86 protein-coding genes, 21 pseudogenes and 1 CRISPR repeat array (2 of these 108 running past the window's edge) are annotated in these 115,343 nt (G+C 70.4%); of the genes and pseudogenes, 48 read left to right on the top strand and 59 right to left on the bottom strand.

Features of this window, described 5'->3' with window-relative positions:
• From AY578_RS32720 to hypA, 10 genes and pseudogenes are all read left to right on the top strand, one after another.
• Positions 1-23,429, top strand: a pseudogene (locus tag AY578_RS32720) (lonely Cys domain-containing protein); it begins 10,121 nt to the left of the window's first position.
• The gene (locus AY578_RS32725; protein ID WP_028960463.1) at positions 23,422-24,030 is read left to right on the top strand and encodes a type VII secretion system-associated protein; all 609 of its coding nucleotides are present in this window, start codon (positions 23,422-23,424) and stop codon (positions 24,028-24,030) included. The pseudogene AY578_RS32720 and the gene AY578_RS32725 overlap by 8 nt, the downstream one beginning before the upstream one ends.
• 601 nt (positions 24,031-24,631) lie before the next feature.
• The gene (locus AY578_RS32730; RefSeq protein ID WP_028960464.1) at positions 24,632-26,233 is read left to right on the top strand and encodes a hypothetical protein; all 1,602 of its coding nucleotides are present in this window, start codon (positions 24,632-24,634) and stop codon (positions 26,231-26,233) included.
• Between the two features lies 1 nt (position 26,234).
• A complete protein-coding gene (locus AY578_RS32735; RefSeq protein ID WP_028960465.1) occupies positions 26,235-27,326 on the top strand; it encodes an NADH-quinone oxidoreductase subunit B family protein in 1,092 nt (363 codons plus the stop codon).
• A 67-nt stretch (positions 27,327-27,393) separates the two neighbouring features.
• Positions 27,394-29,187, top strand: coding sequence for a nickel-dependent hydrogenase large subunit (locus AY578_RS32740; protein ID WP_136239348.1), 1,794 nt, complete (start codon positions 27,394-27,396; stop codon positions 29,185-29,187).
• Complete coding sequence (locus AY578_RS32745) at positions 29,180-29,743, top strand: NifU-related iron-sulfur-binding protein (RefSeq protein WP_136239349.1); 564 nt, start codon at positions 29,180-29,182, stop codon at positions 29,741-29,743. Before AY578_RS32740 ends, AY578_RS32745 begins: the two co-directional genes overlap by 8 nt.
• Entirely contained in the window at positions 29,743-30,336 is a 594-nt protein-coding gene (locus AY578_RS32750) for a DUF5947 family protein (RefSeq protein WP_028960466.1), read from the top strand. Before AY578_RS32745 ends, AY578_RS32750 begins: the two co-directional genes overlap by 1 nt.
• Before the next feature lie 40 nt (positions 30,337-30,376).
• Positions 30,377-30,583: a hypothetical protein gene (locus AY578_RS32755; RefSeq protein WP_019523867.1), complete on the top strand. Its 207-nt coding sequence runs from the start codon at positions 30,377-30,379 to the stop codon at positions 30,581-30,583.
• Between the two features lie 98 nt (positions 30,584-30,681).
• Positions 30,682-30,816, top strand: coding sequence for a hypothetical protein (locus AY578_RS32760; protein ID WP_019523868.1), 135 nt, complete (start codon positions 30,682-30,684; stop codon positions 30,814-30,816).
• A 7-nt stretch (positions 30,817-30,823) separates the two neighbouring features.
• Positions 30,824-31,180, top strand: coding sequence for a hydrogenase maturation nickel metallochaperone HypA (gene hypA, locus AY578_RS32765; RefSeq protein ID WP_019523869.1), 357 nt, complete (start codon positions 30,824-30,826; stop codon positions 31,178-31,180).
• Between the two features lie 56 nt (positions 31,181-31,236).
• Here the strand turns inward: hypA and hypE are convergent, their stop codons facing one another.
• The 7 genes from hypE to AY578_RS32800 are packed head-to-tail and all read right to left on the bottom strand — an operon-like array spanning position 31,237 to position 39,246.
• The gene (hypE, locus tag AY578_RS32770; RefSeq protein ID WP_028960467.1) at positions 31,237-32,307 is read right to left on the bottom strand and encodes a hydrogenase expression/formation protein HypE; all 1,071 of its coding nucleotides are present in this window, start codon (positions 32,305-32,307) and stop codon (positions 31,237-31,239) included.
• Positions 32,300-33,442: a hydrogenase formation protein HypD gene (gene hypD, locus AY578_RS32775; protein ID WP_028960468.1), complete on the bottom strand. Its 1,143-nt coding sequence runs from the start codon at positions 33,440-33,442 to the stop codon at positions 32,300-32,302. The genes hypE and hypD overlap by 8 nt, the downstream gene beginning before the upstream one ends.
• Positions 33,439-33,720, bottom strand: coding sequence for a HypC/HybG/HupF family hydrogenase formation chaperone (locus AY578_RS32780; protein ID WP_026243684.1), 282 nt, complete (start codon positions 33,718-33,720; stop codon positions 33,439-33,441). Before AY578_RS32780 ends, hypD begins: the two co-directional genes overlap by 4 nt.
• Positions 33,721-33,722: 2 nt before the next feature.
• The gene (gene hypF, locus AY578_RS32785; protein WP_028960469.1) at positions 33,723-36,056 is read right to left on the bottom strand and encodes a carbamoyltransferase HypF; all 2,334 of its coding nucleotides are present in this window, start codon (positions 36,054-36,056) and stop codon (positions 33,723-33,725) included.
• Entirely contained in the window at positions 36,053-36,823 is a 771-nt protein-coding gene (gene hypB / locus AY578_RS32790; RefSeq protein WP_028960470.1) for a hydrogenase nickel incorporation protein HypB, read from the bottom strand. Before hypB ends, hypF begins: the two co-directional genes overlap by 4 nt.
• A 51-nt stretch (positions 36,824-36,874) precedes the next feature.
• A complete protein-coding gene (locus AY578_RS32795; RefSeq protein WP_258906864.1) occupies positions 36,875-37,471 on the bottom strand; it encodes a hydrogenase maturation protease in 597 nt (198 codons plus the stop codon).
• Positions 37,468-39,246: a hydrogenase maturation protein gene (locus AY578_RS32800; protein ID WP_136239350.1), complete on the bottom strand. Its 1,779-nt coding sequence runs from the start codon at positions 39,244-39,246 to the stop codon at positions 37,468-37,470. The genes AY578_RS32795 and AY578_RS32800 overlap by 4 nt, the downstream gene beginning before the upstream one ends.
• Before the next feature lie 180 nt (positions 39,247-39,426).
• Here AY578_RS32800 and AY578_RS34210 point away from each other — a divergent pair.
• Positions 39,427-39,830, top strand: a pseudogene (locus AY578_RS34210) (MmyB family transcriptional regulator); the annotation flags it as partial.
• A 179-nt stretch (positions 39,831-40,009) separates the two neighbouring features.
• Here AY578_RS34210 and AY578_RS32810 read toward each other — a convergent pair.
• Entirely contained in the window at positions 40,010-40,771 is a 762-nt protein-coding gene (locus AY578_RS32810) for a DeoR/GlpR family DNA-binding transcription regulator (protein ID WP_026243685.1), read from the bottom strand.
• A 116-nt stretch (positions 40,772-40,887) separates the two neighbouring features.
• Between AY578_RS32810 and AY578_RS32815 the strand changes: the two genes are divergently transcribed.
• The gene (locus AY578_RS32815; protein WP_020700076.1) at positions 40,888-42,105 is read left to right on the top strand and encodes an MFS transporter; all 1,218 of its coding nucleotides are present in this window, start codon (positions 40,888-40,890) and stop codon (positions 42,103-42,105) included.
• A 335-nt stretch (positions 42,106-42,440) separates the two neighbouring features.
• Here the strand turns inward: AY578_RS32815 and AY578_RS32820 are convergent, their stop codons facing one another.
• On the bottom strand, positions 42,441-42,749 hold the full coding sequence (locus AY578_RS32820; protein WP_136239352.1) for an MGMT family protein: 309 nt from the start codon (positions 42,747-42,749) through the stop codon (positions 42,441-42,443).
• A 10-nt stretch (positions 42,750-42,759) separates the two neighbouring features.
• Positions 42,760-43,284, bottom strand: a complete 525-nt coding sequence (locus AY578_RS32825; RefSeq protein WP_136239353.1) for a DUF488 domain-containing protein — start codon at positions 43,282-43,284, stop codon at positions 42,760-42,762.
• 707 nt (positions 43,285-43,991) lie between these two features.
• On the opposite strand from AY578_RS32825, the gene AY578_RS32830 reads away from it, so the two are divergent.
• From AY578_RS32830 to AY578_RS34215, 3 genes and pseudogenes are all read left to right on the top strand, one after another.
• A complete protein-coding gene (locus tag AY578_RS32830) occupies positions 43,992-44,609 on the top strand; it encodes a dirigent protein (protein ID WP_026243686.1) in 618 nt (205 codons plus the stop codon).
• 28 nt (positions 44,610-44,637) lie between these two features.
• Entirely contained in the window at positions 44,638-45,222 is a 585-nt protein-coding gene (locus AY578_RS32835) for a hypothetical protein (protein ID WP_370879018.1), read from the top strand.
• Between the two features lie 1,169 nt (positions 45,223-46,391).
• Positions 46,392-46,765: pseudogene (locus AY578_RS34215) on the top strand (transposase); the annotation flags it as partial.
• 10 nt (positions 46,766-46,775) lie between these two features.
• Here the strand turns inward: AY578_RS34215 and AY578_RS32850 are convergent.
• Positions 46,776-47,574 (bottom strand): annotated as a pseudogene (locus AY578_RS32850) (IS5 family transposase).
• Between the two features lie 116 nt (positions 47,575-47,690).
• On the opposite strand from AY578_RS32850, the gene AY578_RS32855 reads away from it, so the two are divergent.
• Positions 47,691-48,026, top strand: coding sequence for an ankyrin repeat domain-containing protein (locus AY578_RS32855; protein WP_019527982.1), 336 nt, complete (start codon positions 47,691-47,693; stop codon positions 48,024-48,026).
• Here the strand turns inward: AY578_RS32855 and AY578_RS32860 are convergent.
• A protein-coding gene (locus tag AY578_RS32860) for an IS5 family transposase (RefSeq protein ID WP_161220236.1) occupies positions 47,998-48,797 on the bottom strand; the annotation gives its coding sequence in 2 pieces (ribosomal slippage) (positions 47,998-48,458 and positions 48,458-48,797; 801 coding nt in all). The genes AY578_RS32855 and AY578_RS32860 overlap by 29 nt on opposite strands.
• A gap of 89 nt (positions 48,798-48,886) precedes the next feature.
• Here AY578_RS32860 and AY578_RS32865 point away from each other — a divergent pair.
• The 7 genes and pseudogenes from AY578_RS32865 (at position 48,887) to AY578_RS32890 (ending at position 53,877) form a co-directional block, all read left to right on the top strand.
• Positions 48,887-49,704, top strand: a protein-coding gene (locus AY578_RS32865) for an IS5 family transposase (protein WP_106959456.1) whose coding sequence is annotated in 2 segments (ribosomal slippage) — positions 48,887-49,229 and positions 49,229-49,704 — 819 coding nt in all. Because the reading frame shifts where the segments join, the coding sequence is not laid out codon by codon here.
• A gap of 8 nt (positions 49,705-49,712) precedes the next feature.
• Positions 49,713-49,814 (top strand): annotated as a pseudogene (locus AY578_RS32870) (transposase); the annotation flags it as partial.
• 321 nt (positions 49,815-50,135) lie between these two features.
• A pseudogene (locus tag AY578_RS34220) lies at positions 50,136-50,276 on the top strand (pyridoxamine 5'-phosphate oxidase family protein); the annotation flags it as partial.
• Between the two features lie 206 nt (positions 50,277-50,482).
• Positions 50,483-50,614: pseudogene (locus AY578_RS34225) on the top strand (LacI family DNA-binding transcriptional regulator); the annotation flags it as partial.
• Positions 50,615-50,662: 48 nt separating this feature from the next.
• Positions 50,663-51,478 (top strand): substrate-binding domain-containing protein, encoded by an 816-nt coding sequence (locus AY578_RS32880; protein ID WP_234008134.1) that lies wholly within the window; start codon positions 50,663-50,665, stop codon positions 51,476-51,478.
• A gap of 351 nt (positions 51,479-51,829) precedes the next feature.
• Positions 51,830-52,285 (top strand): RpiB/LacA/LacB family sugar-phosphate isomerase, encoded by a 456-nt coding sequence (locus AY578_RS32885; protein WP_019525562.1) that lies wholly within the window; start codon positions 51,830-51,832, stop codon positions 52,283-52,285.
• Positions 52,286-52,491: 206 nt separating this feature from the next.
• Positions 52,492-53,877 carry an MFS transporter gene (locus AY578_RS32890; protein WP_019525561.1) on the top strand — a complete coding sequence of 462 codons (1,386 nt, stop codon included), beginning with the start codon at positions 52,492-52,494 and terminating at the stop codon, positions 53,875-53,877.
• Between the two features lie 693 nt (positions 53,878-54,570).
• Here the strand turns inward: AY578_RS32890 and AY578_RS32895 are convergent.
• A complete protein-coding gene (locus AY578_RS32895) occupies positions 54,571-54,939 on the bottom strand; it encodes a hypothetical protein (protein WP_234008137.1) in 369 nt (122 codons plus the stop codon).
• A 97-nt stretch (positions 54,940-55,036) separates the two neighbouring features.
• Here AY578_RS32895 and AY578_RS32900 point away from each other — a divergent pair.
• A protein-coding gene (locus AY578_RS32900) for an IS3 family transposase (protein WP_106432511.1) occupies positions 55,037-56,286 on the top strand; the annotation gives its coding sequence in 2 pieces (ribosomal slippage) (positions 55,037-55,319 and positions 55,319-56,286; 1,251 coding nt in all).
• Between the two features lie 50 nt (positions 56,287-56,336).
• Here the strand turns inward: AY578_RS32900 and cldD are convergent.
• The 15 genes from cldD to AY578_RS32975 all read right to left on the bottom strand — a co-directional run bounded on the left by cldD (position 56,337) and on the right by AY578_RS32975 (position 73,260).
• The gene (gene cldD / locus AY578_RS32905) at positions 56,337-57,338 is read right to left on the bottom strand and encodes a (12E)-labda-8(17),12,14-triene synthase (RefSeq protein WP_019525557.1); all 1,002 of its coding nucleotides are present in this window, start codon (positions 57,336-57,338) and stop codon (positions 56,337-56,339) included.
• Positions 57,335-58,699 carry a cytochrome P450 gene (locus AY578_RS32910; RefSeq protein ID WP_026243933.1) on the bottom strand — a complete coding sequence of 455 codons (1,365 nt, stop codon included), beginning with the start codon at positions 58,697-58,699 and terminating at the stop codon, positions 57,335-57,337. Before AY578_RS32910 ends, cldD begins: the two co-directional genes overlap by 4 nt.
• A 49-nt stretch (positions 58,700-58,748) precedes the next feature.
• Positions 58,749-60,161, bottom strand: coding sequence for a prenyltransferase/squalene oxidase repeat-containing protein (locus AY578_RS32915; protein WP_052183371.1), 1,413 nt, complete (start codon positions 60,159-60,161; stop codon positions 58,749-58,751).
• A gap of 182 nt (positions 60,162-60,343) precedes the next feature.
• Positions 60,344-61,432: a geranylgeranyl diphosphate synthase CldA gene (cldA, locus tag AY578_RS32920; RefSeq protein ID WP_019525554.1), complete on the bottom strand. Its 1,089-nt coding sequence runs from the start codon at positions 61,430-61,432 to the stop codon at positions 60,344-60,346.
• Between the two features lie 141 nt (positions 61,433-61,573).
• The gene (locus tag AY578_RS32925) at positions 61,574-62,812 is read right to left on the bottom strand and encodes a cytochrome P450 family protein (protein ID WP_019525553.1); all 1,239 of its coding nucleotides are present in this window, start codon (positions 62,810-62,812) and stop codon (positions 61,574-61,576) included.
• On the bottom strand, positions 62,809-63,405 hold the full coding sequence (locus tag AY578_RS32930; RefSeq protein ID WP_019525552.1) for a GTP-binding protein: 597 nt from the start codon (positions 63,403-63,405) through the stop codon (positions 62,809-62,811). Before AY578_RS32930 ends, AY578_RS32925 begins: the two co-directional genes overlap by 4 nt.
• A complete protein-coding gene (locus AY578_RS32935) occupies positions 63,386-63,757 on the bottom strand; it encodes a DUF742 domain-containing protein (protein WP_019525551.1) in 372 nt (123 codons plus the stop codon). The genes AY578_RS32930 and AY578_RS32935 overlap by 20 nt, the downstream gene beginning before the upstream one ends.
• On the bottom strand, positions 63,754-64,188 hold the full coding sequence (locus tag AY578_RS32940; RefSeq protein ID WP_019525550.1) for a roadblock/LC7 domain-containing protein: 435 nt from the start codon (positions 64,186-64,188) through the stop codon (positions 63,754-63,756). Before AY578_RS32940 ends, AY578_RS32935 begins: the two co-directional genes overlap by 4 nt.
• Positions 64,185-65,546, bottom strand: a complete 1,362-nt coding sequence (locus AY578_RS32945) for an ATP-binding protein (protein WP_019525549.1) — start codon at positions 65,544-65,546, stop codon at positions 64,185-64,187. The genes AY578_RS32940 and AY578_RS32945 overlap by 4 nt, the downstream gene beginning before the upstream one ends.
• Positions 65,547-66,687: 1,141 nt before the next feature.
• Positions 66,688-67,632 carry an ion transporter gene (locus AY578_RS32950; protein ID WP_019525548.1) on the bottom strand — a complete coding sequence of 315 codons (945 nt, stop codon included), beginning with the start codon at positions 67,630-67,632 and terminating at the stop codon, positions 66,688-66,690.
• A 254-nt stretch (positions 67,633-67,886) separates the two neighbouring features.
• A complete protein-coding gene (locus AY578_RS32955; protein ID WP_026243931.1) occupies positions 67,887-68,906 on the bottom strand; it encodes a hemolysin family protein in 1,020 nt (339 codons plus the stop codon).
• The gene (locus AY578_RS32960) at positions 68,903-70,246 is read right to left on the bottom strand and encodes a hemolysin family protein (RefSeq protein ID WP_136239782.1); all 1,344 of its coding nucleotides are present in this window, start codon (positions 70,244-70,246) and stop codon (positions 68,903-68,905) included. Before AY578_RS32960 ends, AY578_RS32955 begins: the two co-directional genes overlap by 4 nt.
• Positions 70,247-70,903: 657 nt before the next feature.
• The gene (locus AY578_RS32965; protein WP_019525544.1) at positions 70,904-71,245 is read right to left on the bottom strand and encodes a MerR family transcriptional regulator; all 342 of its coding nucleotides are present in this window, start codon (positions 71,243-71,245) and stop codon (positions 70,904-70,906) included.
• Positions 71,246-72,631: 1,386 nt separating this feature from the next.
• On the bottom strand, positions 72,632-72,793 hold the full coding sequence (locus AY578_RS32970) for a hypothetical protein (protein WP_019525541.1): 162 nt from the start codon (positions 72,791-72,793) through the stop codon (positions 72,632-72,634).
• 41 nt (positions 72,794-72,834) lie between these two features.
• On the bottom strand, positions 72,835-73,260 hold the full coding sequence (locus AY578_RS32975; protein ID WP_026243930.1) for an Hsp20/alpha crystallin family protein: 426 nt from the start codon (positions 73,258-73,260) through the stop codon (positions 72,835-72,837).
• A gap of 219 nt (positions 73,261-73,479) precedes the next feature.
• Here AY578_RS32975 and AY578_RS32980 point away from each other — a divergent pair, with 219 nt between their 5' ends.
• The 6 genes and pseudogenes from AY578_RS32980 (at position 73,480) to AY578_RS33005 (ending at position 77,551) form a co-directional block, all read left to right on the top strand.
• Positions 73,480-74,067 (top strand): HdeD family acid-resistance protein, encoded by a 588-nt coding sequence (locus AY578_RS32980; RefSeq protein WP_019525539.1) that lies wholly within the window; start codon positions 73,480-73,482, stop codon positions 74,065-74,067.
• A gap of 91 nt (positions 74,068-74,158) precedes the next feature.
• The gene (locus AY578_RS32985; protein ID WP_240318769.1) at positions 74,159-74,521 is read left to right on the top strand and encodes a hypothetical protein; all 363 of its coding nucleotides are present in this window, start codon (positions 74,159-74,161) and stop codon (positions 74,519-74,521) included.
• A gap of 87 nt (positions 74,522-74,608) precedes the next feature.
• Positions 74,609-75,031, top strand: a complete 423-nt coding sequence (locus AY578_RS32990; RefSeq protein WP_136239779.1) for an Hsp20/alpha crystallin family protein — start codon at positions 74,609-74,611, stop codon at positions 75,029-75,031.
• A 405-nt stretch (positions 75,032-75,436) separates the two neighbouring features.
• The gene (locus AY578_RS32995; protein ID WP_136239778.1) at positions 75,437-75,916 is read left to right on the top strand and encodes a YflT domain-containing protein; all 480 of its coding nucleotides are present in this window, start codon (positions 75,437-75,439) and stop codon (positions 75,914-75,916) included.
• Positions 75,917-75,972: 56 nt separating this feature from the next.
• Positions 75,973-76,366, top strand: a pseudogene (locus AY578_RS33000) (DUF2267 domain-containing protein).
• A gap of 534 nt (positions 76,367-76,900) precedes the next feature.
• Positions 76,901-77,551 carry a DUF5131 family protein gene (locus AY578_RS33005; protein ID WP_234008132.1) on the top strand — a complete coding sequence of 217 codons (651 nt, stop codon included), beginning with the start codon at positions 76,901-76,903 and terminating at the stop codon, positions 77,549-77,551.
• Between the two features lie 51 nt (positions 77,552-77,602).
• Here AY578_RS33005 and AY578_RS33010 read toward each other — a convergent pair whose 3' ends face one another.
• From AY578_RS33010 to rpmG, 8 genes are all read right to left on the bottom strand, one after another.
• The gene (locus AY578_RS33010; protein ID WP_019525532.1) at positions 77,603-77,818 is read right to left on the bottom strand and encodes a hypothetical protein; all 216 of its coding nucleotides are present in this window, start codon (positions 77,816-77,818) and stop codon (positions 77,603-77,605) included.
• Positions 77,818-78,066 carry a transcriptional repressor gene (locus AY578_RS33015; protein WP_019525531.1) on the bottom strand — a complete coding sequence of 83 codons (249 nt, stop codon included), beginning with the start codon at positions 78,064-78,066 and terminating at the stop codon, positions 77,818-77,820. The genes AY578_RS33010 and AY578_RS33015 overlap by 1 nt, the downstream gene beginning before the upstream one ends.
• A gap of 86 nt (positions 78,067-78,152) precedes the next feature.
• Positions 78,153-79,328: a GTP-binding protein gene (locus AY578_RS33020; protein WP_019525530.1), complete on the bottom strand. Its 1,176-nt coding sequence runs from the start codon at positions 79,326-79,328 to the stop codon at positions 78,153-78,155.
• Between the two features lie 6 nt (positions 79,329-79,334).
• Positions 79,335-79,505: a 50S ribosomal protein L32 gene (rpmF, locus tag AY578_RS33025; protein WP_019525529.1), complete on the bottom strand. Its 171-nt coding sequence runs from the start codon at positions 79,503-79,505 to the stop codon at positions 79,335-79,337.
• Positions 79,506-79,551: 46 nt separating this feature from the next.
• A complete protein-coding gene (rpsR, locus tag AY578_RS33030; protein ID WP_019525528.1) occupies positions 79,552-79,788 on the bottom strand; it encodes a 30S ribosomal protein S18 in 237 nt (78 codons plus the stop codon).
• Between the two features lie 30 nt (positions 79,789-79,818).
• Complete coding sequence (locus AY578_RS33035; RefSeq protein ID WP_028961228.1) at positions 79,819-80,970, bottom strand: GTP-binding protein; 1,152 nt, start codon at positions 80,968-80,970, stop codon at positions 79,819-79,821.
• Positions 80,967-81,224: a type B 50S ribosomal protein L31 gene (locus tag AY578_RS33040; RefSeq protein WP_019525526.1), complete on the bottom strand. Its 258-nt coding sequence runs from the start codon at positions 81,222-81,224 to the stop codon at positions 80,967-80,969. The genes AY578_RS33035 and AY578_RS33040 overlap by 4 nt, the downstream gene beginning before the upstream one ends.
• Positions 81,225-81,269: 45 nt before the next feature.
• Positions 81,270-81,434: a 50S ribosomal protein L33 gene (gene rpmG, locus AY578_RS33045; RefSeq protein WP_019525525.1), complete on the bottom strand. Its 165-nt coding sequence runs from the start codon at positions 81,432-81,434 to the stop codon at positions 81,270-81,272.
• Positions 81,435-81,498: 64 nt separating this feature from the next.
• Here rpmG and rpmB point away from each other — a divergent pair, with 64 nt between their 5' ends.
• From rpmB to AY578_RS33075, 6 genes are all read left to right on the top strand, one after another.
• Positions 81,499-81,735, top strand: a complete 237-nt coding sequence (gene rpmB / locus AY578_RS33050; protein WP_028961227.1) for a 50S ribosomal protein L28 — start codon at positions 81,499-81,501, stop codon at positions 81,733-81,735.
• Positions 81,735-82,040, top strand: a complete 306-nt coding sequence (gene rpsN / locus AY578_RS33055; RefSeq protein ID WP_019525523.1) for a 30S ribosomal protein S14 — start codon at positions 81,735-81,737, stop codon at positions 82,038-82,040. The genes rpmB and rpsN overlap by 1 nt, the downstream gene beginning before the upstream one ends.
• Positions 82,041-82,250: 210 nt before the next feature.
• Positions 82,251-83,774: a Y4yA family PLP-dependent enzyme gene (locus tag AY578_RS33060; RefSeq protein ID WP_028961226.1), complete on the top strand. Its 1,524-nt coding sequence runs from the start codon at positions 82,251-82,253 to the stop codon at positions 83,772-83,774.
• A complete protein-coding gene (locus tag AY578_RS33065; protein WP_028961225.1) occupies positions 83,771-85,108 on the top strand; it encodes a pyridoxal-phosphate dependent enzyme in 1,338 nt (445 codons plus the stop codon). Before AY578_RS33060 ends, AY578_RS33065 begins: the two co-directional genes overlap by 4 nt.
• A 5-nt stretch (positions 85,109-85,113) precedes the next feature.
• The gene (locus AY578_RS33070; protein ID WP_028961224.1) at positions 85,114-86,319 is read left to right on the top strand and encodes an aminotransferase class V-fold PLP-dependent enzyme; all 1,206 of its coding nucleotides are present in this window, start codon (positions 85,114-85,116) and stop codon (positions 86,317-86,319) included.
• 78 nt (positions 86,320-86,397) lie between these two features.
• Complete coding sequence (locus AY578_RS33075; protein WP_026243929.1) at positions 86,398-87,165, top strand: class I SAM-dependent methyltransferase; 768 nt, start codon at positions 86,398-86,400, stop codon at positions 87,163-87,165.
• 31 nt (positions 87,166-87,196) lie between these two features.
• Here AY578_RS33075 and AY578_RS33080 read toward each other — a convergent pair whose 3' ends face one another.
• From AY578_RS33080 to AY578_RS33095, 4 genes and pseudogenes are all read right to left on the bottom strand, one after another.
• Positions 87,197-87,754: a GNAT family N-acetyltransferase gene (locus AY578_RS33080; RefSeq protein ID WP_026243928.1), complete on the bottom strand. Its 558-nt coding sequence runs from the start codon at positions 87,752-87,754 to the stop codon at positions 87,197-87,199.
• 20 nt (positions 87,755-87,774) lie between these two features.
• A pseudogene (locus AY578_RS33085) lies at positions 87,775-88,119 on the bottom strand (cation:dicarboxylate symporter family transporter); the annotation flags it as partial.
• A 133-nt stretch (positions 88,120-88,252) separates the two neighbouring features.
• Positions 88,253-89,308 carry a tartrate dehydrogenase gene (locus AY578_RS33090; protein WP_028961222.1) on the bottom strand — a complete coding sequence of 352 codons (1,056 nt, stop codon included), beginning with the start codon at positions 89,306-89,308 and terminating at the stop codon, positions 88,253-88,255.
• Positions 89,309-89,380: 72 nt separating this feature from the next.
• The gene (locus tag AY578_RS33095) at positions 89,381-90,268 is read right to left on the bottom strand and encodes a LysR family transcriptional regulator (protein ID WP_028961221.1); all 888 of its coding nucleotides are present in this window, start codon (positions 90,266-90,268) and stop codon (positions 89,381-89,383) included.
• A 102-nt stretch (positions 90,269-90,370) separates the two neighbouring features.
• Here AY578_RS33095 and AY578_RS33100 point away from each other — a divergent pair, with 102 nt between their 5' ends.
• Positions 90,371-91,267 (top strand): alpha/beta fold hydrolase, encoded by an 897-nt coding sequence (locus tag AY578_RS33100; protein WP_019525514.1) that lies wholly within the window; start codon positions 90,371-90,373, stop codon positions 91,265-91,267.
• 148 nt (positions 91,268-91,415) lie between these two features.
• On the opposite strand, the pseudogene AY578_RS33105 reads toward AY578_RS33100, so the two are convergent.
• From AY578_RS33105 to AY578_RS33115, 3 genes and pseudogenes are all read right to left on the bottom strand, one after another.
• Positions 91,416-91,658, bottom strand: a pseudogene (locus AY578_RS33105) (ATP-binding protein); the annotation flags it as partial.
• Positions 91,657-91,908: pseudogene (locus AY578_RS33110) on the bottom strand (hypothetical protein); the annotation flags it as partial. The pseudogenes AY578_RS33110 and AY578_RS33105, both read right to left, overlap by 2 nt.
• A gap of 24 nt (positions 91,909-91,932) precedes the next feature.
• Entirely contained in the window at positions 91,933-92,736 is an 804-nt protein-coding gene (locus tag AY578_RS33115) for an AraC family transcriptional regulator (RefSeq protein WP_028961220.1), read from the bottom strand.
• 84 nt (positions 92,737-92,820) lie between these two features.
• Between AY578_RS33115 and AY578_RS33120 the strand changes: the two genes are divergently transcribed.
• Complete coding sequence (locus AY578_RS33120; RefSeq protein ID WP_019525511.1) at positions 92,821-93,633, top strand: TSUP family transporter; 813 nt, start codon at positions 92,821-92,823, stop codon at positions 93,631-93,633.
• A 4-nt stretch (positions 93,634-93,637) separates the two neighbouring features.
• Here the strand turns inward: AY578_RS33120 and AY578_RS33125 are convergent, their stop codons facing one another.
• Complete coding sequence (locus tag AY578_RS33125) at positions 93,638-93,859, bottom strand: hypothetical protein (RefSeq protein WP_136239531.1); 222 nt, start codon at positions 93,857-93,859, stop codon at positions 93,638-93,640.
• 198 nt (positions 93,860-94,057) lie between these two features.
• A pseudogene (locus AY578_RS33940) lies at positions 94,058-94,324 on the bottom strand (transposase); the annotation flags it as partial.
• On the opposite strand from AY578_RS33940, the pseudogene AY578_RS33135 reads away from it, so the two are divergent.
• Both AY578_RS33135 and AY578_RS34285 read left to right on the top strand, forming a co-directional pair.
• Positions 94,286-95,311: pseudogene (locus tag AY578_RS33135) on the top strand (IS630 family transposase); the annotation flags it as partial. The pseudogenes AY578_RS33940 and AY578_RS33135 overlap by 39 nt on opposite strands.
• Positions 95,312-95,383: 72 nt before the next feature.
• Positions 95,384-95,860 carry a DUF7919 family protein gene (locus AY578_RS34285; protein ID WP_168713492.1) on the top strand — a complete coding sequence of 159 codons (477 nt, stop codon included), beginning with the start codon at positions 95,384-95,386 and terminating at the stop codon, positions 95,858-95,860.
• Between the two features lie 12 nt (positions 95,861-95,872).
• On the opposite strand, the pseudogene AY578_RS33140 reads toward AY578_RS34285, so the two are convergent.
• From AY578_RS33140 to AY578_RS33165, 5 genes and pseudogenes are all read right to left on the bottom strand, one after another.
• Positions 95,873-96,752 (bottom strand): annotated as a pseudogene (locus tag AY578_RS33140) (IS5 family transposase).
• A 424-nt stretch (positions 96,753-97,176) separates the two neighbouring features.
• Positions 97,177-98,670, bottom strand: a complete 1,494-nt coding sequence (locus AY578_RS33145; RefSeq protein WP_037954277.1) for a SulP family inorganic anion transporter — start codon at positions 98,668-98,670, stop codon at positions 97,177-97,179.
• A 14-nt stretch (positions 98,671-98,684) separates the two neighbouring features.
• Positions 98,685-99,266, bottom strand: coding sequence for a carbonic anhydrase (locus AY578_RS33150; RefSeq protein WP_028961218.1), 582 nt, complete (start codon positions 99,264-99,266; stop codon positions 98,685-98,687).
• A gap of 1,368 nt (positions 99,267-100,634) precedes the next feature.
• Positions 100,635-101,018: pseudogene (locus AY578_RS33945) on the bottom strand (ATP-binding protein); the annotation flags it as partial.
• A gap of 53 nt (positions 101,019-101,071) precedes the next feature.
• Entirely contained in the window at positions 101,072-101,770 is a 699-nt protein-coding gene (locus AY578_RS33165; RefSeq protein ID WP_158693608.1) for a helix-turn-helix domain-containing protein, read from the bottom strand.
• A gap of 107 nt (positions 101,771-101,877) precedes the next feature.
• Between AY578_RS33165 and AY578_RS33170 the strand changes: the two genes are divergently transcribed.
• Positions 101,878-102,492 (top strand): plasmid pRiA4b ORF-3 family protein, encoded by a 615-nt coding sequence (locus AY578_RS33170; protein WP_037954274.1) that lies wholly within the window; start codon positions 101,878-101,880, stop codon positions 102,490-102,492.
• A 563-nt stretch (positions 102,493-103,055) separates the two neighbouring features.
• Here the strand turns inward: AY578_RS33170 and AY578_RS33175 are convergent.
• The 5 genes and pseudogenes from AY578_RS33175 to AY578_RS33190 all read right to left on the bottom strand — a co-directional run.
• Positions 103,056-103,442: a toxin Fic gene (locus tag AY578_RS33175; RefSeq protein WP_028961216.1), complete on the bottom strand. Its 387-nt coding sequence runs from the start codon at positions 103,440-103,442 to the stop codon at positions 103,056-103,058.
• Entirely contained in the window at positions 103,439-103,738 is a 300-nt protein-coding gene (locus AY578_RS33180) for a type II toxin -antitoxin system TacA 1-like antitoxin (RefSeq protein ID WP_234008130.1), read from the bottom strand. Before AY578_RS33180 ends, AY578_RS33175 begins: the two co-directional genes overlap by 4 nt.
• 47 nt (positions 103,739-103,785) lie before the next feature.
• Entirely contained in the window at positions 103,786-104,394 is a 609-nt protein-coding gene (locus AY578_RS33185) for a hypothetical protein (RefSeq protein ID WP_420341327.1), read from the bottom strand.
• A 64-nt stretch (positions 104,395-104,458) separates the two neighbouring features.
• Positions 104,459-104,599: pseudogene (locus tag AY578_RS34230) on the bottom strand (hypothetical protein); the annotation flags it as partial.
• Between the two features lie 76 nt (positions 104,600-104,675).
• Positions 104,676-105,053 (bottom strand): annotated as a pseudogene (locus AY578_RS33190) (transposase); the annotation flags it as partial.
• Between the two features lie 218 nt (positions 105,054-105,271).
• Between AY578_RS33190 and AY578_RS33195 the strand changes: the two are divergent.
• Positions 105,272-107,323 carry a phosphocholine-specific phospholipase C gene (locus tag AY578_RS33195; protein ID WP_028961214.1) on the top strand — a complete coding sequence of 684 codons (2,052 nt, stop codon included), beginning with the start codon at positions 105,272-105,274 and terminating at the stop codon, positions 107,321-107,323.
• Here AY578_RS33195 and AY578_RS33200 read toward each other — a convergent pair.
• Positions 107,320-108,059 (bottom strand): annotated as a pseudogene (locus tag AY578_RS33200) (IS5 family transposase); the annotation flags it as partial. The gene AY578_RS33195 and the pseudogene AY578_RS33200 sit on opposite strands and share 4 nt — an antisense overlap.
• Here AY578_RS33200 and cas1e point away from each other — a divergent pair.
• The 5 genes and pseudogenes from cas1e to AY578_RS33225 form a co-directional block, all read left to right on the top strand.
• Positions 108,058-108,798, top strand: a pseudogene (cas1e, locus tag AY578_RS33205) (type I-E CRISPR-associated endonuclease Cas1e); the annotation flags it as partial. The pseudogenes AY578_RS33200 and cas1e overlap by 2 nt on opposite strands.
• Positions 108,795-109,160, top strand: a complete 366-nt coding sequence (cas2e, locus tag AY578_RS33210) for a type I-E CRISPR-associated endoribonuclease Cas2e (protein WP_028961360.1) — start codon at positions 108,795-108,797, stop codon at positions 109,158-109,160. The pseudogene cas1e and the gene cas2e, both read left to right, overlap by 4 nt.
• Before the next feature lie 92 nt (positions 109,161-109,252).
• A CRISPR array of direct repeats spans positions 109,253-110,013; the repeat unit is 29 nt; unit sequence CTGCTCCCCGCACCCGCGGGGATGGTCCC.
• Positions 110,014-110,028: 15 nt separating this feature from the next.
• A pseudogene (locus tag AY578_RS33215) lies at positions 110,029-110,441 on the top strand (transposase); the annotation flags it as partial.
• A gap of 357 nt (positions 110,442-110,798) precedes the next feature.
• A complete protein-coding gene (locus AY578_RS33220) occupies positions 110,799-111,200 on the top strand; it encodes a hypothetical protein (RefSeq protein ID WP_106959493.1) in 402 nt (133 codons plus the stop codon).
• A 121-nt stretch (positions 111,201-111,321) separates the two neighbouring features.
• The gene (locus AY578_RS33225; protein WP_052183383.1) at positions 111,322-112,452 is read left to right on the top strand and encodes a helix-turn-helix transcriptional regulator; all 1,131 of its coding nucleotides are present in this window, start codon (positions 111,322-111,324) and stop codon (positions 112,450-112,452) included.
• 96 nt (positions 112,453-112,548) lie between these two features.
• On the opposite strand, the gene AY578_RS33230 is transcribed toward AY578_RS33225, so the two are convergent.
• The 3 genes and pseudogenes from AY578_RS33230 to AY578_RS33240 form a co-directional block, all read right to left on the bottom strand.
• Positions 112,549-113,151 carry a DEAD/DEAH box helicase family protein gene (locus AY578_RS33230; protein ID WP_028961345.1) on the bottom strand — a complete coding sequence of 201 codons (603 nt, stop codon included), beginning with the start codon at positions 113,149-113,151 and terminating at the stop codon, positions 112,549-112,551.
• A gap of 630 nt (positions 113,152-113,781) precedes the next feature.
• Positions 113,782-114,031, bottom strand: a pseudogene (locus AY578_RS33235) (HNH endonuclease); the annotation flags it as partial.
• 94 nt (positions 114,032-114,125) lie between these two features.
• The gene (locus tag AY578_RS33240; RefSeq protein WP_028961344.1) at positions 114,126-114,764 is read right to left on the bottom strand and encodes a hypothetical protein; all 639 of its coding nucleotides are present in this window, start codon (positions 114,762-114,764) and stop codon (positions 114,126-114,128) included.
• A gap of 575 nt (positions 114,765-115,339) precedes the next feature.
• Here AY578_RS33240 and AY578_RS33245 point away from each other — a divergent pair.
• Positions 115,340-115,343, top strand: partial view of an NUDIX domain-containing protein gene (locus AY578_RS33245; RefSeq protein WP_028961342.1) — the 5' portion only. 716 nt of this gene lie beyond the right edge of the window; the window shows 4 of its 720 coding nt (coding positions 1-4); the start codon lies at positions 115,340-115,342; its stop codon lies off the right edge, out of view.

Consider the following 115,343-nt stretch of genomic DNA (forward strand, 5'->3'; position numbering starts at 1 on the left):
GATCACCGACAACTCCGAGGGCGCCCTCGGCACCGCGCCGCTCGTCGCCACCGGCGGCGCCGGCCTGACCAACCCCGGCGTCACCGGCCCGGTCGGCGGCGCCGGTGACGGCATCGCACACAAGGGCGCCGAGGACGTCACCCTCGGCACCCACGTCAAGTACGGCATCGACCGCAGCATGCTCTTCGCGCTGCCGGTGAGCTGGCTGGCGGTCTCCGAGGCGGACCACCGGATCACCGACAGCCGGCCCCTGCGCACCCTCGGCAAGGCGAAGCGCGGCCCGCGCGCCGCCGAGGCCGAGACCACCGCACTGGTCTGGCTGCGCGAGGAACAGGCCCGCGACTACGGCCTCCTGGACGACTCCTCCTTCCCCGAAGAGGCCGCCGCCGCCTGGGACGACATGGCCAAGGCCGCCGCCGACCTCGCCGTGGCCGAGAAGGGGTACTACGACGCCCGTGCCCGGACCCGCGAAGCGTGGCTCTCGCTCGCCCCCGAAGAGCGCGCCGCGCTCGGCGACGGCGACCCCGGCCTGACATCGGCGCTGACGACCGTGCTGCCGCGGGACCTCGCCGAGTCCCCGGCCGTCCTCGCCTGGCAGGCCGCCCGTGACGACGCGCACCTGTGGGAGGGACGGGTGGACGCCGCCGCCGCCGACCACCACCGGCTGCACCTCGCCGCGTCCCGGCTCACCGCCCACCACCAGGGTTCGGCCGCCGTGCCGGTGCGGGATGTGCCGCAGGAGTACACGGAGCCCGAGTGGCGTTCCGACGCCCCGGCCCCGTACACCGTCACCGAGCCCGACGGCACCGGCGTCCGCACCCTCACCTCTCCGGACGGCGCCGTCGTGCGGACGGTCCACGCAGTACCGCATGACGGCGCGTCGTTCTTCCACGCGCTGATCGCCGCGGCCGGGGAGCGCGGCCGGCTGGCCCGGCTGCTCGGAGCCGACCTCGCCGACCGGTTCACCGCCGCACCGGGCGACCCCGAGGTCACCGCCGACGCCGTCCACACCGCCCGCGACCGCCTCGCCCGGGAGCTGGGCCGGCCGGACAACAGGGACCTGCTCGACTCCCTCGCCCCGGACACCGCCGACACCTTCACACCGGAGGAGCTGGACGGCGCGGGCATCACGCTGTCCCGGGAGCAGCAGGCCGAGTTCGACGCCCTCGGCCGCCTGCCGGAGACGTTCTGGCCGACGCCGGCGCAGCGGGCGGCGCTGGCCTCCCTCGCCCTCGCCCGCCCGTTCGCCACCGAGCCGCTTCCCGCCGACGCCGCGCGGCCCGACGGACACCCCGGCGCCGCCCGCGCGCCGCGCCGGGGACCACGGCGGCGCCGACCTGCTGCCCGCGCTGGCCGCACGGCTCCTCGGCACCTCGCTGACCGTGGTCACCGGCGAGGGCCGCGAACAGCGCTTCCTCCCGTACCGTGACGACCGGGACGGCGCCGCCCGCGACGGGTCGGCCACCGTCGACCCCGCAGCCGACCCGGTGCTCTTCGCCGCCGACGGCCACTTCCACGCCGCCCTGTCCGCACACGCCCCCGCCCCGTCCACCACCGCGCTGCCGGCACCGACACCCGAGGGCTCCGGCACGTCCGGCGAGACCTCGGCCGCGAGCGGCAAGCCGTCCCAGCCGGCCGCGCACCGCAGCCACACCACCGCCCCCTGGCTCCCGCCCGCCGACGGCGACGTCCCGCGCTACCGCCTCGCCCGCGACGGCGTCCTCGCCGCGCCCGACGGTGCCACCTACACGCAGGGAACGCCCACCGGCCGCGGCAACGGCTTCTTCGGCGCCCTGTCCACCGCGCTGCGACATGCCGCCGCCCGACCGAACCTGGACAGCCGGGAGGCCGGCCGGCTGCGGTCGCGCGCCGACGCGTCGCCTGCCCGGCTCATGAGGCTGAACGGCCTGCCGGGCACCTCGGCCGAGCGGACCGCGCTCTTCTCGCCGCCGCCCCTGGCGCGGCGCCGGGGCGCCCCCGAACCGAGCGCGGAGGCGAAGGAAGGACACCTGCGCCGTCACCTCGCCGAGGCCCCCTGGACCACCACCGGGGCCGACCTGGCGGTCGCCCGCTGGGCCGCCGCCGCGACCGGCACCACCGTCACCCTCGTCGAGGAGAACGGCACCGCCCACACCTACCTCGGCCCCGGCGGGCACAGCGGCCCGCACCTGCGGCTCCGCCGTCGGGGCGGCGACTTCGTCCCCCTGATCGAGCGCACGCCGGCCCCGACCACCCGGACGTCACCGACCGACGGCACCGGTCCGGACACCACGGCGACCGCGACCACGGCCACCGTTCCGCTGCCGCCGTCCACGCCGGCGTCACTGTCCTCCACGCCGCCTCCGTCGCCGCTCCCGTCGCTCACCGAGACCACCACTGACGGCCGGCCGGCCACCGAGACCGCAGCCGACACCACCGCAGCCGACACCACCGCAGCCGACACCACCGCGACCGCGACCGACACCGGGACCGCGACCGACACCGTCACCGGGACCGACACCGACGCCGATCCACCTGGGCTCGACGGCGACGACGCGTACGAGCTGAGCCAGCTCGCGGGCGACCGGGGCGGCCAGGGTGACCCCACCCGTCAACTGGCCGTCGGGCGACGGGCCGGCGCCGTACTGCACTCCCTCGGGCACCCCGTGGTGCTGGCCGGAGCGGCCCGCGGCCGGGTGCAGTTCGGCACCCCCCGCCCGCTGGACGCCGTGGAGTTCGGGCTCCCCGGGGACACCCTGCCCACCGCCGCCTCGGTCCGGCGGGCCCTGGAGCAGGAGTTTCCGGGGGCGAGGGTGCGGCCGTCGGCCGTCACGGACGACGGCCGCACCCTCGCCCTGTCGGTCGACGGCGTCACCATCAGGATCACCGCGACCGGACGCCCGTACACCGGCACCGTCCGCACGGACGGCTTCACCCTGCCCGCGCCCGCGGACTCCGTCGCCGACGCCGCCCTCACACTGGCCACCGCCACCGGTCAGGACTCCCGCGGACGCGACCTCCTCGACCTGCTGTGGGCCCTGCGCGCCACCTCGGCCGACGGCACGCCCTCCCTCACACCGGCCACCCTGCCCGAGGACGCCTACCGCGCCGCCCGCCCCGCCGGCGCCCCCGCGTCCCTCGCCGTCCGGCTTAGCGAAGTACTCGACACCGCCGCCCTGGACGCCGACACCCTCGCCCGCCATGAGCGGACCTGGCGCGAGCTCGGCGTCGCCGACGGCGACCTGCCCGGCCTGCGAGCCGAACTGACCGGCCTCGCCCACGCATTGCGCACCGCACCCGAGGTGACCGCGGACCCGGTGCGTACGCTCGCCGCCCGGCTGCCCGGCCTGTCCGCCACCGACCGCAACGCCGCCCTGGCCCTTCTGACGCCCGCCGACCGCGAGCGTCTGGCGGCCGACCCCGCGCTCGTGGATGCCCTGCGCACCGCCACCGGCCCGGAGGAGTTCGCCTCGGTCGCGGCCGACCTCATGACGCAGGTGCCCACCGGGGTCGGACAGCCCGTCTCCGCCCGCGCCGCCGCACGTACCCGGATCGCCCGGATGCTGCGCGACCCCGAGGTCACGGCCCGGCTGCTCAAGGGCGGCACCCGCGTCGTGGTCGTCCCCAGAACCGAGGCCCTGACCTCCCTGGACGCCTTCCGCTTCCTGAACGGCGCCGTCACCGGCGACGGCCGCCCCTGGGACGGCGTCCGCGGGGTCGGCACGCGCACCGCCGCCGTCACCGAGGAGAACCTGCTCGGCGAGCGCACCACCGTCGGCTCCGGCATGTCCGCCTACCCCGACGGCTACTCGACCACCGTCCACGAGTTCGCCCACACCGTCCATCTCCACGGGCTGGACGCCACCGACCGGCAGCGCGTCACCAACGCCTTCCGCACCACCACCCGGCACGGCGAGGCGGGCGCCTGGCCCGACGGCCCGCTGCACTCCCGCGACGCCGACGGCCGCCGCAGCGCACCCAACTACAGCAGCCGCGACGAGCGCGAGTTCTTCGCCCAGCTCACCAACGTCTACCTGCGCGCCAACGGGGGCAACGACCCCTACACCGGCCTCCCCCGCGTCAACGCGGGCCCCGAGTGGGTCCGCACCCGCCAGCCCGCCCTCTACCCGCTGCTGCGCCGGCTCTACGGCGACGCGACCGACACGCGCCCCACGGACATCAACCCCGTCGAGGCCACCGACACCGAGAACGAGGCGCTGGCCCGCGCCCGCGCCCTGTTCGCCGTGGCCGAGGGCACACCTGCCGAGGACGGGCCCGCCCACGAAGCCGTCCGCGCCCTGTGGGACGGCACCGCCGGAACCCACGTGCCGCAGCCCCACCCACCCGCTGCCCCGCCCGTCCCGGTGCCGACGGACGCCCGCCGGGACTCCGCCGCGCCGCCGCCCGCCGACGACGCCGTACAGCGCCGCCTGCGGGAGCTGCGGGCCGTCGTCGACACCACCTTCGGCTCCCAGCCCCTGCCGCAGAACATCCGCGACGGGCTCTTCACCTCCCTGCGCGTCATCGAGGCGGCGCGCGCCACACACCCGCACTTCGGCCGGCGGCCCCTGGACCTGGACGGCATCACCCGCACGCTGCTGCACCTGCCGCCCGACGCGCCGGTGGACGCGGCCCGGCACTTCGACGCCTTCACCCTCGTCAGCAGCGCCCACCGGCGGGGCCGCGCCGCCACCCTGGACGCCGTCGCCGCCTACGGACTCACCCGGCAGGGCTACCCGCAGGGTTCCGCGCTCACCGGCCCCGACGGCACGGCGTACGGCCGGAACCTCACCGGACGCCCCGGTCTCCGCCTGGACCTGGGCCGGACCGCGGACGCCCAGGGCGTGCACCCCGCGCCCTGGGGGCCCACCGCCTACGCGGCCGTACTCGAACGCGACGAGGAGGGACGGGTGCTGGTCAACGGCACTCCGGTCTCGGACACCGAGTTCGCCGAACTCCTGCGGCACGACCCCGAACGGCCCCAGGACGCCCCCGTGGTCCTGATCGCGGGGGAGGAGGACGGCCGCAACGAGACGCTGGCCCGCGAGATCGCCGACCGCACCGGCACCCGCGCCTGGTTCACCAACGGCGATCTGCGGCTGGAGCAGGCCCCCGACGGCCGGCGCGTCCCGGTCCTCGCCCCGCCGGCCTCCGGCAGCGTCCCGGCGGGCGGCTGGTTCCCGGCCGACCCCGGGAGGGTCCCGCAGGACCCCGGCGCCACGCTCACCGCCTCCGACGGCACCGTCTTCCCCGACAGCGACATCCACACGTACCCGCTGGCCACCGGCGACGGACAGGGGCTGACCGGGCGGGCTTTCCTCGACGCCCACGACATGGCCATCCGCGAGCAGTCCATGCGCCTGCTGTCCGCCGTACGGCACTACTCCGACTTCCTGGAGTCGCTGCCCGGCGTCCACGGTTCCAAGGAGAGCGACGCGCGGCCCCTGCCCCGCTCGCTGGCCGACTCCTACGTCGCCGTCGGGCACGGCGACAGCGGACGCACCACCGTGCCCCGCCGCAGCACCGGCGCCAACCAGGCCCTGCCGCCCGCGCAACTGGGCCGCATGCTGGCCCGGCGGCCGAGCCTGCGGGCGCTGCCGAGCGAGCAGCCGGTGTGGATGCTGTGGTGCGAACTGTCCGCCACCCGCCCCCGCCAGGACCTGCTCGCCCAGCCGCCCGCCGCCCAGCACATCGCCAACGAGACCGGCCGCACCGTCTTCGCCTCGGACGTCCAGGTAGGCACCGCCGACGCGGAGAACGGCCTGCCGCCGCGCCTGATCAAGTTCGACGACCCGGACCGCCCCCAGGGGCACTTCGACGAGTTCCGCCCCGAGCCCGGCGCCGACGCGCTCGCCGCCCTCGCCGACCTCGGCCGGCTCCCCGAGGGGCTGCCACGGCGCACCACCCGCGCCCTGCACTGGGTACGGGCCCTGCGCCGGACCCACGGCCCGGACATCGACTCCGCCCCGGCGCGCGAGGCGGAGTTCCACGAACTGATCGAGGGCTTCGGTGCCCTGGAGGAGCTGCGGTTCAAGGCGCTCGGCGGCGCCGATCCCGGCCCTCTCACCTGGAGCGGCCTCCAGCAGATCGCCGGCGAGTACGCGGCCCGGCGCGGCTGGGACCGGTCGCTGACCGCCGGTTCCCTGGAACACCTGCTGCGCGCAGCCCTCGACGGCAACCTGAGCCCCCAGCAGGCCGCGGCCCCCACTGCCCCCGCAGCACCGCCCTCGACCCCCGCAGACGGCACCGGCACGACTCCGGACGCCTCCGCGCCGATCGCCTACGCCGTCTCCTACGGCGACGCCCGTGAGGTCCACGTCGGCCTGCACACACAGGACGCCTACCCGCACCGGGACCAGGAGTCCGACCCCGAGGAGGCGTTCGGCTTCGACACACTGTCCGGCGCGGAGGGCCCGGGCGGAGGCGGCCGGCCGCGGCCCTCACTCACGGAGGCCGAGGCGCCGGCCCGGTTCCGCTTCACCGACGACCCCGACGCCGAGCGGCCGGCGCAGTTCCGCTTCACCGAGGACACCGACGGCGAGGTCTCCGACGGCGACAGCGAGCACGGCGGCCCGGACCTCACGCCTGAGGAGTATCTCGACCTCCTCTTCACCCCCGCCGCCCGCAGCGGCCAATCGCCCGAGATGCTCATCGGCACGGCCGTCGCACTGCGGCAGCTCGCCCGGGAGCACACCGACGCAACGGGCGAGGCCACCGGCGCGCTCGGCGAACTGCACGGCCTGGCCAGGCGCGTCCTCGGACTCCGCCCCGACACGCCGGCCGGTGACGGGCACCTCGTCCTCCTCGGCTCGCTGGCGCTCGACGCCCCGCCGTCCGCCCTGGCAGGCGAGGCCCCCCTTGCCTCGTACCTGCGGCGCCACGACCGGGCCCTGGGACGGGCGACCCGCCTCACGCGGGGCGACGGCGTCGTGCGCAACTGGACCGGCACCGGTGATCAGGTACCTCCCCTGGACACGTACGCGGTGGAGGGCGCGGACGGCAGGCTGAGCACCTGGCCGGCACCGTGGTCGAAGCCGTACGTCGTCCTCGCCCAGGAGGCCGCAGGCTCGGTCCGGCTGACCACGCCCGACGGCACGGTCACGCTGGACGACGCGGGCGAGTTCGCCCGGCTCGTCACCCGGGACCCGGGCAGGCGCGGAACTGACGACATCGTCCTGGCCTTCCCCCACGACGACATCGAGACCCTCGCACACCACGTCGCCGACCTGACCGGCGCCACAGTCTGGTATTCCGAGCACGCCCCGCGCCCGTCCACGGACTGGCGGACCGGCGCCGATCACCTCATCCTCGGCCCCGTCGAGGAGGGAACCGGAACGGTGTGGAGCACGGCCGTGCCGGACCGGGGAACCGGCAGCGAAGGCGACTTCGACGACCTCCTCGACCTGTACGCGCAGGACTCCGCGACGGGCGAGCCGAACGAGCGGGACCCCGGACACGACGACCCGCTCCGCGCACGCCGCCCCGAGCCGCTGACGACCCGTGACTACGGCATCGTGGACGGCACGGGCGACGGCGTGCTGTTCCGCAAGCCCGGCGGCCTCCGGGGCACCTGGCAGACCCCGCGGTCGATGACAGGTACGGAGGACGCCCCCGAGCTCCTCATGAACGAGCAGGACCACACCCTCACGCCCGTGACGGAGCGTCCCGTCCTGCGGATCTCCGCCGACCGTACCCTCGCGGTCGAGGACGGCGCCTACGGCCAGCAGGTCTTCGCCACGCGGGAGGCCGTCGAGGCATCCTCGGCCAAGCTGGCCCGCGCGGGCCTCGCCGTACGGCTGCGCACCGACGAAGGCGTCGGCGTCGTCCTGCCCACCCCCGACGGGGGCAGTCGGCTCCTGTACCGCGTGACACCCGACTTCCTGACCCGCTCGGGACAGTCCACGGAGGAGGTCTGCCGGGACTTCGCCGACATGCTGGCCGACACCTCCCGCACCTCGCACATGGTCTTCCGCGCCCCCGACGGCGGCCCGGCCGTCACGGCACCCGTCAACGCCTCCGACGGCGTCGAGGTCACCGGCACCCACCACCTCGCCGACGCCCTCCGTCACGTGGCGGACGGCCAAGAACGGCCGGAGTCGGCGGACCCGGACTGGGCCGCCGGGGCGGTGCGCCTGGACGACCGGCCCACCGGCGGCCACGGCGGCCCGCTGCCCGGCCGCGCCTACGGCAGCGCCCTCAGCCTCGACCGGCCGGACGACCCGCGCCGCGACGCCCTCTCGGACGCCTCCCGCCGGATCGGCGTCAACGAGCACGCCTGGGCCGACGTCGGCGAGGGCTACCTCGTCCAGTCCGTCGCGGCCGCCGGCGAGCACGGCCAGGCCAGCCTGGAGATCAACTACGCCAAGCCGCGGACCGGCGCCGGAGGCGCGCACTTCGGCTACCACTTCGTCACCGTCGTCCTGGCCAGCGAGGACGGCACCCACCAGATCTCCCTGGAGAACCACGCGCGCGTCTCCCAGCGCGCCCACCGCCACCGCCGGGCGGTCCACGCCAACCTGCGCAACCACGACCTGGACGACCTGCGGGCGGCCGCCGCGCGGCTCCGCCAGGAGATCGAGGCTCGGGAGGACGACGGCACCGACGAGCACCTCACGGAGCTGCGCGGCTACCTGGACCTGACCTTCGCCCTGATCCGGGCCAAGGTGGCCCAGACGGAGACGCGGACCGCGCCCGCGGGCTCACCGGAACACACGGAGGCCGAGCGGAAGCTGGAGGCCGCCGTCCGCGCCGCCGCGAACCGCATCGGCAACCTGGAACCCGTCATCCCCGGCAAGCACCAGTGGTACATGCGGATGTACGCGAAACGGCCCGGTGAGTCGGCCCACGACACCAACGCCCAGCTGCTCACCGAAGGCCCCTCGGCCGAGGCCAACCCGCTCACCGTCGTCGTGCTCCGCGGCCAGCAGGCCCTGCCGGTCTCCGTCACCTTCGACAAGGGTGCTCAGCAGACCCCCGAGGGCTCCCGCAACGCCATCCGGCACCTGGCCAAGGTGGTGGCGAGGACGGGGCTGTGGAACGCCGCCAACGGCCTGCCGCTGCCGGGCGTCACGGTCAGCAGCCGGCGCACCGCCCGCCTGGTCGGCCGGGACCTCGCCAAGGTACGGGCCGAGGCGGTCGCGGGCACCTTCCGCCGCGAACTGGCCGACGCGCTCGCGGCACTCCAGGCCGGCACACCCGGACCGCACCTCACCGCCGACCGGTTCACGGTCGACCCGGTCTCGGCACGCGTCGGCAGGGCGTCGACCGGCGGTGACCCGGGCGCCGACACCGTGGACGTCACGGTCGACGATCAACGCGGCGGACCGCGCCACGTCGCCACCCGCGGCCCTCGGGGCAGCCTCCGGACGGACGGCGGCCTGCGCGGCGGCTCCCGCGACGACGGCCTGGACCCGGTGGCCGAGCAGTGGCCCATCGGCCGCCCGGTCACCCTCACGAGCCCCCGCCGCAGCGACATCTCCCGCGGCCCCGTCTCCGTCGTACCCGTCGGCGAGGCGCCCGCCGCGCACAGGCCCGCGGGCCCGAAGGGCAAGTCCCCGGCCACCGGCACGGAACGCCCTCCCGGCCGCTGGTACGCCTACACCCGGACCGCCGACTCGCGCGCGGAGCCCTTCCGTTACGAGGTGGCTGACACCGGGCACATCAGGCTGCCCGACGGGACGGAGATTCCGCCCGGCGGCTGGAGGCGGTTCGGCCACGACTTCGTGCACGAGGCGACGGGCACGTTGCTGCGCGGCGACAGCGGCTGGATCGGCCGCGTCGCCAACATGGAGTTCCTCGCGCCGCGGCTGGCCGAACTCGAGCCCGACCCCGTGCCGCACCGGGTCGCGGCCGACCCGGAGGCCCTGTACGTGGTGCCGGCCCACGGTTCCACGGCCCTGCGCGTCCCGCTCAGGCAGGAAGTGCCGCCGCCCGTGCTCCGCCGCGACGACCGGCCGCGGACCGTCGTGCGCTCCGCCTTCGACGTACGGCGCTTCACCCACGGCGGCGACACCGTCACCGACCTCACCGTGCGCCTCGCTCTGCGCCCGCACGGCGAGGCGACCGACGCCGTCACGGCGCGGGTGGCCGAGGGCGTCGAGCGGTTCTACAACCGGCCCGGCCACCGCCTGCCCGGTGGCGACCGGCTGCACGTCACGGTCGAGTTGGTCGGCCCGGACGACGACCCGCACCTCACCGTCGACCTGATCGGCCGCGATCAGCCGATGAACCAGCTGGCGTGGTGGGCGGACGCCGACCCGGAGGAGTTCGCGCACGAGCTGGGGCATCAGCTCTTCCTCCGCGACGAGACCCCCGACGCGGCCAACCCGCGCCGCCTCGACGCGCCGGGCAGCCTCCTCGGCGCCTTCCGGGAGCAGGCCCCCGACGGCCTCGCTCAGAGCGGTCTGCGCCCCCGTCACCTCCAGCTGTGGGCCGCGGTCACGGGGGCCGTCGAGCCGTACACCTCACCGGAGGGGACGAGTTGGGCCGACGCCCGGGCTGCCGCACCGGCCGAACGGCGGGAACCCGCCTGGGTCGACCCCGTGTCGTTCCCCGAACCCACCCCGCAGACCGGCCCGGACGGCGCGGTCCCGCCGCCCCTGCCTCCCGGCCGCCCCATGACGACGGTGCAGGAGGCGTCCGAGCCGTCCGACGACTCGGACGACGAGCCGGACTCCGACGAAGAGAACGAGCAGCCGCGCTGGGCCGACACCGGCTGGCTGAACACCGTCTTCGGCCCCGGGTGGGACGCCGTCCCAGGAGACCGGCTCAGGGAGACCTCCGAGGCACTGTTCGCACTGGTGTCGACCGAGGCGGGCGAGGACCAGGAACCCCAGTCGCTGTTCCGCGCCCTGAACCGCGTCACCCGGCAGGTCCTGCACCTGCCCGGCGACGCCCGGCCGGGCCCCGCCGACCACCAGCTCCTCGGCTCCCTGGCGCTCGACGCCTCCTCGGACGACCTGGAGACCACCGACGACCTCGCACGCTACTTCGTCGAGCGGCAGATCGAGACCGGACGCGGCGCCCTGGACGAGGGCACACTGCTGCGCGACCCCGCGGGGAACGCCGCAGGACGCGACTTCGGCCGGTCGGGGCAGCCCGCCCCAGGACCGGACTCCTACGTCCTGCGCGGCACCGGCCGGGTCGTCGAACGGCCCGCGCCATGGCAGAACCCCTACGTGGTCGTCGCCCGGCCGGCCGACGGCGCCGTCGAGGTCTCCCTCACGCCGGGCCGCACCTTCCGCGTGACCCGCCTCGACGAGCTCGCGATGCTCATCTCCTACGACAGCCGGCGGCCCCGCGGCGCGGACATCGTGCTGGCACTGCCCCCGCACATCGCCGCACCGCTCGCCGTCCTCGTCGCCGGCACCACCGGCCGCCGCGTCTGGCGCCCCGAGGCACCGGTCGCCGTGGCCACGCACCCCACGGCCGGGTCCCGCCTCGCCCTCGACCTGCGCGACGGCGACACCGGCGCGAGCTGGGTACCGGTCGACCCCTCGGAGCAGGACGGCCTGCCCGGCGCCCGCGACCTGAGCAGCGACAGCGAGAGCGACTCCGGCACCGACAGCGACGACGGCGAACTCTCCAGCAGCGACGGCGACGCGGAGTTCGACCGCCTCGCCGACCAACTCGCCCTCGAACGGCGGATCGACGAGCGCCGCACCCGGCCGCTGATCACCCGCGACTACGGTGTCATCGACAAGCGCGGCACCGGCGTCCTGTTCACCCGGCCCCTCCCGCGCCACGTCGCGGAGGTGGACGCCGGGGACGGCACCGGCGCCGAGGCCGACGCGCTGCTCCTGCCGAGCCAGGACCACGGCACCGTCCTCATGGCCGACCGGCCGGCGCTCCACATCTCCGAGGACCGCACCCTGGCGCTGCTCGCCGACGGCGAGGGCACGACGGGCCGCGGACGCCAGGTGTACGCCACCCGCGCGGCGATCGATGCCTCGTCGGCCCGGCTGGCCGCGGCGGGAGCGGGCGTACGGCTGAGGGCCGACGAGTCGACGGGCATCCTGCTCCCCGGGGAGGACGGCTCCTACGGTGAACCCCTCCTCCGGGTGGAGCCCGAGTTCCTGACCGCGTCCGGCTCGTCGGAGCACGCCTTCACACGGGACTTCGCCCAGATGGTGGCCGGCACCGGATCCGCGCCCTTGTCCCACGTCGCCTTCCGCGGCCCGACCGGCGACACCGTCGCCACCGCTCCCGTGAACGGGCAGCACGGCCGCGAGGTCACCGGCACCCACCACCTGGCCCAGGCGCTGACGGAGGTCGCCGAGGGCACCCGGCCCGCCGGTGACGTCACCCCACGCTGGGCCGCCCGCCAGACCGGCCGCGACCGGCGGTTCACCGGCGGTGTCGTCGGCGCCCCCACTCCCGGCGAACGCTACGGCAGCGCCCTGAGCCACGAACCGGCGGACAACCCCCGGCGCGCCCCGCTGTCCGCGGCCGCACGGCGCATCGGCGTCAACGAGCACGCCTGGGCGGGCGTCGGCGAGGGCTACCTGATCCAGTCGGTCAGCACCACCAACGACAGCGGCGCACAGCTCTTCACCCACAACCACGCCAAGCCCGGTGACCGGATCGGCCCGCACGCGCCCTACCACTTCGCGCAGGTCGTCCTGGCCAGCGAGGACGGCACCCACCAGATCACCCTGGAGAACGAGACCCACTCCCGCGGAGGCATCCCGGACGAGGAGATCGACGCAATCGTCGAGGACAACCTCGACCGGCACGGCGGCGACGGCCTGACCCGCCTCGCCCGGGCGGCCGAACGGCGGCTCGCCGACGCACGGCGCGCCGGCGTGGACGGCACGGGGACGGCCCGTCTTGACGACCTCGCGCGGGCCGCCAGGGCCCTGGCCGAGCTGCACGACGCCGAGCAGCTTCCGTTCTACTTCGACGACGACCGCCCCGAACACGCCCTGGCCCTGCGCGAGGCGGACCGGGCGCGCATCCGTGCCAGGGAAGCGGTCAGGGCCGCCGCGGCGGTGCCCCGCCCCGAGGACCTGTGGTTCTTCCGCGCGTACAGCAAGCGGCCGGGGGAGTCGGCACACGAAGTCAACGCCGCGCTGCTGTCGGACAGTTCGCCCGCGCTCGCCAACCCGCTGACGACGGTGGTGCTCCACGGCCACGCCCAGCGTCCCCACCAGCGGACGATACGCTTCGCGCGCGAGCAGCACAGCCTTCCTGACGGCGCCGGGCGCACGATCGACGCGCTGGCCCGGACGCTGGCCCGCGTGGGCCTGTGGAACCGGGCCAACGGCCTGCCGCTGCCGACCGTCACCGTCACCGGCCACGGCAACCGCTCGCAGGCCAGCGCCCGAAAGCGCGCCGAGGCCGTCCGCACGGCGCTCGGTGCCAAGCTGGCCCGGATCCTGGCCGACTCCCAGCAGGGCATCACCGGAACACCTCTCGCCGTACGGGACTTCGGCCTCACCCTGGACGCCAAGCGAGTGCGCGGCGCCACGGACCCCGACACGGGGCGCACGGTGACCGTCGACATCGACGACCGCCGCCAGGCACCGCCGGCGCCGCCCGTCGCGTTCACCGGCCCCGCGCTCCCGCGTCCGACGGCAGACGTGCCGACGGGCGTCGCCAGGTTCCGGGACACCCGGCCCCCGACGCCCGCTTCCGAGGCGGACGTCCCCAGCCGCTCCGCGTCCCGCGCGCGCAGCCGCTCGCCCCAACCGGGCCCGGAGCACCGCAACAGCGCCGCGCCGCCGTGGGTCATGGCGCGTATCCGCTACGCCGAGGAGTCCCTCGCCTTCGACAAGCGACTGGGTGAGTACCTGGCCGAGCACGAGGCCGTCGTCGCCGAGTACCGCAAGATGGCAAACGCGGCGTGGAAGACGGCGCGCGAGCGGCACCCCCGCGGCCTCGGCGTGTTCGGCGACACCAGCAAGTACAAGGCCGGCGTCGTCGGCACCTCCCGCCCCGCGCTGCAACAGGTGCTGCGCAGCGGCAACCTGCGCGAGCTGGTGGCGTTGCTCTACGAGGGCATCTCCAGCGACTTCGTACCCGACATGCTCGGCGGCAGGGAGGAGCAGCACCCCGAGATCGCCGAGGAGCGGCCGAGCCGCCGGCAGCGCGAGACCCACGCCGAGTTCGAGCGACGCGCCAAGGAGATCCTTGCCTCGCCCGACCTGACCCCCGCGCAGAAGAAGGAGGCGGTCGAGGAGCTGGAGCGGTCGGTGACGATCCGGACGCGTCCGGAGGACGCGCGCCCGCCGCTCAGCGAGGCCGAGCAGCGCATCGCGGTCAACGAGCACGGACTGACCTGGCTGCCGGCGACATCCCTGTACGACATCGCGATGAGTGCGGACTTCCAGCAGCGCTCGGAGGCGTCGGGCGGCCTGGTGGCGACCGGCACGGCCGGATCCACGTACCGCTTCATGCTGCACGCCGCCCGCATGCGGGACCAGTGGGGCGTCGACCTCGACCTCGGCCTGATCCGCGCCGGCATGCTGGCCGTCTCCCTGACGGTGGACCACCACACCTTCCACGAGGTGATGCGCGGCGCCCAGCTCGCCCTCGACGACATCGCGGACCACGACAGCGCTCTGGACTACACGGACAACTGGGGCCGGTACTGGAACATCCACCCGTTCGGCGAGCAGGAACTGCGCACCCACGTCGCGCGGGACGGCCGCTTCCCCGACGAGCACGCCCAGGCCCTCCGCGACGAGCTGGAGAGCGGGGCCGGCACCCGTGACACCATCGACCTTCCCCACCGTGCGGCAGGGGCCCGCCCCATCCACACCCGGCCGGCCACCACCGGCCTCAACCACCCCCAGCCCCAACCCCAGGTGCGGCACCGCACCAACCCTCTCGGCGACCCCACGACGACGGCCCCCGCCACCTCCCCGGGCGTCGTCACGCTCCAGGACGTGACGTCCGACGAAGCCGAGCGGCACCGCGAAGCGCTCCTCGACGCGCTGTACGGCCTCGGCGCCCTCGACAACGTCGACCGGGAGCGGGCCGCCGAGGTGCTGGAGCGGCTGGACCGGCTGCGGGTGGCCGACGCCCGCCTGCGCGGCGGATTCCTGGACCTCGACGCGATGGTCCGCCGGGTGCTGCTGCTCGGCCCCGCCGAGCAGGTGAACGCCGCCGCCCGCGGCGCCCTGGTACGACTCATGACGGTCCCCACGTCGGCGGGGATCACCTCCCTGTACGCGCTGTCCGCCCACTACCTGGCCCACCGCGGTGTGTTCCACCCGGACTTCGGGCTCACCGACGCCCAAGGCCGCCCACGCGGCCGGAACTGGACCGGGCGAGCCCTGCCGGGCGACTTCGACGCGGGCAGCACCGGCCGGGTCCGACGCACCCCCGACGGCACAACCGCCGACGGCGGCGCCGAGGACGCGCCGTGGCGTCCCGTGCCGGGCGACCCGGACCCGTACATCGTGCTGGCCGCCGGCCGGGACGACGCGGTCGTGGTGCGCGGGCTCGGCGGGTTCACGCGCTCCGTGCCCCCCGAGGTCCTGCGCGAACTGCTCGCCCTCGACCAGGACCTGGCCAACCGGCCGGGCGCGGTCCTGCTCCACGTGGAACGGCCCGGCGCCGCCCCCTCGGACCTGCCACGCGCACTGGCCGACCGGCTCGGCCGCGAGGTGTGGGCCGCCACCGGCCGGGCGGGCATCGGACACCTCCCGAGCGCCCCGGGCCGCTCGATGCTCCTGCTCCTCGACGAGGAGGGGCGGGCGACCCGGGGCCAGTGGCTCGCCGACACACCGGCGTCCCCGGGCGCACCGTCCGGCGGGACGGCGGACGACCGCGTCACCGCCCTCTCCGTCGCCCACGACGGACACCGGTCCACCGGCTACATCTCGATGGATCTCGCCCAGGAGGCGGACGGCGGCTGGTCACGGACGCTGGAACACAGCCGCCTCGGATCGGTCACCTCCTACACCTATCTGCGCAGCGGCTACGACCACGGCAGCACCCCCGCCACCCTGCCCTGGGTCGAACTCGGCCTGCCGGCACCGTACTTCCCCAACAACCACGGCGCGCCGGGCACCGTCATGTGGCACACCCCGCAAGGACCTCGGGAGGACGACGGGCCGCGGTTCGCGCGCACGCTCGCCCGCCGCCGCAGCCTCACCTCGCTCGCCCCCGGACACCCCGTGGTGCCGCTCATCTGCTACGCGGCGGCACGCCCCGGCATCGGCGGCGTCCTCGGCGGTGACGTCAGCGGACCGCTGCCGTTCGTGCCCGACCCGCTCGCGGTCGTGGCGACCGGCCAGCACATGGCGAACGAGACGGGCCGCACGGTGTTCGCGACCGTCCTGTCGAACTCGGTCGGCCCGGCCCGGTACAACGACCCCGAGACCTACATCAACCTCGTGACCGACGCGCGCGGCCGCGCTCACCGGTGGGTCATGTTCCGGCCCGAGCCGGCCGGCGAAGTGCTCGACGGGCGGGCCCGCGAGGTCGGACTGCACACGGGTCGGGGCCCCGCCCCGGACACCGTACGGGAGCGGACCCTGCGGCTGGTGCGGGCGCTGCGCGAGATCTTCGGCCCCACGGTAGACGAGAGCGCGGAGTATCCGGAGCTGCTGCGCGGCATGGGCGCGCTCGACCTGATGCACGAGGCCGACCCGGCCCTGAACCGCGACGGCGCGCGCCGGTTCACCCTGGACCTGTACGAGCAGATCCTCGCCCGGCACCGCTCGGCCGGACTCACCCCCGGGCCGGTACCGCCGGTCACCCCGGACGACCACCGCCGCCTGCTCACCGAGGCCGCCGGCCGCCTCGACGCCGGGCAGCGGGGCCCGCTGAGCGACTGGCTCGCGCTGCCGCACCTGGCCCACCTGCTGGCCGGTCTCGCCGCGTCCCCGCAGCGCGGACACGTGGCCCGGCAGATCCTCGGACTCGACGCCACGGTACCGGTCGGCGAGACCGAGTGGTCGCGGCTGGTGTGGGCGTCGTTCAAGGTGGCCACGGTGACGAGCCGGGTGGACCGGGGCGCGTTCGCAGCCGCTGTGCTGCACCTGCCCGCCCCCGACCCGGCCCGGTTCGGCGAAGCGGTGACCGTGGCCCGGCAGGCGGCCGCCGTGGGCCGCGACCCGCGCCGGATCCACGAACTGGCCGCCCACCACCTGGAGCAACAGGGCGTACTGGCACCGGAACGGCTCCTCAAGAACGCCGATGGCACCGCATGGGGCCGGACCCTGGACGGCACGGACCGGCCCCGTGGCACCTTCGACCCGAGCGTGATCACCCTGCTCGGGCGCGGGCCCGACGGCTCACTGGTCCCGGTCGGCAGCGAACCCGCGCCCTGGGCGACGCAACCGGGACGCCCCACCCCCTTCGTCTACGTCGCCGACGGCGACGCCGACGGGCTCGTGCTGCCGGGTCCGACCCCGGCCGCAGTGCCCGCCCGGCAGTTCGGCGAACTGGTCTTCCACGACGCGGAACTGCTCGACAAGGCCGGCAACACCGAGGTGATCGCCGTGGTCCCGCACGGCAGCCCCGCCGGGACCCGGCCGTCGGAGGGCAGCCTCCCCGACGAGGGTGCCCGCAACTCGGCCCGCAACTGGTGGACCACCCGCGGCGCCCCCACCCTCCACCACGACCCGGCGACCGGCACGTACACCGTCGCGATGCTGCCGGGGCCCGACGGGCAGCCGGCCCCGACCGGCACTTGGGACCGGACCGGCCGCCCCAAGGGCGACCCGGCGGCCGACGCCACGAGCCCCGTCGCGCCTGCCGCCAACTCCGCGGTGACGCTCCGTACGGACGCGCAGGCAGAGCCCGTTCCCGAGGCCGCCGGTGCCCTCGCCGACGCTTGGGACGCCCACGCGCGGGCGCTGTCCGCAGTGGGCGGGGCCATCACCGAGGCCGCAACGACGGAGCGGGTCGGCGGTGACGAGACGGCGGTGGCGGCCGCCCGAGCCGTCGACGTGGCGCGCCTCCGGCTGGAGAACGCCGAGGCACGACTGCGGACCCTGGGCATCACCCCGGAGGCGTTGGGCGCGGCCCGGGAGACCGAGCGGGAGACCGGGGAGAGTGCCATGGCGCCGTCCGTCCCGAGGGACGCCGACGCCCGCCGCTGGATCGCCGACCAGCTGACGGAGGCCGACCTGCCGCCCGCGCAGTCGCCGCCCGCCGAGGGCGAGACCGTCGGCCTGCGCGACCTGGAGGCGGCGGGCATCACGCCCTCCGTCGGCCAGCGCACCGAGATGACGCTGCGCGGCGACGACCGGCTGCCCGCGGCCACGCTGCCGCCGCTCGACCTGGCCCGGATCAGGATGACCGGCCCCGACGCCTGGACGGCCGCGTCGGACACGGCGGCCGCCAACGCCTCACGGCGGCTGTGGGCGCGGGCGTACGCCGACTTCACGGCCACGGCGCCCGAGGGAACGGACGAGGCCGACGCCTCCCGTGCCTGGGCCGCCGCCGTCGTCCTGGTCCTGCCGGCCGAGCCGCACGAGGTGCGCGCCGACTCCCGGTACGCGGGCGAGGACTTCCGGGACGCGGTGCGCCGGGTCGCGGACCACATGCTGACCGGGTCGACGAACGCCCAGTCCGCCGCCGAACTCGCCGACACCCTCCGCTCGGAACTGGGCCTGCACCCGCGCTGGACCACGCCCACCATGGCCACGGAGGGCACGGCCGGGGAAACCGCGTCGGACGTCGGGACGACCGGCGCCCGTACGGTGCCGACGCCCGGCACGCGTCAGCCGGCGCCCGCAGCCCGGCCGGAGACGGCCACCGGCACCCCCCGCACCGCTGTGTCGGTGACGGACGGTCCCGCCCCGGACACCACCGGCCTCACCGACTTCGACCTCTCCGTCCTGGACGGCACGGACCTCGGCCACGTCGTTCTCGCCGGCTTCGACGTCACCGCCTTCGACTTCGACCCGCCCGGCGACTTGCCGGCAACGGTCCTCACCGCCCCGGTCCCGACCGTGCGGGACATGCCCGACAGGCGGACGGAGTTCGCCGCGCCGGGCGTCGCAGCCAAGGCCCGCTCTTCGTCGGCGGGGGAGCCCATGGAGGGTGTGGAGATGTCCTCGGCGCCCGCCCTCGCGCCCTCTCCCACCCTCCTGCCCGCACCTCCCACCGCGCCCGCGCCCACCACCCCTGCCCAGCCGGTGTACACGAGCCCGGCCGCCCCGGTGCCGTCCGCGCTCCCTCCCCGCAGCCTCGTGGCCTACGTGCGGGAGGCGACGGTCCCGTCCCCGGCAGGCCGGGAGACCATCGGGCGGCTGGCGCACCAGGTGGCCGCCGCCGGGCTGCACAACCGCCGACAGGGCTGGGCCCCGCCGCGCGTCGAGGTCACCGGCTACGGCGCCGACGGCCAGGGCAACAGGGGTCTGAAGCGCGCGACGGCCGCCCGCAACCACTTCGTGCGACAGCTGACGCAGGCACTTCAGCAGTTGCAGCAGGACCTCCCCGCCGACGCCCCGCGACTGACCGCCCAGGACTTCCGCGTCAAGGCGCTGGCCATGAAGCGGGTGCCCGACGACCGGACGGGCACGGGCGCCCTCGCCGGCGTCAGCCGGGCCGACCTGGGGCGGCAGGCGACCATCCGCGTCGTCCAGGCGCCGGACGCGGCCGCGACGCAGACCCTCGACGCCCTGCGCCGCCGTGACCGCACCCTGCGCCACAGCCCGCTGGACGTCGACGCCCTCGCCGCCCGCGTCCTGCACCTCGCCCCGGGCACACCCGTGGACCGGGACACCCGCGACGCCCTGTTCGGGCTGGTGAACAGGGCCGCCGCGGCCGGTCGCGCGGTGAGCCTGCCCGCCCTGGCCGCCTTCCACCTGACCGAGTTGGGCGTGACCGACCCGGGCCGCGCCCGCCACTTCACCGTCGGGGGCCGCCGTGTGCCCGGCCTCAACTGGGCTCCGGACACCGACCCGGCCGCCGGGCTGGACACCACCCGCAGCGACGTACTGGAGGACAAGGGCCGCGGCCCGTACGACATCGCGGAGACGCGGCGGCCCCCTTGGCCCCGGGGAGTCACCCCGTACGTCGTCGCGGCCGGCGGGCGGCACGACAGGGTGGAGGCACTGCTTCCGGACGGCTCGAAGCGGGAACTGGACGTCGACGAGTTCGTGGAGCTGGTCGCGGCAGACGCGGCACACGAGCGGCTGCCGAAGGACACGCCGATCGTGCTGGCCGTACCCTTCGCCGGGGACCAGTACCTCGACCTGCCGCGCAAGCTCGCGGACCGCACCGGCCTGACGGTGTGGGCGCACAGCGGCGAGGTGACGCTCAGCTCGGACCACGGGGTGAGCACCGTGGACACGGTCCGGCGCACCGGGGCCCCCGAGGGCGACTGGACCGCGAGCGAGCCCGGTCTGGCACCCGACCCCGACGACGAGGTGCCGGACTGGTACCACCAGGTGGCCACCCGCCCCATTGTCAGCGCGCTGACGGGCAAACAGATCGGCCGCGCCTCGCACCACGCCGGGGAGTGGGCGACCGACTTCGAGGACGACGACCGCCACCTGGACCGGATGACGACGTACGTCCACTACTACCCGGCCACAGGGCGGATCTCCGCCGAGCACGAACTGCCGCGTCCGGGCGCGGAGACCGCCGCCTACCGCCTGGACGTGCACGGCTCGCCCGGCCGCCTCCACCTGGCGATGAGGGACGGCACCGTCAGGCCGGTCGACGAGCGGGAGGCCGGGCCGTGGCTCAGGCGACGCAAGAGCCTGTCGAGCCTGCCGAAGGACCACTGGATCGACTTCGTGGTCTGCTGGAGCGGCGCCCCCGGAGACCGCACCGTCCCCGTGCCACCGAACACGTCGAGCGACGCCTACGCCGGCCCGTTCGTCCCGGACCCGCTGAGCAGCCTCTCTCTGGGCCAGCAGCTCGCCAACTCCACGGGCCGCAGTGTCCGGCTGTCCTACGGCTCACAGGGCACTCGCAGCCGTGACGGACGCTACACGCGGACCCTGTTCGCCGACGCGCAGGGACGTCACCGGGCGTGGGCCCTGTTCCGCCCCGATCCCTCGGGCGCCGACCTCGACCGGCTGGCGGCGGTCGCCGGCCTGAGCGCCGGCGACGGCGAGGTCACCGACGAGATGCGCGCCGGGACGTTGCGTCTGGTACGGGCGCTGCGGCTGACCTTCGGCCACGACGTGGACGACGCGGCCGACTTCGCGGAGCTGCTGCGCGGCGTGGCCGCCGTGGACCACATGTGGCGCAGCGATACGGACTTCGACGCCGCGGGCCCGTTCATGCTGGACCTGCTCAACCGGGTGGTCGCGGCGCACCCGGAGACGGCGTCCGGGGTGGACCGGGCGGCCGTGCGCCGCGTGCTGGCCGCGGCGGCGGACCACTGGGCCACCTGGCCGGGTGACGAACTGGTCGGCTTCGTGGAGGTGCCGGCGATCGAGGCCGCCGCCCAGTGGATGCGGGACGGCGACCTGGAGGACGAGGCAGTCACCGCCCTGGACCTGTCCGGCCCGGACAAGGTGGGCGAGGCCGAACGGTCCCGGATGTTCTGGGCGCGGGTCAAGGCCGAGGAGACCCTGAACGCCCCCCGCACGAACCTCGGCGCCTGGGTGCCCAAGGTGCTCCATTTGCCGCCCGGCACCCGGCCGAACGGCTACCGCGACACCCTGCTCGACCTGCTCACCCGTGCCTTCGCGGCAGGCCGGGACGCCACCGACCCGGACGTGGTGGCCGCCTACGACCTGGACGAGTCCGGGGTGTACGCCACCACCGGCGTGAGCACGACGGCCGGTGACGGGAGCGGCGACGGGCGCGACTACACCGCCGAGCAGACGCCGATGGTCGACCTGGCCCGGTTCGGCACGCCTACCGGCGTGATGGACACACCGTGGGCTGACCGGAAGGGCCCCGCCCCCTACCTCGTACGGGTCACCCCGGACGGCAACGCTCCCGACCTCCTGGAGCTGACCTCCGACGGGGAGACGCACCGGGTTCCGGTCGGTGAGTTCCTCGAACTCCTCGCGCACGACACGTTGTTGACGGGCAAGGAACTGGACGTCCCGGTCGTCCTGGCATACTCGGCCCACGACGGTGACCCCGGCGACCTTGCCGAGCGGATCGCCCAACGCCTCGGCCGCACCGTGTGGTGGACCGACTTCCCGGCGGACCTGTCCACGCCCGGCGCCCCGGGGGAGCCGTTCCTCACCCTGCGGACGACGCCGGACGGTGCCGAACCGGGCGCCGATGCCTGGAACAAGGCCCGCCCGGCCCAGGCCACGACTCCCGGCGACGCACCCCGCCCGATCCAGGCGCCCCTCGCGAGGACCGCCGCCCCGCTCCTCGAATCCTTCCCGGCCCTGACCCTGGACGAGGACACGGACGAGCACTCCTCGGAGACGGACGCCGACGCGGAGACGAAGCGCGGAACGACGGCACCACCGGGTGACCGACCCGCACCCGCCTGGGTCCTCGCCCGCATCCGCTACGCACAGGAAGCCCTCCTCTTCGAACAGCGACTTGCCGCGCACCTGGGCGAGAACGAGCAGGTCAACGCCGAGTTCGGCAAGGTCGTCCGGGCCTTCTGGAACATCACCCTGCACAACCGGCTCGACTACCGGCTGTTCGGCAGCAGGAACGCGCTGTCCGCCGGCGCCGTCGGGCAGAACTACGAGTCCCTCGCACGGGTCGTGGAGTCCGGAAACCTGCGCGAGCGGGTGACGTTCCTGTTCAACGGCGTCGCCAAGGACCTCGTCCCCTACCTCATGGGCGGCGTCGAGCCCCAGCACCCGGTGATCGGCCTGGAGCGCCGCGACCGCCACAAGAGTGAGCGTTTCAAGGAGTACGAGCGGCAGGTGGCCGAACTCCGGGCGGCGGAGCTGGACCCCGAGGACGAGGCGCAGGAGATGGAGGATCTGGAGGCGATGCTGCGCTCGCCGCTGCGTCCCGACGAGGTCCACCCTCCGCTCAGCGAGGCCGAGTGGCGTCGCGCTGTCCGGGACGGAGTGCTGCTCTGGTCGCCCGCCGGCATGGAGCACACGCTGCCGATGTCCGCCGACTTCCAGGCCCGTTCCGAGGACTCCGGCGGCCTGGTACTGACCGGCACCTCGGGCAGCGCCTACCGGATCATCACGCACGTGGCCCGCCTGACCCGGTTCGCCGGCGTCCCCGTCGACCTCGGCCTCATCCGGGCCGGACTGGCGAGCATCCTGGTCGGGGTGGGCCACCACAGCTTCCACGAGGTGATGACCGGCGCCCAGCTCGCCCTGGACGAGTTCGACTCCGCTGCCGCGTCGGTCTACTCCGACAACTGGGGCCGGTACTGGGACGTCTACCCGCTGACCGAGGAGGAGCTGCGGACCTCCGTGGCCCGCGAGGGACTGTTCCCGGACGAGCACGCCCGCGCACTGCTCGCCCGCCTGGAAGCGGAGAGGACCACCGGCCGGGCCGACCCGCGAACCGACGATGACGATGACGTGAGCGAGGCCGCCGAACGGCCTGCACCGACAGAGCACGAGACAAGAGGACGAGATGAGTGAGCCCGGCGCCGAGACGCCTGCCGCCGCCGACACCACCCTGGACCCCGCGCCCCCGGAGGAGTACGTCCAGGCCGCCCGCCTCGCCCCCGACCACTGGCTCTACCTGCCCGACCCCGCCTGGCAGGGCGAGGGACCGCCGCCCGACTGGGCCGTGGTCGGCCAGTGGCGTTCCGACTCCGACGGCACGATCGTCGAGTGGGAGGACAATCCGGAGTACCGGCCGTCCCCGGAGGCGTTGGGCTGGCCCGAGCCCGCCGACGACATCGACCGTGCCATCCAGCTGGCCACCACCGGCTACGCCCCTGCCGAGGCCGTCACCGCCGCCCTGTCCGGCGCCGAAGTCGCCGTCCTGGTCACCGCGGACGGCGAACCGGTCCGCGCCTCGGCGCCCGACGGCACACCGGTGGTCCTCGCCTACACCTCCGACCGCTATCTCCACGCCGCCGGCCGCCTGTCCTTCGCGCACCTCCCGGTCAGCACCCTCCTCACCCGCGTCCCCCCGGACCACGCCCTCTACCTCAACAGCAACGCCCCGGTCGGCATGGTGCTGCCGACGGACGGCCTCGCCGGACTGCTGGAAGGGGAAACACCGCCGGAATGACCGGCTCCCACCCGCTCCCGAACGACGCCACCGGCATCCCGGGCGGGTGCTTTCTGACCGAACAGTACTCGCAGGTGTCCCTGCTCTGCCGGCATCCCGCCGACGTTCTGGTCACTCACCCCTGGCCCAGCCGAGGCACGGCCGCGGCCAAGGTGACCATGGTGACCCGGGTCCTGGACCGCTCAGGTCACCAGGCCTCGACTTCGCCGAACGCCAGTGGTCGAAGAAACACGCTGAGCACTTTCGCGAGTATGCCGACAGACGGTGCAGCCCTTGTGGAGGCGGAGCCCGATCAGGGCCATGATTTCCGCCGGGGTCCAGATCTGGTCCGGCCAGCTCTGCGCGACCGGACCGCCGGATGCTGCTGCTCGCCGTATCCGCCCTGACCGCTCCGACTCCTTTCCGAGCCACTGCCTGCCGCGACCGCCCGCGACGGCGAGGTGCACGGCCAAGGCACATCGCATCCGCCGGGCCGCCGTCCGCCCGACCACCCCGGGCGCGCCTCCAACGGCTCAACGGTGTGCGCCATAGGAGGCGAGTGCGGATGAGCGATGTGAACGTGGTGGAAGGCATGGCGTGAACAGGGAGACGAGGAGGCGCGATGTCGCAGGGACCGGTCGGGAGCGGCATGCCGTGCGCCGTCACGGGGAGTGGCGTGGAGGAGTCGCCGGACGGGGCCCTCTACGACTTCGAGCAGTTGAGCGCCGTCGCGGACGCCGTCCTGTACGAGGGCTACCTCCTCTATCCCTACCGTCGCTCATCGGCCAAGAACCGCGTCCGGTGGCAGTTCGGGGTGCTCTTCCCCAGGGACTGGGTCGAGTCGGAGGGCCCCGTCGTTCCGGGGGTGTCCGGCTCCGCCGACTCCTGGTACCAGCGGACCGAGTGCCTGCTGCGGATCCGACGGCCCGACGCGTGCGTGCGGGTGAGGGTCCGATACCTGCAGGTGCAGTGCAAGCAGGTGCAGGAAACCGGCCGGGACGGTGGCCACATCACCGTCGAGTCGTTGCGGACCGACGACGGCACGGTGCATCTGACGTTCGACGAGGCTGTACCGCGCGAAGCCGACGTCACGGTCTGCCTGGACGACCTCCTCCAGAGGGAACACACCGTTCCGGTGGGAGCGGCGGGCGGGGTGGACATCGAGCCGCTTCCGGGTCACGCCGGCCGGCTGGTGCGGCGCCGGGAGGAGCTACGGGCGAGCACCACGGTCATCGCCGAGCGGCTCTCGCCGGCCCTCTGCCGACTCCGGGTACATACCTCGAACACGGGATCCGTGCCGGATCCGAGGACCCCGCGCGACGAGGCGCTGCGCAGTGCGCTCATCGCCACCCACTGCCTGGTCGGCGGTGAAGGCGTGGAGTTCGTCTCGCTGATCGATCCGCCTGCGGACCTGGCCGCGCACGCGGGCAGGTGCCGGAACGAGTTCACCTTCCCCGTCCTCGGCGGTGGCTCCCCGGCAGCCCCGGCCCGCTCCCGCGGCCCGCAGGGGGGCGGCACCGGACACATGATGCTGTCCTCGCCCATCATCCTGCCCGACCACCCGCAGGTGGCGCCGGAGAGCCCGGGGGATCTGCACGACGCGGCGGAGATCGACGAGATCCTCACCCTGCGCACGATGCTGCTGACCGACGAGGAGAAGCGCGAGGCACGCGCCACCGACCTGCGGGCCGCCGAGATCCTCGACCGTGTCGAGACCATGCCCCCGGAGGTCTTCCGGCGGCTGCACGGTGCCGTCCGCTCCCTGACACCTGTTGCTCCCGCCACAGCCGCTCCTGTTGCCGCTTCCGAGCGACCCGCATGGTGGCAGGAGGGCGCCGACGACGGCTTCTCCCCGTCCACCGACACGGTCCTCGTCGACGGAGTGGCCCTCGGCGGGGGCAGCCGAGTCCGGCTTCGACCACGGGGACGGGGTGCCGACGCCCAGGACATGTTCCTGGCCGGACGGACCGCCGAAGTGGCCGGCGTCTTCCACGACGTCGACGGCAGCGTGCACCTCGCCGTCACCCTCGACGACGACCCCGCGTCCGAACTGCACACCTGGTACGGCCGCTTCCACTACTTCCGGCCCGACGAGCTGGAACCGCTCGAGCCCGAACCGCTCGGGCCCGCCCGATCCCCGGGACGAGCCGCCGTCACCGGCTCCCGCCGCACCCCCGAGGCGGCAACGACCGACTCCGAGACCCCCAGCAGCGGAGGCCGATGACATGACAACCGACAGCAGTACCGCAGAAGTCAGCAAGGAACCCAGTCGCGCGGAGGACCGGCGAGGTATCGACGAGATCCACATCCTCTGGATCTCCGAGGGCATGAGCTGCGACGGCGACACCGTCTCCCTCACCGCCGCCGGCCAGCCCTCCATCGAGGACCTGGTGCTCGGTCTGATCCCGGGCCTGCCCAAGGTGAACCTCGTCAACAAGGTGCTCTCCCCGAGCCTGGGCGGGGAGGACTTCCTCGCTCCCTACCGGGCGGCGGTGCGCGGCGACCTGACCACTCCGTTCATCCTCGTCATCGAGGGATCGATTCCCAACCAGAACATCATCGAGGGCGACGGCTACTGGACGTCCTTCGGGAACGACCCGGAGACCGGTGAGCCGCAGACACTGAACTGGTGGATCGACCAGCTGGCCCCCAAGGCCTGGGCAGTCGTGGCCGCCGGCACCTGCGCCACCTTCGGCGGCATCCATGCCATGGCCGGCAACCCGACCGGCTGCATGGGCCTCGCCGACTACCTGGGCTGGGACTTCACCTCCCAGGGCGGGCTGCCGGTCGTCAACGTTCCCGGCTGCCCGATCCAGCCCGAGAACTTCATGGAGACCCTGATCTGGGTCCTCTACCACGCGGCCGGCTCCGCGCCCCCGCCACCGCTGGACCACATGCTGCGCCCGCAGTGGCTGTTCGGGAAGACGGTGCACGAGGGCTGCGACCGCGGCTCGTACTACGAGCAGGCCAGCTTCGCCAAGGACTACAACTCACCCAAGTGCCTCGTCAAAACGGGTTGTTGGGGGCCTGTCGTCAACTGCAACGTGCCCAAGCGCGGTTGGATGGCCGGCATCGGCGGCTGCCCGAACGTCGGCGGTATCTGCATCGGGTGCACGATGCCCGGCTTCCCCGACGCGTTCATGCCGTTCATGGACGAGCCTCCCGGCGGCACGCTGTCCTCGCTGGCCATCAAGCCGTACGGGGCGGTGGTCCGCCGACTGCGGGGCCTGACGAACGAACTGGTCAACCACGAGCCCAAGTGGCGCCACAACAAGCGGAAACTCACCAGCGGCTACGACCCGCGCTGGCGGCCCTGATGCCACACGCCGCACGAATCACCCACACCCACCCATGGAACACCGACAGCGAGGGGCAGTACCGCAGATGACCGCAACCGAGGCCCGGCCCACGGAGCGCAAGCCGCCGGAGCTGGTGGACATGTCCTGGGATCCGATCACCCGGATCATCGGAAACCTGGGCATCTACACGAAGATCGACTTCGCCAACCGGGAAGTCGTGGAATGCCACAGCACCTCGTCGCTGTTCCGCGGCTACTCGGTGTTCATGAAGGGCAAGGACCCGCGCGACGCGGGCTTCATCACATCCCGGATCTGCGGTATCTGCGGTGACAACCACACCACCTGCTCCGACTACGCCCAGCAGATGGCCTACGGCGTCAAGCCTCCCCCGCTGGCCGACTACATCGTCAACCTCGGCGAAGCGGCCGAGTACATGTTCGACCACACGATCTTCCAGGACAACCTGGTGTTCGTGGACTTCTGCGAGGCGATGGTCAAGGCCACCAACCCCGGTGTGCTGGCCCGCGCCGAACGCACCGAGGCGCCCCACGGGGACATCCACGGCTACCGGACGATCGCCGACATCATGCGGGCGTTCAACCCCTTCGAGGGTGAGGTCTACAAGGAGGCCCTGAAGGTCAGCCGGGTCACCCGCGAGATGTTCTGCCTGATGGAGGGGCGGCACGTCCACCCGTCCACCCTGTACCCCGGCGGCGTCGGCACGATGCCGCAGCCGACCACCTTCACCGACTACCTCAGCCGGCTCATGCGGGTCATCGACTTCGTGAAGAAGGCCGTCGCCATGAACGACGACGTCTTCGACTTCTTCTACGAGGCGCTGCCCGGCTACGAGGAGGTCGGCCGCCGCCGCATCCTGCTGGGCTGCTGGGGCGCTTTCCAGGACCCCACGACCGTCGACTACCGGTACGAGACGATGAACACCTGGGGCAAGCAGATGTACGTCACCCCGGGCATCATCGTCGACGGTGAGCTGGTCACCAACAACCTCGTCGACATCAACCTCGGCCTGCGGATCCTGCTCGGCAGCTCGTACTACGAGGACTGGGTCAACGAACAGCCCTTCGTCACCCACGACCCGCTCGGCAACCCCGTCGACATGCGCCACCCATGGAACCAGACGACCGTCCCGGTGCCGCAGAAGCGCGACTTCGACGAGAAGTACAGCTGGGTGATGAGTCCGCGCTGGTACGACAAGCGAACGGATCAGCACCTCGCTCTCGACACCGGCGGCGGCCCGCTCGCCCGGCTCTGGTCGACCGCCCTGAACGGCCTGGTCGACACCCCGTACGTCAAGGCCACCGGTCACAGCGTGCGCATCTCACTGCCCAAGGGCGAGTCGCTGCCGGAGACGACCCTGGAGTGGCACATCCCGCAGTGGAGCAACACCATCGAACGCGACCGCGCCCGGCCGTACTTCATCGCCTACGCGGCAGCCATGGCCCTGCAGTTCCTGGAAGAGGCCATGGGACTGGTCCGGGCCGGCGAGACCAAGGTGTTCCAGAACTACGAGGTGCCCGACGAGGCGATCGGCTGCGGCTTCCACGAAGCCGTACGCGGCGTCCTCTCCCACCACCTGGTGATCAAGGACAAGAAGATCGCCAACTACCACCCGTACCCGCCCACCCCCTGGAACGCCAGCCCCCGCGACATGTACGGCACCCCCGGCCCGTACGAGGACGCCGTCCAGGGCCAGCCCATCTTCGAGGAGAACGGGCCCGACGACTTCAAGGGCGTCGACATCATGCGCACGGTCCGCAGCTTCGATCCCTGCCTGCCGTGCGGCGTGCACATGTACGTCGGCAAGGGCAAGACGCTGACCACTCTGCACTCGCCGACGTACGGGGCGAACCATGGCTGAGGCGGGCATCGTGCGACTGGCGGACCCGGACGTGGAGGCCCGGCTGGCCCGGCTCGACGACCTGCTGGAAGGGCTCCAGTCCACCCCCGGCCCCACCACGCGCTCCGCCACCGAGGCGGTCGTGCTCCTGACCGAGGTCTACGGCGAGGCGCTGGCCCGGATCCTGGACCAGGCGGACGGCCGGCTGGCCGAGAGCCTGGCCGACGACGAGCTGCTGGGGCACCTGCTGGTGCTGCACGACATCCACCCCGAGCCGCCCGAGCGCCGGGCGGCCCGCGCGGTCGAACGGCTGCGGCCCGCCGTGCGCGAACTCGGCGGCGACGTCGAGTGGGCCGGGGTGGAGGGGCAGGTGGGCCGGGTGCGCCTGAAGGCGGGCGGCGGGTGCGGTTCCGGCTGCGGCGGCGGTACGGCGGAGGTCTCCGACGCGGTCCAGGAGGCGGTGCTGGCCGCCGCTCCCGAACTCACGGCGGTGGAATCGCTGCCTGACCCCTCCGGCCGGCAGGCGGCTTTGGCGTTCGTGCCGCTGGCCACGCTGACGCACCGAGGCGCCCGGTGATGAAGGGCGGAGCGCTGGCGCGCCTCGTCCGAGCCTCGGCCGACCGTACGGCGGCGGCCGAGTCGGAGTCGTGCGACCTGTGCGCCGCGCCGGTGCCCGACGAACACGCCCACCTGTACGACACCGGGCAGCAGGAGGTGCGCTGCGTCTGCCGTCCCTGCTCGGTGCTGTTCGCACAGGGCGGGGCCGGCGACGGCCGCCACCGGCTCGTACCCCGGCGCCGAGTCCGGCTTCCCCGGGTCGACACGGACGTTCTGGGCGTCCCCGTCGGCCTGGTCTTCTTCGTGCCCCGGGACGACGGCACGGTCACGGCCGAGGGCCCGAGTCCGGCCGGGGCCATGCGATGGGAGGTGGACGCGGCCGCATGGCGGCGGCTGGCCGGGACGTGTCCGCCGCTCGCCGGCGTGGAACCCGAGGTGGAGGCACTGCTGGTGAACACCGTGCACGGCCTCGAACATCACTGGATCGTGCCGATCGACGACTGCTACCGGATGGTCGCGGCCGTACGCCGGGAATGGCGGGGCCTCTCCGGAGGCGGCCGGGTCTGGCCGGCCGTCGAACGGTTCTTCGAGGACCTCACCGAACGGTCATGAGTCGTACTCCCCAGGTCGGAGGCGAGAAAGGAGATCCCCCATGGGCAGCATCAGAGTGGGCAGGCCCCAGGCGAAGCCCGACACGCCCCGGCATGTCGCCGGTATGCACCAGGGCAACAAGGGACGCTACGAGGACCAGACGGGTCACCACGAGGACGGCACCGCCGACGCGCGGCGCTCCACCGGGATCCGCTGGAAGCGGCATGACGCCCTCGCGGACACGATGCCGAACATCTCGCCGGGATGAGCGGGACGAGGAACAGCAAGGAGTCGCCGAAGATGAATGTCCGACGAGCACGAAGGCCGGCTGCCGCGGGCAGGGGAGCCGGCACGACAGGACAGTGGGTGCTGAAAGCCGAGGCCGTCGTGGCGGGTGGTCTCCTGCTGGCGCTGCTCGTGTGGGAGATCCCCGGCCTGAGGCGGGAGGCGCGGATCTGGCGGATGGCCGGCGGTTTCCGCGCCGGCCACCGGTACCCGTGAGCCGGCCGTGCACGAACTGTCGATCGCGACCGCGATCATCGAGCGGGCCGGCGCACTCGCCCGGGCGAACGGGACGGACGCCGTCGCGGCGGTGACCGTCCGGGTCGGTGAGCTGGCGGGCGTGGTCCCCGACGCCCTCGATTTCGCCTTCGAGGTGGCCCGTGACGGCACCGCCCTCGCCGACGCGAGGCTGGTGGTCGAGCAGGTCCCCGCCCAGGCATGGTGCGGCCCGTGCGCCGAGGAGTTCCCGGTGGGCATGCCGCCGTTCTTCTGGTGCCCGCGCTGCGACCAGCCCTCCACCGAGCTGCGCAGCGGCCGGGAACTCCAGATCACGGGGATCGATCCGTCACCGGTCCCCACCTAGCGCGAGTGGGTCCCGCCGACCCGTCGGCGGGACCCACTAGTCTCGGCGCGCCCGGCTCAGCAGATACGCGGCAACTGCTCGCCCAGCGGAAGATCCACCACCCGCGTGCCGCCGAGGCCGGTGGAGACCACCACCATCCCGGGGTGCTCGGCGACGCACTCGCCGATCAGTGCCGCCCCACCGCCCTGCGGGTGGGCGCGCATCGCTGCGAGGACCTCCTCCGCCGCTGCCGGGGGCACGAAGGCGACCAGCCGCCCCTCGTTGGCGACGTAGAGGGGATCGAGCCCCAGGAAGCCGCACGCGTTCGCCACCGCGTCCGGCACCGGGATGGCCCGCTCGCGCAGCCTCACACCTGTTCCGGAAGCGCGGGCGATCTCGTTCAGGGACGCGGCGAGCCCGCCCCTGGTGGGGTCGCGCAGCACATGGATGTCCGGGGTCACGGCGAGCACGGCCGACACCAGGTCCGCGAGCGGCGCCGTGTCACTGGCGACCTCGACGCCGAACTCGAGCCCTTCGCGGACACTCATGATGGCCACCCCGTGGAGGCCGATCGGACCGCTGACGATGACGGCGTCACCGGGCCGCGCCCGCTGGGGCCGGATGTCCACCCCGTCGGGGACGAGCCCCACGCCGGCGGTGGTGACGTACACACCGTCGCCGTGCCCGGACTCCACCACCTTGGTGTCACCCGTGGCGATGGTCACCCGGGCGGCCTCGGCCGCCGCGCCCATGGCGCGCGCGATCCGATCGACGACCGTCAGTTCCACGCCCTCTTCCAGGACGAAGGCGGCGGAGAGATAAGCCGGCGTGGCACCGCTCATCGCCAGGTCGTTGACGGTGCCGTTGACCGCCAGGTCACCCAGGCTGCCGCCGGGGAAGAACAGCGGCCTGACCACGTAGGAGTCGGTGGAGAAGGCCAGCCGCGCGCCGCCCAGTTCGAGGACGGCGGAGTCGGCGAGCCCGGTGAGGACGGCGTTGCCGTAGGCGGGGACGAAGACCTGCTCCATCAGCTCCGCCGACAGCGCCCCTCCGCCGCCGTGCCCCATCACCACGACCGGCTGATCGCGCAGGGGAGCGGGACAGGTCCAGTTCACCGGGTCGACCGTGTCGGCGAGTTGTTCAGGCAACGGGGTTCATCTCCTCCCGCTCGGCCCTCTCGGCCTGCGGTGTCGGGGCGTTCATCCGGCGGTACAGGTAGTAGGCCGCGCAGGCGCCCTCGCTGGAGACCATGGTGGCGCCGAGCGGCGTGCGCGGAGTGCAGGTGGTGCCGAACGCGGCGCACTCGGTGGGTTTGATCAAGCCCTGGAGCACGTCGCCGCTGCGGCACTCGGCCGGCTCCTCGGTACGGATTCCGGCGACGTCGAAGCGGTGCTCGGCGTCGTACGCCCGGAAGGCGTCGGTCAGCCGCCAGCCGCTGGCGGGGATGGGGCCGATGCCGCGCCAGTTCCGGTCGGTGACCTCGAAGACCTCCTCGATCATGCGGAGGGCGGCGGGGTTGCCGTCCTCGCGCACGGCGCGCGCGTACGCGTTCTCCACCCGGTGCTCGCCGCGCTCCAGTTGACGGACGGCGAGGCGGATGCCGTCGAGGACGTCCAGGGGTTCGAAGCCGGTCACCACCACCGGGACGCGGAACCGCTCGGCGAGCAGCGGGTACTCGGCCGTGCCCATCACGCTGCACACGTGCCCGGCGGCGAGGAAGCCCTGCACCCGGCAGGCGGGGGCCGTCATGATGGCCTCGATGGCGGGAGGCACCCGTACGTGCGACACCAGGAGGCTGAAGTTGGTCAGGCCGAGGCGGCGGGCCTGGTGCACGGCCATCGCGTTGGCGGGGGCCGTGGTCTCGAAACCGATGGCGAAGAAGACCACCTCCCGGTCCGGGTTGCGGCGCGCCAGTTCCAGGGCGTCGAGCGGCGAGTAGACCACGCGTACGTCGCCGCCCTCGCCCTTGACCCGGAACAGGTCGCGGTCACTGCCCGGCACCCGCAGCATGTCCCCGAACGAGCAGAAGATCACGCCGGGGCGCGAGGCGATCTCCAGTGCCCTGTCGATGACCTCCAGCGGTGTGACACACACGGGGCAGCCGGGGCCGTGAATCAACTCCACCTGCTCAGGGAGGAGTTGATCGATGCCGTGCCGGATGATCGAGTGGGTCTGCCCTCCGCACACCTCCATCAGGGCCCACGGCCGGGTGGCGGTGGCACGGATCTCGTCCAGCAGGCGCCGGGCCAGATCCGGGTCGTTGAACTCGTCGAGGTACCTCACTGGGCTCCCGCCTCCTTCGCCGCCTGCTCCCAGGCGTCGCCGAACTCCTCCTCCAGCAGCCCCAGCTCCTCGAAGAGCCGCAGGGAGGCCAGAGCCGATTCCTCGTCCAGGCGCTGGAGCGCGAACCCGACGTGCACGATGACGTACTCACCCACTCGCACGTCGCGCACGTACTCCAGACACGCCTGTTTCTGCACACCGCCGAAGTCGACCAGCCCGGTGAGCGGATCGGTGCTGTCGTCGATGGCCACGACCTTGCCGGGCACTGCCAGACACATGGTCACTCCTCCTGTTGTTCGTGCGCCGCGACCACCAGCTGGCCCAGGGCCAGACCGCCGTCGTTCGGGGGGACTTCGCCGTGGCGCAGGACCGCGAAGCCCATGTCGGTCAGCAGGGCCGTGCACTCGTCCTCCAGCAGCGCGTTGGCGAAGACGCCGCCGCTGAGGGTGACGGTGGACAGTCCGGTGGCCCGGCGCGCGCGCCGGCACAGCTCCGCGACGGCCCGCGCCACACCTCGGTGGAAGCGCGCGGCGAGCACGGGGACCTCGGTGCCCCGCCGCAGATCGGCGACCAGCCCCCTGAGGACCGGTGCCGGGTCGAATCCGCCCGCCGTGATGCCGAAGGCGTACGCCGAGGAGTCCGCGTGCCAGGCCGAGCCGGCCGCGGCCTCCAGTTCGACAGCGGCCTGGGCCTCGTATCCCGCGCGGTGGCACAGGCCCACGAGGGACGACACCGCGTCGAAGAGCCGGCCCATGCCGGAGGTCGGCACGCAGGCGACGCCCCGGGACAACTGCCGCTCCAGGAGCGTCAGTTCGTCACCCGTGCAGGCGGCGACGCACGGCAGGTCCGCGTCCCATCCCACACCGGCGGCCCACAGCCGGGCCAGCGCCAGACGGCACGGGTTGGCCACACCGGCGTCTCCGCCGGGGAGCGGGGCCGGGGTCAGATGAGCGAAGCGTCGGTAGCCCGCGTAGTCGGCGAGCAGGATCTCGCCGCCCCACACGGTGCCGTCGTCGCCGTACCCGGTGCCGTCGAACGCGACGCCGATCACGGGCGTGGTGCCGTCGAGGCCGTGCTCGGCCATGGCCGAGGCGATGTGCGCGTGGTGATGCTGGATATACACGGGTGTGCGCCGGGGCAGGCGTGCGGCTCGCCGGCGGGCCCACTGGACCGAGTGGTATCCCGGGTGCCGGTCGGCGGCGACGAGTTCGGGGCTGACGCCGGTCAGACGCCGCAGGTGCGACTCCGCCCGCCGGGCTGCCTCCAGCGTGGTCAGGTCACCCATGTCACCGATGTGCGGACCGAACCAGGCCTGGTCGTGCTCGCCGACGCACAGCGCGTTCTTCAGGTCGCCGCCCACGGCCACCGTGGGCGGCACCGTCACCGGCAGGCGCAGCGGACGGGGCACGTACCCCCGGGACCGGCGCAGCACCTGTTCGGTACCGTCACGGCGCACGCGCAGCAGGGAGTCGTCGCACGGGGAGGCGATGGGCCGGTCATGGGCGAGCCAGGCGTCGGCCAGCCCGGACAGCCGGGTCAGTGCCTCGTCGTCGTCCGTGACGATCGGTTCCCCCGAGCGGTTGCCGCTCGTCATGACCATCACGCGCGGACCTGGGGGATCGCCGGGCAGACCGAACAGCAGGGTGTGCACGGGGGTGTAGGGCAGCATGACACCGAGGTACGGGCTGCCGGGGCTGACCCCGGGCGCGAGAACCTCCTGCCGCACGCGCCGGCGCAGCAGGACGATGGGACGCCGGGGGCTGACGAGGGCGGCCCGCTCGGCCGCGGAGAGCGTGGCGATCCGCCGTACGGCGTCGAGATCGGCGCACATCACCGCGAACGGTTTGGCGCCACGCGCCTTTCGGGTGCGCAGCGCGTCGACAGCCTGGACGTCGGTGGCGTCGCACGCCAGGTGGTAGCCGCCCAGGCCCTTGACGGCGACGATCCGCCCGGCGGCCAGCAGAGCCCGTGCCGACGCCAGGGCGTCCGTGCCCCGCGCGGGCCGGATCGCGCCGCCGGGACCGCCCACCAGGTACAGCCGGGGACCGCAGTCGGGGCAGGCCAAGGGCTGGGCGTGGAAACGGCGGTCGCCGACGTCGCCGTACTCCCGGGCACAGGCCGGACACATCGGGAAGCCGGTCATCGTCGTGACCGCCCGGTCGTACGGCATGCCCGTGGCGATGGTGAAACGGGGCCCGCAGTGGGTGCAGGTGACGAACGGGTGCCGGTGGCGGCGGTCGGCCGGGTCGGTCAGCTCCCGCAGGCAGTCGGCGCAGGTCGCCGTGTCGGGCGGAAGCAGGGTGCGGCCCGCGGACCGCTCGGTGGAACGGATCCGGAAGGTGTCGTCGGCGCCGGTGGCGGGCAGGTCCTCGATCCCGACGCCGGTGACGGCGGCCAGCGGCGGCGGTTCGGCGCACAGCCGCTCGCAGAAGCGAGCGACACCGTCAGGCGGTCCCTCCACCTCGATGAGCACACCGCTCGCCGTGTTGCTGACGAACCCCGCCAGTACCAGGTCGGTGGCCAGACGGTGCACGTACGGGCGGAATCCGACGCCCTGCACCGTGCCGCGCACGGTGACACGGCGGCGCACCGCCCGCGTGGTGGGCGCGGTCACGGGACGCGGTGGCCGGCCAGGAGGCCGGCTGAGCCCTCGGCGCCCTCTCCCGCGGGCCCATGGCTGTGGCCGTGTGGATGGGGTGCCAGGGGAGGCCGGTGGACGGGCCCTCCGTCGCGCGCGGCGAGCACCCGCTCCAGGAGGGTGTCGACGCCCTCGCCGTCGCGGGCACAGGACCGCACCACCTCCACCCCGGGGTTGACCCGCTGCACATGGGCGTCGAATGCGGTCGCGTCGAAAGCGGCGGGCCCGGCCAGATCGGTCTTGGTGAGCACCACCAGATGGGCGGAGCCGAAGGCGGTGGGGTACTTCAGCGGTTTGTCCTCACCCTCCGTCACCGCCATGCACACGATCCGCAGACTCTCGCCGAGGTCGTAGGCCGCGGGGCAGACGAGGTTGCCGACGTTCTCGACGAACAGCAGCGCGGTGGGGTCCGGCAGCCAGCCCTCGACATGGGTGCGGAGCCGGCGGGCCTCCAGATGGCACAGCCCGTCGGTCAGCAGCTGTTTCACCGGTGCCCCCGACCGGGCGAGCCTCAGGGCGTCGTTCTCGGTGGCCAGGTCGGCGGTGAGGGCTGCCACCGGGACGCGCCGCTCCACCGCCCGTGCCAGCACCCGTGCCAGCAGTTCCGTCTTGCCGCTGCCCGGGCTGGAGAGAAGGTTGACCACCATCACTCCGCGCCCGGCCAGTTCCGCACGCAGGCTCGCGGCCAGGCCGTCGTTCTTCGCCAGAACGGCCTGAGAGACCTCGTCCATGGACTCGCACATAGGCGCTGCTCCTCGTGGTCGGTAGGGGGGAGGGACCGGGGCGCCGGTCCGCTACCGATCCTCGGCACCGTCGCCGACGGGAAGTGGGAGCCCGGCCGGGGGCAGGCCTGCGGATTCGTCCGGGCGGCTCAACGGGGGCGTGGCCGCGGGGTCGGCGAGCAGCACGGGCACCATGGTGTGCAGAGCCGCCACGGCCCGCTCGACCGCGTCGCGCACCGGTGCGCTGAGGCCCGGAAGGATGTCCTCGTCGCCGCGGGGCCGCACCTCGGGTTCGCAGGCGAGTACGAGGACGCGCGGGAGCGGCTCGTCGCCGAGGTGAGAGGCCAGGGCCAGTACCCTCGCCGGGTCCATGCCGTGCGCTTCGGGTGGCGCGAGGCCGGTGGCGGGGCCGGGGGCGTCCGGCTCGATCAGCGACAGGGTGCCCGGCCGGTGGCCTCGCGCGGCCGCGTCGACCAGGACGGCCGTGTCGTAGCCGTCGAGCAGTTCGTACGCCAGATCCATACCGCGGATGCCGAAGTCCCGTACGCGCACCGCGTGGGGCAGCGGTCGCCGGTCCAGGGCGCGGATCACCTCAGGGCCGAAGGCGTCGTCGGCGAGGAAGATGTTGCCGACGCCCGCCACCAGCAGACGCGTACCGGTCCGTGTCACCGGACGCCCCCGGTGACCTGCCCGACGGCCGTCGACAGAGGCCGTGCGGAGCCGTGCGGCAACTTCCGGACGAAGGCCGACCGCAGGGCGTGGTACGGGGCGTGCGGATCGAAGAAGACGCCGTGCATGCGGGCGAGTTCGGCCCGCCGGTACTCGGCGAGCGGTCGCCGCCGCTCGTCGGCCCGACGCGCCGCGGCCTTCATGGCGATCCGACGTCCGAGGCCGGGGGCGGCGGCGAGTTCGGCTGCCATGCGCCCGACCTCGGCGGGGAATTCCCGCGCCGGGGCCGGCACCAGACGGTCCGCCAGTCCGATGCGCGCGGCGCTCGCTGCGCTCACCGGCACCGCGTCGGTCGTCAGCCGCTGCGCCGTCTCGGTGCCCACGCGGCGCGGCAGCGAGTACGTCCAGTACTCCGAGCCGTACAGGCCCATGCGCCGGTAGTGCGGGTTGAGGACGACGCCGTCGCGGCACCAGACCTCGTCGGCGGCCAGGGCCAGCATGACGCCGCCGGCCGCGGCGTTGCCGCCGAGCGCCGCGACCACCAGGCGGTCGGTGGTGCGCAGCACGGCCTCGACCAGGTCGTTCATGGCGTTGAGGTTGGCCCAGGACTCGCCCGCGGGGTCGGCCGACGCCTCGATGACGTTCAAGTGGATGCCGTTGGAGAAGAAGTCGCGGGGACCGCCCAGTACCAGCACCGGGGTGGACTGGGTGAGCGCGTACCGGTAGGCGGCGAGCAGCCGCCGGCAGTGGCTGGTGCTCATCGCCCCGCCGGGGAACGAAAAGGCCAGATATCCGATGTCGCCGCGCCGGCGGTACCGGATGTCGGTCCAGGTCGTGCGTTCCGGGGGCAGTTCGAGAGGGGCGGTGACCTCCGGCAGCCGGGGAGGTCGCTCGCCGGACCGCGGGGGGCGGCCTCTCTCCGAGCCCGTCGTGGTGCCGGGTGGAGCCGGGAAGGAGGCGAGCACGGAGGCCGCCGGGCGGCGGAACGGCGCCGGGTCGCCGGAGTTCTTGCGGGGGCGTAGTTCCAGGATCCACACCGCGCCGTCCCGAGTGGCCCGGCAGACCGCACCGGCCCGCGTCGCGAGCAGATCCCCGGGGCGTCCGCGGAGTTGGTCCTCGGGCGCACCGCCGTGCAGGAACACCTCCCGGCCGAGGAGTTCGTCCAGGACCCCCGGCTGCGAGTCCGCCGCGCGCAGAGAACGCAGTACCGTCTCGGTGCTGTCGTTCTCCCAGTCGATCCTGCGCCGCTCCTGGCGGAAGAAGTCCCGCCACACCACGCGGATCGTGGGATCGCGCTGCGGGGTCGGCTTGAACGATCCGTCGGCGTACCGCTGCACGGCCAGCAGCACGGCGGCGACGGCGGCGTCGGAGACCTCGTTGCGGTACAGGTCGCTCTTGCCGACCGGAGGCACCGTGAAGGACGCGGCAGCCCACACGTCGCCCGCGTCCATCGCCGCCCCGGCCTGGAGGACCGTCACGCCCCAGCGGGGTGCGTCCTCGGCGATCGCCCAGTCCAAGGCGGACGGGCCCCGGTCGCCGGGTGGTCCCGGGTGCACGATGAGACAGGTGTGCTCGCGCCATACGTCGTCCGGCAGCGCGGTTTTCAGCATCGGAGCGATGATCAGTTCTGGGCGGGACTGGCTCACTGCGGCCCGGACGGCCTCGGCGCCGTGCGAGGCGAGAACGACGTCCACCCGGTGCCCTCGGTCGGACAGTTCCGCGAATACACGCTGGGACAGGCTGTTGAACGCGCTGGCGACGAGCAAGATGTCCATATCGCGGCATGTTCGCCGGTTCGGGGGAAGTGGGGAAGAACCACGGCGGCGTTTCGCGCGCCTCCGTCAGGTCGCTTCCTCCGTCCGGATCGCATTCCGCGGGTCTGACCCTCCGCAATCCCGAGTGGCCAGCTCGAGGTCGCGCCTCAGCTGCGCCGGCTCCTCGACGACATGCACGACATGCACGACGTGCCGGCGACGGTCCTGCACCGCCGTATGCGCATCCTGACGTGGAACCGTGCGGCTGCCGCGCTGCTGATGGACTTCGGCAGCCTGCCGCCGCACGAGCGCAACTACATTCGCCCGATCTTCCTCCACGAGGACTTCCGCAACCTGTCGTCGACTGGCCGGCGGCCGCACGCGAGTGCGTCGCCGTACTGCGTCTGGAGGCGGGGCAGCATCGCGACGTCGGTTATCTCGACGACCTGGTGAGCGAACTCGGCGCGCGTTCCGCGGAGTTGCGTGAGCAGCGGGCCGACTACCGCGTCGCCGGCCCGCGACAGCTCGTCAAGACCCTCGATCACCCCATCGCCGGGAAACTCACCGTCGACGTCCGGCACCTGTCGGTCGACACCGGCCGCGACCAGTTCATGGCCACCCTGACGGGACACGGCACCGATTCCCGCGCCGCCCTCCGTTTCCTCCTGCAGTGGTCCTCCCCGGCCGACCGGCCGGAACCGGCCCGCACGGCGCGCGGGGGGCAGCCCGCGCAGCGAGTGACGGTGTCTCTGCTTCGCCTTGTGTCCGGGCGCGGTCGGAGGGTTCAGACGGTGGTGACGGTGGTGCCGGCGTTCTCGAGTGCGGTGATGTCGCCGGGAGGTGCGGTGGTGTCGGTGACAAGGGTGTCCAGGCGGGCCGCAGGGGTGACGTGGGCGAAGGCGGTGCGGCCGAGTTTGCTGCCGTCGGTGGCGACGAGGGTGCGGCGGGCGGAGGCGATGCCCGCCTTCTTGACGGCGGCGTCGTCGAGGTCGTAGGCGGTCAGGCCGTCGCCGGCGGTGAGGCCGCAGCAGCCGATGACGGCGGTGTCGAAGCGGAGAGCGGCGAGGGAGGCGAGGGTGAGGGGGCCGGTGAGGGCTCCTTCGGCGGCGCGGGGCCGGCCGCCGGGCACGATGAGGGTGGCGGGGCCGGGCGTGGCGCCGAACAGCTGGATGGCCTGGAGGGACAGGGGCATCACGGTGACGGGCCTCTCGCGCAGGAGGCGGGCGACCTCCAGGCAGGTGGTGCCGCTGTCGAGGACCACGCTCTCGCCGTCGGCGATGAGGGCGGAGACCTTGGCGGCGATCCGGCGCTTGGCGTCGACAGCCTCGTGGGCGCGCAGGGCGAACGGAGGCTCTTCGCCTCTGAGCAGCAGGCTGCGTGCTCCGCCCCGGACGCGTTCGAGGACGCCTTGGACGGCCAGGGTGTCGAGGTCGCGCCGGATGGTCATGTCCGACGCCCCGGTCAGCTCGGCGAGCTGCTGGACCGTGGCCTCGCCGGCGTCTCTGACGACCTTCGTGATCAGGGCGTGCCGGTCTGCGTTGCTCATGCCGGAATTGAACACCACCCGCAAACGAACACTCAAGCTGTTAGTTTGCGGCCTTCCGAACGCGTCATGTGTTCGTTACGGTGTGCGGCATGGAACGCTCGCTTCTCGGCGCCCGTATGGCGACGTACGTCTACTTCATCCTGTGCGGCACGTTGATGGGCGCCTGGGTGGTGCACATCCCGGCCGCCGAGGAGCGGGTGGACATCAGTCACGCGACGCTGGGCGGCCTGCTCGTGCTGCTGGGGCTCGGCGCGTTCGCCGGGATGCAGGTGGCCGGTCCGCTGACCGACCGCCTCGGCGCGAGGGTGGTGGTCCCCGCCACCGCCGTCCTGTGCGGCGCCACGCTGGTGTTGCCGGGTCTCGCCCGGGATCCGTGGTCGCTGGCGGGCGCCCTGCTGGTGTTCGGCGCCTGCAACGGCGCGTTGGACGTGAGTATGAACGCCCACGCCGTGCATGTGGAGAAGGCGTACGGCCGGCCCGTCATGTCCGGCTTCCACGCCACGTTCTCCGTCGGCGGGGTCCTTGCCGCGCTGGTGGCGGCGGGGGCGACGAGCGCGGGGGCGGGCCCGGTCGCCACGATGGCCGCGATCGGAGGCGTGAGCATCGTGATCGCCCTGGTCTCGGTCCGCGCGCTGATGCCCGCGGCACCCGTCGCCCCGCCGGCCGGAGGGAGCGTCGGAGCCGGCGAGTTCGAGAAGACCGGCGACGCGAAGGAAGCATCATCACCCGCCCGCGCCGCGCGGCGCAGCATGACGGGGCGTGTGTGGCTGCTCGCCGTCCTGGCCCTGATGGTCATGCTGTGCGAGGGCGCGGCCAACGACTGGAGCGCCCTGCACCTGCGGGACGTCCTCGGCGCGTCCACCAGCACCGCCGCCTTCGCGTACGGCACGTTCGCGGCAGCCATGACCGTCGGCCGTCTGCTGGCCGACCGGCTTGTCGCCCGCTTCGGCTCGACGGCGGTCCTGCGTCATGGCGCGATCACGGCCGCCGTCGGTATCACGCTGGTGGCCCTCGGCCCGTGGATGTGGACCGCGTTCGCCGGTTGGGCGCTGTTCGGTCTGGGTCTGTCCGGTACGGTCCCGCAACTGTTCAGCGCGGCCGGGCACGCCGACCCGGCGGCAGCCGGCGCGAACGTCTCCCGCGTCGCCGGACTCGGCTACGTCGGCATGCTCGCCGGCCCCGCCGTCATCGGCTGGCTGACCCACGTCGTCGCCCTCAACCACACCTTCCTCCTGCTGACCCTGCTGTGCGTGACCACCGCCGTGGGCGCCGGGGTCCTGCGCACGACGTCCGACGCCGTGCCGCGGGACGAGCCGGCAGGCATCGGCCACTGACCGCTTGTGCGGCACGGCCTGACCCCGTGCCGCACAAGCCCCTGCCACGGACGCGCCCTGTTCCGAACGGCGCAGAACGGTGTCCACCGTGCCGCCGCAGTCGGCCGTCATCACCGCCGCCGGGCCGCGCAGACCCATGAGAGCGACGACGACCTTGCTCTCCTACACCTCCCGGGCCGGCCGGTGCCCTGATCCGATCGGCGGGTCCGGGCGGAGTGAGGCTGTGGGCCGGTCCGAGTTCGGGCGTGTGGCCGCTCAAGCCCCGGAGCGGCAGGTTTGTGACGGTCGCCATGCCGTTGAGCACTACTGTCTTGGCGCCCCGTACGGGGCGGTGATCACGGCGATGGCGGGACAGGCGTCTGCCCGCGATGCCGTGCGCGTCGCATGTCCACTCGTGTCCCCCGCATCGGTGTCCCCTCCTCGGCCAGCAGCCGGGGCGCCTGACCCTGGTGGCACGTCGCGGGCGTGCCGTCGGCGTGGACCACGCGCCACCAGGGCACGCCTTCGTCGAGCAGGCCCATCGCCCGCCCCACCTGCCGAGGGCTCGTGCCGATCCACTGCGCGATGTCGCCGTAGGAGGCGACGCATCCTGACGGGATGGCCGCCACTGCCTCGCGGACCTCCGCGACGATGTCCGTACTCATCTCACGCGCCTCAGGGTGCGGGGTAGGTGAGGCGGCCGTCGCGGACGACCGCGTTCTCGTTCAAGGATGCCGGTTTCGTCGATGTGGCGGACACGATGTGCTCGACGTCCGTTCCGGCGACGATCAGCGCGTCGGTGATCAGTCTGCGATGGCAGCGCCACGGCACCGCCTCACTGCACATGATCACCGGCCGCCCGTGCCCGGCAAGGCCGAGCAGTTCGGCCAGCCCTTCCGCGAACTCGCTGCTCATCATGTGATCGGCGTAGTCGCGGAAGGCTTTCACCCGCCACGCCGTGTTGACGCTTCCGACGCCCTTGGGGGTGTGCCGCCTGCCTCCCAGTTCCCGGATCCACCGGTAGTGGACGGACGGGGGGAGGGCGTCGACGATCGCGTCCTGATTCCACTGCGGGTACTTACGCGATGCCGGAAAGGAACGGACATCCACCAGGTGAGTGATCTCGTGCTCCTGCAGCATCGACAGCACCTCGTCGAAGGCACGGGTCGAGTGCCCGATGGTGTACACGCGGTTCGCCATCACATCTCCGAGTCACGCTGCCACAACTCGCGCGGTCTTTCCGGCCGACGAGGCATCGCCCATGTGGGCGGGCGCGCGAGCCGGCGGCATCGGCTGTTCTCCATTGTGCGTCCCCCTGCCCGGGGCAACGAGATCCGCCTCCTGGTACTCCAGTCAGAGATCGTTGCCCGAGCTGGTTCTTCTCCGGCAGTGACAGCGGCGGGCGACGGCCTGACGCCGTCTTCGCCGGCGGGACCAGTTCGGGGCCTGGGTGACTGGTCCGTCGCGGGGGTGCGGGGCGGGGCAGGAGGGCGTGTTTCACCCTGTCCGGCCATGATCGCGACGCCCTGGTCGTCTCCCGCGAGCCATGGACACCCAGGCACCCGGCTCGCCCGGGTATTGCAAGAGAAATGCACTCCAACGGCCCTGTTGCCGTCGCTCTTGCTGAGCACGCCGCCACGGCCGCCGTTAGCGTTTTCGCCAGACGGAGCGCCCGTCAAGCACGAACTCGCACGAGACACGTCACCACCAGGGTGAGCGTCACGAGGATGTCCAGTGCCTCCGCCGCCGGGCTTCTCGTACGCACTCGCCCGCCCCGCCCCGGGAACCGCCGGGTGCCCCTCCTGTCTCGACCAACCCCACACGCCACCGCCCGGCTGCGTCGACTTCGGACAAGGCCCGGCCGCACCGGACCGGCCCTGTGCCGTCCCATGAACACGGAGGCGACCATGAGCTTCGCCGGCCGACACTTCACCACCCTCGCCATCGCGGGTCTCGGCTGTTGTGCCGGGCTCACCCTCATCGGGCCCGCTTCGGCTGACGTGGTCCCTCCGCAGACAGCTCCCGCTGCGGCACCTCGCCCCGACAACGACTCCTCGGCGAAGAGCCGCGTCATCCGTGTGGAGGCCCGGCTGTCCGTCGGCGAGGAACTCGATCTGGGGGCGGCGGGCCGCAGTGTGGGCGATCAATTTGTCTTCGGCGGGGATCTGACGTCGACCGAGGGAGGCGAGGAACGCGTGGTCGGGAGCATCGATGGGTTCTGCGTCATCACCGGCCTCGAACGCAACGCGGGGCAGTGCGCGTCGACCGCGGTGCTGCCGGAAGGCCAGATCACCGTTCAGGGCCGGCAAGCCGGGATTCCCGCACCCGGTCCGGTGGTCAACGCGGTCACCGGAGGCACCGGGGCGTTCCGGCGGACTCATGGCCAGGTGACACAGCGGGTGTTGACACCGGCGACCTGGCAACTCACCTTCGAACTCCTCGACGTGAGCCCTCACCGGCCCGAGGACCGTCGCGGTCCGGACGAGGCGTCGAGGCCCGTGCGTCCGTCACTTCCCGGCAAGTAGCCGCGTCGAACGGCCCTCGTGGTCGACCGTGCCGCGCACCGGTTCGAAGACGGTACGCAGCACGTCGGGACACGCACCCATCACCACACGTGGAGACATCGTGATCAGGAATTTCCGTATGCTCGCAGGCTGGGATGTCGTCGTGGCGGCCACCGCCACGGCCGTCACGGCCACGATCGGCGCGACCGCCGGTGGCCCTGTCAACCCGCAGCCGACCGCCCCACAGGCGCACCCCACGACCGGTCAGGGGCCAAAGACGCAAACCGAGCCCCGGTCGGCGGAGCGTCGACGGATCGCCTCATCGGTCCTCGGCAAGGACGTGAAGTACACACTCACCGCCCTGAGGTCGCGGACCGACCCGCTCGCGGCATCGGTACGCCTCCAGGTCTTCACCTTCGACAACGGCACCTGGAGGGAAACGGACCGTGCTCTGGTCGGCGAGGCCGATTCGTGGTTCTGGTTCCCGCTGACCGGCCGCCACGCGGTGTGCGCGTTCTCCACCTCCAGTACGCAACCCGCACCCCTCGCCGTCAGCATGCTGGTCACGCCGTCGGTGGGCTGCTCACCGACGGCGAACTTCCGCGTCGACAGCGGCCGGATCGTCCCTGCCTGAACAACGACCTCGGCAGGCGGCCGCACGGACGCGCCGTCCTCCACCACCGGAGCAGGGCGGGCACCTCCGCGTCTCGCACCACCTCACCGCGGGGCGCGGGGAGAGCAAGGGGTGCGGACACCCGCCCGCGCCTTCCGGGCGGCGGCGGTCACCGAAGCCGCCGCAGCCGGGAAGCGGACCTGCGAACCAAGTGCGAAGCGCAGGCTTGAGAAGGCCAAGTGGGCCGCCCGCTTCCTCGATGATCCACTCCGGAGGTGCGGGCCGGTTGCGGCGCGCCGGACGGGCTCCGGAGTAGGCACACGCCGCCGGTCGCCGAGCAGGCCCCTTCGGCGTAGCGGCTTTCGTCAGTGCTGCCCGGGCCCAGTCTGTGGAGGCACCTGGGAAGGCCACGGGCCGGGTGGAGCAGCGGGGGCAGGAGGTGTTTGCCCTGACCCGAAGGGCGCCGCACCAAGGGGCGTTGGTGCGAACGAGGCCGGAACGGCCGACGGCGAAGCCCCGGCCGAGCGTCCCTTGCGGGCCCCCACTACGACGGAAACGCCCGCGATCTCCAGCGCGATCCCGGCCATACCAAGGAGGATCGGAGTGTGCAGGCCGTCCTCGGTGCCGCAGATCTGCACGGGCTCCTGTCCTATTTTCGCGGCTCGGCACTCCCACCCTGTGGCGTCGTCCATGTCCCACAGGGCCGCATAGGCGAGTAGGGCAAAGCCGGAGAGCATCAGGGCGATCTGCAAGGTGCGGGCTATCGGTGACATGGTCAGTCACCATAGCGGGCAGGGTGCGCCCTTGGGGCCCTGTCACGCCACCTGGCCAGGTGGGACGATCTTCGGGTCAACAGCCTTGACAAAGCCTCTGGACCTGGCGCCGCAACCGTGGGCCCGGCGTCATGCTGGAACAGATCGCTCCTGCAGCTCACCCAGGAACTCTTTCGCGCACTGCGTGCCGTGGAAGAGCTTCTCCCCCCTGCAGAGGCGGTCAAGGCAGCGAAGAGCCGCTACGCCGCGCGCATTGACCAGATCGCGACGGAACGCTACGGCTTCCTTCCCGCAAGTGGTGACGGCGCCTATGCGGAGCGCCATCCCTGGACGCAGCCCGGCGCGCCGAGCGGTCGTAGCGGCGGGCGGTTCGGGTCGAACCACTCGGCGACGGATCGGCGCCGGCGTCACCCAGGGGGCGGCCGGGAAGTCGTCCGCGTCATGGCCGGCGACAGCGAGACCGAAGTGTTCCGGACTCAGTTCCTGCGTCACCTGCGCGAACTCGGCGCCGCGTGGCAGCGCCGTCTGGGCCCAGTTCGTCCGAAACGTCTTCGCCGTCATCCCGAAGGGGTCGGCGGAGGTGGTCGCCGTGACGATCCGTACCATCTTCGCCCAGCCCCACGCCGGACTTTGTCCGCACCCAGCTCGACACCGTCGCCGACATGCTCGGCCGACAGTCCCCGGAGGTCAAAGTGACGCTGATGGGGGCGAAGGAGGACCTGACCGCCTTCGTGGACTTTCCCCACCAGCACTGGAAGAAGATTCAGTCGACGAACCCGCTGGAGCGGCTTAGACCGTGTCCTACGTGGTGAGGCGGACGAGCCGCTTGTAGCACACAGGGTGGCGGCGAGTCCGAGAAGGGCAGGTAGTTGCGGGGGATCGCGTTCGTAGCGAGGCTCAGGGGCGGTAGCGGACAGCCAGGCACATCGTCCGTTCGATGACCCAGCGGCGCGCCCTAATCGTTCGCTGACCGATGCCTTGCGGGCGATGCGCACGCCGATCCGCTGCCGCGGAGCCATCTCGCAGGTCGGCCCGGTCGTAGGCTTTGTCGGCGTGCAGGCGTTGCGGCTTGAGTACCGGCCGTTTGTGGGTCGGTGTCTCGTTTGGTGACCTCCACCATCGGCTTCAGTCCTTCGCTGTCGTGGGTGTTGCGGGCGGGAGATCGCGACAGGAGGGGCAGGCCGTCGTGTCCGACAGGATGTGCATCTTGGAACCGGCTTGCCCCGGTCCACGGGCTCGGACCTGTGTGTTCGCCCGCTTTTTTCGCCCTCACGTGGGCGGTGTCGAGGACGACGCGGGTGACGTCGAGGAGCGGTGCGTCGTCGAGCCGGTGCAGCACGGCCTCGTGCAGCCGGCCCAGACACGGCTCTAGCAGATGAGGAACCGCCGATGGGCGTCGACTTCGAGACGCCGAAGCAGGGTGGCAACGCACGCCAGGCGCAGCGGACACCAGGACGTAGATGGATCGCGGCGAACAGCGTCTCATCAGGGTGTCCTGTGTTCCGCCGCCCTGCCGGCGCGCCTTCGACGGGCGGGATCAGCGCTTCGCGATACTCCCAGCCCGTCCCGGAACAATCCAACTCCATGTACCCCGCCCCATGAACGAAACAACGACGCCTCCCACGTAGGACACGGTCTTAGACGTCATCTCAATTGGTGCGGTGAGGGCGTAGATAGTCGCTGGCAGGCGTGCTGTGGGGACGGTTGAATGCCGTGATGAGCGACTACTGGACCCCCGCGCATCAAGCGGTCGAGCAGGAGGATGCAGAGGCCCTGGCTCGGTTGCTGGCCGCTGGTTCCGATCCCGATGAGGTCTGCGGCAATATGACGCTGCTGACGCACGCGATCGACGTTGAGGGTGATGGGTCCCTGCAGAGCGGACAGCCGTTGACTGTGCACACCACGGCCGTGCTGCTGGCCTTCGGGGCTCATCCAGAGCTCGCAGACCCAGACGGCCACACCCCCATGGACATGGCCAGTCACTACGGTCACGACCTGGCGATCAAACTGCTGCAGACCCACATCAGCAGACGAGCCGCCGATAACAGATGAGGGTGCAGGCGATGCTCGTGAAGGCGAGGAAGTGCTCGGCCTTGCGTTCATAGCGGCGATGAAGGCGGCGGCAGCCGGCGAGCCAGGACATCGTGCGCTCAATGGTCCAGCGGTGGCGGCCCAGTCGCTGCGAGGTCTCGATGCCTTTGCGGGCGATGCGGTGGGTGACGCCGCGCCCTCGTAACCATCGCCGCAGGTGAGAGTAGTCGTATCCCTTGTCGGCGTGGAGCTTGCCCGGCCTGCGTCGTCGACGTCCGCGGCGGGAGCGGATGGGCGGTATGCCCTTCACCAGAGGGATCAAGGCTTGGCTGTCGTGCAGATTCGCCCCCGAGATTCCGACGGACAGGGGCAGACCGGTCCGCTCGGTGATGAGGTGGATCTTCGACCCGTACTTGCCCCGGTCGACAGGATTCGGGCCCGTCAGGTCCCCCTTTTCAGGGCCCGCATGTTCACTGAGTCAATCGCGCAGCGGGACCAGTCCAACTCGCCGCGGGAGCCCAGCTCATCGAGGACCAGGCGGTGGAGCTTGGCCCACACCCTGGCCTTCGTCCACTCGGCAAAACGGCGGTGAGCCGTCGCCCCCGACGGACCGAACGACGCAGCGGGCAACTGCTGCCACGTGCAGCCCGACGTGGCCACGAACACGATCGCGGCCAGCACCTCACGGTCGCCATGCCGACGGCGGCCACCGCCCTGAGGCCGCGAAGGCGCCCCCGGCACCACCCGCTGGAACAACTCCCAAAACTCGTCCGGCACCAGCCGCTCAACGATCCCCACCACGCCCCACAGCCTACCGAGGTAGCCAAATGAGATGACCTCTTAGACCGTGTCCTACGTGGTGAGGCGTCGTTGTTTCGTTCATGGGGCGGGGTACATGGAGTTGGATTGTTCCGGACGGGCTGTGGGAGATCGCGAAGCCGCTGATCCCGCCGTCGAAGGCGCGGCCGCAGGGCGGCGGAACACAGGACACGCCTGATGAGACGCTGTTCGCCGCGATCATCTACGTCCTGGTGTCCGGCTGCGCCTGGCGTGCGTTGCCACCCTGCTTCGGCGTCTCGAAGTCGACCGCCCATCGGCGGTTCCTCATCTGGTCGAGAGCCGGTGTCTGGGGCCGGCTGCACGAGGCCGTGCTGCACCGGCTCGACGACGCCGGCCTCCTCGACGTCACCCGCGTCGTCCTCGACACCGCCCACGTGAGGGCGAAAAAGGGGGCGAACACACAGGTCCGAGCCCCGTGGACCGGGGCAAGCCGGGTTCCAAGATGCACATCCTGTCGGACACGAACGGCCTGCCCCTCCTCGTCGGAGTCTCCGCCGGCAACACCCACGACAGCGAAGGACTGAAGCCGATGGTGGAGGGTCACCAAACGAGACACGACCCCCACAACGGCCGGTACTTCAAGCCGCAACGCCTGCACGCCGACAAAGCCTACGACCGGGCCGACCTGCGCAGATGGCTCCGCGGCAAGCGGATCGGCGTGCGCATCGCCCGCAAGGGCATCGAGTCCAGCGAACGATTAGGGCGCCGCCGCTGGGTCATCGAACGGACGATGTCCTGGCTGTCCGGCTACCGCCGCCTGAGTCCTCGCTACGAACGCGATCCCCGCAACTACCTGGCCTTTCTCGGACTCGCCGCCACCCTGTGCTGCTACAAGCGGCTCGTCCGCCTCACCACGTAGGACACGGTCTTAACCGGGAGATAAGACGCCTAACTGACGTTGTTCAGGTCTTCCCGAACCCGCCCGGAGTCCTACGACTCGCGACCGCGGTCCTCGCCGAACTCCGCGACAAATGAATCGCCTTCCCCTGCCTCTACCTCTCGAACGAGAGCATGGACGCCCTCTATCCCGACGACACGATCGTCCTGTCGGCACGTCACACGGCTGATCGCCTACACCACGACAAGGGTCACGACCCGTATCTCCGCCGCCTGCAGGAACATGACAGCCCTTGGATCGCGACCAGCTCGACTCGGTCCTCGGCGCCAGCTTCATCTGCTACCTCGGCGTCACCGTCGAAGGGGCCCTGATGGGCGTACCGGCCATCTGCGGTTTTGATCGCGGTACCGTGGACGGACCGCCACGGCTCGGTCGCCAGCCGCAGCCTGCTCGTGTCACCCGCCGCCACGGTTACCCACGTCGACGGCCTCGTTCTCGCCCGCTCCGTCTTCGAACACGGCGTCAACTACTGCGGCGTCACGGTCTCCGGTACCGCCCGTCTGGTCACCAACCCCGTTGAGGAACTTGCTGGCCTGCGTTGCCTGACCGAGCAGGCCACGCCTGGCCAGTGCCAGCCACCCGGAACGACGACGCGGTCCACCGCTGGCGCGTTGTCGAGCAGAGGCAGCAGTCGTTGCTGCGTTTGTTTCGACCCTTGCTCATCTCGCAGTCGATGTGCGATCTTAGTCTCATTCCGTTCATGGAAACGTTTCCATGAGGACATGAGGAGGTGGGGCGGGTGGCCACGATCAAGGACGTCGCGGCACGAGCTGGTGTCGCGCTCAGTACCGCATCCCGCGTGCTCAGCGGCAGCAGTCAGACTTCGGCCGACTCCCGTGCCCGTGTGCTCGCGGCCGCCGCCGAGCTGGGATACATCGCCAACGGGCCCGCCCGTTCGCTGAGGCGTGCCCGTACGGACGTGCTGGGGCTGCTCGTCTCGGACATCCGTAACCCGTTCTTCTCCGAACTGGCTCACGCGGCTGAGCAGGAGGCGCGCCGCCACGGATACACCGTGCTGCTGGCCAACGCGAACGAGGACGCCGAGCAGGCCGATGCATACCTTCGGACCTTCGCCGCTCAGCGCATCGACGGCCTGCTGTTCTCCCCGCAGAGCACTGTCTCGCCGCAGGTCGCCACCACACTCACGTCCGGATTGCCGGTTGTGTTCCTCAACCGCACGATCGAGGGCGTCGACGCTCCCCTGTACGGCACGGACAACGCTCAGGGCGTGCAGCAGGTGCTTGCCTGGCTGCAGCGCCGGGGCCACCGCGACGTCGCCTTCATCGGCGGCCCGGACTCGATCTCCACCGGCGCCGAACGCCGCGCCGCCTACCTCGCCGGGCGCCAGGCACACGGCATCAGCACCGACGACAGGCTGCTTGACGCCGGTGACTTCCTGGCCGGCGGAGCGGCCGAGGCCATGTCCCGCATCCTCGACCGTGGCGTCACGTTCACGGCCGTGTTCGGCGCGAACGGCCTGACAACCCTGGGAGCTGTGCGCGCCCTGCGTGAACGACTCGGCGCAGAGCAGGCCGCCCGTATCGAAGTCGTCTCCTTCGACGACCTCGACTGGTTCGAGTTCGCCTCCCCGCCCATCAGCGCGGTCCGCAACGACGCGTCGTCGATCGGCCGACTCGGTGTCCGCGGGCTCGTCGACCTCATCGCCGGCCGCGCCGCACACGGACAACGTGTCCCCACGACCTTCGCCGACCGGTCCACGCAGGACATCCGATGAGCATCCACATCGCCCTCGACGTCGCCCTCACCGAGGACGCTGATTCCCTCAACCATCCGTATCGTCAAAGCGTAGCCCTCGCTGTCCACTCGGCCGGGGCCAGCGTCTTCACCGGCGCAGCCGCCCGGGTGGAAAGCACCCCTCGGGGCCCGGTGGCCGTGCACCGCGACCGGGCCCGGCACCGAGCGTGCCATGCCCGGCAAGTCTGTCGCCTGCGCTTACGCGATCGTGCGGCGTGCGACCAACGGCCGCACCGTGCACTCACCGCCCCCGTCACACCAGGCCCAGCACCGCAATCTCCGTCCCCGATCCGGCGGAAGGACGGTGCTCCCTTCCTGAAAGGAACCACCGATGAAGGTCGCCCTCGGCGCGGACCACGCCGGATATCCGCTCAAAGATGCCGTCCGCCAGGCCATTGAGGCTCTCGGTCACGAGGTGATTGATTGCGGCACCCACAGCTGCGATCCTGTCGACTTCCCGGACATCACTCGGAGCACCTGCGAGGTGGTGCTCTCTGGCTCCGCCGACCGGGCGGTGCTCGTGTGCGGCACCGGTCAGGGTGCCGTCATGGCCGCCAACAAGCTGCCCGGCGTGCGCTGTGGCCTCGCCCACGAGCCCTACTCCGCCCACCAAGCGGTCGAGCACGACGACGCCAACACCATCGCCATCGGGGCCTGGCTGGTCCCGCACGCACTCGTGCCCGACATCATCCGTGAGTTCCTCGGTGCCGTCTTCGACGACGACGAAGAGACCCGCCGCCGGGTCGCCAAGCTCAACGCGCTCGACGCCCTGACCCTGGCCCCCTGACAAGCCGCCCCGCACACCCCTTGAGCGGCTGAACTCTTTCTTTCGCTGACACCGAAGTGCCCCGCCAGCAAACGACTGCGCCGGGCGCCTGTTCGTCATGCCCAGAAGTACCCAGTCAAAGGATCGGGCCTCCCCCTCGTGCGGCCCCGTCATCCTCACTGCGTAGACGCCGGCTTCTGCCCGGCGACCCACCAAGGAGATCCCCCATGTCCACCAGCGCCCCCGCCGGACGGCGAAGCGTTCTCGGCTCCAAGGACCGCGTCAAGACAGCAGTCGCCGCGGGCCTCGGCACCAGCGTCGAGAACTACGACTTCATCGCATACGGCACCGCCTCCGCGCTCTACTTCGGAGCGGTCTTCTTCCCCGAGAGCGACCGGTTCGTCGGCACCCTGCTCTCCTTCGCCACCCTCGCCGTCGGTTTCGTCATGCGGCCGCTCGGAGGAGCCATCGGCGGCTACTTCGCCGACAAGGTCGGCCGCAAACCCGTCCTCGTCACGGCGATGCTCGTCATGGGCGCCGCCACCTTCCTCATCGGCGCGCTGCCGACCTACGAACAGGTCGGTGTGCTCGCACCGATCCTGCTCGTGGCCCTCCGCATGCTTCAGGGCCTGGCGTTCGGTGCCGAATGGGGCGGTGCGATCACCATGGCCTACGAGCATGCGCCGTGGCACCGCCGCGGCATGTTCGCCGCGATCCCCCAGTCCGGCAACCCTCTGGGCATTGCTCTGGCCAGCGGCGTGTTCGCGTGGAGTGACACTCTCAACGGCAACTGGCAGTGGCGGACGCCCTTCCTGCTCAGCGCCGTCCTTGTGATCGTCGCGCTGATCGTACGTTCCCGTCTCACGGAATCCCCCGAATTCCAGGAGGCCCAGGCAAGCGGCGAGATCGAGAAGAACCCGCTCCTTGCGACCCTGGCCGGCGACTGGCGCGGCATCCTTCGCGTCATCGCCTTGCGCGTCGTCGAATCCTTCGCCTACTACTCCACCGCGACCTACCTGCTCAACTACATCACCGAACGCCACCCCGACCTCAGGCCTGTGGCCCTCGGTGCGATCACCGCCGCCAGCGTTCTCGCCATCGCGGTCACCTTCCTTGCCGGTGCCCTCACCGACCGCATCGGACGGCGCCCCATCTACATCGCGGCCTGTACGGCGGCGATCCTCTTCGCCTTCCCGATGTATCTGCTCACCAACTCCGCCCAACCCGCCCTGGTGGTGACGGTGTTCATCATCGGCATCGGCCTCATCCACGCATCACTGACAGGAACCCAGGGCTCTCTGCTCACCGAGCAATTCCGCACCGCCACTCGTACCTCGGGCGCCTCGCTCGGCTACCAAGTCGCCGCGGCCATCGGCGGCTTCGCACCACTGCTCGCCGCAGCCCTGGTAGGTGCCTTCGGGTGGCCGGGCGCGGCGCTGCTCTATCTCGGCGCGGCCTTGATCGGCCTTGTCGGCATCCTCGCGACCAAGGAGACCTGGGGTCGCCAGGAGCGGGAGCGCGTGCTCCGCCTGGTTGCAGAAGAAGGCCATGCTCAGACCGCGGCCGGCACTCGGGTGAGCGCCGCCCTGCCGCCGTCGCCTGGCTCTCGGTGAGCTCGCTTCTGCACGTGGTGCATCGTGGTGTGCTCTCTGTGCCGTGTCGCCACTCGCCGGCGGGGTCGGCAGCCGTCGCCGGGCTCAGTCCGGTCGTCATCGACCTGGCGGATCCGGACGACACCACGTGTGCCGTACACGCCGCGACCGCCAGACCGTGGGCCAGTGCGGCACGCGCGCGCCGTCCGATCCGGCTGGCCCCCGTGCGGTTGCGCCTGTCCGTCGACTTGCGGCCATCACTCCGGCAGTCGAACGGAACGGGACAGGACCGGGTCCGCCGCCACGGGGGCCGCCTCGGTGCCTGCCTGTAGTCCACGGCGCCACAGCTGCTCCCCACCCGTGCGGGTAACTGCGGGGCAGTGGAGTCGCCTTGAGTGTCTGAAGCATCATCCACCCAGCTGACGAGCTCGTGCGCGGTAGGCAGGGAGGCGTCGAGGATGGTGGCAAGGCTTGGTGTTCACCTCTGCCGTGTCGGCGTCAGGTCGCCCTCGGCTCCGACACCGGCAGCGAGCCAGGCCTCGGCGCGCTCCAGGTCCATGTGCGAAGCCGGCTCGGGCGAACTCGGCAGGCCAGTCGCATGAACGGGAGCAGGAGCCGTCGTCGGCCAGTACCCGCTCGACGGTGATCCCGGCCAGGGAGAGGTAGGCGTGGGCCCGCTGCACCCTTCGTGTCAAGGACTGGTCGGTGCCGCCTCTACTTGATCAACCCAATAAGGTCGTCGATGCTTGTGACACCCGCGAGTGTGAGTGCAGAGACGGAGAGTCCTGCCATCGTCGTCCAGTACGTGGCGTTGGTGCTCTTTCCGACCTCTACATCTTTACGCAGGTGCTTTCCAGCCGTTGTAAGTACGTAGACGGGGCCGAAAAGGAGAGCCACGGCGGTCGTGATTTCCACCAGTGTGAGGTCCTCGTTCTCCCTTACCCCCATCGCGGATAGCACCTTGAAGGCCAGAACGCCTCCGACCACCACGCCAACCGTCCCCCAGATGTGACTGTCATCTCCACGGGAACCATTATCGTTTTGACTGTTCTTTTCACGTGTCATGCGCGTCCCCCCGGCCACGTCGGTCAAAGTCCGAGTGTATCCAGGCTGACTGCTGCGCACCTCTCTGAACCGTTCCGGGTTCGGTAGGGACTCGATCATTTGAGAGGATCGAGTCATGGCACGTCCTTCCCCCTACCCGCTTGAGCTGCGTCGTCGTGCGGTGCGGATGGTCGCCGAGGTGCGGCCCGACTACGACACCGAGTGGGCCGCGATGAATGCGGTCGCGTCCAAGCTCGGGATCGGCACGACCGAGACGCTGCGCAAGTGGGTCCGGCAGGATCAGATCGATGCCGGCACCCGGCCGGGCACCACGAGCGAGGAGTCGGCCGAGCTGAAGGGGGTGAAGAAGGAGAACGCCGAGCTCAGGCGGGCGAACGAGATCCTCAAAGCTGCGGCGTCTTTCTTCGCGGCCGAGCTCGACCGGCCACACACGCGCTCGTAGCGTTCATCGACGAGCACCGGGACCGCTTCGGCGGGGTCGAGCCGATCTGCCGCGTGCTGAGCGCACACGACTGCAAGATCGCCCCTGCCACCTACTACGCCCATCACAAACGACGGGTCACGCCGTCCGCCAGGACCGTGCGGGACGCCGAGCTGAAGGAGCACATCAGCAAGGCCTTCGAGACCAACTACCGTGTCTACGGCGCGAGGAAGATCTGGCGGGAGCTGAACCGGCAGGGCCGCGCGGTGGCCCGCTGCACCGTCGAACGCCTGATGCGCGAGCTCGGCATCACCGGCGCCGTCCGCGGCCGGCGCGTGATCACCACGCTGCCCGGCGGACAGGCCGAGCGGGCCCCGGACCTCGTCGACCGCGACTTCGTCGCCGGCGCCCCGAACCGGTGCTGGGTCACGGACTTCACCCACGTGAAGACCTGGGCAGGTGTCGTCTACGTCGCCTTCGTCGTGAACACCTTCTCCCGCCGGATCGTCGGCTGGTCGGCAGCCGCAGTGAAGGAAACGGTCTTCGTGCTGGACGCCCTGGAGATGGCGCTGTGGCAACGCGACCGCGACCAACGCCCCGTTCAGCCCGGCGAGTTGGTACACCACTCGGATGCCGGGTCGCAATACACGAGTTTACGGCTCGCCGACCACCTGGACGCCGCCGGCATCGCCGCCTCCATCGGATCGGTCGGCGACGCCTACGACAACGCCCTGATGGAGAGCACGATCGGCCTGTTCAACGAACTGATCAAGCCCCGGCGGCCGTGGAAGACGTTGTCCGACGTCGAGCTCGCCACCGCCGAGTACGTCAACTGGTACAACCACCGGCGACTCCACGGTGAGATAGGCCACGTCCCACCGGTCGAATACGAGAACAAGCACTACCTCGCAACCGCGAAACCCCAGGTCACACCCAACGTCTGAGATCTCTACCGAACCCGGAACGGTTCAAAGGCCCATTTGTCCGTCATCCGCTACCGAGCGGGCGAGGATGTAGACGACCCCCTGTTTGGCCGGATCCCTTGGTATCGGGCATGGCTGGTGTGCCAGATGAAGGAGCGGGTAATGTCCTCCAGCGCACGGGCGTGCGCTGTGAGCGCGTTCGGAGAAGCGTGGGCAAGGTGTGTGATTCCTCGTCGGGCGACGGCTGCTTCGTTTTCACACATGCTGCTTGCGCGTGTGAAAGCCTCTTCGATGGTCCCGCCGTGCCGTGCGTGCAGCAGAGTGGGAAGGCTCAATGGCTGCCCGCGCCCTCGCTGCATCTCACGTTCGTAGGAGGCTAGGTCGTTGATCCAGCCTGCGAGATTGGCTACAGCGGTCTCCAGATTGCGTACCGCCGCCAGAGCTCGTTGGGTGTCCGTCAGTTCGTAGCCCAGGAGAATCTCTCCAGCGGCTGTGATGGTCTTGATGAAGACGGTGTGGGGACGCATCGCCAGATAGGTGGCAAGCGCAACCCCCTCTGGTTTTGCGACGTGGTGCGCCTCCCAGACCAGTGCCATGAGAGTGTCTCGCAGGCTTGCCGCAAGCCGGTGGTACGCGGCCGCGCTGGCACGAGCCCGGAACCGGGCAAGCAGGTCGTGCAGGACGGCAGGGAACGGGCTCATGGCGCGAGGCGGATTGCCGCCGGCCAGGACAAGCATCAGCTCGCTGGCGCGGTCGACAAGAGCTGCAGGACCCCCTACTCCGTTTCCCTCGGCGTGGACATCGTCGAACGCCGTGAGCCATAGGAGGAGTTCCGCGAACAGAAGAAGATCGTCCGCGTCCGCGGTGGGGAAGGTGCGCGATGCTCCGTGACTCGTGATGTTCACCAGAACCGCCTTGGCCTTGGCGGAAGGGAGCAGCGGGTGCTCTTCCAGCCAGTCCAGGAGCCGGTGCTCCGTGCGTTCACTGTGCGGTCCCGCCGGGAACGGCTCGGGGAAGGTGGCGGTGAAGTCCGGTAGAGGCAGCATCGTCCCCCCATCGTCGGTGTCGGTCATACAGCCTCCCGGTGGTGGCCGACGGGTGTCCGCGCCTGAGCGGACATGTGGAGCGTGGACGGGTGCAGGGTGATCGCTCCGACCGGCCGGACAGCGGGTCCCGGGACAGGCCGCAGCCGCCAGCGGGACGCGATCAGCGCCGTGATCAGGGTCGCTTCGGCCAGGGCGAACTCGTTGCCCATGCATTGCCGCTTCCCGGCGCCGAACGGTATGAAGGCCCCCTTCGGGGGTTGTGGACGCTCCGGCAGCCAGCGGTCGGGATCGAAACGGAGTGGGTCTGGGTACAGGGCGGGATCGCGGTGCAGAGTGTAGGGGCTCCACACGATATCTTCCCCGACCCGCAGGTCTGTGCCGCCGAGCCGGACGGGTTCGGTGGCTTGACGGGTCACCAGCCATGCCGGGCTGTACATGCGCAGACTCTCGTTGACCAGTCTGCGGGTGAAGGTGAGCTGTGTCAGAGTCTGAGCGGTCACGGGCTCGCTCGTGAGGACGGTGTCGACCTCGCTGTGCAGTTGCCGCTCCAGTTCCGGGTGACGGGCCAGCTCGTGGAAGAGCCAGGTCAAGGTGACTGCGGTGGTTTCTGAACCGGCGGCGAGCAGGCCCGTGACTTCGGACAGGATGTCCTCGTCGGCCAGCGGTGTACCGTCAGGGTCGCGGGTGTTCAGCAGCAGGGACACGACGTCGTCATAGGCGTCCGGGTGTGCCAGGTGGTCTGCGATGACCTCACTCACGGCGGTGCGCATCACGCGGCCGGCGCGCCGGGTCCGACGGTTTCCTGGGGTCGGTAGCCGTTCGAGCAGGGGTAGGGGGAGCAGGGCACGGCGGAGCGCTGCGGCGAACAGGGTGTCGACGCTCTTGAGGATCGCGTGCCCGGTGTCGCGGTTGGGGGTGGTGGAGAACAAGGCCGCCATGACGACGTTCTGTGTGATCAGCTGCATCTCGGTCTTCATGTCCAAGGGGCCCATGCCCTGCCATGCCGCGATCATCGGGTCCACGGTGGTGTACATGGTGCGGATGTAGGTGTCGATCTGCCGATGGTGGAACGCGGGCTGCATCAGCCGGCGGCGGGTCAGATGCCGGCTGCCTTCCGCGACCGGCAGGGCATCCTTGCCGAAGAGCTTCAGCTTCTCGAAAAGGAGCCCTTTGCTGAAGTACTTCGATTGAGTGGTGAGCATCTCTTGGAGGAGGTTGGGGGAATTGATGACGGTCACGGCTTTCGGGCCGACTGAGATCCGCACGATCGGTCCGTGTTTGCGCAGGCTCTGCAGAAAAGCGAGACGGTTCCTTAGCAGGGGCACCGCGTGTCCGATGAGCGGTACACGTCCTGGCGCGTATGGCGGAACGTGAGGGGTGGCGTTCACGTGAAGTGCCTCCGTCGGTGGATCCGTGCTGAAGGTGAGTCGGGGTGTTTCAGAGCTGGCGTGTCAGCAGTAGCTCGAGCGTGGCGGTCACTTCGGCTTGGGCCATGGCCTGGGGGGCGTAGAGGGTCTTGTCGTGCCAGAGGGCAGGGTGGTGGTGGCCGGACGAGCTGGAGGCATCGCGCAGGATGTGCTCGGCCCGCCTCAGCGCTGCGGTGGCATCGGGCCTTGCCGCGTGGTCCGTGGACTTGAGGAGGATGCACACGGCGTAGGCGGTCTCCTCGGCGGTGCTGTCCCAAACTCCCCAGGAGCCGTCCTCACGCTGGGTGGCCAGGACCCAGTCGGCAGCCGAGCGGACGGCCTCGCGGGTGGTCGGTCCGGTGTGTCCGGAGAGCGCGGTGACACACCGCTCGGTGGCGTAGTAGGGGGAGGTATGCCACTTGTCGTGCCAGGCGCCGTCGGGTTGCTGCCGGGCGAGGATCCAGTCCCGGGTGCCGTCCCTACGGGTCTGGAGCGCGTCACCTGTCGTGGGCCGGTGGCTCAGCCAGGCGGTGAGTGCCTGGAGGACGTGGGCGTTGGCTGTACTGGAGCCGGTGTCTTCGCCTACGTAGCAGTCGTAGTGGTCGCCGGCCTCGAAGGCGGCGAGCGGGGCGGGGTCACGGGGCACGCCGGCGAGGGCGGAAACCAGCACTGCCATGGCGGTGTCGTCGGCGTCGGGCAGCAGGCCCGGCGCACCGCGTACCCCGGTGGCGTCGTAGATCTCCGCCGCCCAGGTGCGGATCGAAGGCACACAGACGGTGGGTAGCCCGGGACGGGCCAGGGCGGTGGCGACCCAGAGCCGTTCGAAGACGGAGATCGGAGAAGCCTCCGGGAAGAGACCGTCATAGCGGTCCGCCACGGCGGTCAGTGCGGTGACCGCTTGTTCCCGGCCGGAGTCGGTTCCGGTGGCAAGCCAGGCGGCGGTGGCGGCGGGGGAACTTCCCAGCAGTCCGCCCGGGACGGAGGGCACCATCCGTCGCAGATGGCGGGCGATGCCTTCGAAGGTGTGGTGCAGCTTGAGCGGCACACCGCCGGCTGCCCGGCACCGCTCGGCGATGCGCTCAGGCAGCGCCGCCTGGAATCCGCATGGCTGCGGCAGTCGCTGTCCGCGCGCCCACGGGCCGAGCCGGTGCTGGGCAGCGACCTCGGACTGGTTCAGGTGCTCGTTTATCAGGAGGACCAGGTCGGGGACGAGGATTTCGATGGCCGCGGTGTCCGGCCATCCACCCGTGCTGCACAGGTCACGCAGCGCGGTGAGCCCGGTGTCGGCGGCTGCGGCGAGCCGCTGGGGTGAGACGGCTGCTGCCGTGCCATTGCGCAGCGTCGACAGGAGGGCTTCTGTGACGGCGAGTGTCGGTAGCAGCCGGTAGGCTGCGGGACCCTCTCCCCAGCTGCCCGCGGGTGACTGCTGTTCCAGCAGCCACACCAGACGCCGTTCGTGTCCCTCCAGCCATGGTGCCCAGGAAGTGACCCGGGCAGTTTCGTATATCGAGGGACGGACATCGCCCCAAGCATCATTGCTGACCGACGCCACTAACTCTTGGGCCTTTTCCCCGTAGGTGCTGGTGCGGTCGGCCCGAGTTCGTGTTGTTCGGCGGTGTATGGAGTTCATGTGTTCCTTTCCGTAGCCATCCATACGAGCTGGCTCAGCGTTTCGGTGACGTTCTGCGGCAGGTCAGCTGTTTCGAGAGTGGCGAGAGCGGTGTCACGCCGGGATGCGATCATCTTTTCGACTCGGTGCCGGGCGCCGGTCGTCTCCAGGATGGTGCGGACCTGGTCGATGTCCTCAGCCTTCAGGTCCGGTCTGCCGAAGAGGGCTTGGAGCAGTCGCCGGTCGGCCCTGGGGGCGTCCCGGAACGCGAGAGCGAGGAGCACGGTGGCCTTGCCCTCGCGGAAGTCGTCTCCGACCGGCTTGCCGGTCTGTGCCGGATCACCGAAGAGACCAAGCAGGTCGTCGCGCAGCTGAAACGCTTCTCCCAAGGGAATGGCAAAGTCGGTGCACAACTGCAGTAGTTGCGGACCGCCGTCTGCGACAGAGATCCCCAGGTGCAGGGGCCGCTCCACGGTGTACTTCGCCGTCTTGTACCGGGCGACCCGCAGCGCGGCACTGACGTCTCCGGAGATCCGGCCAGTGGACAGCAGGTCAAGATACTGCCCGTAGACCAGCTCGGTGCGCATGCTGTCCACCAGTGGCAGGACTCGGCTTCGCGCACGGGCTTCCAGTCCCGCGTCGGCCAGCATCATGTCCGACCACACGAGCAGGAGGTCACCGAGGAGAATGGCGGCACTCCGGCCGTGTGCCTCGGCCCTGCCGCATTGCCCACCGGCTGTCACGTACACGGCGGACAGCGCGCGGTGGGCCGATGGGTGTCCACGACGGAAGTCGCTGTCGTCCATGACGTCGTCGTGGATCAGGGCGAACGTCTGGACCAGCTCCAGAGCGGCGGCGACGCGGAGGACGGTGCGGGAATCTCCGGGTGCTCCTCCGGCCTGCCATCCCGCCACACACAGCAACGGGCGCAGCCGCTTGCCGTGGGAGAACAGCAGCCGGCGGACGGTGGTGAAAAGGGGTGCGGTTTCCGGCCCGAGCGCTGACTGCTCCTGCTCGTCGACGAAGTCGGCAAGGACCGCGTCTACCTCGTCACGAACGGAAATAGGCGTCGGGATATCGGTGGTGCTCCGTACAGTCCCGGGCATCGATTGGCGTACCTTCCGTGAAGTGTGAACTCCATGCAGAGTCGCCCTTTTCCTTGCGGGCAGGCAGAACGCGGCCCCCGGGGTGTACATCCCGGGGGCGGTCGTTGGGCCAGCTGTTGGTGTTGGTGTTGGTGATGCGGATCAGGCGGACACGAAGACGCTACCCGTCGTTGTCCTCCGGGAATCCGGTGCCTGCGGAGTGAAACGGCAGGGGAGTGCGGTGAGCACGCGGTAGATGGGGCCCGGCTGGTAGGTCAGTGTGGCGGCCGACACGGTGAGTTCGATGTCCGGCAGTCTGCCCATCAACCGCTCGATGGCCGCGACCGCGACCACAAGCACGATGTTCTCCGCGGGGCACGCGTGTGGTCCGGCAGCGAAGGCCAGGTGCGCCTTGTGGTCGGAGCGCTGTTCGTCGGGCACCTGATTGGCGTGGGGGCAGGTGTTGACCGCAGCGTAGGAGACCATGACAGGGTCTCCTGTCTCGATGGCGCGTCCGTGGAAGGTGAGGGGGCGCCGGGCTCGGTGGAGGCTGTACATGGCCAGGGGAGGGTCTTCCCAGAGTACCTCGTCGATGGCGTGCCGGATGGGCAGACTCCCGGTGGTGAGGGTGCCCCGGTACCGCTGGTCGGAGAGGGTTCGCGCGAGGGTGTTGGCGATCAGGCCGGCCAGCGTGCCGTATGCGGCGCCCTGAGTGATGAGTACTTGGTTGATCACCTCCTCCGGGCTGAGTCCGTGCGGGTGGTCGATGAAGTAGGAGGTGAGGTCGCGGCCGCGCCGGGCACTCTTCATGGCGAAGAGGCCACCCAGGTAGGCCGTGAGGGCCTGCTCTCCTGCCTCCTTTGCTTGAGGGACGGTGCTCATCAGCGCCTCGATTGCCGACATGAGGTGGTCCGCGCCCTCGTCCGGCATGCCGAACAGGGTGTTCAGGACCATGAGCGGCAGCCTGCGGGCGTACTGGGCGACCAGGTCGGCCCGTCCGGTGTGGGCGAATTCGTCGAGGAGGGTGTCGGCGTGGCGCCGGGTCACCTCGCGCAGGTGCTGGGGGTCGAGCAGGGCGAAACTGTCGGTGATGACCTTCCGCAGATGTGCGTGCTCCTCGCCGTCTGCGAAGAACAGACTGGGACGCCACTGCAGGGGCTCCTTGACCGGGCTGTTCGCCGGCACATTCGTGTCCCAGCCGCGGATGTCCTTGGTCCAGTTGTCGGAGTCCTGGAGCAGGTCGAGGGCGGCCCGGTAGTCGGTGATCACCCATACAACGAGTCCGGGATCAATCTCGGCACGGCCCACCGGGCCCTGCGCTCGCAGTAGTTCGTAGCTGCGCTGGGGGTCGGCAGCGTGTTCCGGTCCGTACAGCGGAACGGCCTCGGGGGCGGCGGTCACCGGCTGCCTCCGGAACGCGATACGAGATGGGCGGCCAGCGCCCGCAGTGCGTTGAGGCTTGAGTCCCAGTCGCGTGCGTCGCATATGACCAAGGGCGTGTGATCCTCTATGTCGAGCTTGAGGCGGAGCGTCTCCGCGTCGTAGGCGGGGGAGTCGGGGAACTGGTTCACGGCGACGGCGTAGTCCAGGCCGCTCTCTTCTATGAGGTCCATGACCTCGAAGGAGTCGGCCAGCCTCCGGGTGTCGACGATGACCAGCGCGCCCAGGGCGCCACGGGCGTAGTCGCTCCAGAGGGGCTTGAAGCGCCGCTGGCCGGGCGTGCCGAACAAGTACAGGACGATGCGCCCTTGGGAGATGGTGAGACGGCCGAAGTCGATGGCCACCGTGGTGGTTTTCTTGTCCGTCACCGAGAGCTCGTCGATGTCGGCTGCCGCGTCCGTCATCACCTCCTCGGTGTGGAGGCTCGGAATCTCCGAGAGCGTCTGGATCATTGTGGTCTTGCCGATACCGAAGGGCCCGGCCACCAGGATCTTCACCCGTTGCTGGTTGGTATTCGGCAGGTAGACCGGTGTGCTAGAGGGCGAGGAGCCCATGCATAACCTCCTCGAGGAGGGCCCTGCTGGGCCGTCCGGCATTCGTGCGGGGAGCAAGGGCGTCAGGAAGCGGTGCGGCAGCGCGCAGGTGGCCGTCCGACACCAGCTGTGCGGCGAGCATCTTCACCACGCCGACCGGAAGACGCAGATAGCCCGCGATCTCCATCACCGTCAGTCCGCCGTCACTGACCAGGTCGAGAAGCCGCTGATGAGCGGGCGTGTGATGAGGCAGCGCGGACCGGCCGGTGCCCGTTAACGCGGTCAGTTCCTCGAGCGCGCTGTGTTCGGGTGCGCTGACGCCTCCGGTCGCCAGGTAGCTGGGGACCAGTCGTCGCGCCGGGCCCGGGCTCATGATGCCGGGCCCTGAGAGCGCGTCGGTACCGACATCAGCGCCTCACCGAGGTTCTTCGCCTGACGTGCCAGGGTGTGCGCGACGATGTTCATCGGCACCTCGGTGCCGAAGGAAGCGGCGATGAACGCGTTGGCTCCGCCGGCGGGCATGACCATGAGTGTTCCGCAGCCGTCGAGCTGGACTGTGACGGTGGAGATCGGGGTTTCCTCCGGGGCTTCGAGCGATACAACGGCCGCCGCCCGTGCGGCACCGTGCAGAGCTGACACCATCGCTGCCATGCCTTCGGACTCGTCCCGGCCGAGGCTGCCCGAGGCCCCCACCACAATGCCGTCGGCGGAAAGAATCAGCGCATGCCGCACGCCGATCTCGGTGATCGGTTCCAGGACCCAGGACGGGTCAGGGATCTGCTGGCTGAGAGTTGACTGGCTCAAGACTTGTCCTTGTTCTCGGAATCGGTGTCGTCACGTCCGGCGGCAACTGCCTGCTCGAAGTCACCCCACGCGGTACCGGCCTCCTCCGGGTCCACCGGTCGAGCCGCACGGGTCAATGAGCGGCTACGTGAGGACCCGCTCCGGCGGCGACGCTGGGGCAGCGCACTGGCGTCTCTCGGAGACGGCGCACTGACATCACGCAATCCCTCCGCGGGCTCTGCCGGTACTGCGGCGACGGGAGGAACCGGCGTGCGGGGGGCGGGGACCGGCATGGCCGCCATCGCCGACGGCGGCTCCGCCGTCTCATCGATCGTGGTCAGCAGGTGCTTCGGAATGGCCAGTACGGCACGAACCCCGCCATAGGGCGAGACCTGGTCCACCGACACGTGGAAGCCGTGGTCGGCGACCAGCTGTCCGATGGCCGCAAAACCCAGAGCCGGTGGGTCGCCCAGCTCAGTGATCAGCAGGTTGGCGGCATTCTCGCCCGACACCAGCCGCGCACCGCGCGCGACTGCCTCGCGTGTCATGCCTTTGCCCGCATCGTCGATCTGGATGCACACACTGCCGTTGTCCGTCTGCAGCAGGGTGACCTCGACCGCCAGATCGCCACGCGAGGACTCCAGGGCGTTCGCCATCAGCTCGGCACAGGCCACCGCCACCGGTTCGGCGGCCCGCCCGACAATGCCCACTCCGCCGGACGGCAGTTTCGTGTGGACCTGGATCCGCTCGAATCCATGCAGACGCGACGTGGCCCCCGCGACGACGTCCGGGAGGTGGGTGTCCGGCCGGACCAACCCAGGCCACGAACCACTCACGATGGCCGCCTTCTGCACGAGACGGAGAACCTGCTCGTTGAGCTGGTCGATGCGGAAGTACTCCTTGAGGACCTCCGGGTCACGGCAGTCGCGCTGCAGCTCGTCGATGAGCGTCTGCAGCCGGAAGCTCTGCGCCTGAATGGCTGTGCAGGCTCCACGGAGCGCAGCCCGAGCAGCGGAGTCGATACGGCCTCGTTCACTGACCAATGTCTCCACGAACAAGTCGTGTACGGCCTGAATCTGGGCCGCGTAATCGCTGCCGTCGTTCAGCAGAGCGCCAGGAACGGGATGGTGATCACTGATCAGGTGGAGAGCCGCAGCCGGAAGTCGGCTGTTCACAAGGTGACGCAGTTCCTCTAACTGCGCCTTCTCACGGGCCTGGAGGGCCGCCAATGCCTGGTTCTGCTCGTCGTTTTGCCGGCTCAGTGCCGCATAGCGATGTGACAGGACCGCGCGGGATCTGGCCAGAGCCGCCACGGCCACGGCGCCCACGACGGTTGTCGCGCCCAACACCGCAACAGCGGCTTCGGGATTCGAGGTCACGGACAGGAGTCCTTGGAGAGTAGGAGCCAACTGCCTGACGACATCGAACAACGAAGAGATGTCCAGGCTCGACAGGCAGACTTGGCGCTGCGGGCAAGGTAAAGGCACGTCCGTCCGGCCGTCGTGTGAGGCGGCCAGCTTCCCCAAGCACCATGCCCTCAAGACACCTGTTCGTGGCGAGCTCGCACCGAAGGACGGTAAGCGGACACACCAGGTGAAATGGGATTAACGGGATGGAGGACATTACGCTCCGGACGGCAAAGGTCAGCTGATGCGAAATAGTACTCATATAATGATCAGCTGGTGCCGTGTTCACGCAGCGTCCACAACGCTGCCCTGAGCAGGGCGCGCAACTGTCGACGGACATCGCCGTTGAAGACCCGCAGAAGCTCTCCGACACTGACGCGGTGACAGCAGGGCACGGGCGCAACGGGCATGACGGTCAGGCAGCGGGCCAGACGCCCTGCAGCAGGCGGCCCCGCGCGCCGCGTGTAAGGGACGGCGTAGGCGGCGCCGACCGCCGCGAGGCTGCTCAGCGCTCCCATCCCAGCTCGCTGTAGGAGCGGCTGGCCCGGCTGCCCTCGATCGCGACACGGGTGTGGGGGGACGACCGGCTCCGGCAGGTCCTTCAGGCGGGGCACCGGTCGGGTTCGTGTTCCTCGGGGGGTGCCTTACCAGTGGCGGGGGGCGGAAGAAGAGCTGGATTCTCGGCGGGGCCCCGGGCCGGTCCACCGTGTGCACCGTGTGGACGAGCTCAAGGTCGGCCGGATCGATGACCAGCCCGGCCTTCTCGAACGCGTCGCGGGCGAGACCGGCGGCCGCCGCCTCCGCCTCCAGGTGTCCGGCGAGGGCGTGCCACCATCCGCCCGCGTACGCCGAGTCCGGGTGCCGCAGCCGCAGCAGGACCTTGCCGCCGCGCTCCAGGTGGAGGTGAACGCCGACGACGTGCAGCACGGTCCCGGCCGGGGCGTCGTCGGGCAGAGGACGCGCCGCGGCCGGGGGCTCTTCCACGGCGGGTGTTCGGCCGGGTGGCGGCGGACCAGGTCTCCGAGTCCGGTGCTGAGCCGGAGCCGGTCCAGGACCCGTCATCGGCACGCAACCAGCGACCATTGCTGCTGTTCTGCGCAGAGTCCGGTAGCCATCAGATGTACCCGGAGGGCGATGGCACAGTCCCTTCCGCTTCGCGAGGTTGGCGTGCAGGCAAGCGCTGCAGGCTCGCTTCAAGGTCGTCGAGGGCTTGCCGCGCGGTTGTGATGCGCTCGCGCAGTTCACGTTCGGCCTCGTCCAACGTCGTGGCAGGGGGCGGCTCGGCCGGCGTGCGCGTCTCGTCCTGCACTCGCTCCAGTTCGCGGGCCTCGTCCAGGGAGCTGATGACGACGCCGATGAGGACGTTGACGAGGACGAAGGAAGCGAGCAGGACGTAGGAGGCGTAGTAGAGGATGCTCCAGCGGGAGATTTCCAGGCCGGCGTGGACAGCGTCGCCGAGTCCGTCGAGGGTCATGAGGAGGAAGAGGGTGAGCACGGCGCGGCCGAGGGAGCCGAAGTGCCCGGGGTCGTGGTCGGCGAAGAAGACCCAGCCGACCATCGCGTAGACGTACAGCAGCAGAGCGCCGACGATCAGGAAGCTGAAGGTGCCGGGGAGGCTGCGGCCGACCGCGATCATGAAGGTGCGCAGTTGGGGCAGGAAGCGCGCGGTGCGCAGGACGCGCGCCAGGCGCAGCAGCCGCAGAACGGTGCCGTTCTCGCGGACGACGGGCAGGAATGCCGAGACCACGACGGCCAGGTCGAACAGGTTCCACGGGTCGCGGAAGAAGTCTCGGGGGCGGTCGGCGTGCGCGCAGGCTCGCAAGAGTATCTCGACCGTGAAAGCGGCCAGGCAGAGGTGTTCGGCGAGGCGTAACCACTTGTACCAGCCCTCGGCGACTCCGCTGTAGGTCTCCGCTCCCAGCAGTGCCGCGTTGGCGAGGATCAGGCAGAGCACGGTGAGGGCGAACCATCGCGCCTGCGTGAGGGCGCGGGCACGTGCCGCCAGCCTCCGGCGGGAGGGCCGCCACACCTTGGCCGTAGGGTCGTGGTGGTCGGTCATCTGGCTGTACCTGTTCCTTCGCGCAGCACGGCATTCCCGGCCAACCGGGCGGAAGACGGGCCTGTTGAGCGATTACGCTCCAGGAGAGACTTCTACAGCACTGTAGATGCCCGCGGCGCGCAGGGGGCGGCTCGGCGCGGGACTCCGCCGCTCACACCCCCGAGCACCCGATGCCTGATCCGTCACCGCCTGGCAGACGCTGCGAGGGGGCGGGCATACTGCCGGCCCCCTCGCAGCGTTCTTCGCCCGGGAGGTCAGGCCGTCTGGGGCTGGAGGTAGCGGGCGAGCAGGTCGTCCAGGCTGACCAGGCCGGTGAGGCGGCCGGTGTCGTCGCGGACGAGTGCGAGTGAGGCGCGGTGTCGGCGGAGCAGGTCGATGGCGTCCGCCACGGTGGCGTCCGCGGTCAGCTCGGGCACGGGGCGGGCCAGGGCGCGGGCGCTGACGGTACGGCCCCGAGCGCGGGCGACCAGCGCGTCGCGGGCGTGGAGGGAGCCGAGGACCGTGCTGCCGTCGCGGACCAGTAGCCGGGTGCGGTCGTGGTGGGCGGCGGTGCGCAGGATGTCGTCGATGCCTGTGTCGCCGTCGACCGAGGTGATCTCGGCGGCCGGGACCATGAGGTCGCTCACCGGGGTCTGGGGCTCGGTCAGTGAGCGGGTGATCAGCTCGGAGTCAGATGCGCTGATCAGGCCGAGCCGCTGCGACTCCTCGACCAGGTGGGTCAGTTGTTCGCGGTTGTGAACCGAGGTCAGCTCGTCGCGCGGGCTGACCCGGCACAGCCGGACCAGGGCGTTGCTGACCCGGTTCAGCACCCCGATCAGCGGCCGTACCGACTTCACCGCGGCCCGGAAGAGCGGGGAGAGGAGCATCGCGGAGCGTTCGGGGTGGGCGATGGCCCAGGACTTGGGTGCCATCTCGCCGACCACCATGTGCAGGAACACCACGACGATCATCGCGACGGCGAACGCCACGCCGTAGCTGAGCGCGCTGGGCAGGCCCAGGGCGTGCAGCAGCGGGTCGAGTTCGTGGGAGATCGCGGGCTTGGAGACCGAGCCCAGGCCCAGCGTGCACACGGTGATGCCGAGCTGGGCTCCGGCCAGCATCAGCGACAGCTCGCGCATCCCGGCCAGCGCCGCCTTGGCGCCGCGCTGACCGGCGGCTGCGGCCTTCTCCATCCGGTGCCGCTTGGCGGCAACCAGGGCGAACTCCGCGGCGACGAAGAAGGCGCTGCCGATCAGCAGCAGGACGGTGGCGAAGAGCGCCATCGGGAAACTCATGCCTGCTCCTCCTCGCGCTCACGCGCAGGCAGTCGTTCGAGGTGGACCCGCTCCGGTACGTGCCGATCGAGCGCGGTTACGTCGATCACCGCACGGCCGCCGTCGGGCAGGCTGACGGTCAGCCGGTCGCCGATGGCCGGGAAGCGGCCGAGACGGTCGATGACCAGGCCGGCCACGGTGTCGTAGTCCTCCTCCTGGGGAAGGTCGATGCCGGTGGCGTCGGCGATCTCGTCGAGGCGGCGTCCGGCGTCCACCAGCCAGCCCGTGCCGTCGGGGACGGCCAGGTCGGTGACGGTGTCGCTCTCGTCGGCGATGTCACCGACGAGTTCCTCGGCGATGTCCTCATAGGTGACGATGCCCGCCACCCCGCCGTGTTCGTCCAGGACCACGGCGAACTCGTCGTCCAGCTCGCGCATCCGCCTCACGGCGTCCGGCAGCGGCAGCGTGTCCGGCAGCAAAAGCGGCCTGCGGGCGAGCGCGCCCGCGGTGGCGGTGGCGAGGTGGTCGGCGGGCAGCCGCATCAGCTCGCGCACGCCCAGGACGCCGGCGACATCGTCCGGGTGATCGCCCAGCACGGGGTAGGTGGAGTGGCCGTGCTTGCCGATCAGCCCGACCGCTTCGGTTGCCGTGGCGTCCTTGCGGACGAAGACGGCGTCCACGCGCGGCACCATCACCTCACCGAGGGTCCGCTCAGAGAACTCCAGGGCGTGGTCGATCAGGTCGGCGGTGTCCTTGGGCAGCTCGCCCTGCTCGTGGGACTCGCCGACCAGATGGCCGAGTTCCTCCAGGGTGGCGCCGTGGTGCAGTTCCTCGACGGGCTCGATGCCGACCTTGCGTAGCAGCCGGTTCGCCGCGCCGTCGAAGACACGCACCGCCGGGCCGACGACCTTCAGATAGGCCAGCGTGGAGGCGGCCAGGGACTTCGCCAGCCGCTCCGGCACAGCAATCGCGAGGTTCTTCGGCGCCAGTTCGCCCAGCACCATCTGCACGATGGTGGCCAGTACGAAGGCGAGCACGACAGAGACACCGGAGACGGCGCCCTCGGGAATGCCGATGCAGGTCAGAACGGGTCTTGTCAGCGCGGACACGGATGGCTCGGCAATGAAACCGACGACCAGGCCGGTCACGGTGATGCCCAGCTGGGCGCCGGACAGCATGAACGACAGCCGCTCCAGCACCTTCAGGGCGCGGGCCGCCTTCTTGTCCCCGGCCTCGGCTTCGCGGGTGAGGGCGAGCCGGTCGGCGGAGACGTACGCGAACTCCTGGGCCACGAAGTAGCCAGTACCTGCGGTGAGGACGAAGACGGCCAGCACGCCGAGTACGGCATTCGCGTAACTCATCGAACACCACCCCGCCGCGTACCACGATCGAGACAATCACTTGAAATCCGAGGGGATGGCCGGGGACTGCGCCCCGGGGAGTCCGTCGGTGTGGCGGACACGGGCCTGCTCCTTGAGTCGATGTGCGGGAGGCAAACGATGGTGACGGAGTATGCGTTTCTTATTGTTTCCGCGCAAACCAGACGGGTGGCGTCGGCGGTCAGGCAGTGGGACGGGCCAGGCCGACCAGTTCGGACAGCACGTCCTCCGTGGTCACGAAGCCGAGGACGGCGCCCTTCCCGCCGGTCACCGCGGCCAGGTGGCTGCCCTCGGCACGCAGGGCGGTGAGAGCGGCGCCGGAGCCGCCTGAATCCGCGCCAGTTCGGCTTCGAGTTCCTCCACCCGCACCTCCGCTGCCTTCCGCCGCGTTTCCAGAACCGCTCGCATCGACGGCACCCGCCCCCCCCACGACATCTCGGCCAGCAGCGGAGCGAGACTCCCGCGACAACCGCGGTCTCATGCCTGACCAGCAGAAATCACACGTGAGGTTCGGAAAGAGAACGGCCTCTTACTCACCCGATTGCGGAGTCCGGGAGAACTCTCAGGATGGGCCCAGTGCCGGGAGGCCGCCGACGAACGCAAAGGGCTCAGTGCCCCGTCGGCGGTCGGTGGTGCTGGTCAGGCTGAGGTCTTTGGCTGCTCGCGGTCTTGTGCACGCAGTTCTTCGTTGATGCGCATGGCTTCTTCGAGTTGGTCTTCGAGGATGACGATGCGGCAGGCGGCCTCCATGGGGGTGCCCTGGTCGACGAGTTCGCGGGCACGGGCGGCGATGCGCAGCTGGTAGCGGGAGTAGCGGCGGTGGCCGCTTTGCGAGCGCAGTGGGGTGGTCAAACGGTGTTCGCCCAGGGCGCGGAGGAAGGCGGGGGTAGTGCCGAGCATTTCGGCGGCCCGGCCCATGGTGTAGGCGGGGTAGTCGTCGTCATCGAGAGGGGTGACGGCGCGGGAACTGCCAGGCGGCATAGACCTCTTCTTCCGGGGGTTGCGCCCGGGCCCCGAGCTCTCAACACCACCTACCGGCGGACTTGCGCCGGCCTTGAATGTTCGCAGGATCCGCCCGGGAGGGCGGGGCTGCGGGGATCGCGGATGCGTGACCGTGAACCACCTTCGAATCCGGGGCCTGCGGTACCCGGGCGGGCTGCTTCATCGCCCGGGATCCTGATGGTGTCTCGCTCCTTGCCTTCGGTTACTCGGTTGCACTGCTGGATACCGCGGGTACTGCTCACGACCTACTTGGGCCGTGTCCTGCTTGAGCTGCTGGCATCGCAGTTTGCGTCTGCCGTGCCCACTTCGACTTCCTGGGTACGGCAAAGACGACAACTCTACGGCGAGCCAATGTCTACTTTCGTCACGACAGATTTTCTCTGTGGGTTGTACCTGATTTTCTTCCACAGACACTCCCGGAAGAGTGCTGTCCCGAGGTGAAACTCGGCTCGGCGGGCACACCCTGAACCTGAAGGCACAACGAATCCGGGGAGGGGCGGTAGCGCATGAGAGACCCGGAGACGCAGACGGCAGGGTCTCCGGATCGGCGGGCGAGGACGTTGTCGATGCGGGAGGCGTTGACGACACTCACGTTGCGGGGGTCGGCGCTATGAAGCCGAGCACGGTCTGCATGTCGTCCCGGCTGGCTTCAAGCGGCAGGTGCCAGATCCCCCCCCGTGGCGAGGGATGCGGTTACGGTCGCCACCACCGCTCCCGACCGGTGGGTCGGCGAGCCGGTCCGCGTCCTCGACCTGACGCCCTGAGCCCGAAGCCGGATCACCCACCGGTGCCGACGTGGCCCCGGCGGGTCTGGACGAGGTGTCGCCGGCTCGGCCGAGTTCGCGCAGGCGGTCGATGACCGGCACGGACCTCGTCCTGCTCACGGAAGACGGCGTGGTGGAAGGCGTCGACGCGGTGCTGGCGGTCGGCCCGGCCGAGGGGTATGGGTGGTGGCCGTACGCGGCGGGGAAGTCGCCGGAGGGGCGGGCGAGGTGGGCCAGGCTGCGGCCGCCGTCGGCAAGGAGCTACGGAGCCCTGAGGCGGCGGACCGGTGGCCCTGGCTTGTGACCGCCGTCCACGCCCAGCTGAGCTCGGCCGAAAGCCCGCCGCCGATCTGCGCCGTCCCTGGGAGAATCCGACCGTGCCCGTCTCGGGTGGCCCCCGCGAGGGTCTGGTGGGGTTTCGGGACCTCCGCCCGCCCCTGCGCTGCCCCGCCCGTGTACCGACTCCGTCAACACCAGGAGCAGGAAGGCCGGCTGTCTCGAAGGGCCGACCCTCCGCTGCTGGTGACGACATGGGCGGAGGCGACCCGAGACCATCACCGGATGCAGTCGCCTCAAAGCTCGCAAAGGCTGATTAGCGGGTTCAGTGGTTGCCGAGGACGGTCCGCATCCGCTGGTAGTGGTCGAGGTCTTCGAAGGTGTCATGGTCGGGCGGGCTGGGGTTGCGGCGTTCGACGCCCCAGGCCCAGATGCTGGCGGCAAGGCCGGCGGTCATCGGTATGAGCAGCCACAGCAGGGCGTCCATGGTTCAACCTCCTTCAGTGCAGGCGGGATGGATGGCTCGTTTCAGGCGGTGAGCTGCTTGGGCGTGCCGCCGGAAATGGCGATCTTGCGGGGCTTGGCGTGTGCGGCCAGCGGGATGCGCAGGGTGAGGACGCCGTTGTCGTAGGTCGCGTGAGCGGCTGTGGTGTCCAGGGCGTCGGAGAGGGTCAGGCGCCGGGTGAAGCGTCCCGTGGGACGTTCGGTGAGCACGGCCCGGGCGCCGGCCGGGATGGGCGAGGGGCGTTCGGCACTGAGGGTGAGCGCGCCGCGTTCGGTGGTCAGTTCGATGCTGGAGCGGTCCATGCCCGGCAGGTCGAACTGCAGGTAGAGCGCTTCGTCATCCCGCCAGGCGTCCACCGCGATGGCGGCCGTGGCCGGTCCGGCGGCGGCGCGCGCCACCTGGTGCACGAGGCGGTCGATATCCCCCAGAGCGCCGCTACGCGCAAGCATTCCTTCTTCTCCCTTCACTTGCTGGCTGCTGCCCGTGGGTTACCGGGATTCGCGCTCATCTATATAGCTGACCGCAGGTTCCTTGACAAGTAGACGCTTGGTGAAGTTGACAGTGCTCGACTCAATTTTGTACACGTGCAGTAAGCGTTCGGTTGCGCCGACGTGGCCGGGTTCTGCGTGGCCGGCCGGTCGGCGCGGACAGCGGAAGGAGGGCTGTTGGTGACGCAGAGCAGGAGAACTGTCTGGCTGCTGGGGGCCCGTGGTGCGGCTGCGGTCGCCTTCGGGGTGGTGACGCTTATCTGGCCGCAAGTGACGGTGCTGGCCCTGGCTCTGGTGTTCGGCACGTACGCGCTGGTCGATGGCGCCATGCTCCTGACGACGGCGTGGCGCAACCGGCGCGAGCGGTGGCCCGCTGTCGCCTGTGCGGGCGCCGGTGTGCTGAGTGTGGTGGCCGCCGCGGTAACGGCTCTGTGGCCAGGACTGACGGCGCTGGCGCTGGTGGTCATGGCGGGCGCCTGGGCGATCGTCACAGGATGCCTGGAGCTGTGGGCGGCCACCCGGATGCGGCATGAGCTGCAGCATGCGTGGCTGTGGCGTATCTCAGCCGCCGTGTCGGTGGTGGCGGGTGTGCTGCTGTGGCTGCGTCCCGATGCCGGTGCGGTCGCCATAGCCGTGGTCCTGGGCCTGTATGCGCTGGTCGCGGGCGGCATTTGGCTGGCCGCGGCGTGGCGTGAGTACCGCTCGCACGCCGGTCACGACTCCCGGTCGTGGTGGCGGCCGGCGTCCGACACACGCACGGCCCACTGACAGCCGGACCCTTGTCCGCCCCGGCCTGGGTGCACCGCAGGCCGCCGGCCCGTCGTGCACCCGGCCCTGCGCTGGAAGACAGGTGAGCATCGTGACGCGACTGCACATCGACAACGGCGAACTGACGGTGCGCCTCCCCTGGCGGTGGGCGCTCGCGGCCCGGCGGCGCACCGTGCGGCTGCCGCTGAGGTTCGTGGACGAGGTGCGCGTGGAGCCGAACTGGTGGCGTGCGGTACGTCCCCGGCCGGACCCGGGGTACCGCTTCCGCCCGGGCCGCTGGTGCGTGGGCGAGATCAAGCACACCCGCGGCCGGGACTTCATCGCCCTGCGCGCGCGGGGCCCGGCGCTTGTGGTGTCGACCTCCGGCCGCCAAGCCCCCTACACGCGCCTGGCCCTGTCCACCGCCGATCCGGAAGCCGACGCCGCCAGGATTCGACAGGGCGCAAAAACGTGAGTGTGCATGTGTCAACTTTCTGGCGGCGCGATATATAAGATTTTGGGTGAACGGAGTGAGGAAACGACCTCCAAGGAGGGATGGAAGATGCTGATGCGTACGGATCCCTTCCGCGAGCTGGACCGGCTCGTCGAACGGGTCTGGGGCACGGCCGCGCGCCCGGCCGGCATGCCGATGGATGCCTGGCGCGAGGGTGAGACGTTCTTCGTGGAGCTGGACCTGCCGGGTGTGAACCCGGAGTCCATCGACCTCGATGTCGAGCGCAACGTCCTGACCGTGAAGGCCGTACGCAAGCCGACATACGGGGAGAACACCGAGTCGGTGGTCACCGAGCGGCCCGCGGGAACGTTCAGCCGACAGCTCTTTCTGGGCGAGACCCTCGACACCGAGAAGATCGAAGCCTCCTACGAGGCCGGCGTGCTCAGGCTGCGGATCCCGGTCGCCGAGCAGGCCAAGCCCCGCAGGATCGCCATCCACGGCGGCGAGCTCCGCAAGGAACTCAGCAGCTGACGGCGACCAGGCACCACTGGAGGACCCCAGGCGGCGAAGCCCGGGGTCCTGAGCCGTCCGGCATCGATCCGACCGCCGTCTTCTCACGCGTGACGCACCGGTATGACCTGCCTGCTACCACTCGCGGGTGTGTCCGCCGGCCTGTGAGAGGCACATCGTTCGGGGTACGCGGATGCGGCCACGGCGGATCGCCGATCTGCTGCTGACCGGGCGGGTGTGTCGGCCCGGGGCGACGCGGTGGACGGAGCGCTCACGGCCGATGCCGCCGAGGCGACCGCGTCCGACAGTGCCCAAGACCGGTAACCGCCTGCAGGTGGCAAGCCGAACACCCGCCCCTGGCGATTGCCCCGTGGCTGCCGAGGTTCCTCGGTGGCCGCGGGCGCCGCCCTATCTCAGGGAGACGATATGACCGATCAGCTGCCTGCGCCGAACCTCGACCGGCCCGTGGTCGGCTCCTACCCGACCTACGAAGGCGCCCAGCGCGCCGTGGACTTCCTGTCCGACAACGGCTTCCCTGTTGAGCGCACCGCGATCATCGGCTCTGACCTGAGAATGGTCGAAACGGTGCTCGGCCGTCTCACCCGTGGTCGCGCGGCCCTGGCCGGCGCAGGCTCCGGCGCCTGGTTCGGCCTGCTCATTGGCCTGCTGCTGTCGCTGTTCGCCCGCGGGTCCAGCAGCGCCCTCGCTCTCCTGCTGAGCGCTCTCGCCTACGGCGCCGGCTTCGGGGCCGTCTTCGGTTTCATCGGTCACGCCCTCACCGGAGGGCGGCGCGATTTCACCTCCCGCAGCCAGATCATCGCCGGCCGCTACGACGTCGTGGCCGACCCCGACGTGGCCGACGAAGCCAAGAACATGCTGATCAAGCTGGCGTGGCGAGAGTCCTGAACAAGCACACGCCGGACATGGCTTCCCTGGCGTCCATGAACCGGAGGTGACAGAGGATGCAGCACCATGAGTTCCTCGCCCGCGTACGAGAACTTGGCGAATACAAGAGCCAGGACGAAGCCGCAGCAGTCACCGAAGCCGTCCTGACGGTCCTCGCCCAACGGATCAACCCGGGCCGAGGCCGACGACCTCGCCTCCCAGCTCCCGGAGCCCTTGGGACAGCAACTGACCGAAGCCAAGGCACAGCAGGCCGAGAACTTCGGGATCCAGGAGTTCAATCGCAGGGTCGCCGAGCGCGTCGGAGCCCGGTTCCGCACGGCCGAGTGGGACGCCAGCGCGGTCCTGACCACACGTGCCGAAGCCGTCAGCGGCGGCGAGCTGAACCAGATCCTCAGCCAGCTCCCCTCCGGCTACGCCGTCCTGTTCGGCAAACCGGACCTCACAAGCTGACATGCCGACGCATTGGGCACACGTCACCTACTCATCGGCTGCGGCGTTGACTCGCTGAACAGTCAGGGGGCATGGTTCGAGCCCCTGAGCTGCTTCCCAGCTTCCAGCCGAACGAAGGCATGAGAGAGGGAAGTTACTCAGCCGCGTGGACCAGCGTCACCACTACGCGGCCGCTGCATCGAATTCACTGCGGCCTACGGCACGAGCGTCCGGGGTGCCTGGTGCGGTCTCCAGCGGTCGGCGAGGCGGCTGGTTTTCAGCATGTGTGCCACCAGATGCCCTGGGAGCGCGCGTTCGATGGCTGGGGTAATGAGTACGGTGTGGCCGTCTGATGGTTGGATGCCGGTGTCCAGTGGTGCGACGGGTCGCTGTGCAAACAGCGGGCCACGGCTTCGTCGTCAGATGAGGCTCGGTTCGAGGGGCACGGAGGGCCGGCCGGTGAGTGACCGCAGTGCGATCGAGTGGACCGAGGCGACGTGAAACCCCACGACAGGCTGCGACCGTGTCTCCCCGGGGTGCGACAACTGCTACGCGTTGACGCTGGCGAAGCGGCTGAAGACGGTGGGATCGCCGAGATACCAGGCCGACGGTGACCCGCGCACGTCCGGGCCCGGGTTTGGCCTGACCGTGCACCCGGACGCGTTCTCCGTGCCGTACGGGTGGAAGAGCCCGTGGACGGTGTTCGTGAATTCCATGAGCGGCGTGTTTCACGCGAGGGTGCCGCTCGACTACGTGCGCCGCGTTTTCGACGTGATCGCCGAAATCCCGCAGCACACCTACCAGGTGCTCACCAAGCGGGCCCGGTGTCTGCGGCAGGTCGCCGACCGGCTGGAGTGGCCGGACAACTTGTGGATGGGTGTGTCCGTGGAGAGCGCGAGGGAATTACCGCGCGTGGACGACTTGCGTCAGGTACCGGCGACGGTGAGGTTCCTGTCGCGCGAGCCTCTCATGGGGCCGCTGGAGGGTCTGGAGCCGTCCCGGATCGACTGGGTCATCGCGGGCGGCGAGTCGGGGCCCGGGCACCGGACGCTGGACGAGGCCTGGGTGTGGCGGATCCGGGACACCTGCCAGCAGGCCGGGGTGGCCTTCATCTTCAAGCAGTGGGGCGGCCGGACCCCGAAGGCCGGCGGCCGTGAGCTGAAAGGCCGGACGTGGGACCAGATGCCTGTTCCGGCCGCGGTCTGAGACGAGGCGGGCGCGGTCGGCCGGTGGTGCCGGCGGCCGTGGCTGACGCTGTCAGCTCGGTACGGACGGGTGCACGACCAGGTCGCGGGTGTGTTTCTCGCCGATGCCGGTGCTGGGTGTCCTGCCCTCGCTGTGCGGGTACTTGACGGCCTTGCGGGCCACGGGCTCGGTGACCTGTCCGTAGTAGGAGCCGAAGATCTCCAAGGTGTGCTCGACAAGCTTCACCGGCCGGTCTGCGCGGAGCAACTGCTCCAGGTTGGCCGCCATTACCGGTACTGCCTCTGCCTCCTTCGCCACGACGTCTGGATCCGGCCGCAGTACACGTCCGCGCCGCCGTCCGCCCCCAGAAGACGGAGAGTGCGGTAGACGGTGGTCAGGCCGACCATGATGCCTTTGGCCTCGGCCACCGCGTGCAGGAACCGTGCGGAGGCGAAGTCCTCGCCCGCCTGGAACAGAGTCAGCAGCTCGCGGCGCTGCCGTGTCGAGCGCTGGTTCGCGAGAGCGGAGCCGCGCATGGTCACCTGCCGGTGGATGACGCCGGTACCAGGCTGACCGGGCCGGGTGATGCCGTGGCTGCGACCATCACCCGGCCCGGGGTTTTTCAGACGGGCAGCCCCACCTCGTGCTGCTCGTGCGAGCAGGCCTCGTGGGCCTCGGGGACGTCCCAGACAGGGAAGGGATCCTCACCGCCGCTCCACTCGCCGTCCAGCAGGCAGTCCTCCAGCGCCGAGTGCAGAGCTGCCGGCTCCAGTTCGGTACCGATGAACACGAGCTCCTGGGCCCTTTGCCCGGGTGTACCGGCCTCGCTGATACCGGCGGGCTCGAATCGGGCGACGGACCCGGCCTGGGACCACAGGCCGGTCACCCCGGGGCGCCCGGCCAGCGTGAAGAAGCCCTTGCTGCGCAGGACCGTCCCGAACTCACCGCTGTCGAACCGCTCGGTGATCAGGTGCCACAGTCGGCCCGGGTGGAAGGGCCGGTCGGCGCGGAACAGGGTGGAGGAGATCCCGTACTCCTCGGTCTCCGGGACGTGGTCGCCGTTCAGCTCCCGCACCCAGCCGGGTGCCTGCTGCGCCTGTTCCACGTCGAACAGGCCGGTTCCGAGCACGTCCGAGGCGCGCACCTGCCCGCGGACCGTCTCGACGAGGCGCGCGCCCGGGTTGAGCCGGGCGAGGACGCCGCGCAGCCGTTCGGCGGAGACGCCGTCGACGAGGTCGAGCTTGTTCAGGACGATCACGTCGGCGAACTCGACCTGGTCGATCAGCAGGTCGCTCACGGTGCGCTCGTCGTCCTCGAAGGGCGCGAGGCCCCGCTCGGCGAGTTCGTCGCCGGTGCCCAGCTCGGCCAGGAAGTTGGCCGCGTCCACTACGGTGACCATGGTGTCCAGCTGGGTGAGGTCGTCGAGCGTCGCCCCGTCGTCGCGCGTGAAGGAGAAGGTGGCGGCGACCGGCATGGGCTCGGAGATGCGGCTGGACTCGATCAGCAGGTAGTCGAAGCGTCCTTCCCTGGCGAGGCGGTCCACCTCGTCGAGGAGGTCGTCACGGAGCGTGCAACAGATGCATCCGTTGGTCATCTCGACCAGCCGCTCCTCCGTGCGCGAGAGGGCGGCCTCGCCGCCGCGCACCAGCGCGGCGTCGATGTTGATCTCGCTCATGTCGTTCACGATGACGGCGACCCGCAGTCCTTCGCGGTTCGACAGCAGGTGGTTGAGCAGGGTGGTCTTGCCCGCTCCGAGGAACCCGGAGAGGACGGTCACGGGCAGTCGGTCGTGCGGCATGCTCCGTCAGTCCTCCGGGCGGAGAAGGCCGCGCTCGTAGGCCTTCCGCAGGTGCTGGGGCACCAGGTAGGTGCTTCCGTCGACGGTGACGGGGGCGAGCGCCGGGGTGGTCGCGCGCCACTGGGCGCGACGGTGCCGGGTGTTGCTGCGGGACATCTTGCGCTTGGGGACGGCCATGGGGGTCCTTTCGTCAGTGGGGAGCCGGGAGGTGGCGAGGCGGGGGTCAGCGGCTGGCGTAGGGGAGCAGGGCCATCTCGCGGGCGTTCTTGATGGCCGTGGCGATCTGCCGCTGCTGCTGCCGGCTGACCTGGGTGACCCGGCGGCTGCGGATCTTGCCGCGGTCGGAGATGAACTTCCGCAGCAGGTCGGTGTCCTTGTAGTCGATGTACGTGATCTTGGCGGCGTCGAGCGGGTTCGGCCGGTTCTTGCGGGCCAGGGCGGCCTTGGCGGGGCGGGGCATGTGACGTCCTCGGTCGTTCGGCGGGGTGGGTCAGGCGGTGGTGTCGAGCAGGTGGTCGAAGCCGGTGGGCCGGGGCCAGGCGCCGGGCCCGGAGGCCAGCTCGTCATCCGTGAGAAGGCAGGAGTCCAGTAGCGAGAGCAGCCCCGCGCGGTCCAGGTCGGGAGAGGTGAAGACGAGGTGCTGGCAGCGATCGCCGTGCTCGGGGTGCCAGCCGAGGGCGGCCGCGGTACGGCGCTCGGCCGGCATCATCTCCCAGGCGGCGTCCGGCAGGGAGGCCATCCACGGGCCGGCATCCTCCACGCACAGCGCGCCCCCGGCCGCGTCCCAGGCAAGCAGGGTGTCCGGCCGGTCCGCCAGCCAGAACCGCCCTCGGCTGCGGGCCGCGGCACAGCACAGGTCCTCCAGGGCCTCGAAGAGGCGGCCCGCGTGGAAGGGGCGCCGGCGCTGCCAGACGAGGGTGCTCACACCCTCCTCGTCGCAGTCGTGCGGGAGCCGGGCGCAGGCGGGGTGCTGGGCTGCAGCGGCCGCGGCCACGTCGAAACCGGCGACTGCGGCGGCGGCCAACTGCCCGGAGGAGACCCGGACCTGGCGGGCTGCCGGGTGCAACTGCCGCAGCAGCGCGAGGTCGCCCAGTCCGGTTTCGGGGTTGTCGGACACGGCAAGGACCGGTGCGTACTCCAGTTGCCGCGCGAAGGTGTCGCCCACGGTGCGCTGGTCCGTGGGCGCCGCGGCGAGACCGGCCTCCGCCAGGTCGTCGCCGTCGGACAGGCAGGGCAGGACGAGCGCGGGATCCACTGCGGTCAGCACGTTGGTGAGCCGGAAGGCGCCCTGGCCGTGGGCGGCGATGACCTCGGCCATGCCGCGGGGTTCCACGGAGTCCCACAGTTCCACGACGGCGAGGCGGGTGAGACCGCCGTCGGCCAGTCGCTCCAGCTCGGGCACGAGATCCTCGCGCAGGGCGCAGCAGGCGCAGTCGTTGACCAGGGGCATCTCACCCCAGGACGTGGTGCCCGTGGTGTCGCGGACGCTGCGGCGTACCGCGCCGGCCTGGCCGGTGGAAAGGTCGTGGTGCAGGGCGACGCTGCCGGGCACCTCGCGCAGCAGCTGTGCGACCGTCTCGCGGCGGGCGTCGGCGTGCATGCCGCCGACGACCACCACGGGCATCGGTCCCTCCGGGGTCATCGCCGGCCTCCGTCCCTTCCGTAGCGGCGCTCGAAGCGCTCGACGCGTCCGGCGGTGTCCAGCACGCGGGCGGTGCCGGTGTAGAAGGGGTGACTCGCGGAGGAGATCTCGACGTCGACCACCGGGTAGGTGTGACCGTCCTCCCACTCGATGGTCTTCTCACTGGTCATCGTCGAGCGGGTCAGAATGGCGAAGTTACCGGCCTTGTCGCGGAAGACGACCGGGCGGTAGGCGGGGTGGATTCCGGGCTTCATGGGGTGTCCCTGGTTCGGAGTGCGGGCGGGCGGGAACCGGTGCGGTCAGCGTTCCTCGCGGAAGTCGACATGACGCCGGGCGACGGGGTCGAACTTCCTGAGGACCAGCCGATCCGGGTTGTTCCGGCGGTTCTTACGGGTCACGTACGTGTAGCCGGTGCCGGCGGTGGAGCGCAGCTTGACGATCGGGCGCAGTTCGTTGCGAGCCATGCGGGTAGCATACGACAATGATTTCCATTACCGGTACGCCGGTGTAGAGAAAGGCCGAACCCGTATGTCCGCCCACTGCCAGCTGACCGGCGCCGAGCCGGTCTCCGGCAAAAAGATCTCCCACTCCCACCGGCGCACCTCACGCCGGTTCGACCCGAACATCCAGAACAAGCGGTACTGGCTGCCCAGCGAGGGGCGCAACGTGCGCCTGCGCCTGAGCGCGCGAGCCATCAAGACCGTGGACGCGATCGGCATCGAGGCCGCTGTCGCCCGCATCCGAGCCCGTGGGGAGCGTGTCTGATGGCGAAGAAGAGCAAGATCGCGAAGAACGAGAAGCGGAAGCTGATCGTGGCCCGCTACGCTCAGCGGCGCGCCGAACTCAAGGCCGTCCTGGTCTCGCCGAGTACCACGGACGACGAGAAGGCGGCGGCGCAGGTGGAACTGCGCCGGCAGCCCCGGGACGCGAGTGCGACCCGCGTGCGCAACCGTGACAGCGTGGACGGCCGCCCCCGCGGCCACCTGCGCAAGTTCGGCCTCTCCCGCGTCAACATCCGCGAGCAAGCCCACGCCGGATTCCTGCCGGGGGTGACGAAGTCGTCCTGGTGACGGCCGGACAGGAGGGGGCGGCACGGGCGTGCCGCCCCCTCCTCGTCGTGCCTGCCCGCCGCGCCCGGACCGGTCCGGGCGAGCGCCGGGACCGGGATATGGCGTGGCGCACCCAAGACGAGGCTTAGCGGCGCGTGTAGGTGGAAACGACTACCCCCGGAACGATTGTCGTCACCATCAGGCGGCGACACGTGGACGTGGGGAGGGTATGTGGCGAAGGACGCGCCCCTGTATCTGAGGCCGCGGGTGGAGCCGCCGCTCGCCTCGCTGCTCGGGGAGGTGAGCTTCCTGCACTCGCTGGTGGACGCGCTCGGTTCACCGCTGAACGTGCTGCTCCCCGAGGTGGTCGCGGAGAACGCCGCGCGGTTCCTCTCCGTGTACCGGCGTCACCGCCTCTCCGGCCGCGTGTACTTCGCGCACAAGGCGAACCGGTCCAGCGCCTTGGTGCGGAGGCTGGCCGCGTGCGATCCGGCCGCCGTCGGCGTCGACGTGGCCTCCCTGGGAGAGCTTCAACACGCGCTGGGCTGCGGGTTCACGGGGGACCGGGTGATGGCGACCGGGCCGAAGGATCCGCAGTTCCTGTGGCTCGCGGCCCGGGTGGGAGCCACGGTCAACGTGGACTCGGCCGGTGAGCTGCGGCAGTTGGCCGAGCTCGTCCGCGGGCACGGCCTGAGCAGAACACGGGTACTGGCACGCCTGTCGGGGTTCGAGTCGGACGCCGGGTACGGCGGCGCCGGGACGCGGGTCCTGTCGCGCGGCAGCCGGTTCGGCACGCCGGCCGCCGAGGCCGAGGCGCTGTGGTCGGCGCTCGAAGAGCGTCGGGATGCCGTCGAACTCGTCGGCCTGGCGTACCACTTGGACACCAACGGCCTGGAGGAGAAGGCCCGTGCCCTGGAGCGATGTGTCCTGCTGATGGACGAGTGCCGGGCGCGGGGCCTGGCACCGGGCGCCGTGGACATCGGCGGGGGGTTCGGCGTCGGCTACGTCGCCGAGGCCGCCGAGTGGGAGCGCTGGACGACCGCGCTGAGCGAGGCCGTACTCGGGGTACGCCCGCCGCTGACCTGGCGCGGCCACGGCTACGGGCTGCGCGCCGAGGGCGGCACGGTACGCGGCACGGCGGCGCTGTACCCCGCCCACCGGTCCGTCGCAGGGCCCGGCTACCTCGACGAACTGCTCATGCGTCCCGCCCCGGCCCTGGGCCGGTCGCCGGCCACCCTGCTGCTGGAGCACCTGAACGACCTGTACATCGAACCGGGACGGGCCCTCGTCGACCAGTGCGGGGTGTCACTGGCCCGGGTGCTGGAGGTGCGGCCCACGAGCGAGGCTCCCGACCGGTACCTGGTGCGCCTGGGCATGAACGCGGGGGACGTCAGCCTGGAGGAGCACGGCGTGCTCGTGGACCCTGTCCTGCTGCCCCGTGACGGAACCCCGGGGGAGCCGTGCTGTGGCGGGACCGGGGGCGACGGCCCGGTCGGCGTCCACCTGGTCGGAAACCTGTGCCTGGAGGCCGACCTGATCACCCGGCGACTGGTGTACCTGCCGCGGCTGCCGCGCCCTGGGGACGTCCTGGTTTTCGTCAACACCGCCGGGTACGCCATGGACTTCCATGCCCACCGCGCGCAACGGCAGCCTGTCGCACGGTCGGTGGCGGTCACGCAGGAGGCCGGCACGTGGCGCTGGTGCCCTGACGAGGACTACTGGCCGCTCATACACCCGGAGAAAGGGCCGTTTTGAGGTACGACAGCATCACCGATGCCATCGGCAACACACCGCTGGTCCGCATCGACGCGTCCGTCCACGGACTGAGCCACATCGACCTCTACGCCAAGCTGGAGATGCTCAACCCCTTCGGGTCCGTCAAGGACCGCCCCGCCTGGCACATGGCTCGTCCGCTCCTGTCGGAGGCGGCAGGCGGCGACGGCACGGTCGTCGAACTGTCCAGCGGCAACACCGCCAAGGCCCTCGCGCTCCTGGCCGGCCTTAACGGGCTGAAGTTCAAGAGCGTCACCAACCGGATGCGCGTACCCGAGATCAAGGAACTGCTGCTCCTGCTGGGCGCGGAGATCGAGGAGCTGCCCGGGCGGAGCGAGTGCCTCGACCCCACGGACACCGACGATCCGCTGACCAGCTTCCACCAGGCGCTGTCCGAGCCCGGCAGCACCTACCTGCACACCGATCAGTACTTCAATCCGCGCAACGTCGAGGCGCACGCGACGGGGACCGGACCCGAGATCGTCAAGGACCTGGACGGCCGGGCCCCCGACTGGTTCGTCGCCTGTGTGGGCACGGCGGGCTCCTCCACCGGTGTCGCCAAGGTGCTGCGCGAGCACGACCCGCGGGTGCGCGTGCTCGGGCTGGTCGCCGACAAGTCGGACTTCATCCCGGGCATCCGCACCATCGACGAGGTGCACCAGGTCGGGCTGTTCGACCCGGCGACGTACGACTCCATCGCGTCGGTCACCTCCCAGGAGGCCATCGACGGCATGGTCACGCTCATCCGCCGCTGCGGACTGCTGTCCGGGCCGACCGGAGGCGCGGCCTACCAGGGCGCGGTCCGCCGACTCGCCGCGGTCGACGCCGAACTGGCGGGCACCGGAGACCGGCAGACCGCCGTGTTCATCGTCTGCGACCGGGCCGAGAGCTATCTGAGCTATGTCCGCGACCGCCGCCCCGAGCTGCTCGGCAGGGCACGACGCGGCCACTCGGCCGCGTCGCTCACCGACGCCGAGGTCCGTGCCGAGGCACGTACCGTCGATGTCGTAGAGGCACAGCGGTGGCTGACCGGTGATGAACCGCGCCCGCTGGTGATCGACCTGCGCGGCCCACACGCCTACGCCGCCCTGCACATCGAGGGATCGACCAACATTGTCGACGAGGTCTTCGACGAACTGGTGCGGACCGGTCTGCCGTTCAGCAAACGCACCCCGGTACTGCTCGCCTGCCCCGTGGGGGAGAAGTCGCTGAGCTACGCCGCACTCCTGACCCGCATGGGCCACCCCGACGTGCGCAGCCTCGCGGGCGGCATCGTGGCCTGGCGGGACGCGGGCGCACCGCTGGTGAGGGAGTGAGCCCGATGCCCGACGAGACGCCCGGCGACGGCGAGGACTGGCAGGCCCTGGCGCGCGCCCAGTTCCCCATCATCACCGCGCACCCGGAGCTGGTGTACCTGGACAGCGCGGCGACCTCCCAGAAGCCGCAAGCCGTCCTGGATGCGGTGCACACCTACCTGACGACGACGAACGCCAACGCGGGCCGCGGCACCTACCCGTGGGCCAACCGGACCACGGAACTGGTCGAACAGGCCCGTGAGCGGGTCAGGTCCTTCCTCGGGGACCCCGCGCCGGACCACTCCACCGTGCTCTTCACCGGCGGGACGACCGAGGGCCTGCGCACCGTCGCCCGCGACTGGCTCACCGGACACCTCACCGACGGCGACGAGATCCTGGTCCCGTTCGCCGACCACCAGGCCAACCTCGAACCGTGGCTGGAGACCCAGCGCCTGCTCTCCGAACGCGGCACCGAGGTGCGGGTGCGCGCCCTGCCACGGCAGGCATCGGGCGACTACGACCACCGCGCCCTCGCCGACGCAGTCGGCCCCCGCACCCGCTTCGTCGCCGCGACCCACGTGCACCATGTCTACGGCGGCGACATGAACGTCCACCGCATCCGTGCCGCTGTCGGCCCCGAGGTGCCGATCTGCCTGGACGCGGCACAGAGCGTCGGGCACCTGCCGCTCCGGCTCGCCGACCCCGCCCTCGACGTCGACTTCGTCGTCTTCTCCGGGCACAAGACCCTGGCGCTGCCCGGCACCGGGGCGGTGTGGGCACGCAACACCCGGGGGCCGGCCCTGCTGCCCCGGGGCTGGCAGGGCACCCCCAACACCGCGGGGATCGTGTCCCTGATGGCGGCGTTCGACTGGCTGGATGCGATCAGCGTCGACCGCATCGCCGCCCATGTCTCCGGGCTGGCCGGCCGCCTGACCGACCGACTGCGCCGACTGGACGCCTACGAGATCCTCGGCTGCCCCGCCAGCCTGGCCGCCGACTCCGCTCTGCCCGCGGCCCAGCGACGGCACGGCATCGTCACCTTCCGGCACCGCGACATACCCTCCGACGACCTGGGCTTCATCCTCTTCAGCCACGGCTTCATGGTCCGGGCCGACAGCCTGTGCCAGGCGGGCGCGGACAAGAAGGAGGGCTCCGTCCGGGTGAGCCTGCACGTCTACAACACCGGCGAGGAGATCGACCACCTGCTGGAGGTGCTGGCTTCCCTAGCGTGAATGGGTATTGATAACCGTTTCCACCTGTAGATTACGCGGTAGTCGTTAGAGGTGGGAGACGGAAGAGGTGCGCAACCGGTGAGCGTGAGCATGGAGACTGCCAGGACCTGGGTCGAGCGCTGGGAGCGGCAGCAGCAGCGGTACGCGCTGGACCGCGAGGAGCGCTTCACCGTCATCTGCGACGTCGTGGAGCACGTATGCGTCGACCGCCCCCGGCCGACCCTGCTCGACCTGGGCTGCGGCCCCGGGTCCCTGTCCGCCCGGCTCTCCCGGCGGCTGCCGGAGGCGGAGATCGTCGCGGTCGACATGGACCCCATGCTGCTGGAGCTGGCGCGTGCGCATCACCCGCACGTCGCGCGCTGGGTGAACGCGGTGATCGGTACGGACGGCTGGACCGACGCCCTCGGCCTGGAGAACGGCCTGGACGGCGCCGTCACGACGACGGCCCTGCACTACCTCCAGGCTCCCGCCCTGCTGAAGACGTACCGGAGCATCGCGGCCCTGCTGCGCCCCGGGGGAGCGCTGATCAACGGAGACCACTTCCCGCCGGACGCGCGCTCCTGTTCCGACCTCACCGCCCACGTGGGACGCCGTCGGGCGGAGCGCGCGGGCGGCATGAGCCACGAGGACTGGGAGTCCTGGTGGTCGGCAGCGGCCGCGGATCCGGAGCTGGCGAACCTCTTCGAGCAGCGTGAGCGCAATCGCCCGTCCTCCGGTGGCGGGGGCGAGAACTGGCACCTGCCGGTGAGCCGCCACGCCCAACTCCTGCGGGAGGCGGGTTTCAGCAGGGTCACGCCGGTTTGGCAGGTGGGGGACAGCTGCGTGCTGGTGGCCTTGAAAGACTGAGAGCGCCGAACTCGCTCATGATCCGGTCCCCTCACAGGGTGAGGCTCATCAGGATCTCGTCCCGGTCGTCGCCGGGGGACAGGCGCAGCGCGCCCGGCCATCTCCCCACTTCCGCCCATCCGGCTTTGCCGTAGAAGTCCTCGAGCCCCAGGCCGGACCGCACCGTCAGCTTCAGCCGTTCCAGGCCCATCTCCTCCCGCGCGATCCGCCGGACGCGGCGCATCAGCGCGGCCCCGACCCCCGAGCCCCGGAAGTGCACGTGCGTCTGCACGTGGTTCACCGTGCCGCAGTGGGCTTCGAGCGGATGCGCCTCACGTCGGACGAGCAGCCAGCCCGCGAGGACGCCGTCCACGGTGGCCACCACGAGTCTGCAGTGTTCGGGCGCCAGTTGCCCGGCGATCCGGTCAACGGCGGCTTCCGTGTGTGCGGAGGTCAGGGGCGGGAGCGGGCAGTCCGCCGGGATGACCGCGCCGCCGGCGTTGACCACCGCGGCCCAGCATGCGGCCAGTTCGCGTTTCACCGAGGAGGGCAGCTCGGACGGACGAGTGAATTGGGTGAACGCTGGTGCGGCGACTTCGGATGCTGTCACGCGCATCAGCTTGTCACGGGGCCGGGCTCCAGGAGATTGCCGACCAGCAGACCCAGCGCGAGGGCGACGGTCGACATGGCCAAGAAGCAGCCGAGAGCGAACCCGCCCACCGCACCGACTTCGGCAGCTTTGCGAACCGAGCCGACGCCCAGCACGATCGTGCAGAAGATGATCGGCGGGATCATCATCCTGATCAGGCTCACGAAGCCCGCGCCGACAGGCTTCAGCGCGAGCCCGGTCGATGGCCGGAGGGCACTGACGAGAATGCCGAGCGCGACGGCGAGTAGCACCCAGAAGTACAACTGGCGGTGCCAGGGTGTGGGTGGTGAGGTGGAGCGGCTGCGGGGCGGAGCGGTGGCGGCCATGAGGTGTCTCTTCATTGACGTATGCAGGCGCGGCGCACCCGGGGAGGCGCGCGGCTCCGGGGAATCCGGATCCGAGTCGAGAAGGGTGGGCCTGAGGGCGGCCTCGTCCAGGCTGATGGGACCAGTGGCGCGGTCAGAGAAGTTCGAGCAGCTTTTCGGTGAACTCGGCGGTGCCGGCCGAGCCACCGAGGTCCGGGGTGCGCGCGGAAGTCTTGGCCAGAACGGCGGCGATCGCGTCGGTGATGTCGGCGGCTGCGGCCGGGTGGCCCAGGTGATCGAGCATCATGGAGGCGGACCAGATGGCGCCGAGCGGATTGGCAATACCGCGTCCGGCGATGTCAGGGGCGGAGCCGTGCACCGGCTCGAACATGGAGGGGAACTCACGCTCGGGGTTCAGGTTGGCGGCCGGAGCGATGCCGATGCTACCGGCGACCGCGGCAGCGAGGTCACTGAGGATGTCGCCGAACAGATTCGAGCCGACCACGACGTCGTAGCGTGAGGGTTCGAGCACGAACTTGGCGGCCAAGGCGTCGATGTGTTCCTGGTCCCACACCACCTTGGGGTGGTACTGAGCGCGCTCGTTCACGAGCTCGTCCCAAAAGGGGAGTGTGTGCACGATGCCGTTGGACTTCGTGGCCGACGTCAGTCGGCCGCCGCGTCGTGCGGCCAGGCCGAAGGCGTAATCGAGCACCCGGTTGATTCCGGCACGGGTGAACACCGCTTCCTGGACAGCCATTTCATCAGGGAAACCGCGGTTCATGCGGCCTCCGATCTCGCTGTACTCGCCCTCCACGTTCTCGCGTACAACGACGAAGTCGACTTCGCCGGGTGCAGCGTTGCGCAGTGGACTGGCGACACCTTCGAAGACCCGGACTGGCCGCAGGTTGACGTACTGGCGGAAGCTGCGGCGGATCGGGATGAGCAGTCCCCACAGCGAGACGTGGTCCGGCACGCCGGGGTATCCGACAGCGCCCAGAAGGATGGCGTCGTGGTCCTTGATCTGTGCCAAGCCGTCGTCGGGCATCATCGAGCCCTCGCGCAGGTAGCGCTCGCAGGACCAGTCGAACTCGTCGTAGGCGAAGGTGATGCCGTGTCGGGCGGCGACGGTGTCGAGGACTTGGCGGGCAGCAGGCAGCACTTCAGTGCCGATCCCGTCGCCGGGGATGAGAGCGATGCGGTGGTTGGGCATGTGGGGATTGCAGCAACGAGCGCCGTGTGACGTCCAAGACGGACAATCCATGTGCCTTATAGGGAGCGCCTATTATTTGTCTGTGGGACTCTCGGTCGCGCAGGTGAGGAACGCATGGGCCGCCGGGGTCAGCGCTTCCTTCCTGCTGACCAGCGCCACATGAAGGTTCCTTGCCGGCTCGATGTCCAGCACGAGTGCCCCCGCCCTCTCGGCGAAGTCCCGCCAGGAGTCGGTCACAACAGCCAGCCCGACTCCGGCCAGCACCAGCGGCACGATCGCGATCCGGTGCTCGGTTTCCACGGCCACTGTCCACTGCGTTCCGGCACTGCGGAGATCGTCGACGTATTTGCGCATCCCGGTGCCCTGCTGGCCGACGATCAGACGCTGCTCGGCCAGCTGTTCGTGCCGCACGGGGGCACCGGGTGGAAAGGGGCCGTCGGGCGGGGCGAGCAGGACGAATTTCTGCTTCATGACCGGGTAGGGCCGCACGTCGTTGGCCGGGAGCGGGGCGGGGCTGGCCACCAGTCCCAGCTCGGCCTGACCGGTGCGCACCATCTCCGTGACGTCCCTTGAGGTGAAGGCCGCCTGGATCGCCACGGAAACCTGTGGGTGCCGCTTCGTGAAGCGACTGATCATGGCGGTGAGCGGTTCGATGGACTGGGAAGGCATCGCGGCGATGTCGACCCGGCCTCTGTGCAGGCCGTGCACGGATTGCACCGTGGCGCGCGCCATCTCCAGACTGCGGACGGCCGCGCGGGCCGGTTCGATCAGGGCGATCCCGGCTTCGGTCAGCACGGCCCTGCGGCCGATACGGTGGAAGAGGTCGCTGCCCAGGTCGCGTTCCAGTGCCTGGATCGCCTGCGACAGGGAAGGCTGAGCCAGGTAGAGCGCCGAAGCGGCACGGTTGAATCCGCCATGGTCGACGACCGCCAGAAAGTACTCGAGCTGCCTGACATCCATGGTTGTACCTCCGCGCTTCGACGCTTCTTATAGGCCACCCCTATAAGCATTGTCGCCGATCAGTGTTGGACCGGGGTTCCTGAGGACTGGTGTGATCGAGGCATGACCGACCTGCTCCCCCCTGAGTTCGCCCGTCGTGTCGTGGACGCCGAGGGCGTGCGCATCCATGCCCGCATCGGTGGTGACGGTCCGCCCGTGCTGCTTCTGCACGGCTACCCCCAGACCCATCTGATCTGGCACCACGTGGCTCCGCTGCTGACAGCCGGGCACACTGTGGTTCTGACTGACTTGCGTGGCTATGGTGACAGCGACAAGCCGCCCTCTGATCCCAACCACGGTGCCTATGCCAAGCGCTCGATGGCGTACGACCAGCTTCTGGTGATGCGGGAACTGGGCTTCGACCGCTTCGCCGTCGTGGGCCACGACCGCGGGGGCCGGGTCGGGCACCGCCTCGCTCTGGACCATCCGCAGGCCGTCTCGGCCCTGGCCGTTCTGGACATCGTACCCACGCGTCACGCCTTCCAACAGGCCAACACCGACTTCGGGCTCGGCTACTACCACTGGTACTTCCTCGCTGCCGGCAACAACATCCCCGAACACCTCATCGGCGCCGATCCCGACTTCTGGGTCCGTACTCGGATGGATGCCCGCCATCATGGCGGAACCCCCTTCAGCCCTCATGCGCTGGACGAGTACGTGCGCTGCTTTTCGGACCCAGCGGCCATCCATGCCTCCTGCGAGGACTACCGCGCCGCCGCGAGTATCGACCTCGTCCATGACGATGCCGACTACGACGCGGGCCGACGTGTCATCAGCCCTCTGCTCGCCTTGTGGGGGGAACACAGCTTCGTGGGCCGACACTATGACGTGCTTGATGTGTGGCGCTCATACGCCACAGACGTGCAAGGCCAGGCATTGCCCTGCGACCACTACGTGCCGGAAGAAGCCCCTGATCGGACCGCGAAGCTCCTGGAAGCCTTTCTTCAGGGCAGGCAATAGGAACCCGGCCCCCACGGCTCGCAGATCAATCAAACGCAGGTCGGGAAGCGGGCCGGAGCCCTCAAATTCTCGATGACGGGGTCAGCGACTTCAGTGAGCACGTCCGACTCGATCGATGCCGCACCGCTGCGTCCGGCAGGTGGGTGGCTCAGGACGACCATCGCTGCGTCAGCCATGGTCTGAGGAGATCGTGCTCGCTCAGCCTGGTCGCATCCGAGGATATTGCTGACCGCGGAGGTAGCGATGCGGCGACCTGCTGTTCGCACCAAATGCTCTTGCTGTGGTGAGTGTGCCGTGTACCCCATTTCTGGGTCAGCTGAGCGACCAGGAGAAGCCCTCTTCCTCCTTCATCTGCAAGGCGAGCGCGACGCACGTGGGGCGCAGCACTGCTTGTCATGGCCAAGGTGGTCGGTGATCTCGCCTTCCAGGGCGGACTTCAGGAGCCGCTTGGTCAGCCGCTGGAGCAGCCCACCCTCGCCGGTCAGCTGCAGGTCCTCAGCCTGAGCACCGCCGACCAACTCGTCGATGAGCTGGTCGTCCACCTTCTTCGCCGGCTGCGGCTCAGCGGCCTTGACGGGCTCAGCCTCGGTACTGGCGCGGCAGACGTTGCTCCGTCCTTCCCGCGGGTGGTCGCGACGCATGCGATGTTCCGGCGTCGCCCTGAGTCAGCTGTGATTGATCAGCGTTAAGTCAGCCGGGTCGTGCCGCGATGATGTGTGAAGCCGTGAGGGGGCTGTACGGAAGGCGCGGGTGAAGGCGTACGAGAATGCGGCCGGCGTGGCGTAACCGAGCCGTGCAGCGACCTCGGTGACGCTCTGGTGGTGCAGCAGCGGTATCGCGGCGAGGAGCCGGGCGCGCGAGCGCCACGCGGCGGGACTCATACCGGCCTCTTCGCGGAACCGGCGGGTGAAGGTCCGTTCGCTCACTCCTGCTTCGCGCGCCCAGTCGGCGTTCCCGACCGTGAGGTCGGGGTCGGCGAGGTAGCGGCGGCACAGCCCGGCGAATGGCTCTGCGCGCGGGATCGGGATATGCAGAGGCACTTCGGCGAGCCGGGACGCCTCATGCAGGATCAGCTCCAGCAGCGCCCGGTTGCGATCGCCGAGTCCGTCGCGGGGATCGATGTCGGAGGCGGCCAGCAGCAGTTCCCGCAGGAGGGGGCCAACCTCGACGACTCGGCACTCGGTCGGCCACCACGGGGCGGCGGCGGGGTCGATGTAGAGGCTGTTGGTCTCCACGTCGAGCATCCGTACCTGGTGTCGCCTGTCCGGCGGGATCAGCACTGCCCGCTCACCGGGAACCGTCCACGCCCCGTGGTCGGTCTCGACCAGCATGGTTCCCGTCGCCGCGTAGAGGAACTGCGCCCGCCGATGCTCATGCCAGACCAGCAGATGCCCCGGCGGGTAGACCGTCGCGATCGGCAACACGGCCACCGGCAGTGCATCGACCTGCGCGAGCGTCACGTTTCTCACCTGCCCAGACTACTGGCCGGAACTCGATATTTCTTGCCCGACAGTCGAATGTTCGTGAGACGGATCTTCGCTGGAATAGGTCCCGTGACCGTTCTCGTACTCGTCCTCATCGGCGTCCTCACCGGCCTGTCCACGGTGCTCTTCGGCTTCGGAGGAGGGTTCGTCACTGTCCCCGTGATCATCTGGGCCGATGCCACCCTCGGCCCCGCCGCGGGCACCGTCGCGGTCGCGACGTCGGCGCTCGTCATGGTCGTCAACGCGGCCGTCGCCACGGCAGCCACACCGCACCCGATCCTCGCCCGCCTCCGAAGCCGCGGCATGCTCCTGAGCTTGCTCGCCACCGGCGGACTCCTCGGCGCACTGGCTGCTCTGGCTGTTCCGGCGGAGGTGAGCTCGTGGGGGTTCGTGATCTACGTGGCCGTCACGATCATCGACATGCTCGCCCGCCCCGGATTCCTCCGCCCCACCACCTCTGAGCCACAGACTCGCGCACGACGAGCGATCCCGACCACGCTCGGCGCGCCCATCGGCGCGGTCGCGTCGTTTCTCGGCGTCGGCGGCAGCGTCATGACCGTCCCGCTGCTGCGCCGCGCTGGCCTCCCGATGGGGCAAGCCGCAGCACTCGCGAACCCTCTGACTCTCGCGATCAGCATCCCCGCCGCTATCGTGTTCCTCCTCGCCCGCCACACGAACGTGCACGGTGCAGTGTTCGCCGTCGGGATCGTCGACCTCGGCGCCGCAACCCTCCTCCTCGCCGGAGCGATCCCAGTCATCGTGGTGCTCCGCCGCCGCCCACCCCGCATCCCCGACCGGGTACACGCCTGGACCTACGTCGGCCTCCTCGCCGTCGTGTTGTCAGCAGTGGCTCTCCCGCTGCTGACAACAACCGGGGTGTAACCGCTCACAGCGAGCGGCCGTGCCGGGTCTCGATCAAGAGATCCATGCTGTCGTCGCCTACGTGTACCTGCTGACCGAGCCGCGTGGCACGCTTCAACGCCGCCTCCGCGCGGGCGGCGTCGATCCTCTGCGCATCCGACGACGCGGCCGGACCCAGCGCGCGGTCGTCGGTGACCCGGTAGCGGTTTCGCGGTACGCGGCGACGACCTGCTGGTGCCGGTGCCACCGCGCCGCGACCTTCTTACCCGTCGGTCGTGGGCCGAGTGCGGTCGTCCACGGCTTGCCTTCGTTCAGGTCCCGTTCGGGGACCGCGGCGGCACGTTGTTCGGTGAGCTCACGGCGTTCGGTGAGTGCCTTTCACATCTCGGGGTCCGTGACGCCGGAAGGTTCGGGATAACTGGTCCTCACAAAGCCTTTGGCCGTCCTGGTGCGTGATCGGACAGACGGCGAGGCCGAGGAACGTCTCATGGATGTCGTCGAGTCTCTCCCAGCGGATGCGCAGGCGTCGGAAGCCGTGCAGCCGGGAGATCGTCCGCTCGACCACCCAGCGGAAGGTGCCTAGTGACCTGAGTCGGAGATTCGTCGTTGGTTGGGCATGAGCCGTCCGGGTCCGAAGATTCCGCCGTTGTCGTTGACCGAGGCGTAGCGGGCCGTGCTGGAGGGCTGGGTGCGGCGTCGCTCGACGGCTCAGGCTCTGGCCTTGCGGTCGCGGATCGTGCTGGAGTGCGCCGAGGGGCACTCGATCATGGAGGTTCCCGTCGGCTGCGGGTCGCTCCGGACACGGTTCGCACCTGGCGGCGGCGCTTCATCGAACGCGGCCTGGACGGCCTGTCCGACGAGCCGCGGCCCGGTGTCCCGCGGAAGATCACCGACGCGGACGTCGAGCGGGTCATCGTCAAGACGCTGGAGGAGAAGCCGAAGAACGCCACCCACTGGTCGACCAGGTCGATGGCAGCGGCCACCGGCATGGTCTCAGTCCGCGATCTCGCGAATCTGGCGGGCATTCGCTCTGGCCCCGCACCGCTCGCAGACCTTCAAGCTCTCTACCGACCCTCTGTTCATCGACAAGGTCCGCGACGTGGTCGGCCTCTATCTGGACCCGCCGGAAAAGGCCCTGGTCCTCTGTGTGGACGAGAAGTCGCAGATCCAGGCCCTGGACCGGTCCCAGCCCGTGTTGCCGATGGTGCCCGGTGTTCCCGAACGCCGCAGCCACGACTACGTCCGGGCCGGCACCACCACACTGTTCGCGGCCTTGGAGGTCGCCACCGGCAAGGTCATCGGCTCTCTCCACCGGCGGCACCGGGCCGTCGAGTTCAAGAAGTTCCTGGCCAAGCTGGACAAGGAAGTGCCCGCCGACCTCGACGTGCACCTGATCCTCGACAACTACGTCACCCACAAGACGCCCGCCGTCAAGCAGTGGCTGCTGGCACATCCCCGCTTCCACCTGCACTTCACGCCGACGAGTTCGTCCTGGCTGAATCTGGTGGAGCGGTGGTTCGCCGAACTCACGCAGAAGAAGCTCAAGCGCGGTGTCCACCGCTCCGTCCAGGCCCTCGGACGCGACATCCGAGCATGGCTCGCCGACTGGAACAACAATCCACGACCGTTCGTCTGGACGAAGACCGCCGACGAGATCCTCGACAAAGTCGCCGCCTACTGCCGACGAACCTCTGACTCAGGTCACGAGGTCGTGTCCGATAGGTCGTGGCTTGCTGGGGCGTCAGGGAAGCGATGCGGCGATGATGTACGAGTGTTCTACGAAGATCTCAGCGAGTACGACTACCAGGACGAGGATGCGTTCACGGACAGGGAGTCGGGCTTCTACGCGCTCTGGTACCGCCCGGCGTACACCCGCCTGAACATCGGGTGGCTGAAAGCCGGCAAGCCGTACTCGACTGGAACGGTCCCCACCGCGTTCGTGGAGAAGCTGAAGGCTGTTCAGCAGGTCCAGTGGATGAACGTCTGTCTCGGGATGCACGAATGCGACCTGTGCCCTGAGGAAAAGGCTCCGGAAGGGAATGGCGAGGTTCGGATCCCGGGCGAGCCCGGGATCGCTTATGCCGCTCCGTTCCTGATCACGCACTACGTCAGCGATCACGGTTACCGACCGCCGCAGGTCTTCATCGAAGCCGTGCTCGCCGTCGATCTCGACGCATGGGCCGCCGCGCGATGGCCCAACGTCCCCTTCCCCTGGATCCCGGATGACGTCGAACTCCTGCTGGAGTAGGCCCGAGCTAACCTATGTACCCAGCCAGAGCCGGATCGAGGCGACGGTGACCGTCCCGTGAAAACCGTAGGCCCTCTTGTCGTAAGAGTCGCGACCGCACGGAGATATTCAGCCGGTTGATCGTCCGCTCCACTTCGTTGCGACGCCGGTAGATCTCTCTGTCGAACCCGGTCGGACGGCCCCCCTTACTGCCCCGCCGCTGACGGTTGGCACGCTGGTTCCTGGGCTCCGGGATCGTGTGCTTTATCTGGCGCCGCCGCAGATAACGACGGTTGCGGCGCGACGAATAGGCTTTGTCGCCGCCAAGGTGATCGGGCCGAGTACGAGGGTGTCCGCCGGCCTGCCGCGGAACCCGGATCTGTTCCAGTACGGGGATCAATTGTGGGGCATCGCCCCACTGGCCGGGAGTGATGACGAAGGCGAGGGGTCGACGTTCGCCCTCACCCGCCAGATGAATCTTGCAGGTCAGGCCGCCTTTGGAACGGCCCAGGGCCTCGTCGGTCCGGTGCGGGACCGGCGTGCTTCGTCTGCCGGGGACTCTCGGCGGGCGGGAGTGAGCACCAGCCGCGTGCTGGTGGGCCCGGCAGGAGGTGGAGTCCACGCTGACCATGCTCCAGTCGATCAGGCCCTCGGCGTCGGCGTCGGCCTGGACGGCCCGCAGGATCCTCTCCCACGTGCCGTCTGCTGACCACCTGCGATGACGGTCATGAACCGTCTTCCACTTCCCGAAACGGGACGGCAAGTCCGGCCAGGGCAGGCCAGTTCGCTGCCGGAACAGAATCCCGTTGATCACCCGGCGGTGGCACTGCCACCGTCCGCCCCGCCCCGCACTCCTCGGCAGATGCGGTTCCAGTCGAGCCCATTCCTCATCCGAAAGATCACCCCGCCCCACGACGACCGAAACGATCCACCGAGGGGCCGGTCACACGACCCATCGGACACGACCTAGTGACCTGAGTCAGGGATTCGGGCCCGGCACTTTCGGCGGTGTGTGGCCGTTCGTGACCGGGCCGTGGGCCGGTAGTCAGGCAGGCCCCTCCGGTCCGGACAGCGGAGCGGCCCCTCGGGGTCCCTGCGGCCGGGCCGTTGGGCCGCAGGGACCCCGAGGTGCCTGGCGGAACTCACCCGGCGTCTTCCTCGCCCGTGTCTCCGGCGGGCGCAGGCCGCGTCGGCCGGGTCACTGGCACGAATGCTGTAGCGGCCCAGGCAGTTGAAAGGAGGAAGCACACGTCGAAGCGGCGCGGTGATCACTCACGGCGTTGGCAGGGTGGGAGACGGTGGTGCGGGTGTGGTGTGCACCGCGCTGCTGAGCGGTGTCAGGTGTTCGACGGCGTCTCTTGAGCTGCGCGTTTGAGCGGTTCGGTGACCTTCACGGGTTCCGTGCCGTTCGTGCTGTGCCGTTCGGCCCAGTCCTCCAGGGCCGTGCGGCAGGCGTGGTCGAGGTGGTGCAGGCCGGACAGGTCCAGCTCCACCGGGCGGTTCTGGGGCAGGGCCTCCAGGCTGTCGAGGATCTTCGGCAGCCTGAGGAAGGTCGCGTTGCCCGACAGGTACACCTGGATCGGTCCGGCGCCCTTGTCGATGATCTCCGTCTTCAGGTGCGAGGCTTCCCAGGCGGTCTTGACCACCGACAGGGCCAGACCGATGAGTACGCCCTCGAACATGTTCACCGAGACGATCGCCACGGCAGTGACTATGAGGATCAGTGCCTCGCCCTTGTGGCTGTGCCACAGCTCCGCGATCTGGCGGAACGGGATCAGCTTCCAGCCCGCGTGCACCAGGATGCCGGCGAGGGCGGGAATCGGGATCAGTGCCAGCACAGAGGGCAGCGCGGCGGCGAACAGCAGCAGCCACACGCCGTGCAGCACGCGGGACGCCTTGGTCTTGGCGCCCGCGTTGACGTTGGCGGAGCTGCGCACGATCACCGCGGTCATCGGCAGCGCGCCGAGCAGACCGCACACGGTGTTGCCCGTGCCCTGGGCGATCATCTCCTTGTTGTACTGGGTACGTGGACCGTCGTGCAGGCGGTCCACGGCCGCTGCGCTGAACAGCGACTCGGCGGAGCCGATCAGCGTGAACGCGATGATGGTGCCCCAGATGGCCGGGGCGGCGAGCTCGCCGAAGGCGTCGGATCCGGGCGGTTGGATGACGCCGAGTAAGCCTTCCACTTGGACGGTGGCGACGGGCAGGTTGAAGGCGAGCGTGGCGAGGGTGGCCAGGACCACTGCCGCGAGGGCGCCTGGCACGGCCTGCACCTTCTTGGGCAGCTTCTTCCACAGCACGATCACGGCGACGGTGGCGGCCCCGACCACGAGCGAGGCCAGGGTCTCCCTGTTGCCGAGGGCGTCGGCGAACGCCCGGGGCAGACTGGCGATCTTGCCGATGCCGGTCTCTGGGGCTTTCCGGCCCGCTGCCGCGTAGATCTGGCCGGCGATGATGACGAGGCCGATGCCGCAGAGCATGCCTTCGACGACGGCGACGGAGATGGCCGTGAACCAGCGGCCTATCTTGAGGAAGCCCATGGCGAGCTGGAGCAGTCCGGCTATCAGCACGATCACGCCGAGGGTGGCCACTCCGAACTCGCTGACGGCCTCGAAGACGATTACGGTCAGGCCGGCGGCCGGCCCAGAGACCTGAAGGCTGCTGCCGGGCATGAGCCCGGTGATGAGGCCGCCGATGATGCCGGTGACGAGTCCCAGCTCGGCCGGGACGCCGGAGGCGACCGCGACGCCGACACACAGCGGCACGGCGACCAGGAACACCACGATGGAGGCGAAGAAGTCCTGCCTCAGGTGAGGGAACTTGGACAACATGGTCGCCAACTCCCCTAAAGACTCTCGAAGGTGTCGGTCAGCGTGCGGTGTTTGCGCACGGTGCCGGTGTGGACCTCGTAGTACCAGCCGTGCAGCTGGAGTTCACTGGTCGCGAGGCGCTTCTCGACGCACGGGTAGGAGCGCAGCCGAAGCAGCTGCGTGAGGACATGGTTCTGCACGGCCTCGGCGACCGTAGGGTCGCTGGTGTCGGAGCACGTGGGCTCCTCCGCGGCGTGCGCGAGCCAGTCGCGTACGGCGGGTACGGCGTTCAGGTCGTCGTGGCGCACGACCGCGCCGACGGCGCCGCAGTGGGAGTGGCCGCAAACCACGATGTGTTGCACGCCTAGCACTTGCACGGCGTACTCGATGGTGGCCTTCTCGCCCGTGGGAGTGTCGGAGGCGTACGGGGGGACGATGTTGCCCGCGGTGCGCAGCTCGAAGAGCTCGCCGGGCTGGGCGCCTGTGATCAGGGCTGGTACGACCCGGGAGTCGGAGCAGGTGATGAACAGTACGTCGGGGGACTGACCCTCGGCGAGGCGAGCGAACTCCTCAGGGCGCTGTCCGAAGGTGCGGGCGTTGTCGATGAGGGGCTGCATAGTGTGGTGACTCCTCCTGGCGCGCCATGGGGAGCGCGTCGGGCTTACATGACAGAGGTGGGGGGAGCGTCTCTGTTCCTCAGCAGCGGAAGAGCTGAGGGGCGGCCGGGCAGTGCGCTGTTGACGATCTCGACGTGCGATGGTGTACGTCACCGGGTCCGGCCGGCTCGTGTTCCGCCGACGGGTCTTGCCTCAGCAACTGCCGCTCCGGTCTTCAGGTGCGGAGTCCGCGGTACGGAGCCGGTCCCGGATGCACAGGGGACCGGTCGGGCCCCCGCGGCCGGTGCTGCGACAGTTGACAATCCCGTCGCGCAACGCCTTTGGAGAGAGTTCGGTGCCCGTGCGCGGGGCCTTCTCTGAAGGTTGGATTCCCAACTGAGCTTTGGCCTCGACATGACGGGCCGTGTGTGCGGATGCGAAGACCGCGCTGGGGGTGAAGAGCTGGAGGGTGATCAGGACGGCGGCGAGGGCCGAAACCACGGTCCGGGCCGTCGCACCTCGGAACATGCGCCCCTCCAGGCAGTAGGCGAACCTCTTGCTCGCGCCAACAGACGGTCAATGGTCGGTCAAGAAGTACCTTAACTCGGCAAAGTTGTTTGCGAGGTTAACTTAACGTTTCCTGCTGAAGAGAGCCTGAAAACGGAGGTGGAGCTGGCGTGAAACTGCTTCTGTGAAGTGCGGTGGTGTCGCTGGCGCCGGTGTCTCCGCGGTGCGAGAGCATTGCCGCCCTCGGCATGACCGGCCACGTCCGACTCCCCGCCAGCGAACACGACGGCACAGTCGGCTGGGCCACCCGCAGTGGAGTTCTGTCATGAGGCGCGTGCCCTGTCTCCAACGCCACCGTTGCGATGACCTGCATGACACAGGGATTCCGGGTGCTCCCGTCGAACCCGGACCGCCTGATGGGTTCGACGGGAGCGAGGTGGCCCGCAGTTGTTGCCCGCGTAGTTTGCGGTGGCGGTCGCGACCGGCCGCAGGTCGCCTGCGCCGTACCATTCGTGTCGGTCCGCGCGGGCGCCGTCGTGGGTCTGCACGCCAGCAACTTGCGGGCGGGAGGGTCCATGGCCGTGGCCAGACCGGGCGGGCGGCGAGTGAGCCGGACACCACATGGAGGAAGAAGCCCCAGGACCCTCGCCGGCCGGGGGCGAAGCGCAGGCCGGGCGATGCCGCTCTGACGATCCAGTTCCCTGCTACGACCCTCGCTTTGGTCGACACGACTTTGAGCAGGCCGTCGCCTGTTGAACGGGCTGGGTGAACCCGGTCTCCGCGTAGTCCGCGCTGCACAGCGGGCTCACAGCGGCGTAGCAGCAGTCGCAGACTGACCGCTCTGTGCATGACAATCTTGAAGCTTCCTCTTGATCGTGGACACTCGTCGACCATGAGGACGCTGGGCCGGAGGTAGTTGGTGAGCTTGCTGATCAGCCGGCCCTGGTCCTCGGCGGCTTTGAGGTGACGGACCATGTCGTCGACGCTGGTGAAGTAGATGGAGTAGCTGGCCTGGCAGGCCGCGACGGCCAGGGCGACGCCGATGTGCGTCTTACCGATCCCGGGCGGCCCGAGCAGGGCGGCGTTGGCCTTGTCCTCGACGAAGGAGAGGGTCGCCAGGTCCTTGACCTTGCGTGGGGCGAGTTCGGGCTGGAAGGAGAAGCAGTGGTCCTCCAGTGTCTTGTGGTGCGGCAGCTTCGACAGCCGCAGGCCGTTGCGGAAGCGGCGGCCATGGCGGACAGCGAGTTCCTTGGGCAGCACCAGGTCGTCAGCCAGGCTCGGGTCGCCTTCGAGACATGGGACGAGGACCAGGTGGATGGTCAGGGCCGGGTCGATGCTCTGATCCAGCAGGCGCAGGAAGCGGGTGAAGGCGGCCGAGTCGTTGCGGGGTTGCCCGGTGGGTACGTCCAGGGCTGCGACGACGGAGGCGGTGCCGTGCCTGCGGTACTCGAATCTGCCCCGCTCGATTCGGCCGGGGCCGGCCGGGTCGGATGGCCCCGGGAGCGAGCCTGCATCGCGGACTTCTCGTCCACGCTGCACCACCGAGTGGGGCGGGCGGTGCAGGGAACGCGCGCACACCTCGGCGGCCTTGGCGTAGAAGTCCGGATCCTCTGGCCGGGTGAGCCAGACCCCGCACCAGAGGTGGAGGTCGGCCAGGACCCGGCCGACCTGGGACGCCGGGCCCACTGGCTGCCGGTGATGGGCCGGTCGAAGGTGACGGTGGCGATGATGGTCAGGTGCACGTCGGGGCCGTAGTGGTTAGAGCGGCCCGGGCGGGGCCGGTCCTCCAGCGCGGCCAGGCCCTCGACGGCGAACCGCTTGCGCCGGCGCCGCACGGTGTCCAGATGCACGCCAAGCGCGCGGGCAACAGCCGCGTTCGTGCCACCGTCCGCACAGGCCAGTGCGGCTCGGGCTCGCGGCACCCGGCGCAACGGCGCGGTCCGTGACGGCGTCAACTCCGGCAGTGACGCGCGCTGTTCACTGCCCCAGGGCACCTGGCTCGGACTTCCCACCAGCACACACCCCCACTTCCCCAACTCCCGGAATCCCGTTGATCATTGTCATCGTCAGGGGGGCAGGCGTCCCGCCCGAACACGGGCAGGCACGGGGTGGCAGGATGACCCCCATGGCGAACAGCAGGAGCGCGAAGGCGACCTCGCGGACGGCACCGAGCAAGACCGTCCACAAAATCAAGATTACCTTGCAGGACTCCCGGCCTCCGATCTGGCGCCGGCTTGAGGTGCCGTCCGGCATCACCTTGCGCGAACTGCACGACGTCATCCAAACCGCCTTCGGCTGGGAGGACTACCACATGTGGGCCTTCGAAACCGGCCAAGACCAATACGGCGCCGCCGACCGCGACCTGGACATCCGCAGCGCCACCTCCAAGCAACTCCGCCAGGTCGCTGCCCACCCCGGCGACCGGCTCCGCTACACCTACGACTTCGGCGACGACTGGGAGCACGACATCCTCATCGAGGACGTTACCGAGCCCGAGCCGGACACCGCCTACCCCCGATGCCTCACCGGCCGCCGAGCCTGCCCACCCGAGGACTGCGGCGGCATGTTGGGATACGACTACCTCATCGAAACCCTTGCCGACCCTGACCACGAAGAACATGAAGACCGCCTGGAATGGCTGGGCCTCGACTCGGCCGACCAGTTCGACCCCGCAGCTTTTGATCCAGCACAGGTCAACTCCGCGCTATCCGCCCGCGCCATCGTGCTCGTCAAGAACTGACACGTCACTGCCCCGCTGTCAGCAACCCCCGTCGCTTGCTGACAGCGGACCCGGACCCCCGCAAGATCGCGTCAATGGACCGATGAGCCGGACCGGTGTCGCAGGGCCGGAGCCTCAAACGGCGTCGTCCTCGCCCGGTTCCGCACCCACCAGCAGCGCACAGCGCCGGCACACCTGCCCCACGACGTCCAGGAGCACAAGCGGGCTCCTGTCAGGCGCGCCGACCGACAGTGACTACCCCATCCCGCACCTGAATCGGGACACCTACCGCCACCCGCACGCCCCAGCACCACAGTGATCTGCCACAGCACGGCGACGTCCACACCGGTCCGCGCCGGCTCCCTTTCCCACAGCACCGGGAGTTCCCCGCTCACACCGCACGCCTGCCGCCCCCGCCCTCTGCCTGCACTCACCGAGCACAGTGACACAGGTGCTCAGACCGGCATGCTCGATCGCCAGGAACGTCACCCGCTCCCTCACACACCAACCGCAAGCCCTCCGGGACCGCAACCTCCCCCTGAAGCCAGGCGGAAATGGGGATCCGGCTCACAACCCTCATGCAGTCAGGAGCCGCTCCAGGTACGCAGTTGACGGCCGATCAGGCCAACACCCGCCGCGCCGGATGCGGCATCCCGCACCAGGGCGATCGCCTCCTTCGGCGGATAGTCCAGCTGATACCCGTTCAGGGCCAGGTATGCCTCGGTGGAGTGCCAGGCGAACGCCTCGGCGGAGTGCTCCAGGCACGGCAGTTTCACCAGGGTCTGGAGCAGCGCGGCTGCCTTGAGGTACACCGAGCCGTAGACGTCGCGTTCCATCGCCCGGGCGTTGACCCGGGCGACCGCCGCGTAGAGCGGGCCGTAGTCGTCCACCTGGGGATCGCCGGGCAGCAACTCGGCCGCATGCAGAAGGAAGGACACGTCAAGAGGATGGGGCGGATTGTTCTGGCTCACGCGGCGTGGCCCCGCTCCTGCTGCTCCTCAAGATCACGCCGCGCCTGCAGCTCCGCCGAACGCCGCTCGTCACCGGTCTCGGCCGTGCCGGCCTCCTCCGCGAACGAATCGCCGCTGCGGGCCATCGATGCCCTGAACGCGTCGAGGAAGCGCCTTTCCACAGCGGTGGCCCGGGCGTAGGCGGCCGACAGGATGTACTCCTGCAGGCTGACACCTTCCTGCCTCGCTGCGGCCTCGATCGCTGCACGTTGAGCCGGATCCGGGAAACGGAGGTTCATGGCTTTGGGGTGAGACATGGTACCGATGGTACCGTCGATACCACGGTTCGGCCAGAGCGCAGTGACTAGTAGGGCTTGGTCAGGTTCGTAGTGGTTTGGGTATGTCGTGGTGGCAGGTGGGGCAGGCGCCGGCCTAGGTGGCGATGAGTGTCCGGAGCTCGCGGACAACTCGGTAGAGGCTCAGGCCTGCGCTGCGTCTTTTGGGGGACGGGCCAGTCGTTGCAGGGTGCAAAAGGCGTGTGCGGCGGAGACGAGGGGCACGTGGTGGTGCCAGCCGGTCCAGGTGCGGCCCTCGAAGTGGGCCAGGCCCACGGTTTGTTTTCATACCGCGGTAATCGTGTCCGATGCGCCAGCGGAGTTTGACCAGCCGCACCAGGGTGGCCAACGGCATGCCGGAGGGCAGGTTCGACAGCCAGAAGTGCCCGGTTCCGGCTTGGTAGCCGGCCAGTGGGCCAGCAGCCACCGCTCGGCAGCTCCGGACCATCGACGGCCCTGCGGACGCCGCGTCCGGCCGGGCGGATGCGGAGGGCGACGAACCGCGAGTGCATGCGCTTGACGCCACTTCGGCCCTTGCCCGGCCGGGAGCCTTCCCGCCAGGACACCGGCCTGGCCGCCGCCCGGCCGGCCGCGATGACCAGGTCCTTCACGGTCTGAGCAGGTCCGGGGTGCTGCATCTTTGGTGGCCGGCCGGTGCCCGCGTAGACCGGCTGGACGGGCCGGGCCTCGGCAGGATTCGCCGTGTGGCGGCCGGAGATCCCGACTGCGTAAGGCAGGTCCTGTTCCTCCAGGCCGAGGCGGAAGGCGGCGGGCATCGCCGTAGCCGGCGTCCGCGACCACCAGCGGGATGTCGAGGCCCCACGAGAGGGCCTCGTTGATCATGTCCAGTGCCCGCTGCCACTTCTCCACATGCCCCACCTGGTGGGGGTGCCACTATGCCTCTCGTCAAGCGGTGCGGGGGGTTCTCGGCCTCGTAGAAGGTTCCGTCGCGGAGCATGGCGAACAGGACGCTGATGCGGTGGCGCGCGAGGCGGAGGAGGGCTTGGATGTGGGTTTTGCCGCGGGCTCGGCAGCGGTCGTAGTAGCTGCGGGAGGCGGGACCGTGGAGGGCCGCGAACGCGGAGAGGAACATCGCCCGTTTCAACTCCCGGTTCCCGCCTCTGGGGGCGTGTTCGCCGTGGATTGACGTGCCGGACTGCCGGGTTGCCGGAGCGAGTCCCGCGTAGGAGGCCAGGTGGCCGGCGCTCGGGAACGAGCTGCCGTCGCCGACGGTGGTCAGGAGGACTGCGGCGGTCCTGACGCCGATGCCGGGCATCGAGGTCAGGACCGGGGAAAGAGACATCCGATGCGGTTGATCTGGCAAGCGGCAGCGTCTTTTTCACGACCCAGGCCCTCCCCGGCGAGCGCGCTGCCGCACCCTCCGTACCGGCGACTTTCACACCCCTGTCACGCGCCCCTTCCTTGGCGTTTGGTGTCCCTGAAACACTCCTTCCGCGCAGATTCCGTCACGTTCCGGTCGTCCTCCCGCACCTCAGGATGAGAGGTCTGTTCTATATGTCCGAAGTCAACCGGCGTCGCTTTCTCCAACTGGCGAGTGCCACCACGGCCTTCAGTGCCCTGTCCGCCAGCATCCAGCGCGCCGCAGCCCTACCGGCGAACCACCGCACCGGGTCGATCGAGGACGTCGAGCACATCGTCGTCCTCATGCAGGAGAACCGCTCCTTCGACCACTACTTCGGCACCCTGAGAGGCGTCCGCGGCTTCGGCGACCCCCGCCCGGTCACCTTCGGCAACGGCAAACCGGTCTGGCACCAGGAGAAGGACGGCAAGGAACTCCTGCCCTTTCACCCGGACGCCGACGACCTCGGCATGCAGTTCCTCGAGGGCCTGCCGCACTCCTGGCCGGACGGCCAGCAGGCTTACAACGGCGGCAAGTACGACCGGTGGGTGCCCGCCAAGGGCACCACGACCATGGCGTACCTGACCCGCGAGGACATCCCCTTCCACTTCGCCCTCGCCGACGCCTTCACCGTCTGCGACGCCTACCACTGCTCGTTCATCGGCTCCACCGACCCGAACCGCTACTACATGTGGTCCGGCTACACGGGCAACGACGGCAGCGGCGGCGGCCCGGTCCTGGACAACGCCGAACTCGGCTACGGCTGGACCACCTACCCCGAGCGCCTGGAGCAGGCCGGCATCTCTTGGAAGATCTACCAGGACATCGGCGACGGCCTGGACGCGGCCGGCTCCTGGGGCTGGATCCAGGACGCCTACCGCGGCAACTACGGCGACAACTCCCTGCTGTACTTCGACACGTACCGCAACGCCCAGTCCGGCGACCCCTGGTACGACAAGGCCCGTACGGGCACCGACGTCAAGAACGGCGACGGTTACTTCGACCACCTGCGCGCCGACGTCAAGGCCGGAAAGCTGCCCCAGATCTCCTGGATCGCCGCCCCCGAGGCCTTCTCCGAGCACTCCAACTGGCCCTCGAACTACGGGGCCTGGTACATCGCCCAGGTTCTGGACGCCCTCACCTCCAACCCCGAGGTCTGGTCGAAGACGGCCCTGTTCATCACCTACGACGAGAACGACGGCTTCTTCGACCACGTCGTGCCGCCGCTTCCGCCGAAGGACGCCTCCCGCGGCTTGTCCACCGTCGACGTCACCCCCGACCTCTTCCCGGGCGACGGCCGCAGGACGGCAGGCCCCTACGGGCTGGGCCCGCGCGTGCCGATGCTGGTCGTCTCGCCCTGGAGCAAGGGCGGCTACGTCTGCTCCGAGACCCTTGACCACACCTCGATCCTGCGGTTCATGGAACGCCGCTTCGGCGTGCGCGAGACGAACATCTCGCCGTGGCGCCGGGCGATCTGCGGTGACCTGACGGCCGCGTTCGACTTCTCCCACAAGGATGCGCGCCCGGCCCCGCTGCCCGGCACCGACGCGTACGAGCCGCAGGACCGCGAACGCCACCCCGACTACAGGCCCACCCCACCCGCTGACCCGCGCATGCCCCGGCAGGAGCGCGGACTGCGCCGCTCCCGGCCACTGAAGTACGCCCCGCACGTCGACGCCTCCGTCGACGCGACCGCCGGGAAGCTCACCCTCACCTTCGCCTCCGGGCCGAAGGCCGGCGGCGCCTTCCATGTCACCTCCGGCAACCGCGCCGACGGTCCCTGGACGTACACCACCGAGGCGGGCAGGACGCTCCGGGACACGTGGAACTCGGCGTACTCCGCGGGCTCCTACGACCTGACCGTGCACGGCCCGAATGGCTTCGTGCGTGTCTTCAAGGGTTCGAACAGCACGGCCAGCTGCGAGGTCACCGCCCGCCACCGGGGCGACGACATCGAGCTGACCTTCGCCCACAGGGGCACCGGCACGGCCCGGCTGCGGATCGCCGACGGCTACGGCGGCAGGCCGTCGGTCGTCACAGTTCGCCCGGGCGCGACCGTGCGGCGGACCGTCGACCTCACCGGAAGCCACCGCTGGTACGACCTTACCGTCACCGCCGACGGCGACAAGGCCTTCCTGCGACGGTTCGCGGGGTACGTCGAGAACGGACAGCCGGGCGTGAGCGACCCGGCGATCATCACCGCCTAGGACCTGTCTGACAAACGATCTTGGATGGGTTCGCGAAGCCAGAGGATGAGTGCGGCAAGGTGGACGCCGGCCTTGTAGCGGGTGGCGAGTTTGTCGAACCGGGTGGCGATCGCGCGGAACTGCTTGAGGCGGTTGAAGCAGCGTTCGACCACGTTGCGGGCTTTGTAGAGCTCACGGTCGAAGGCCGGCGGTCTGCCACCGGCCTTCCCTCGTCGCAGGCGGTTGGCCTTCTGGTCGGCCCGTTCTGGGATCACGGCCTGGATGCCTCGCCTGCGCAGGACCTGGCGGATCGCCCGGGACGAGTACGCCTTGTCCGCGATGACTGCGTCGGGCCTGCGGCGGGGCCGCCCGGCACCGGTCCGGGGCACCCTCAGCTCGTCCATGACCGTTTCGAAGACGGTGGAGTCGTTGACGTTGCCGGGCGTGACGACGACAGCCAGGGGCAGGCCCCGGCCGTCGCAGGCGAGATGGACCTTGGTGGTCAGCCCGCCGCGGGACCGGCCCAGCGCCTGGCCAGCCGACGGACGTGCCGGATCTTCCAGTTCGTCCCCTGCCGTCGCCCCTTTTTGCGGGCGCCGGCGGCGTGCTGATGGGCCCGGCTGATCGTGGAGTCGACCGACACGGTCCACTCCACGGCTCCGACGGAGTCGTCGCGGACCTGGACCTGTTCGAGCAGACGAGCCCAGGTGCCGTCCGCCTCCCAGCGGGCGAACCGTTCATAGGCGGTCTGCCACGGCGCCGCGGTCTGCTGGGTCGGGGAACACGGCGTGCGCTACTACGCCTCCGGCCGAGCCCTCAACCGCTCCTCCGCCCTCATGGAAGCCCAGGCCCGCCAATGGGCCAACCCCCGCAGCCGCCTCGCCGTGGCACGCGCGATGTACCGGCTCCGCTTCCCCGACGAGGACCCCGCCGGCCTCACCCGGCACGAACTCCTCGGCCGGGAGGGGAGACGGGTAAAGGACTGCTACCGGGCCCAGGCCGCCCGCACCGGCGTCTCCTGGCGGGGCCGGCGCTACGTCCCCGGCGACTTCACCAGCGGCGACCCGGTCAACCAGGCCATCACCGCCGCCGCCCAGTGCATGTACGGCATCGCCCATGCCGTCGTCACCTCCCTGGGATGCAGCCCGGCCCTCGGCTTCGTCCACTCCGGCCACGAGCTGTCCTTCGTCCTGGACATCGCCGACCTCTACAAGACCGAGATCGGCATCCCGGTCGCCTTCGACGTCGCCGCCCAGGACGAGGAGGACGTCGGCTCCCGCACACGCCGTGCACTGCGGGACCGCATCAACGAGACGTCCCTGCTCAACCGGTGCGTCGACGACATCAAACGCCTCCTGATGCCGGAGGCGGTCGGCTCTTCTGCCCCCGACCGCGATCGGGACGTGGTCACGCTGCAAAGCGACCACGACCACCAGGTCGCCTCGGGCGTCAACTACGACGGCCCCGACGAGGACTACGGAGACGAACTCTGGTGACCGTCATCGTCCTCACCAACTGCCCCGCCGGGCTACGAGGCTTCCTCACGCGCTGGTTGCTGGAAATCTCGGCAGGCGTGTTCGTGGGCAACCCCTCGGCCCGCATCCGCGACGTGCTCTGGGAAGAGGTCCAGCAGTACGCAGGCCAGGGCCGTGCGCTGTTGGCCCACACCACGAACAACGAACAGGGCTTCACGTTCCGCACCCACGATCACGCCTGGCACCCCGCCGACCACGAGGGCGTCACCCTGATCCGCCGCCCCGACCTTAACGCGCCCTCCCGGGGAACTCCGACGACGGAACAGAGTCCCCCTCCCGGCTGGAGCAGGGCTGCAAAGCGCAGACGCTTCGGGAGAGGCTGATGCGGAGAAAGTTCTGTATGCCCTATATGCTGGACTCTGTGGAAGTACTCGAAAACCGCTGCCACGCCGACTAAGAGGGCAGGTCGCCCAGTCTGCTCCCCGCACCCGCGGGGATGGTCCCGGGTGTGCGTTGTGCTCGTTCAGGTGTGCTCTCTGCTCCCCGCACCCGCGGGGATGGTCCCCTGTGGACGGATTACATCGCCGACCCCGTGTCCTGCTCCCCGCACCCGCAGGGATGGTCCCGAGCCGCAGCGCGTTCGACGCAGAGACGAAGTCTGCTCCCCGCACCCGCGGGGATGGTCCCTGAACGAACGTCACCAGCGCAGCCCCGGCGACCTGCTCCCCGCACCCGCGGGGATGGTCCCCACTCCGCTCCGTCCTCCGCCGCGCACTCCGGCTGCTCCCCGCACCCGCGGGGATGGTCCCATTCTGACGCCGATCAAAACCTTCTTCGTGACCTGCTCCCCGCACCCGCGGGGATGGTCCCCCGGCTTCCATCAGCATGGTGATGGCGGTCTCCTGCTCCCCGCACCCGCGGGGATGGTCCCATGCGCGGCGAGCTCGTCGACGAGGTCACCGCCTGCTCCCCGCACCCGCGGGGATGGTCCCTTGACGTGGTCTTCCCGCCGCACGGTGTACTGCTGCTACCCGCACCCGCGGGGATGGTCCCCGGCCTGCGTAGGACTGGAAGGTGGGGCCGATCTGCTCCCCGCACCCGCGGGGATGGTCCCGGCCCGCCGGAAAGGGAAGGCGCGGCGTGGCACTGCTCCCCGCACCCGCGGAGATGATCCCGCCGCGGTGCAGCACGGCCAGGGTCTGCCGTTCTGCTCCCCGCACCCGCGGGGATGGTCCCGTCGCTGGCGGCGTCTGGCGGCGCCTGGCGGCCTGGAACGAGGCCGGTGTCTGGGAGAAGCTGCACCAGCTGCTGAACAAGCTGCCGTCGAAGAACCAGCTGGACTGGTCTCGGGCGATGGTCGATTCCTTCCACGCCCAGGCCGCACACAGAGGCCGACAAGCGGCCCCAGCCCGGTCGACCACGCACGGCCGGGCAGCAAGCAACACGTCATCAGCGACGGCCAGGGCATCCCGCTCGCGGTGTCGCTGACCGGCGGGAACCACAACGATGTCACCCAACTGCTGCCGCTGTTGGACAAGATCCCGGCAGTGGCGGGAGTCGTGGGCCGGCCACGAAGGTGACCCGACATGCTCTTCGCGGACTGCGGCTATGACCACGCCAAGTACCGCCGGCTCCTGCGGCAGCGCGGGATCCGCCCGGTGATTGACCCCCTCGTCTGGAAGTTCCAGACCGGGGCTCAATGGGGTGCAGCTGCCGGAGAAGTACGGCAGGCCGGGCGCGGGGGTGCCGACGGTGAGCCCGAAGGCGACAGCCCACCGGTGGTGCGCCCCCCCCCAGATGTCTGGGATGGGATACGCCGACCGGCCGCGGCACTCTTTACCCGGTCGAGGGTGGTGAGCCGCCTTCGGCGCATTCGGTGACGACAATGAGGGGGAAGAGATGTCCATGCGAAGAAGGACCATCGGGATGCTGGCCGCGGCCGCAGTCGCCGGTCTGACGGTGGCGGGGCTCCGGCTGCCGGTGCGGCCCCGTCTGCGGCGGGTGACGCGGTCACGGCCTCCGTGTGGCGGAACGTCGCTCTGACCGGCACCTACACGATCCGCGACGACGAAGGCATTTTCGCCGCCGGTACGTACTGCAACGGCAACATCGCCTCCGAGGGCTGGGTGAACGAGGTCCGCACGCCGTCGGTGTGGTGGGAGACCACGTGCGGGGGCGAAATCCGTGTGGAGAAGCATGTGTCCGCGGAGACGGACGCCGGCGGCGGAGTCATGATCTATGTGACCCTGCGGTTCTACGAGGGCACGAACGACACCAACACCGACCTCGACGCCGAGTACAACTTCAACCGCTACGTCCCCGCAGGACAGACCTCGACGGTCAGCGAGATCACGCTCCGCAACGGGGAGAACGGCGGCAAGGACTGGGCGAAGCTCAACCTCGTCCTGCACAACAACCGCTGACCCGTACCGAGGCGTCGATCGCGCGCCCCGGACATCGACGGTTCCCGGGCACGGTAAGCGGAGGCACAGCTACCTGCGCGAACCGGGCTCGGGACCCGCTGTGCACGCATAGCCTCGGACCATGAGGCGCCATGGGGGAGCAAGACGGGTCGGCGAGACCGGGGACGCGGCGGCGCGGGCGGCGCAGTCCGCGCGGAGCGTCGAGGAGTTCTTCGAGGCGGTGAAACGGGTCGTACGGCCTGCGCTGCGCTTCGACGTATGCGCCTGCTTGACCGTGGATCCGCAGACGTTGATGAACACCGGCGGTGACTACCGAGACGGCCTGCCGCCCGCCCTGATGCCACGCATGCTCGACATCGAGTACCGCGAGGGGGACGCCAACGACCTGTCCGATCTGGCGGCCAGGCCGACGCCGGTGGGCCTGCTCAGCCGGGAAACGAGCGGGAACCTCACCCTCAGTCCCCGGTACCGCGACATCATGCGGCCCCTCGGCTTCCGCGACGAGCTGCGTGTGCTGCTGCGCGACCGTCACGGAGCATGGGGCGCCCTGGTCATGGGGCGCGCAGACGACGCGCCTCCGTTCGGCTCCGCAGAGCTGGCTGCGGCGGCGGCGCTGGTCCAGCCGTTGGGGAACGCACTGCGCCGGCTGCACCTGACGCGGCTGGCCGAAGCGAACGTCTCCGAGACGGCGCCGGGACTGGTGTTGCTTGACGCCGACCACCAGGTGGTCCAAGCGACACCCACCGTGGCCATCTGGTTCAACGACCTGGCGCACGCCGACGGCGTGCGCTCCGGGGATCACGGACTGCCCCCCGCCGTGTACGCGGTGGCAGCGGCGGTGCAGGCCGCAGGGGCCGCGGCCTCCCACACCTCGTGGATGCACAGCCGCCGGCACGGCCGGGTACGGTTGCACGCCTGGCGCCTGGAGGAACTCACGGCGGCCCCGGCCCGCACCGCTGTCGTCGTCGAACGAGCCGGTCCCGCTGAGCACATCGCACTGATCGTCGCGGCGTACGGACTGACTCCTCGCGAGAGGGACGTCATGACGCTGGTGTTGCGGGGGCGGTCCACAGCCGACATCAGCCGCAATGCAGGTCTGTCACCACACACGATCCAGGACCACCTGAAGTCGGTGTTCGACAAGACAGGCGTCCGCAGCCGACGAGATCTGGTCGCCACGCTCTTCGCTCGTCATTACTTACCGGACATGAGTCCGCCGGCGTCCACACCGCAGCGCCGCCCCCGGGACTGAAAAGGCAAGCCCTCGCAATTGTCGGCTGCGACCCGTTCGTCGTCCTCGCCGGCGTCCTCGCCGGCGCCGACCTCGGATCTGTCCCGAATCGGGATGTTAAGCGGCATCCTCATCGATCGCGCCGAAGTCGTCGTCGGCCATATCTGCAGCGTCGGGGCGGCTCCCGCCCTCACAGCCGCACCCGTCGCCGCCCGGACGCGGCTTCCCGTCCCAGATGGTCCGCCACCAGGCATTGAACCGCCGACGGCCATGCAGGAGAGCGACCTGGGACTCAAGTTCCGGGCCGAAGGTGCGCACCCACTGCAGCACCTGCTCGCACATGGGGTCGCTCGTCGCCTGGGTCGGCATCGCCACGAACACCCCGTCGAGGCCGAACCTCGCCGCCAGAATCTCGGCAGCCGCGAGCGCTGCCTTTGTCTTCCCCTCCCCCATGGGAGCCTCGGCCACCAGCAGCCCCGGCGCTGGCATCGGCGCCGCCCGCTCCACCAACTCCCGCTGCGACGCCCGCGGCTGCACGCCCAGCCGCCCGGTCAGCGGGTCCAGCGGATGCTCCGGCAGTGGAAGGTCCCGCCAGCCTCCGCGTAGACGCAGCCGCCCCCAGGCTCCCTCGGCACGGCTCCGCGCACCGCCGAAGGAGATCTGGTCGGCGTCCGCCAGGCCGGGGAACTCGCTGCTGTCGCTGGCGATCCAGTCTCCCATAGATCCGACAACGCCAACTGCTCGGCCTTCCGCAGGGAACCCACCGGCCGCACAGCCACCAGGTCCTCGAAGCCGACGGCCGCGTGAAGACGTCCACGACCGTCCGCTGGGCCTCATCCCAGGCAGCGCCCCGGCCCTGAGCCCCCCGCCGCGGCCTGAAAGCAGCAGCCGACGGAAACATCCCGTGGGTCCGGCGACCAGCGGCCACACCCACCCGGCAGCCTCTTCATCGCCCCACTCGGCGACCAGTCGCGGCATCAGCAGCACGGCTGTCGTCCCCGCGTCTGCGGGGGTTGCCCCCGTCGTCCCCGCGCCTGCGGGGGTTGCCCGGGCTGGCACGCGCACGAGCTGCCCATGCCGGGGTCGTCCCCGCGCCTGCGGGGATGGCCCCTCGACGATCAACGTCGACCGCGCCGGTGTACTGGGGCGTGCTGGCACGGGCCGCACGCCAGCTCTGGGCAAGGGGGGCAGCTGTACCCCGGGATCGCCAGGCGCGGACAGGGGGCGAACCGAACAAAATAGGTGGTTTGACCACCTATCCCCGAGGCAACCAAGAACAGCAGGCGTGCGCACCCGTATCGGCCCCGCCGCCCGAGGCAGCAGGGCTGGGACGGTAGTTATGCAGCGGGTTTCGTACGTCACCATCTGGACCGGGCATCCACCGGCTGTGTCGTGCAGGGCTGCCATCTCAGCCTCATCAGTTGCGAGGCTCCAGCGGAGCTTGCCTTGCCACCTACTCCGCGACGTACCAGCAGTGCACCTCGGCGGCCGGTGGCAACCACTCGGCAGGATCCTGATCCGCGTGGGAACGGTTCGAGCGGACGGTGACCGCGACCAGGCTGGCATCGGCGCCCTGGTCGTTGGCGTAGGCCTCACGCCGCCCCGGACTCCCTGCACGAGAACGCAGTGGTCCAGCTGATCGCGATTTATGCGGTTGTACTAGTGCAATGCGCAAATACCTGATCTGATGGGCGTCAGGCGGATGATGACGGGCCCTCGGAGACGCGGGTCGAGTCGTCCTCCCAGTCGTCCGGCAGGGGCTCGTTCTCCGCCGCCTCGATCATCCAGTTGTAGTGCTCCTCGGCGGCCTTGTTCCACGCGCTTTCGATCTCATCGAGCCTGGGATGCGAGGCGACGGGTTCGCCGTTCAGGTGCCCGCCGATCACAACCAGAGCCGCATTGGCCATCCACACCAAGTCGTTCCTGAAGGCGGCCCGGTCATAGTGCGCAACACGCTTCCGGTTCAAGTTGCGCACCAGCCGTAGAAGACGCTCGCGGCTCTCCCCTTCAGGCAGGATGCGAACGTAGGACCGGATGCGGTCCACCACTGGTTCCTGCTCCTTCAGCCATTCAGCGTCTTTACCAGACTCCTTCAGCCCCGATCGGTGGTCGAGCAGCAGGTCCATGATCAGCAGTCCCGCTTGCCGGGCCTCGGCGGCTTCCCGCTCGTCTTTCGCGAGCTGGCGGGAGTCTGCCCCCTGCAAGCGCAGAGCGTCCAGCGATTTCCTCGCCTGGTACATCGCCACAAAGAAGGTGACGACCCCACCCACGATGGAGCCCAATAGGGCGGACATCAGTTCCTTGTTGTCCCAAAGTTCCCTCAGCAAGTCCATGCCGGAATCATGCCGACGGGACCAGCCCGCGTGGGGCTGATCCCCTCAAGTCCTCGGCGGCCAGCTCGCGCTACAGCGCTCGATGCGTGCTCCCCTGACGGCGTCATGACGGGTTGGGATAGTGCTCCCAGACTTGGGGAAGGGCTGACGACGCAGAACAGTGCCCACCCCGGTCTGGATGTCCAACGTGATGATGACGTAACTCGGCGGCCAGGTCTCGGGGCCGGCCACGAACTCCGGCCGGACGTACCTCTCGGCGTGGACGCGTTGCAAGAAGTCATGCACGGCCTTGTCGTGAAACCGTAGAGCTTGCTCTTCCAGAGCCCGGCACAGCTCCTCGCCTGCGGAACCCCACCCGAAGTAGGCGCTGCTGTTCCGGTCCGGCAGGTCGGTGCCGGTGAGCTGGGCACGGGTCATGCCGGCTAGGTCATCTCCCCAGCTCGCAGCAGCCGGGACGTCCGTATCTGGGCAACGACCGTGGCTGTCCGCAGCTCCGTTGCCGATGAATTCCGTCGCTCGGCCGTGTCACCGCAGCGTGGGTTCTACGATGGGCCGGTGACCGAGACACTGCCCCCGTGG

Source organism: Streptomyces thermocarboxydus, from assembly GCF_024760485.1.
Classification (GTDB): Bacteria; Actinomycetota; Actinomycetes; order Streptomycetales; family Streptomycetaceae; genus Streptomyces; species Streptomyces cellulosae.

What these genes read in the sequence shown, in the direction of transcription:
- AY578_RS32725 (WP_028960463.1), top strand. Translation starts at nt 23,422, where the DNA reads ATGAGTGAGCCCGGCGCCGAGACGCCTGCCGCCGCCGACACCACCCTG.
- AY578_RS32730 (WP_028960464.1), top strand. Translation starts at nt 24,632, where the DNA reads ATGTCGCAGGGACCGGTCGGGAGCGGCATGCCGTGCGCCGTCACGGGG.
- AY578_RS32735 (WP_028960465.1), top strand. Translation starts at nt 26,235, where the DNA reads ATGACAACCGACAGCAGTACCGCAGAAGTCAGCAAGGAACCCAGTCGC.
- AY578_RS32740 (WP_136239348.1), top strand. Translation starts at nt 27,394, where the DNA reads ATGACCGCAACCGAGGCCCGGCCCACGGAGCGCAAGCCGCCGGAGCTG.
- AY578_RS32745 (WP_136239349.1), top strand. Translation starts at nt 29,180, where the DNA reads ATGGCTGAGGCGGGCATCGTGCGACTGGCGGACCCGGACGTGGAGGCC.
- AY578_RS32750 (WP_028960466.1), top strand. Translation starts at nt 29,743, where the DNA reads ATGAAGGGCGGAGCGCTGGCGCGCCTCGTCCGAGCCTCGGCCGACCGT.
- AY578_RS32755 (WP_019523867.1), top strand. Translation starts at nt 30,377, where the DNA reads ATGGGCAGCATCAGAGTGGGCAGGCCCCAGGCGAAGCCCGACACGCCC.
- AY578_RS32780 (WP_026243684.1), bottom strand. Translation starts at nt 33,720, where the DNA reads ATGTGTCTGGCAGTGCCCGGCAAGGTCGTGGCCATCGACGACAGCACC.
- hypB (WP_028960470.1), bottom strand. Translation starts at nt 36,823, where the DNA reads ATGTGCGAGTCCATGGACGAGGTCTCTCAGGCCGTTCTGGCGAAGAAC.
- AY578_RS32800 (WP_136239350.1), bottom strand. Translation starts at nt 39,246, where the DNA reads ATGGACATCTTGCTCGTCGCCAGCGCGTTCAACAGCCTGTCCCAGCGT.
- AY578_RS32810 (WP_026243685.1), bottom strand. Translation starts at nt 40,771, where the DNA reads ATGAGCAACGCAGACCGGCACGCCCTGATCACGAAGGTCGTCAGAGAC.
- AY578_RS32815 (WP_020700076.1), top strand. Translation starts at nt 40,888, where the DNA reads ATGGCGACGTACGTCTACTTCATCCTGTGCGGCACGTTGATGGGCGCC.
- AY578_RS32820 (WP_136239352.1), bottom strand. Translation starts at nt 42,749, where the DNA reads ATGAGTACGGACATCGTCGCGGAGGTCCGCGAGGCAGTGGCGGCCATC.
- AY578_RS32825 (WP_136239353.1), bottom strand. Translation starts at nt 43,284, where the DNA reads ATGGCGAACCGCGTGTACACCATCGGGCACTCGACCCGTGCCTTCGAC.
- AY578_RS32830 (WP_026243686.1), top strand. Translation starts at nt 43,992, where the DNA reads ATGAGCTTCGCCGGCCGACACTTCACCACCCTCGCCATCGCGGGTCTC.
- AY578_RS32855 (WP_019527982.1), top strand. Translation starts at nt 47,691, where the DNA reads ATGAGCGACTACTGGACCCCCGCGCATCAAGCGGTCGAGCAGGAGGAT.
- AY578_RS32885 (WP_019525562.1), top strand. Translation starts at nt 51,830, where the DNA reads ATGAAGGTCGCCCTCGGCGCGGACCACGCCGGATATCCGCTCAAAGAT.
- AY578_RS32890 (WP_019525561.1), top strand. Translation starts at nt 52,492, where the DNA reads ATGTCCACCAGCGCCCCCGCCGGACGGCGAAGCGTTCTCGGCTCCAAG.
- cldD (WP_019525557.1), bottom strand. Translation starts at nt 57,338, where the DNA reads ATGACCGACACCGACGATGGGGGGACGATGCTGCCTCTACCGGACTTC.
- cldA (WP_019525554.1), bottom strand. Translation starts at nt 61,432, where the DNA reads ATGCCCGGGACTGTACGGAGCACCACCGATATCCCGACGCCTATTTCC.
- AY578_RS32930 (WP_019525552.1), bottom strand. Translation starts at nt 63,405, where the DNA reads ATGGGCTCCTCGCCCTCTAGCACACCGGTCTACCTGCCGAATACCAAC.
- AY578_RS32935 (WP_019525551.1), bottom strand. Translation starts at nt 63,757, where the DNA reads ATGAGCCCGGGCCCGGCGCGACGACTGGTCCCCAGCTACCTGGCGACC.
- AY578_RS32950 (WP_019525548.1), bottom strand. Translation starts at nt 67,632, where the DNA reads ATGACCGACCACCACGACCCTACGGCCAAGGTGTGGCGGCCCTCCCGC.
- AY578_RS32955 (WP_026243931.1), bottom strand. Translation starts at nt 68,906, where the DNA reads ATGAGTTTCCCGATGGCGCTCTTCGCCACCGTCCTGCTGCTGATCGGC.
- AY578_RS32960 (WP_136239782.1), bottom strand. Translation starts at nt 70,246, where the DNA reads ATGAGTTACGCGAATGCCGTACTCGGCGTGCTGGCCGTCTTCGTCCTC.
- AY578_RS32965 (WP_019525544.1), bottom strand. Translation starts at nt 71,245, where the DNA reads ATGCCGCCTGGCAGTTCCCGCGCCGTCACCCCTCTCGATGACGACGAC.
- AY578_RS32970 (WP_019525541.1), bottom strand. Translation starts at nt 72,793, where the DNA reads ATGGACGCCCTGCTGTGGCTGCTCATACCGATGACCGCCGGCCTTGCC.
- AY578_RS32975 (WP_026243930.1), bottom strand. Translation starts at nt 73,260, where the DNA reads ATGCTTGCGCGTAGCGGCGCTCTGGGGGATATCGACCGCCTCGTGCAC.
- AY578_RS32990 (WP_136239779.1), top strand. Translation starts at nt 74,609, where the DNA reads ATGCTGATGCGTACGGATCCCTTCCGCGAGCTGGACCGGCTCGTCGAA.
- AY578_RS32995 (WP_136239778.1), top strand. Translation starts at nt 75,437, where the DNA reads ATGACCGATCAGCTGCCTGCGCCGAACCTCGACCGGCCCGTGGTCGGC.
- AY578_RS33010 (WP_019525532.1), bottom strand. Translation starts at nt 77,818, where the DNA reads ATGGCGGCCAACCTGGAGCAGTTGCTCCGCGCAGACCGGCCGGTGAAG.
- AY578_RS33015 (WP_019525531.1), bottom strand. Translation starts at nt 78,066, where the DNA reads ATGCGCGGCTCCGCTCTCGCGAACCAGCGCTCGACACGGCAGCGCCGC.
- AY578_RS33020 (WP_019525530.1), bottom strand. Translation starts at nt 79,328, where the DNA reads ATGCCGCACGACCGACTGCCCGTGACCGTCCTCTCCGGGTTCCTCGGA.
- rpmF (WP_019525529.1), bottom strand. Translation starts at nt 79,505, where the DNA reads ATGGCCGTCCCCAAGCGCAAGATGTCCCGCAGCAACACCCGGCACCGT.
- rpsR (WP_019525528.1), bottom strand. Translation starts at nt 79,788, where the DNA reads ATGCCCCGCCCCGCCAAGGCCGCCCTGGCCCGCAAGAACCGGCCGAAC.
- AY578_RS33035 (WP_028961228.1), bottom strand. Translation starts at nt 80,970, where the DNA reads ATGACCCCGGAGGGACCGATGCCCGTGGTGGTCGTCGGCGGCATGCAC.
- AY578_RS33040 (WP_019525526.1), bottom strand. Translation starts at nt 81,224, where the DNA reads ATGAAGCCCGGAATCCACCCCGCCTACCGCCCGGTCGTCTTCCGCGAC.
- rpmG (WP_019525525.1), bottom strand. Translation starts at nt 81,434, where the DNA reads ATGGCTCGCAACGAACTGCGCCCGATCGTCAAGCTGCGCTCCACCGCC.
- rpmB (WP_028961227.1), top strand. Translation starts at nt 81,499, where the DNA reads ATGTCCGCCCACTGCCAGCTGACCGGCGCCGAGCCGGTCTCCGGCAAA.
- rpsN (WP_019525523.1), top strand. Translation starts at nt 81,735, where the DNA reads ATGGCGAAGAAGAGCAAGATCGCGAAGAACGAGAAGCGGAAGCTGATC.
- AY578_RS33070 (WP_028961224.1), top strand. Translation starts at nt 85,114, where the DNA reads ATGCCCGACGAGACGCCCGGCGACGGCGAGGACTGGCAGGCCCTGGCG.
- AY578_RS33090 (WP_028961222.1), bottom strand. Translation starts at nt 89,308, where the DNA reads ATGCCCAACCACCGCATCGCTCTCATCCCCGGCGACGGGATCGGCACT.
- AY578_RS33095 (WP_028961221.1), bottom strand. Translation starts at nt 90,268, where the DNA reads ATGGATGTCAGGCAGCTCGAGTACTTTCTGGCGGTCGTCGACCATGGC.
- AY578_RS33100 (WP_019525514.1), top strand. Translation starts at nt 90,371, where the DNA reads ATGACCGACCTGCTCCCCCCTGAGTTCGCCCGTCGTGTCGTGGACGCC.
- AY578_RS33145 (WP_037954277.1), bottom strand. Translation starts at nt 98,670, where the DNA reads ATGTTGTCCAAGTTCCCTCACCTGAGGCAGGACTTCTTCGCCTCCATC.
- AY578_RS33150 (WP_028961218.1), bottom strand. Translation starts at nt 99,266, where the DNA reads ATGCAGCCCCTCATCGACAACGCCCGCACCTTCGGACAGCGCCCTGAG.
- AY578_RS33170 (WP_037954274.1), top strand. Translation starts at nt 101,878, where the DNA reads ATGGCGAACAGCAGGAGCGCGAAGGCGACCTCGCGGACGGCACCGAGC.
- AY578_RS33180 (WP_234008130.1), bottom strand. Translation starts at nt 103,738, where the DNA reads ATGTCTCACCCCAAAGCCATGAACCTCCGTTTCCCGGATCCGGCTCAA.
- AY578_RS33185 (WP_420341327.1), bottom strand. Translation starts at nt 104,394, where the DNA reads ATGCAGCACCCCGGACCTGCTCAGACCGTGAAGGACCTGGTCATCGCG.
- AY578_RS33195 (WP_028961214.1), top strand. Translation starts at nt 105,272, where the DNA reads ATGTCCGAAGTCAACCGGCGTCGCTTTCTCCAACTGGCGAGTGCCACC.
- AY578_RS33225 (WP_052183383.1), top strand. Translation starts at nt 111,322, where the DNA reads ATGAGGCGCCATGGGGGAGCAAGACGGGTCGGCGAGACCGGGGACGCG.
- AY578_RS33230 (WP_028961345.1), bottom strand. Translation starts at nt 113,151, where the DNA reads ATGGGAGACTGGATCGCCAGCGACAGCAGCGAGTTCCCCGGCCTGGCG.
- AY578_RS33240 (WP_028961344.1), bottom strand. Translation starts at nt 114,764, where the DNA reads ATGGACTTGCTGAGGGAACTTTGGGACAACAAGGAACTGATGTCCGCC.